Annotated in this window: 94 protein-coding genes and 1 pseudogene (2 of these 95 running past the window's edge); 52 read left to right on the top strand and 43 right to left on the bottom strand. The window is 59.3% G+C overall.

The features are described from left to right. Positions 1-508 carry the 5' portion of a sigma-54-dependent phenylalanine hydroxylase transcriptional regulator PhhR gene (locus AC1RL4_RS18555; protein ID WP_019579542.1) on the bottom strand. The gene continues 1,055 nt to the left of window position 1, outside the view, so the window shows 508 of its 1,563 coding nt (coding positions 1-508); its start codon is at positions 506-508; its stop codon lies beyond the left edge, outside the window. A 281-nt stretch (positions 509-789) separates the two neighbouring features. Here AC1RL4_RS18555 and phhA point away from each other — a divergent pair, with 281 nt between their 5' ends. The 6 genes from phhA to AC1RL4_RS18525 all read left to right on the top strand — a co-directional run bounded on the left by phhA (position 790) and on the right by AC1RL4_RS18525 (position 5,239). After that, complete coding sequence (gene phhA / locus AC1RL4_RS18550; RefSeq protein ID WP_018929945.1) at positions 790-1,575, top strand: phenylalanine 4-monooxygenase; 786 nt, start codon at positions 790-792, stop codon at positions 1,573-1,575. A gap of 105 nt (positions 1,576-1,680) precedes the next feature. Then, the gene (locus AC1RL4_RS18545; RefSeq protein ID WP_018929944.1) at positions 1,681-2,037 is read left to right on the top strand and encodes a 4a-hydroxytetrahydrobiopterin dehydratase; all 357 of its coding nucleotides are present in this window, start codon (positions 1,681-1,683) and stop codon (positions 2,035-2,037) included. Then, positions 2,037-3,230 carry an amino acid aminotransferase gene (locus tag AC1RL4_RS18540; protein ID WP_019579541.1) on the top strand — a complete coding sequence of 398 codons (1,194 nt, stop codon included), beginning with the start codon at positions 2,037-2,039 and terminating at the stop codon, positions 3,228-3,230. Before AC1RL4_RS18545 ends, AC1RL4_RS18540 begins: the two co-directional genes overlap by 1 nt. A 315-nt stretch (positions 3,231-3,545) precedes the next feature. Next, positions 3,546-3,677, top strand: coding sequence for a hypothetical protein (locus AC1RL4_RS18535; protein WP_007938543.1), 132 nt, complete (start codon positions 3,546-3,548; stop codon positions 3,675-3,677). 75 nt (positions 3,678-3,752) lie between these two features. After that, positions 3,753-3,935: a hypothetical protein gene (locus AC1RL4_RS18530; protein ID WP_019579540.1), complete on the top strand. Its 183-nt coding sequence runs from the start codon at positions 3,753-3,755 to the stop codon at positions 3,933-3,935. A gap of 104 nt (positions 3,936-4,039) precedes the next feature. Continuing rightward, the gene (locus AC1RL4_RS18525) at positions 4,040-5,239 is read left to right on the top strand and encodes an MFS transporter (RefSeq protein WP_028939970.1); all 1,200 of its coding nucleotides are present in this window, start codon (positions 4,040-4,042) and stop codon (positions 5,237-5,239) included. Here AC1RL4_RS18525 and arfB read toward each other — a convergent pair. Both arfB and AC1RL4_RS18515 read right to left on the bottom strand, forming a co-directional pair. Then, positions 5,236-5,649: an alternative ribosome rescue aminoacyl-tRNA hydrolase ArfB gene (arfB, locus tag AC1RL4_RS18520; protein WP_007938537.1), complete on the bottom strand. Its 414-nt coding sequence runs from the start codon at positions 5,647-5,649 to the stop codon at positions 5,236-5,238. The genes AC1RL4_RS18525 and arfB overlap by 4 nt on opposite strands. A 207-nt stretch (positions 5,650-5,856) precedes the next feature. Then, positions 5,857-7,278, bottom strand: a complete 1,422-nt coding sequence (locus tag AC1RL4_RS18515) for an amino acid permease (protein WP_028939969.1) — start codon at positions 7,276-7,278, stop codon at positions 5,857-5,859. Between the two features lie 932 nt (positions 7,279-8,210). Between AC1RL4_RS18515 and AC1RL4_RS18510 the strand changes: the two genes are divergently transcribed. Then, positions 8,211-8,348 carry a hypothetical protein gene (locus tag AC1RL4_RS18510; RefSeq protein WP_007938535.1) on the top strand — a complete coding sequence of 46 codons (138 nt, stop codon included), beginning with the start codon at positions 8,211-8,213 and terminating at the stop codon, positions 8,346-8,348. Between the two features lie 67 nt (positions 8,349-8,415). After that, positions 8,416-9,381 carry a M29 family metallopeptidase gene (locus AC1RL4_RS18505; RefSeq protein WP_018929939.1) on the top strand — a complete coding sequence of 322 codons (966 nt, stop codon included), beginning with the start codon at positions 8,416-8,418 and terminating at the stop codon, positions 9,379-9,381. Positions 9,382-9,627: 246 nt separating this feature from the next. Here the strand turns inward: AC1RL4_RS18505 and rluB are convergent, their stop codons facing one another. The 5 genes from rluB to AC1RL4_RS18480 all read right to left on the bottom strand — a co-directional run bounded on the left by rluB (position 9,628) and on the right by AC1RL4_RS18480 (position 14,416). Beyond that, positions 9,628-10,893 (bottom strand): 23S rRNA pseudouridine(2605) synthase RluB, encoded by a 1,266-nt coding sequence (rluB, locus tag AC1RL4_RS18500; protein WP_018929938.1) that lies wholly within the window; start codon positions 10,891-10,893, stop codon positions 9,628-9,630. Positions 10,894-11,086: 193 nt separating this feature from the next. Further along, positions 11,087-12,073, bottom strand: a complete 987-nt coding sequence (scpB, locus tag AC1RL4_RS18495; RefSeq protein ID WP_028939967.1) for an SMC-Scp complex subunit ScpB — start codon at positions 12,071-12,073, stop codon at positions 11,087-11,089. Between the two features lie 11 nt (positions 12,074-12,084). Continuing rightward, positions 12,085-12,909, bottom strand: coding sequence for a segregation and condensation protein A (locus AC1RL4_RS18490; RefSeq protein ID WP_007938531.1), 825 nt, complete (start codon positions 12,907-12,909; stop codon positions 12,085-12,087). Continuing rightward, the gene (locus AC1RL4_RS18485) at positions 12,910-13,539 is read right to left on the bottom strand and encodes an L-threonylcarbamoyladenylate synthase (protein ID WP_007938530.1); all 630 of its coding nucleotides are present in this window, start codon (positions 13,537-13,539) and stop codon (positions 12,910-12,912) included. 13 nt (positions 13,540-13,552) lie between these two features. After that, positions 13,553-14,416, bottom strand: coding sequence for a PHP domain-containing protein (locus AC1RL4_RS18480; protein WP_018929935.1), 864 nt, complete (start codon positions 14,414-14,416; stop codon positions 13,553-13,555). An 87-nt stretch (positions 14,417-14,503) separates the two neighbouring features. Here AC1RL4_RS18480 and AC1RL4_RS18475 point away from each other — a divergent pair, with 87 nt between their 5' ends. From AC1RL4_RS18475 to AC1RL4_RS18450, 6 genes are all read left to right on the top strand, one after another. After that, positions 14,504-15,100: a septation protein A gene (locus tag AC1RL4_RS18475; protein WP_007938527.1), complete on the top strand. Its 597-nt coding sequence runs from the start codon at positions 14,504-14,506 to the stop codon at positions 15,098-15,100. Between the two features lies 1 nt (position 15,101). After that, positions 15,102-15,401 carry a YciI family protein gene (locus tag AC1RL4_RS18470; RefSeq protein ID WP_019579534.1) on the top strand — a complete coding sequence of 100 codons (300 nt, stop codon included), beginning with the start codon at positions 15,102-15,104 and terminating at the stop codon, positions 15,399-15,401. A 110-nt stretch (positions 15,402-15,511) separates the two neighbouring features. Next, on the top strand, positions 15,512-15,922 hold the full coding sequence (locus AC1RL4_RS18465; protein WP_018929933.1) for a hypothetical protein: 411 nt from the start codon (positions 15,512-15,514) through the stop codon (positions 15,920-15,922). Between the two features lie 7 nt (positions 15,923-15,929). Further along, positions 15,930-16,607 (top strand): response regulator transcription factor, encoded by a 678-nt coding sequence (locus tag AC1RL4_RS18460; RefSeq protein ID WP_008010984.1) that lies wholly within the window; start codon positions 15,930-15,932, stop codon positions 16,605-16,607. Positions 16,608-16,947: 340 nt separating this feature from the next. Further along, complete coding sequence (locus AC1RL4_RS18455; RefSeq protein ID WP_019579533.1) at positions 16,948-17,397, top strand: LTXXQ domain-containing protein; 450 nt, start codon at positions 16,948-16,950, stop codon at positions 17,395-17,397. 67 nt (positions 17,398-17,464) lie between these two features. Then, complete coding sequence (locus AC1RL4_RS18450; protein WP_230174853.1) at positions 17,465-18,805, top strand: sensor histidine kinase; 1,341 nt, start codon at positions 17,465-17,467, stop codon at positions 18,803-18,805. 82 nt (positions 18,806-18,887) lie between these two features. Here the strand turns inward: AC1RL4_RS18450 and AC1RL4_RS18445 are convergent, their stop codons facing one another. Continuing rightward, positions 18,888-19,454, bottom strand: a complete 567-nt coding sequence (locus tag AC1RL4_RS18445; RefSeq protein ID WP_019579531.1) for an NAD(P)H nitroreductase — start codon at positions 19,452-19,454, stop codon at positions 18,888-18,890. A 122-nt stretch (positions 19,455-19,576) separates the two neighbouring features. Here AC1RL4_RS18445 and AC1RL4_RS18440 point away from each other — a divergent pair, with 122 nt between their 5' ends. Further along, a complete protein-coding gene (locus tag AC1RL4_RS18440; RefSeq protein WP_230174856.1) occupies positions 19,577-21,031 on the top strand; it encodes a TrkH family potassium uptake protein in 1,455 nt (484 codons plus the stop codon). On the opposite strand, the gene AC1RL4_RS18435 is transcribed toward AC1RL4_RS18440, so the two are convergent. Then, positions 20,988-22,049, bottom strand: a complete 1,062-nt coding sequence (locus AC1RL4_RS18435; RefSeq protein ID WP_230174858.1) for an AraC family transcriptional regulator — start codon at positions 22,047-22,049, stop codon at positions 20,988-20,990. The genes AC1RL4_RS18440 and AC1RL4_RS18435 overlap by 44 nt on opposite strands. A 158-nt stretch (positions 22,050-22,207) precedes the next feature. On the opposite strand from AC1RL4_RS18435, the gene AC1RL4_RS18430 reads away from it, so the two are divergent. Next, the gene (locus AC1RL4_RS18430) at positions 22,208-22,519 is read left to right on the top strand and encodes an Mpo1-like protein (protein WP_019579529.1); all 312 of its coding nucleotides are present in this window, start codon (positions 22,208-22,210) and stop codon (positions 22,517-22,519) included. A 101-nt stretch (positions 22,520-22,620) separates the two neighbouring features. Beyond that, entirely contained in the window at positions 22,621-23,211 is a 591-nt protein-coding gene (locus tag AC1RL4_RS18425) for an HD domain-containing protein (RefSeq protein ID WP_019579528.1), read from the top strand. Positions 23,212-23,357: 146 nt separating this feature from the next. Here AC1RL4_RS18425 and AC1RL4_RS18420 read toward each other — a convergent pair whose 3' ends face one another. Continuing rightward, on the bottom strand, positions 23,358-24,173 hold the full coding sequence (locus tag AC1RL4_RS18420; protein ID WP_019579527.1) for a UDP-2,3-diacylglucosamine diphosphatase: 816 nt from the start codon (positions 24,171-24,173) through the stop codon (positions 23,358-23,360). 149 nt (positions 24,174-24,322) lie between these two features. Here AC1RL4_RS18420 and AC1RL4_RS18415 point away from each other — a divergent pair, with 149 nt between their 5' ends. Both AC1RL4_RS18415 and AC1RL4_RS18410 read left to right on the top strand, forming a co-directional pair. Then, complete coding sequence (locus AC1RL4_RS18415; RefSeq protein ID WP_230174860.1) at positions 24,323-25,081, top strand: helix-turn-helix transcriptional regulator; 759 nt, start codon at positions 24,323-24,325, stop codon at positions 25,079-25,081. Between the two features lie 121 nt (positions 25,082-25,202). Beyond that, entirely contained in the window at positions 25,203-26,096 is an 894-nt protein-coding gene (locus tag AC1RL4_RS18410; RefSeq protein ID WP_493119865.1) for a DMT family transporter, read from the top strand. On the opposite strand, the gene AC1RL4_RS18405 is transcribed toward AC1RL4_RS18410, so the two are convergent. The 5 genes and pseudogenes from AC1RL4_RS18405 to recQ all read right to left on the bottom strand — a co-directional run bounded on the left by AC1RL4_RS18405 (position 26,090) and on the right by recQ (position 31,062). Next, complete coding sequence (locus AC1RL4_RS18405) at positions 26,090-26,377, bottom strand: Rdx family protein (protein ID WP_007895010.1); 288 nt, start codon at positions 26,375-26,377, stop codon at positions 26,090-26,092. The genes AC1RL4_RS18410 and AC1RL4_RS18405 overlap by 7 nt on opposite strands. 67 nt (positions 26,378-26,444) lie before the next feature. Next, positions 26,445-26,888 (bottom strand): FimV C-terminal domain-containing protein, encoded by a 444-nt coding sequence (locus tag AC1RL4_RS18400; protein WP_432767522.1) that lies wholly within the window; start codon positions 26,886-26,888, stop codon positions 26,445-26,447. A 954-nt stretch (positions 26,889-27,842) separates the two neighbouring features. Further along, positions 27,843-28,253, bottom strand: a pseudogene (locus tag AC1RL4_RS18395) (type IV pilus assembly protein FimV); the annotation flags it as partial. Between the two features lie 128 nt (positions 28,254-28,381). Then, positions 28,382-28,816, bottom strand: coding sequence for a MarR family transcriptional regulator (locus AC1RL4_RS18390; RefSeq protein WP_018929920.1), 435 nt, complete (start codon positions 28,814-28,816; stop codon positions 28,382-28,384). 119 nt (positions 28,817-28,935) lie between these two features. Further along, positions 28,936-31,062: a DNA helicase RecQ gene (gene recQ, locus AC1RL4_RS18385; protein ID WP_230174864.1), complete on the bottom strand. Its 2,127-nt coding sequence runs from the start codon at positions 31,060-31,062 to the stop codon at positions 28,936-28,938. A gap of 284 nt (positions 31,063-31,346) precedes the next feature. Here recQ and AC1RL4_RS18380 point away from each other — a divergent pair, with 284 nt between their 5' ends. The 7 genes from AC1RL4_RS18380 (at position 31,347) to AC1RL4_RS18350 (ending at position 40,218) form a co-directional block, all read left to right on the top strand. Then, positions 31,347-31,934, top strand: coding sequence for a UPF0149 family protein (locus tag AC1RL4_RS18380; RefSeq protein ID WP_007938492.1), 588 nt, complete (start codon positions 31,347-31,349; stop codon positions 31,932-31,934). A gap of 10 nt (positions 31,935-31,944) precedes the next feature. Next, the gene (locus tag AC1RL4_RS18375) at positions 31,945-32,340 is read left to right on the top strand and encodes a YbaN family protein (RefSeq protein WP_019579522.1); all 396 of its coding nucleotides are present in this window, start codon (positions 31,945-31,947) and stop codon (positions 32,338-32,340) included. Positions 32,341-32,585: 245 nt separating this feature from the next. Next, on the top strand, positions 32,586-33,293 hold the full coding sequence (gene lapG / locus AC1RL4_RS18370) for a cysteine protease LapG (protein ID WP_026331721.1): 708 nt from the start codon (positions 32,586-32,588) through the stop codon (positions 33,291-33,293). A gap of 23 nt (positions 33,294-33,316) precedes the next feature. After that, the gene (lapD, locus tag AC1RL4_RS18365; RefSeq protein ID WP_230174866.1) at positions 33,317-35,257 is read left to right on the top strand and encodes a cyclic di-GMP receptor LapD; all 1,941 of its coding nucleotides are present in this window, start codon (positions 33,317-33,319) and stop codon (positions 35,255-35,257) included. Between the two features lie 64 nt (positions 35,258-35,321). After that, entirely contained in the window at positions 35,322-35,849 is a 528-nt protein-coding gene (locus tag AC1RL4_RS18360; protein ID WP_230174868.1) for a retron system putative HNH endonuclease, read from the top strand. A gap of 402 nt (positions 35,850-36,251) precedes the next feature. Further along, on the top strand, positions 36,252-39,332 hold the full coding sequence (locus AC1RL4_RS18355) for a hypothetical protein (RefSeq protein WP_050438302.1): 3,081 nt from the start codon (positions 36,252-36,254) through the stop codon (positions 39,330-39,332). 517 nt (positions 39,333-39,849) lie between these two features. Then, positions 39,850-40,218 (top strand): DUF6124 family protein, encoded by a 369-nt coding sequence (locus AC1RL4_RS18350; protein ID WP_230174870.1) that lies wholly within the window; start codon positions 39,850-39,852, stop codon positions 40,216-40,218. Between the two features lie 241 nt (positions 40,219-40,459). Here AC1RL4_RS18350 and AC1RL4_RS18345 read toward each other — a convergent pair whose 3' ends face one another. Beyond that, complete coding sequence (locus AC1RL4_RS18345; protein ID WP_493119860.1) at positions 40,460-47,599, bottom strand: retention module-containing protein; 7,140 nt, start codon at positions 47,597-47,599, stop codon at positions 40,460-40,462. 591 nt (positions 47,600-48,190) lie between these two features. Between AC1RL4_RS18345 and AC1RL4_RS18340 the strand changes: the two genes are divergently transcribed. The 3 genes from AC1RL4_RS18340 to AC1RL4_RS18330 all read left to right on the top strand — a co-directional run bounded on the left by AC1RL4_RS18340 (position 48,191) and on the right by AC1RL4_RS18330 (position 53,322). Then, positions 48,191-49,549 carry a TolC family outer membrane protein gene (locus AC1RL4_RS18340; RefSeq protein ID WP_019580761.1) on the top strand — a complete coding sequence of 453 codons (1,359 nt, stop codon included), beginning with the start codon at positions 48,191-48,193 and terminating at the stop codon, positions 49,547-49,549. A gap of 26 nt (positions 49,550-49,575) precedes the next feature. Beyond that, positions 49,576-51,735 (top strand): type I secretion system permease/ATPase, encoded by a 2,160-nt coding sequence (locus AC1RL4_RS18335; protein ID WP_204124876.1) that lies wholly within the window; start codon positions 49,576-49,578, stop codon positions 51,733-51,735. Positions 51,736-51,957: 222 nt separating this feature from the next. Then, on the top strand, positions 51,958-53,322 hold the full coding sequence (locus AC1RL4_RS18330; RefSeq protein WP_096479693.1) for an HlyD family type I secretion periplasmic adaptor subunit: 1,365 nt from the start codon (positions 51,958-51,960) through the stop codon (positions 53,320-53,322). A gap of 169 nt (positions 53,323-53,491) precedes the next feature. Here the strand turns inward: AC1RL4_RS18330 and AC1RL4_RS18325 are convergent, their stop codons facing one another. Together AC1RL4_RS18325 and AC1RL4_RS18320 are read right to left on the bottom strand one after the other, a co-directional pair. After that, positions 53,492-54,085, bottom strand: coding sequence for a tRNA-uridine aminocarboxypropyltransferase (locus AC1RL4_RS18325; RefSeq protein ID WP_230174881.1), 594 nt, complete (start codon positions 54,083-54,085; stop codon positions 53,492-53,494). A 4-nt stretch (positions 54,086-54,089) separates the two neighbouring features. Beyond that, complete coding sequence (locus AC1RL4_RS18320) at positions 54,090-54,983, bottom strand: LysR family transcriptional regulator (protein WP_007938472.1); 894 nt, start codon at positions 54,981-54,983, stop codon at positions 54,090-54,092. Positions 54,984-55,373: 390 nt separating this feature from the next. On the opposite strand from AC1RL4_RS18320, the gene speB reads away from it, so the two are divergent. The 6 genes from speB to AC1RL4_RS18290 all read left to right on the top strand — a co-directional run bounded on the left by speB (position 55,374) and on the right by AC1RL4_RS18290 (position 61,065). Next, the gene (speB, locus tag AC1RL4_RS18315) at positions 55,374-56,324 is read left to right on the top strand and encodes an agmatinase (RefSeq protein WP_007942156.1); all 951 of its coding nucleotides are present in this window, start codon (positions 55,374-55,376) and stop codon (positions 56,322-56,324) included. A gap of 9 nt (positions 56,325-56,333) precedes the next feature. Beyond that, positions 56,334-56,756 (top strand): YybH family protein, encoded by a 423-nt coding sequence (locus AC1RL4_RS18310; RefSeq protein ID WP_018929906.1) that lies wholly within the window; start codon positions 56,334-56,336, stop codon positions 56,754-56,756. Positions 56,757-56,810: 54 nt separating this feature from the next. Further along, positions 56,811-58,322, top strand: a complete 1,512-nt coding sequence (locus tag AC1RL4_RS18305) for a purine-cytosine permease family protein (protein WP_019648047.1) — start codon at positions 56,811-56,813, stop codon at positions 58,320-58,322. Between the two features lie 247 nt (positions 58,323-58,569). Next, positions 58,570-59,949: a sodium:solute symporter family protein gene (locus AC1RL4_RS18300; RefSeq protein ID WP_019580767.1), complete on the top strand. Its 1,380-nt coding sequence runs from the start codon at positions 58,570-58,572 to the stop codon at positions 59,947-59,949. Positions 59,950-60,034: 85 nt separating this feature from the next. Beyond that, the gene (locus tag AC1RL4_RS18295; protein WP_096479690.1) at positions 60,035-60,760 is read left to right on the top strand and encodes an MBL fold metallo-hydrolase; all 726 of its coding nucleotides are present in this window, start codon (positions 60,035-60,037) and stop codon (positions 60,758-60,760) included. Positions 60,761-60,813: 53 nt separating this feature from the next. Next, positions 60,814-61,065, top strand: coding sequence for a phosphopantetheine-containing protein (locus AC1RL4_RS18290; protein WP_026345692.1), 252 nt, complete (start codon positions 60,814-60,816; stop codon positions 61,063-61,065). 186 nt (positions 61,066-61,251) lie between these two features. Here the strand turns inward: AC1RL4_RS18290 and AC1RL4_RS18285 are convergent, their stop codons facing one another. Both AC1RL4_RS18285 and ptrR read right to left on the bottom strand, forming a co-directional pair. Next, entirely contained in the window at positions 61,252-61,380 is a 129-nt protein-coding gene (locus tag AC1RL4_RS18285; protein WP_007914492.1) for a PA1414 family protein, read from the bottom strand. Positions 61,381-61,520: 140 nt separating this feature from the next. Beyond that, on the bottom strand, positions 61,521-62,414 hold the full coding sequence (ptrR, locus tag AC1RL4_RS18280) for a putrescine utilization regulator PtrR (RefSeq protein WP_019648044.1): 894 nt from the start codon (positions 62,412-62,414) through the stop codon (positions 61,521-61,523). 104 nt (positions 62,415-62,518) lie between these two features. Here ptrR and AC1RL4_RS18275 point away from each other — a divergent pair, with 104 nt between their 5' ends. Then, complete coding sequence (locus tag AC1RL4_RS18275) at positions 62,519-63,709, top strand: MFS transporter (RefSeq protein WP_230174883.1); 1,191 nt, start codon at positions 62,519-62,521, stop codon at positions 63,707-63,709. Here the strand turns inward: AC1RL4_RS18275 and AC1RL4_RS18270 are convergent. The 3 genes from AC1RL4_RS18270 to AC1RL4_RS18260 form a co-directional block, all read right to left on the bottom strand. Next, complete coding sequence (locus AC1RL4_RS18270; RefSeq protein ID WP_028939950.1) at positions 63,645-64,577, bottom strand: DMT family transporter; 933 nt, start codon at positions 64,575-64,577, stop codon at positions 63,645-63,647. The two genes, AC1RL4_RS18275 and AC1RL4_RS18270, sit on opposite strands and share 65 nt — an antisense overlap. Before the next feature lie 165 nt (positions 64,578-64,742). Further along, entirely contained in the window at positions 64,743-66,188 is a 1,446-nt protein-coding gene (locus AC1RL4_RS18265) for an NCS1 family nucleobase:cation symporter-1 (protein WP_028939949.1), read from the bottom strand. A gap of 334 nt (positions 66,189-66,522) precedes the next feature. Next, positions 66,523-67,359 carry a CvfB family protein gene (locus AC1RL4_RS18260; RefSeq protein WP_007942143.1) on the bottom strand — a complete coding sequence of 279 codons (837 nt, stop codon included), beginning with the start codon at positions 67,357-67,359 and terminating at the stop codon, positions 66,523-66,525. Positions 67,360-67,710: 351 nt separating this feature from the next. Between AC1RL4_RS18260 and AC1RL4_RS18255 the strand changes: the two genes are divergently transcribed. The 3 genes from AC1RL4_RS18255 (at position 67,711) to AC1RL4_RS18245 (ending at position 69,772) form a co-directional block, all read left to right on the top strand. Then, positions 67,711-67,899 (top strand): PFL_1563 family small protein, encoded by a 189-nt coding sequence (locus AC1RL4_RS18255; protein ID WP_017337097.1) that lies wholly within the window; start codon positions 67,711-67,713, stop codon positions 67,897-67,899. A 209-nt stretch (positions 67,900-68,108) separates the two neighbouring features. After that, complete coding sequence (locus AC1RL4_RS18250) at positions 68,109-68,825, top strand: TorF family putative porin (RefSeq protein ID WP_028939948.1); 717 nt, start codon at positions 68,109-68,111, stop codon at positions 68,823-68,825. Positions 68,826-68,902: 77 nt separating this feature from the next. Continuing rightward, the gene (locus AC1RL4_RS18245; RefSeq protein ID WP_028939947.1) at positions 68,903-69,772 is read left to right on the top strand and encodes a DUF6279 family lipoprotein; all 870 of its coding nucleotides are present in this window, start codon (positions 68,903-68,905) and stop codon (positions 69,770-69,772) included. An 18-nt stretch (positions 69,773-69,790) separates the two neighbouring features. Here the strand turns inward: AC1RL4_RS18245 and AC1RL4_RS18240 are convergent, their stop codons facing one another. Beyond that, positions 69,791-70,183, bottom strand: coding sequence for a hypothetical protein (locus AC1RL4_RS18240; protein WP_019580775.1), 393 nt, complete (start codon positions 70,181-70,183; stop codon positions 69,791-69,793). 201 nt (positions 70,184-70,384) lie between these two features. Here AC1RL4_RS18240 and AC1RL4_RS18235 point away from each other — a divergent pair, with 201 nt between their 5' ends. Then, entirely contained in the window at positions 70,385-71,119 is a 735-nt protein-coding gene (locus tag AC1RL4_RS18235) for a DUF899 domain-containing protein (protein ID WP_028939946.1), read from the top strand. 477 nt (positions 71,120-71,596) lie between these two features. Beyond that, on the top strand, positions 71,597-71,869 hold the full coding sequence (locus AC1RL4_RS18230) for a hypothetical protein (RefSeq protein ID WP_028939944.1): 273 nt from the start codon (positions 71,597-71,599) through the stop codon (positions 71,867-71,869). A gap of 173 nt (positions 71,870-72,042) precedes the next feature. Here AC1RL4_RS18230 and AC1RL4_RS18225 read toward each other — a convergent pair whose 3' ends face one another. The 5 genes from AC1RL4_RS18225 to AC1RL4_RS18205 form a co-directional block, all read right to left on the bottom strand. Continuing rightward, positions 72,043-72,690, bottom strand: coding sequence for a transposase (locus tag AC1RL4_RS18225; protein ID WP_230174891.1), 648 nt, complete (start codon positions 72,688-72,690; stop codon positions 72,043-72,045). Further along, positions 72,691-73,236 (bottom strand): transposase, encoded by a 546-nt coding sequence (locus AC1RL4_RS18220; RefSeq protein ID WP_230174897.1) that lies wholly within the window; start codon positions 73,234-73,236, stop codon positions 72,691-72,693. A 489-nt stretch (positions 73,237-73,725) separates the two neighbouring features. Beyond that, positions 73,726-74,142, bottom strand: a complete 417-nt coding sequence (locus AC1RL4_RS18215; protein WP_230174893.1) for a hypothetical protein — start codon at positions 74,140-74,142, stop codon at positions 73,726-73,728. 5 nt (positions 74,143-74,147) lie between these two features. Beyond that, positions 74,148-87,011, bottom strand: coding sequence for a hemagglutinin repeat-containing protein (locus tag AC1RL4_RS18210; RefSeq protein ID WP_493119849.1), 12,864 nt, complete (start codon positions 87,009-87,011; stop codon positions 74,148-74,150). Positions 87,012-87,422: 411 nt separating this feature from the next. After that, positions 87,423-88,769 carry a DEAD/DEAH box helicase gene (locus AC1RL4_RS18205; protein WP_019580783.1) on the bottom strand — a complete coding sequence of 449 codons (1,347 nt, stop codon included), beginning with the start codon at positions 88,767-88,769 and terminating at the stop codon, positions 87,423-87,425. A 193-nt stretch (positions 88,770-88,962) separates the two neighbouring features. Here AC1RL4_RS18205 and AC1RL4_RS18200 point away from each other — a divergent pair, with 193 nt between their 5' ends. Continuing rightward, positions 88,963-90,261 (top strand): mechanosensitive ion channel family protein, encoded by a 1,299-nt coding sequence (locus AC1RL4_RS18200; RefSeq protein ID WP_096479684.1) that lies wholly within the window; start codon positions 88,963-88,965, stop codon positions 90,259-90,261. A gap of 114 nt (positions 90,262-90,375) precedes the next feature. On the opposite strand, the gene AC1RL4_RS18195 is transcribed toward AC1RL4_RS18200, so the two are convergent. Beyond that, positions 90,376-91,020, bottom strand: coding sequence for a hydrolase (locus AC1RL4_RS18195; protein WP_007934054.1), 645 nt, complete (start codon positions 91,018-91,020; stop codon positions 90,376-90,378). A 157-nt stretch (positions 91,021-91,177) separates the two neighbouring features. On the opposite strand from AC1RL4_RS18195, the gene AC1RL4_RS18190 reads away from it, so the two are divergent. Continuing rightward, on the top strand, positions 91,178-92,065 hold the full coding sequence (locus AC1RL4_RS18190) for a LysR family transcriptional regulator (RefSeq protein ID WP_230175593.1): 888 nt from the start codon (positions 91,178-91,180) through the stop codon (positions 92,063-92,065). A 6-nt stretch (positions 92,066-92,071) separates the two neighbouring features. Here the strand turns inward: AC1RL4_RS18190 and AC1RL4_RS18185 are convergent, their stop codons facing one another. The 3 genes from AC1RL4_RS18185 to AC1RL4_RS18175 all read right to left on the bottom strand — a co-directional run bounded on the left by AC1RL4_RS18185 (position 92,072) and on the right by AC1RL4_RS18175 (position 94,278). Continuing rightward, entirely contained in the window at positions 92,072-92,938 is an 867-nt protein-coding gene (locus AC1RL4_RS18185) for a carboxylate/amino acid/amine transporter (RefSeq protein ID WP_019580786.1), read from the bottom strand. Positions 92,939-93,198: 260 nt separating this feature from the next. After that, positions 93,199-93,798, bottom strand: coding sequence for an FMN-dependent NADH-azoreductase (locus AC1RL4_RS18180; protein WP_019580787.1), 600 nt, complete (start codon positions 93,796-93,798; stop codon positions 93,199-93,201). A 150-nt stretch (positions 93,799-93,948) separates the two neighbouring features. Next, on the bottom strand, positions 93,949-94,278 hold the full coding sequence (locus tag AC1RL4_RS18175) for a hypothetical protein (RefSeq protein WP_007934049.1): 330 nt from the start codon (positions 94,276-94,278) through the stop codon (positions 93,949-93,951). 49 nt (positions 94,279-94,327) lie between these two features. Here AC1RL4_RS18175 and AC1RL4_RS18170 point away from each other — a divergent pair, with 49 nt between their 5' ends. The 5 genes from AC1RL4_RS18170 to aqpZ all read left to right on the top strand — a co-directional run bounded on the left by AC1RL4_RS18170 (position 94,328) and on the right by aqpZ (position 99,453). Then, on the top strand, positions 94,328-95,251 hold the full coding sequence (locus tag AC1RL4_RS18170; protein ID WP_019648027.1) for a PA3225 family LysR-type transcriptional regulator: 924 nt from the start codon (positions 94,328-94,330) through the stop codon (positions 95,249-95,251). A 14-nt stretch (positions 95,252-95,265) separates the two neighbouring features. Continuing rightward, complete coding sequence (locus tag AC1RL4_RS18165) at positions 95,266-96,069, top strand: alpha/beta fold hydrolase (RefSeq protein WP_230175594.1); 804 nt, start codon at positions 95,266-95,268, stop codon at positions 96,067-96,069. Positions 96,070-96,072: 3 nt separating this feature from the next. After that, a complete protein-coding gene (locus tag AC1RL4_RS18160; RefSeq protein ID WP_007934039.1) occupies positions 96,073-96,636 on the top strand; it encodes a peptidylprolyl isomerase A in 564 nt (187 codons plus the stop codon). An 88-nt stretch (positions 96,637-96,724) separates the two neighbouring features. Continuing rightward, a complete protein-coding gene (locus AC1RL4_RS18155) occupies positions 96,725-98,557 on the top strand; it encodes an ABC transporter ATP-binding protein (protein WP_028939358.1) in 1,833 nt (610 codons plus the stop codon). A 197-nt stretch (positions 98,558-98,754) separates the two neighbouring features. Beyond that, positions 98,755-99,453 (top strand): aquaporin Z, encoded by a 699-nt coding sequence (gene aqpZ / locus AC1RL4_RS18150; RefSeq protein WP_018926734.1) that lies wholly within the window; start codon positions 98,755-98,757, stop codon positions 99,451-99,453. Between the two features lie 34 nt (positions 99,454-99,487). Here the strand turns inward: aqpZ and AC1RL4_RS18145 are convergent, their stop codons facing one another. Further along, positions 99,488-100,612, bottom strand: coding sequence for a GNAT family N-acetyltransferase (locus AC1RL4_RS18145; RefSeq protein ID WP_019580789.1), 1,125 nt, complete (start codon positions 100,610-100,612; stop codon positions 99,488-99,490). 278 nt (positions 100,613-100,890) lie between these two features. On the opposite strand from AC1RL4_RS18145, the gene AC1RL4_RS18140 reads away from it, so the two are divergent. After that, entirely contained in the window at positions 100,891-102,213 is a 1,323-nt protein-coding gene (locus tag AC1RL4_RS18140; RefSeq protein ID WP_019580790.1) for a putative porin, read from the top strand. 131 nt (positions 102,214-102,344) lie between these two features. Here the strand turns inward: AC1RL4_RS18140 and AC1RL4_RS18135 are convergent, their stop codons facing one another. The 5 genes from AC1RL4_RS18135 to aceK all read right to left on the bottom strand — a co-directional run bounded on the left by AC1RL4_RS18135 (position 102,345) and on the right by aceK (position 110,526). Continuing rightward, positions 102,345-102,581 carry an anti-sigma factor family protein gene (locus AC1RL4_RS18135; protein WP_007934080.1) on the bottom strand — a complete coding sequence of 79 codons (237 nt, stop codon included), beginning with the start codon at positions 102,579-102,581 and terminating at the stop codon, positions 102,345-102,347. Further along, the gene (locus AC1RL4_RS18130; RefSeq protein ID WP_096479682.1) at positions 102,575-103,186 is read right to left on the bottom strand and encodes an RNA polymerase sigma factor; all 612 of its coding nucleotides are present in this window, start codon (positions 103,184-103,186) and stop codon (positions 102,575-102,577) included. Before AC1RL4_RS18130 ends, AC1RL4_RS18135 begins: the two co-directional genes overlap by 7 nt. A 155-nt stretch (positions 103,187-103,341) precedes the next feature. Then, the gene (locus AC1RL4_RS18125; protein WP_230175595.1) at positions 103,342-104,463 is read right to left on the bottom strand and encodes a beta-ketoacyl-ACP synthase III; all 1,122 of its coding nucleotides are present in this window, start codon (positions 104,461-104,463) and stop codon (positions 103,342-103,344) included. 196 nt (positions 104,464-104,659) lie between these two features. Next, complete coding sequence (gene hrpA / locus AC1RL4_RS18120) at positions 104,660-108,571, bottom strand: ATP-dependent RNA helicase HrpA (RefSeq protein WP_028939356.1); 3,912 nt, start codon at positions 108,569-108,571, stop codon at positions 104,660-104,662. Between the two features lie 233 nt (positions 108,572-108,804). Continuing rightward, positions 108,805-110,526: a bifunctional isocitrate dehydrogenase kinase/phosphatase gene (aceK, locus tag AC1RL4_RS18115; RefSeq protein ID WP_028939355.1), complete on the bottom strand. Its 1,722-nt coding sequence runs from the start codon at positions 110,524-110,526 to the stop codon at positions 108,805-108,807. 128 nt (positions 110,527-110,654) lie between these two features. On the opposite strand from aceK, the gene AC1RL4_RS18110 reads away from it, so the two are divergent. After that, the gene (locus AC1RL4_RS18110; protein ID WP_018926741.1) at positions 110,655-111,563 is read left to right on the top strand and encodes a DMT family transporter; all 909 of its coding nucleotides are present in this window, start codon (positions 110,655-110,657) and stop codon (positions 111,561-111,563) included. Positions 111,564-111,630: 67 nt separating this feature from the next. Here AC1RL4_RS18110 and AC1RL4_RS18105 read toward each other — a convergent pair whose 3' ends face one another. Beyond that, positions 111,631-112,494 carry a DMT family transporter gene (locus AC1RL4_RS18105; RefSeq protein ID WP_096479678.1) on the bottom strand — a complete coding sequence of 288 codons (864 nt, stop codon included), beginning with the start codon at positions 112,492-112,494 and terminating at the stop codon, positions 111,631-111,633. Positions 112,495-112,938: 444 nt separating this feature from the next. Here AC1RL4_RS18105 and AC1RL4_RS18100 point away from each other — a divergent pair, with 444 nt between their 5' ends. Then, positions 112,939-113,484 (top strand): hypothetical protein, encoded by a 546-nt coding sequence (locus AC1RL4_RS18100; RefSeq protein WP_493119840.1) that lies wholly within the window; start codon positions 112,939-112,941, stop codon positions 113,482-113,484. A 35-nt stretch (positions 113,485-113,519) separates the two neighbouring features. Continuing rightward, positions 113,520-113,681, top strand: a complete 162-nt coding sequence (locus AC1RL4_RS18095; RefSeq protein ID WP_169342482.1) for a hypothetical protein — start codon at positions 113,520-113,522, stop codon at positions 113,679-113,681. Between the two features lie 58 nt (positions 113,682-113,739). Here the strand turns inward: AC1RL4_RS18095 and AC1RL4_RS18090 are convergent, their stop codons facing one another. Further along, the gene (locus tag AC1RL4_RS18090; RefSeq protein ID WP_019648017.1) at positions 113,740-114,678 is read right to left on the bottom strand and encodes an aspartyl/asparaginyl beta-hydroxylase domain-containing protein; all 939 of its coding nucleotides are present in this window, start codon (positions 114,676-114,678) and stop codon (positions 113,740-113,742) included. Between the two features lie 212 nt (positions 114,679-114,890). Further along, on the bottom strand, positions 114,891-115,343 hold the 3' portion of the coding sequence (gene cysK / locus AC1RL4_RS18085) for a cysteine synthase A (protein WP_007934098.1). Its footprint extends 522 nt past the window's final position; only the last 453 of its 975 coding nucleotides appear in the window; its start codon lies beyond the right edge, outside the window; its stop codon occupies positions 114,891-114,893.

The following is a 115,343-nucleotide window of genomic DNA, read 5'->3' as shown; positions in this document are numbered from 1 at the left end:
GCTCCGATTGCAGCGGCGCGATGTCGGCGAGGAACACGTCACCCTTGACCTTCACCCGCAAGCCGTTGATCCGCGACTTGTTGGCGCGCACCAGTTCCGGCAAGTCGAAGTCTTCGGCATACCGCGACAACGGAATCCCCGGCACCTCATCTACCCGCACCCCGAGCAACTGCGCCGCCGCACGGTTGGCCGCGACGATGGAGCCGCCCATGTCGATCGACAGCACCGGAAACTCCAGGGCACCGAGCAAGGCATTAAGCTCCATGTGCCGACGCTCGCTGGGCATCAGCCCTACACGCTTGACGCCGAACACCCCGCCAATCGCCTCGAACTTGGGCCGCAACGCCTGGAACTGAATGTTGATCAGGTTCGGACAGTGCAGATAGATCGCATTGCCATGCTCACCACCCACCTCGCCACGAGCGACGTTGATCCCGTACTCGACCAACAGGTTGAGAATGTCGCGCAGGATACCGATGCGGTTCTGGCAGTGAACTTTGATACGCATATAAAGGCCCGTAACAGGGGTGATCGAGGCCCGACGCAAGGAAATTTCTGCGCGAACACCAAGTTAGTCGTCAAGATTATGTGACACCCGTGATCCATTTCAAACACGGAAATATCAATACTTACGCCACAGCAGCAAAACCGTAACGAATACTTTACGAAAAGCATGGATTTTTCCCACTTAACGCGCGGATCACCTGCTGCAAAGTCGCACACCTTGGCGTATCTCTAATTCCAGAGCAGGACATAAAACAAGAACGTATCCCCTAGCAGGAGAGCAGTATGAAGCAGACGCAATACGTGGCTCGCGAGCCCGATGCGCAAGGTTTTATCGACTACCCCGCTGAAGAACACGCGGTGTGGAATACGCTGATCACTCGCCAACTGAAAGTGGTCGAGGGTCGTGCATGCCAGGAATACCTGGACGGTATCGAAAAACTCGGTCTGCCCCACGACCGCATTCCGCAACTCGGTGAAATCAACAAAGTCCTCGGTGAAACCACCGGCTGGCAAGTTGCCCGGGTGCCCGCGCTGATTCCCTTCCAGACCTTTTTCGAATTGCTGGCGAACAAGCAGTTTCCGGTGGCGACCTTTATTCGTACCCGCGAAGAGCTGGATTACCTGCAAGAGCCGGACATTTTCCACGAGATCTTCGGCCACTGCCCGTTGCTGACCAACCCCTGGTTCGCCGAATTCACCCACACCTACGGCAAACTCGGCCTACAGGCTTCCAAGGAAGAGCGCGTGTACCTGGCGCGTCTGTACTGGATGACCATCGAGTTCGGCCTGGTCGACACACCGCAAGGCCTGCGCATCTATGGCGGCGGCATTCTGTCCTCGCCGAAAGAAACTGTTTACGCCCTGTCGGACGCACCTGAGCATCAGGCCTTCGACCCACTGGAATGCATGCGTACGCCGTACCGCATCGACATTCTGCAGCCGCTGTACTTTGTCCTGCCGAACCTCAAGCGCCTGTTCGATCTGGCCCACGAAGACATCATGGGCATGGTCAAACAAGGCATGCAGCTTGGGTTGCACGCACCGAAATTTCCGCCAAAAGCTGCGTGACCCGCGACTTTTGGCATCAAGTGAGTCTGTTACGGATCGCCGCTTTGCTTTAGCGTGGTCCCACTGACGACCGTTTTTCAAAACACTCGATTTCAGGAACACATCATGTCCACATTGAACCAAGCCCATTGCGAAGCCTGCCGCGCCGACGCCCCTCAGGTCAGCGACGAAGAACTGCCGATCCTGATCAAGCAGATCCCTGACTGGAACATCGAAGTGCGCGACGGTGTGATGCAGTTGGAAAAAGTTTTCCTGTTCAAGAACTTCAAGCACGCGCTGGCGTTCACCAACGCCGTTGGCGAAATCTCCGAGGCCGAAGGTCACCACCCGGGCCTGCTGACCGAGTGGGGCAAAGTCACCGTGACCTGGTGGAGCCACTCCATCAAGGGCCTGCACCGCAACGACTTCATCATGGCCGCGCGCACTGACGAAGTGGCCAAAGACGCCGAGGGCCGCAAATAATGCATTTCGACGCCATCGGCCGAGTACCCGGCGACCCGATTCTCGGCCTGATGGAGGCCTATGCGCAGGACCCTAACCCGCGCAAGTTCGACCTTGGCGTGGGTGTCTACAAAGATGCCCAGGGCCTGACACCAATCCTGGAAGCGGTGAAGCTTGCCGAGCAGCGCCTGGTGGATCGCCAGGCCACCAAGACTTACATCGGCGGCCACGGCGATGCAGCGTTCGGCAAAGTCATCAACGAGCTTGTGCTGGGTGCTGATTCGGCGCTGATCGCCGAGCAACGGGCCGGCGCCACGCAAACGCCGGGCGGCACCGGTGCGCTGCGCTTGAGCGCCGACTTCATCGCCCAGTGCCTGCCGGGCCGTGGCGTGTGGCTGAGCAGCCCGACCTGGCCGATCCACGAAACGATTTTTGCGACGGCCGGGGTCAAGGTCAGTCACTACCCGTACGTGGGCAGCGATAACCGTCTCGATGTCGAAGCGATGCTCGAAGTGCTCAATCAAGCACCGAAGGGCGATGTGGTGCTGCTGCACGCCTGCTGCCACAACCCGACCGGTTTCGACCTGTCCCATGACGATTGGCGCCGGGTGCTGGACGTGGTGCGCAGTCGCGACTTGCTGCCGCTGATCGACTTCGCCTATCAGGGCTTCGGCGATGGCCTGGAGCACGATGCCTGGTCGACCCGGCTGTTCGCCGCCGAGTTGCCGGAAGTGTTGATCACCAGTTCCTGCTCGAAGAACTTCGGCCTGTACCGCGACCGCACCGGTGCGCTGATTGTCTGCGCGCAAACCGCCGACAAGCTGGTGGACATCCGCAGCCAACTGGCCAACATCGCCCGCAACCTGTGGTCGACACCGCCGGATCACGGCGCCGCCGTAGTCGCGACCATCCTTGGCGATCCAGAGCTGAAAAGCCGCTGGGCCGACGAAGTGGAAGCCATGCGTTTGCGCATCGCCCAGCTGCGCAACGGTCTGGTCGAAGCGCTCGAACCCCACGGCTTGCGCGAGCGGTTTGCGCACATTGGTGTGCAACGCGGGATGTTTTCCTACACCGGTTTGTCGCCGGAGCAGGTCAAGCAACTGCGCGAACATCACAGTGTGTACATGGTCAGCTCGGGCCGGGCGAACGTGGCGGGGATCGATGCGACACGCCTGGACCTGCTGGCCGAGGCCATCGCTGACGTCTGCAAGTAACCCGATGCAATGGCGAGCTCCCTGTGGCGAGGGAGCTTGCTCCCGCTCGAGCGCGTAGCGGTCGCAAAAAACTGCAACCGAGTTCTAACGCAAAGAACCCATTGCCTGCATTGGGGCCGCTCAGCGACCCAGCGGGAGCAAGCTCCCTCGCCACAGTGGGTCTTCACCTCCTGCTGACCTGTCTAGACAATCCCATCCGTCGTAACAATTGGATATAAAGTCTATTTGTCATTTTTCCTGCTGTATCCTGCCCAGGCTTTTTTAAAAGCGCGGATCTACCAGATCTATCAACAGACTTAGCGAGGAGCGCGAAACATGCACGAGATCCCTAATCTCCCCTTCCCAAGCCTGCACGAAACTGAGCAGACAACCACGCAACAAGCCGGCGCCCAACAGCCCGAGCCGAAAGAAGCACCTGAACGCCGCCAGGCCGACAGAGAAGACTGATACACCTGCAATGCCAGACCGTGTGGAAAGCGCTAACATGCGCTTTCCACACTGCCTGAACTGCGAGCCCGCACCATGAGCGATGATTTCACTGAAGCCCAGGCCAGCGTCCTGATCGGCACCGCCGAGAAGATGATCGACATCTGGAACCGTCTTTCCCCTGAGAAACAAGCCGCCCTGCTGGCCCGCTTCGGCAGCGAAGAAAATGCCCTGGCCGCCCTGGTCACGACGCAACTGGTCGCCCCCGCAAAATCCTGATTCATCCCGTTCGGCAATTAGTTTTACTTTTTCACGCCCTGCGACCGTCCACGCCGCTATCATAAGCAGCCTATCTATCCTGCTGCCCCGTGGACCTTTTAACCATGTCTGAAACCCAGCGCCCCCTGGCGGTCACGCTGCAAGTCGTTTCCATCGTCCTGTTCACTTTCATCGGTTACCTCAATATCGGTATTCCCCTGGCCGTATTGCCGGGCTACGTCCACAGCGACCTCGGCTTCGGCGCGGTGATCGCCGGGCTGGTGATCAGCGTGCAATACCTGGCCACCCTCCTCAGCCGCCCTTACGCAGGGCGCATCATCGATAACAAGGGCAGCAAACTGGCGGTGATGTATGGCCTCGCCGGCTGTGGTTTGAGCGGTGTGTTCATGCTGATTTCGGCCTGGACGCAAAGCCTGCCGATACTGAGTTTGATCAGCCTGTTGATTGGCCGCCTGATACTCGGCAGCGCGGAAAGCCTGGTCGGCTCCGGGTCGATCGGCTGGGGCATCGGCCGGGTCGGCGCGGCGAACACCGCCAAGGTCATCTCCTGGAACGGCATCGCCAGTTACGGCGCGTTGGCGGTCGGCGCACCACTGGGGGTGCTGCTGGTGAGTCAATTGGGTTTGTGGAGCATGGGCGTGAGCATCGTGCTGCTGGCCGTGCTGGGTGTGGCGCTGGCCTGGCCGAAAACCGCGGCGCCGATTGTCGCCGGTGAGCGTTTGCCGTTCATGCATGTGCTGGGACGGGTGTTCCCTCATGGCTGCGGCCTGGCACTGGGCTCCATCGGTTTTGGCACCATCGCGACCTTCATCACCCTGTATTACGCCACTCAGCATTGGTCCAACGCGGTGCTGTCCTTGAGTTTGTTCGGCGCCAGTTTCATTGGCGCACGGTTGCTGTTCGGCAACCTGATCAACCGCCTCGGCGGCTTTCGCGTGGCGATTGCCTGCCTCTCGGTGGAAACCCTCGGGCTGTTGCTGCTGTGGCTGGCGCCGGATGCCCATTGGGCACTGGCCGGTGCAGCGCTGAGCGGTTTCGGTTTTTCGCTGGTGTTCCCGGCCCTGGGCGTGGAAGCGGTCAACCTGGTGCCGGCCTCCAGCCGTGGCGCAGCAGTTGGGGCCTATTCGCTGTTTATCGATTTGTCACTGGGGATTACCGGACCGCTGGCGGGTGCGATTGCTGCAGGATTCGGGTTTGCCTCGATCTTCCTGTTCGCCGCCCTCGCCGCTTTGAGCGGATTGATGTTGAGCGTTTACTTGTACCGGCAGGCACCCAAGTATCGGGAAGAGCGTGAGGCCCACTAAAAATCCACCTTGCCCCGCCCGGCCTTGATGCTGCCGCGCTTGGTCTTGGATTCGAGCCGACGCTTTTTCGAGCCCAGAGTCGGCTTGGTCGGACGGCGTTTCTTTTCCACTTTGGTAGCGCTGAGGATCAACTCGGTCAGACGCTCCAGCGCATCGGCGCGGTTCTGCTCCTGCGTGCGGTATTGCTGGGCCTTGATGATCAACACCCCTTCGCTGGTGATGCGACTGTCGCGCAACGCCAGCAGCCGTTCCTTGTAAAACTCGGGCAGGGACGAGGCCGGAATGTCGAAGCGCAGGTGCACCGCACTGGAGACCTTGTTGACGTTCTGCCCACCGGCGCCCTGGGCGCGAATGGCCGTCAACTCGATCTCGGCATCCGGCAGATGCACGTTGTTGGAAATCACCAGCATGGAAAAAAGTCCGATATCAGGACCGCCAGAATACCTTGTAGGAGCGAGGCTTGCCCGCGAAGAACGATAACGCGGTTTGCCTGATAAACCGTGGCGTCCTCTTCGCGGGCAAGCCTCGCTTCTACAGGTTTCATGCAAATTCAAAGTTTTTTATCGCCCACAAAAAACCCGGCACATGGCCGGGTTTGTTGTTTCTGCGTTTTGCACTTACTTGGCAGCGGAACCCGCAACCTGCAACGCCTGCTGCGCACTGCGCTTGTTCTTGATGCCGTAGCAGATCCACATGAACGCGACCCACACCGGAATCGCATACACCGAGACCTGGATGCCCGGGATCAGCAGCATCACGCCGAGGATGAACACCACGAACGCCAGGCAGATGTAGTTGCCGTACGGGTACCACAGGGCCTTGAACAGCGGCGTCTGCCGGGTCTTGTTCATGTGCTGGCGGAACTTGAAGTGCGAGAAGCTGATCATCGCCCAGTTGATCACCAGGGTCGCAACCACCAACGACATCAACAGTTCCAGCGCGTTTTGCGGGATCAGGTAGTTCAGCAATACCGCGATCAATGTCACAGCGGCCGACGCCAGGATCGAACGTACCGGCACGCCACGCTTGTCGATCTTCGACAAGGCTTTCGGCGCATCGCCCTGCTCGGCCATGCCCAGCAGCATGCGGCTGTTGCAGTAAGTACCGCTGTTGTAGACCGACAGCGCCGCGGTCAGGACCACGAAGTTGAGGATGTGCGCGGCGGTGTTGCTGCCGAGCATCGAGAACACCTGCACGAACGGGCTGCCGCTATAGGCATCGCCAGACGCATTCAGCGTCGTCAGCAGGCTGTCCCAAGGGGTCAGCGACAACAGGACCACCAGCGCACCGATGTAGAAAATCAGGATCCGGTAGATCACCTGGTTGATGGCTTTCGGGATCACGGTTTTCGGTTTGTCGGCTTCAGCGGCGGTGAAACCGAGCATTTCCAGGCCACCGAAGGAAAACATGATGATCGCCATGGCCATCACCAGACCGCTGACACCGTTCGGGAAGAAACCGCCGTGGGACCACAGGTTGGTTACCGAGGCTTGCGGGCCGCCGTGGCCGCTGACCAGCAGATAGCTGCCCAGGGCAATCATGCCAACGATCGCCACGACCTTGATGATCGCGAACCAGAACTCGGCCTCACCGAAGACTTTGACGTTGGCCAGGTTGATCGCATTGATCAGCACGAAGAACGCGGCGGCGGAAACCCAGGTCGGGATATCCGGCGCCCAGTAGTGGATGTATTTGCCGACCGCGGTCAGCTCCGACATGCCCACCAGGATGTACAGAATCCAGCAGTTCCAGCCCGACAGGAAACCGGCAAAACCGCCCCAGTATTTGTGCGCGAAGTGGCTGAAGGAACCGGCCACCGGCTCTTCGACGATCATTTCGCCCAGTTGGCGCATGATCATGAAGGCGATGAAGCCGCAAATGGCGTAGCCGAGAATCATCGACGGGCCGGCGGATTTGAGCACGCCGGCCGAGCCGAGGAACAGCCCGGTACCGATCGCGCCACCGAGGGCGATCAGTTGAATATGGCGATTTTTCAGGCCGCGTTTAAGCTCGCCTGAATGCGAGTTTTGTCCACTCATGAAAAGGGTCTCACGCAAGGTTTGATGATGTTCAGTAGACGTAGCTGCTCGGTTGCGATTTCAAGCAGCGCCGATCAAACCCCAGCGCAGGCACCAGGAGTTCAGCGTTTTTACGACAGTCATGCGTCACCTGTTTGTTTTTATCTGTGACGAAATCGAACCCGACACGCTCGTGACGCGGCGGAGTGAACAAGGCGGATAGCCTTGAGGTTTGCGCTGTTGCGCAGAGGGTCACAGTTAAAACGCGGCGCATTGTACACCTGTAACCCCCTGCTGCCAGACACCGCTGGATCAGCGCGTCGGTTGCCGGGATTGCCTGTGTCCGCCTCGAAGGTCTCGGGCGGCTGCAAAAATTGAGTCAGACCTTTGCAGGTCTTCGACGGGGGCAGCGGAAAAATCGCCCCACGGAGAGAGATGGAGATGAGTCACGGCGTTCATTGCGCCTCCTTCTTGTTATGCACCTGCACGACAGGCATGGGGCGCATCTCACCTTTCAATCGAGGCCGAGACAAGCGCGCCAGAGCCCTTGAACAGCACCATCGCGGCGGCGGACGGCAGGTTTTCCTTACAGCCCTTTCCACAGCGGCATTCCATGGGGTTTGAGCGCGCTTTTCGTAAGGATTTATTTACAGCGCGTAACGCATGCTTTCCAAATCAGATCCAGAGAGCCGTCGACTGTAAATTGACGATAGGAAGCTTCCTAAGGAGTTTTCCGACTTAGTTTTCTGTTTTTTATTAGGAAATTTACTTTTTGAAAAATGGAATAATTAGTTCAAATGAAAATTGTTTAATTATTTTTTTGCAATTCAAAAACCTGTGAACTAGGTTTTCAACGACTTGCCGAGCCGCATCGACCGGCAAGTTGACGCGCTCTTCAATGAATGAAAAACGCGCCGCTGTTCTTACCGAAAAAGTCATTCAGGAGATTCACCATGCAAGCACTGGACAAAGACTTGGATACTGAACTGCAACTGGACGATTGGTTTGAAGCACCGACCCATGAAGCCGCCGTTGAAATGATGCAAGCCGACGCGGTTGTTCCGTTCGGCACGGCGATGTGGCCTCTGTAAGACATCCCGGCGGGCATGATCCGGCCGGTCGTGCCCGCCACTTACCAGGTTTGTCAGGGAGGACTCCATGGATAAGCAGCGTGCCATCTCGCATTTCCTTTACTACCTCGAACATCACCCAGCCGTTGCCGGCATCAACCCGGCGAAGGTCTTGCTCGGCCATACCGCTGATTACGAGGCGCTGACCGGCGCCATCGCCGAACAGGCCGGCAACAGCCCAAGGTTCAGCTTCAGCGCAGTGCGCCTGGACCTCGAACCCACCGCATTGCTGGCCCAGGCGATTGCCGACAGCGATCTGTACATTTTCTTCTACGACTCTTCCACCCTGCCCAACCCGCGTCCCGACGGCCCGGACTTTGTCCGTGCGCTGCAAGACGTGATGGCGGAAAACTGGAAGAAGTCGTTGCTGTTCAAGGATTACGGCGATTACTTCTACGACACGTTCAGTGTCACTCCGCAGCGGATCGCCGGGTTGAACAGCCACTTGATCCAGCGCATGTCCCACGCCACCACTTTAAGTTTCAAAGATGATCACGGCTCGTGGTTCGAAACTCCGTTGAGCAGTATCAAGAAGTGGACCGACATCAATGGTGTCGGCAACTTCGATCTGGCGCCCGGCGAGATTGCCACCCATAGCGAGGCGATTAATGGCCGGGTGAAGTTTATGGGAACGTTCCTCAGCACGATTCCGTTTGCCCGCAAGTACGGCGTACTCGAATCACCGCTGGAGTTGTGGATCGAGAACTCGACCATCAGCAAAATCGCCACCGATGTGCCGGGACTGGAACATGACTTCAACAAATACCTGGACGCCAATCCGTCCAACCGGCGCATCGAGGAGTTGGGGATCGGCACCAACGAAGGTGTGAAAGAGTTGTATGCGCGCAATGCCGGCTTCGAAGAGCGCCATTGCGGTTTGCACTTGGGGTTGGGCGGAGGCGCCAAGGGCAGCCATCATCTGGACCTGATCTTCTCTGGCGGCGTGTTGGCGCTGGATGATGAGCCGGTGTTTGATGGGCGGTTTGTCTTCTGAACAACACCGGCCCCTGTGGCGAGGGAGCTTGCTCCCGCCGGCCGATCCGCGCCCGGGCGCAGCAGTCGCAAAACCTGCCGACGCGGTTACCTGACATAACGAGGTGAATGGGTTTTGGGGCCGCTTCGCGCCCCAGCGGGAGCAAGCTCCCTCGCCACAACGCCACCTGCATACTGAAAACCGGTTCTGCCAGACACAAAAAAACGCCATCCCGAGGGATGGCGTTTTTTATGCTGCGCTTACCGATTACTCAGGCTTGCGACGACCGAAGCCCGGACGCTGGCCCGAACCGGCGGGTGCGCCGCGGCGCTTGCCCGATGGTGCGTCCTTGTCGACCAGCACGATGCCTGGGCGTTTCTTCGGCGCCGGCTTGGCCGGGCGCTTGGTGTCGGCCGGGCGGTCTGCCACCGGCGTACCACGGCCGGCAGGCGCACCGCGATCGCTACGACCACCGGACGGAGCGCCACGGCCTTCGCCGCGCTCAGTACGACCGTTGGCCGGACGTGGCGTGCGTGGACCGCGCTCGCCGTCCTGGCGTGGCGCTGGCTTGCGGGCCGGGCGCTCGCCTTCGATCTGCGGCTCGCGAGATGGACGCGGGCCGGCAGCTGGAGCGCCAGCGGCTGGACGCAAGGTCCGTACGCGTTCGGTCTTGCCCACCGGGCGGGACGATTTGCGCTGCATACGCTCGAGCTTGTCTTTGCTCTTGGCGTTCATTTGCGGCATCGCCACCGGCGTCAGGCCGACTTCAGCACTCAGAATGTCGACTTCCTGCTGGCTCATTTCGCGCCAGCGACCCATCGGCAAGTCGGAGTTGAGGAACACCGGACCGAAACGTACGCGCTTCAGACGGCTGACCACCAGGCCCTGGGATTCCCACAGACGACGAACTTCGCGGTTACGACCTTCCATCACCACGCAGTGGTACCAGTGGTTGAAACCTTCGCCACCTGGTGCCTGCTTGATATCGGTGAATTTGGCCGGGCCGTCTTCGAGCACCACGCCTGCCTTCAGACGCTCGATCATCTCGTCGTCGACTTCACCACGTACACGGACCGCGTATTCACGGTCCATTTCGTAGGACGGGTGCATCAGGCGGTTGGCCAGCTCACCGTCGGTGGTGAACATCAGCAGACCTGTGGTGTTGATGTCCAGGCGACCGATGTTGATCCAGCGACCTTCTTTCGGGCGCGGCATCTTGTCGAACACGGTCGGACGACCTTCCGGGTCGTCACGGGTGCAGATTTCACCGTCGGGCTTGTTGTACATGATCACGCGGCGTACCGACTCGGCAGCTTCTTCGCGCTTGATCACCTTGCCATCGATGGTGATGGCGTCATGCAGGTCGACGCGCAGGCCAAGGGTGGCGTCTTTGCCATTGACCTTGATGCGGCCATGGCTGATCCAGGCTTCTACGTCACGGCGCGAGCCGACGCCGATACGGGCGAGGACTTTCTGCAGTTTTTCGCCTGCTGGGCCGATTTCCTGGTCGTCTTTCTGGTCGTTGATACTCATCTGGGCACCTCCCGGTGTGATCAAGTTCAGGCCTTGGCCTGAAGATGTGAAATCTGGTCGTTTGACGAAGGGATCGTCAAAGGGTCGCGAATCATACGCTCATGGAAGCGTTCGCGCATCAGAGACTAGCTGATCGACCGTCGGTTATTGGTTTTTCCGCCGGCCGGCGGTGGCTGCGATCTTTTGGCGGACTTCAATCCTCGAACTGGCGGCGTTCGGCCTCGATCGCTTCGGCCAGGGCCCGGGCTTCGGCTTCTTCATCGCTGAGTTCAGGTTCGGGCTTGGGTTGTTCAAGCGCGGCAACCGCGGCCAGCAGTTTCTCGCGAGCCTCGGCAACGCCAAGAATGTCATCCTCAGGCTCTGGTTCCTGCTCTTCTTCGTCAGCAACTGACGCCTCAACCTGAAGCTCTACCTCGACTTCCGGCTCCGGCTGCTCCGATACCTCTTCAGTCTCGGTCAACTCGCCATCGCGCAACAAATCGTCGAAATCGGTCTTGAGCCCCTCCTCCATGGTGTCCAGTTCCAGCAACAGCGTGTGGAAGCTGGTTTCTTCCTTGGGCTCTTCCGGCTCGGCGCTGGCATCCGCCAATTCTTGCAACCCGGCCGGCACCGGTGCGTCGTCGAACTCGAGCATCGGTTCGGGCTCCAGCTCGCGCAGCTCCGCCAGCGGCGGCAGGTCGTCGAGGTTCTTCAGGTTGAAGTGATCGAGAAACGCTTTGGTGGTGGCAAACATCGCCGGTTTGCCGGGCACGTCGCGGTAACCGACGATGCGGATCCACTCACGCTCCAGCAGGGTTTTGACGATGTGGCTGTTGACTGCCACGCCGCGCACGTCTTCGATCTCGCCCCGGGTGATCGGTTGGCGATAGGCAATCAGGGCCATGGTTTCGAGCATGGCGCGCGAGTAACGCTGTGGCCGTTCTTCCCACAGGCGCCCGACCCACGGCGCGAACTTTTCGCGGATCTGCAGGCGATACCCGGAGGCGACTTCCTTCAGTTCAAAGGCTCGGCCGTCGCAGGATTTGCCCAAAATCGTCAGCGCTTTCTTGAAAACCGCTGGTTCAGGCCGCTCGCCTTCTTCGAAGAGTTCGAACAGGCGCTCAAGCGATTGCGGTTTTCCCGAGGCCAACAGAAAGGCTTCAAGCAGTGGCGCCAGCTCGCGGGGTTCAGTCAGGTTCATGATTCAACTCGTTATTCGGCTCGGGCTCGCACATGTATCGCCGCGAACGGCTCATTCTGCACCAGCTCGACCAAGGATTCCTTGACCAGTTCGAGGATCGCCATAAAGGTCACCACCACCCCCAAGCGCCCTTCTTCAGCGGTGAACAGCTCGACAAAGGGCACGAAACCGCCGCCCTTGAGCCGCTCCAGTACATCGCTCATGCGTTCGCGGGTGGACAGTGCCTCGCGGCTGACCTGGTGGCTTTCGAACATGTCGCCCCGGCGCAAGACCTCGGCCATGGACATCAGCAACTCTTCCAGGCTCACGTCCGGCAGCAGCTTGCGCGCCCGGGCTTCCGGCGCGTCGAGCTTGGGCACCACGACATCGCGGCCGACGCGGCTCAGCCCATCGATGCCTTCGGCGGCGGCCTTGAAGCGTTCGTATTCCTGCAAGCGGCGGATCAGTTCGGCGCGAGGGTCGTCTTCCTCGTCTTCAATGGTTTCGGCCCGCGGCAGCAACATCCGCGACTTGATCTCGGCGAGCATCGCGGCCATCACCAGGTACTCGGCGGCCAGTTCCAGGCGCACCGACTGCATCAACTCGACATAGCCCATGTACTGGCGGGTGATTTCCGCCACCGGTATGTCGAGGATATTGATGTTCTGTTTGCGGATCAGGTACAGGAGCAGGTCGAGCGGGCCTTCGAAGGCTTCCAGAAAGACCTCGAGCGCATCCGGCGGGATGTACAGGTCCAGCGGCATTTCCATGACCGCCTGGCCATAGACCATGGCGAAAGGCAGTTCTTGCTGGGCGCCGGCCTGGCTGTCGACGGGTTCTGGTTCTACTGCAGACATCTACGCCTCGGCCATGAATGGCGTAGGGTCGCCGCAACCGACGCGGATGACTTCCGGCTCGCCGTCAGCGAGGTTGATCACGGTGGACGCCTTGATTCCGCCGAAACCGCCGTCGATGATCAGGTCCACCTGATGCTCCAGCAACTGGCGCATTTCGTAGGGATCGGTCAGCGGGTCGGTGTCGCCGGGCATGATCAGGGTCACACTCATCAGCGGTTCGCCGAGCTCTTCCAGCAGCGCCAACGCAATCGGGTGGCTTGGTACGCGCAGGCCGATGGTGCGTTTTTTCGGGTGCAGCAACAGCCGCGGAACTTCGCGGGTGGCGTTGAGGATGAAGGTGTAAGGCCCCGGCAAGTGGGCCTTGAGCAGACGGAAAGTACCGGTGTCGATCTTGGCGAACAGCCCCAGCTGCGACAGGTCGCTGCAGATCAGTGCGAAGTTGTGCTTCTCATCCAGCTGACGCAACCGACGCACACGCTCCACGGCGGTCTTGTCACCGATCTGGCAACCAATGGCGTAGGAAGAGTCTGTGGGATAAATCACCACCCCGCCGTTGCGGATGATCTCGACAGCCTGTTTGATCAGGCGCGCTTGCGGGTTTTCCGGATGAATCTGGAAAAATTGACTCACATTTTCTACCTGTTCAGACGGCGGCAATAATTGGGTCATGTTTGAATCGACACCACAGTGGTGGCAGATCCTCCGGGAGCGGGCGGTATTCACCGATCTCGGACCAGCCTCCAGGGCCATGAAAATCACTGCCGGCGCTGACCAGCAGACCAAACTCACGGGCAAGAATCGCCAGGCTGCCCACTTGCTCGGCGGGCTGATGGCCATTGACCACTTCAATCGCGTGGCCCCCGGCTTGAATATAGTCAGAAATCAGGCGGCGACGCTTGCTACGAGTGAAATCGTAGTGCCAGGGGTGCGCCAGGCTAACCCAGGCACCCGCGGCGCGCAGGGTCTCGACGGTGTCTTCGAGGGTCGGCCAGTGCAGCTTGACGTCTCCCAGCTTGCCGGCGCCCAGCCATTTGCGGAACGCTTCGGCGCGATCCTTGACGAAACCTTCGCGCACCATCCAGTCGGCGAAGTGCGGACGGGCCGGCGCGTTGCCGCTGTCGCCCAGTTCCTGCTGAATGGCGCGGGCGCCGTCAAGCGCCCCCGGCATACCTTTTAACGCCAACTTGCGGCTTATTTCTTCGGACCGTAGCCAGCGGCCATCGTGCAATTTGGCGATGGCCTCGACCAATGGCGCGGCATTGACGTCGAAACCGTAGCCCAGCACATGAATGGTCGCCCCGCCCCAGGTGCAGGACAATTCGACGCCGTTGACCAGTTGCATCCCCAGCGCCGTCGCGGCGCTACGGGCCTCGTCGAGGCCTTCAAGGGTGTCGTGATCAGTCAAGGCCAGGACTCGCACGCCTTTCTCGAACGCACGCGCAACCAGTGCCGCAGGCGCCAGGGCGCCATCGGAGGCCGTGCTATGGCAGTGCAAATCAACATTCACAGGACTATGTAACCTCAAATCAGCTGACGCTATCGCGCGTCAATATGTTTGTTATTATGCCGCCACATCCTGCTTCTGGCTGCCACTGTGAAACAATTCATCGACTTCATCCCGCTTCTGCTGTTTTTCATCGTCTTCAAAATCGACCCGCGGGTCGTCGACATTGGCGGTCATCAACTGTCTGTCGGTGGTATTTACAGCGCCACCGCGATGCTGATCATCAGCTCCCTGGTGGTCTACGGCACGCTGTACATCAAGCAGCGCAAGCTGGAGAAGAGCCAGTGGCTGACCCTCATTGCCTGCCTGGTCTTCGGCAGCCTGACCCTGGCGTTCCACAGCGAAACCTTCCTGAAATGGAAAGCCCCGGTGGTCAACTGGCTGTTCGCCCTCGCGTTCATCGGCAGCCATTTCGTCGGTGACCAACTGCTGATCAAACGCATCATGGGCCACGCGCTGACTCTGCCGGAGCCGGTCTGGACCCGTCTGAACATCGCCTGGATCGGTTTTTTCCTGTTTTGCGGTGCCGCCAACCTGTTCGTCGCGTTCACCTTCCAGAGCTACTGGGTAGACTTCAAGGTCTTCGGCAGCCTGGGCATGACTTTGCTGTTCCTGGTCGGCCAGGGCATCTACCTGTCCCGCCACCTGCACGACGCCGACACCACAACGCCAAAAACCGAGGACTGACATGCTTTACGCAATCATTGCCACAGACGTCGCCAACTCCCTGGAAGCCCGACTGGCCGCACGGCCTGCGCACCTTGAGCGTCTGCAAGTGCTCAAGGGCGAAGGCCGTATCGTATTGGCCGGTCCACACCCGGCGGTCGACAGCAATGATCCGGGCGCAGCCGGTTTTACTGGCAGCCTGATCGTCGCCGAATTCGAGTCCCTGAGCGCCGCCAAGGCCTGGGCCGACGCCGATCCGTACGTTGCCGCAGGCGTCTACGCCAATGTTCTGGTCAAGCCGTTCAAGCAAGTCCTGCCGTAAAGTTCTCGCGTGCGGTGAATCTCATCGATTCATCGCACGTTCAATCGCTCATTATTCTCGTTTACCGGCCGACAACCTGCCCAATACTCGTATTGGAATCAGGAGTTGCGATGCGCAAAGGTCCGTTGTGTCTGATGTTGGTGACGTTGTCGATCATGGCGCCCGCCCATGGTGAAGAAAGCGCCAATGGCGGTAATTCGACGCCGCTGTCCTTGAGCGCCGGTAGCCAGATCACCGAGTTGCAGCAGCGCTTGAAAGAAAGCGAGCAGCAACGAGAAACACTGAGCAAACAATTGCAAACCACCGATGGTGAACGCGAAAGCGCCCAGCTGAGCCGGTTGCGCCAGGAGAATCAGCGCCTGAAGCTGCAACTCAAGGAAGCCCTGGCCAGCCCACTACCGCGCCTGCTGACCGATCAGCAGCAGTGGTTCGTCATTGGGGCGGCAGTAGCGCTATTGGCCCTGCTCTGCGGTATCTTCGCCAGTGGTGCCACCAGAAAACGTAGGCAATGGCTAAATTGAGTGAGTCATGAGCGAGCTGTTATTAATTGATGATGACCAGGAGCTGTGTGAGCTCCTGAGCAGTTGGCTGAGCCAGGAAGGCTTTCAGGTTCGCGCCTGCCACGATGGCCAGAGCGCCCGTCGCGCGTTGGCCGAAACGTCTCCAGCGGCCGTGGTGCTGGACGTGATGCTGCCGGACGGCAGCGGCCTGGAACTGCTCAAGCAACTGCGCAGCGACCATCCGGATTTGCCGGTGCTGATGCTGTCGGCCCGTGGCGAGCCGCTGGACCGCATCCTCGGCCTGGAACTGGGCGCCGACGATTACTTGGCCAAGCCCTGCGACCCACGGGAACTGACCGCCCGCCTGCGCGCGGTGTTGCGCCGCAGTCATCCGACGGCGGTCTCCAGCCAGCTCGAGCTGGGCGACCTGTGCTTCAGCCCGGTGCGCGGGGTGGTCAGCATCGATGAACAGGAATTCACCCTCACCGTTTCCGAAAGCCGCCTGCTCGAAGCCCTGCTCAAGCAGCCCGGCGAACCGCTGGATAAACAGGAACTGGCGCAAATCGCCCTCGGTCGCAAACTGACCCTGTACGACCGCAGCCTGGACATGCACGTCAGCAACCTGCGCAAAAAAATCGGCCCACACCCCGACGGCCGCCCACGCATCGTGGCCCTGCGCAGCCGCGGTTACTACTACAGCCTCTGACACCCATCGGGTCTGCGTTCGACTCTTGTAGCAGCTGTCGAGCCCCAGCGAGGCTGCGTTCGGCTGCGAAGCAGTCCTGATCCGCCTGACGCGGTGTATCTGGAAGTACGTGCAAACAGGTTTTACGACTGCTGCGCAGTCGAACGCAGCCTCGCTGGGGCTCGACAGCTGCTACGAAGGCCAGATTTCATCTGACAGAAATCGGCGAAGTGTCGGAATTGTCACGAAGACAGAAAACCGTCTTTACCCAAGCTTTACGCTCCGCTGACCGCCGTTGACCTTGATCTGCGTAATCTGCACACATCCGGAACGTACCGGGAACGAGACAAGGAGATACACCATGCGCAAGACTCTTATCGCTCTGATGTTTGCTGCCGCCCTGCCGACCGTTGCCATGGCCATGCCTGAAGGCACAGGCCCGATGGGTGATCACATGGACGGCTCACGCCACGGCGGTCAGATGCACGGCATGCACGGTAAAGGCCCTTACAGCCAACTGGACCTGAGCCGCGAACAGCGCGAGCAGATCCGCAAAATCATGGGCGAGCAGATGCACGAGCGTCAGCAACTGGTCGACAAGTACCTGGAAAAACTCTCGCCAGCCGACCAGAAAGCCCTGAAAGACGAGATGGAGGCCAAGCACAAGAAAGCCGAAGCCGACGTTCGCGCCCTGCTGAAACCGGATCAACAGAAGCAATTCGACGAGATCCAGAAGAAACAAGCTGAGCGTCGCGCCGAATGGGCCGAGTTCAAGGCCTGGAAAGCGCAGCAAGCGCAAAAAGCGCAATAATGTTCTAGGTTCACGATCCAGCCCAACGGTTAATCGCCGTTGGGCTTTCTTTGTTCGAGGATTTTCTGTGCGCTCATTGTTCTGGCGTATCCTGGCCAGCTTCTGGCTGGCCATCGCTCTGGTTGCAGGGCTTTCCATTTTGCTGGGACACATGCTCAACCAGGACGCGTGGATTCTCAGTCGCCACCCGGGCCTCAACACCCTGGCCGAACAGTGGACGCAAACTTACGAAAGCCAGGGCGAAGAAGCCGCCCAGGACATCCTGGAGCAGCGCAAGCGCCAATATCACATCGACGTTCAGGTGCTCAACGAGACGGGCGATCCGGTGGTACGCGGCACCTTCCCTCGGCGTGCCGCCGCCTTCGAAGCACGGCAGCAAAACGATGATCGACGCCTGCCGTGGCGACGCCTGACCGATGAATACACCAGCGCCAAGACGGGCGATACCTACCTGCTGATCTATCGCATTCCGCACCCGGAACTGGACGCCTGGCACCGTGAAAGCCTGCTCTGGCCATTGAGTGCGCTGGGTATCGCCCTGGTGGTACTGACCCTGTTCAGCCTGCTGGTGACCCTTTCCATCACCCGACCGCTGAGCCGTTTACGTGGCGCAGTGCATGAACTGGGGCAGACGACGTATCAGCAAAACAGCCTGGCGCAACTGGCCAACCGCCGCGATGAATTCGGTGTGCTGGCCAACGACTTCAATCGCATGGGTGCGCGCCTGCAAAGCCTGATCGGCAGTCAGCGGCAATTGCTGCGCGATGTGTCCCACGAGTTGCGTTCGCCCTTGGCCCGACTGCGCATTGCGCTGGCACTGGCCGAGCGGGCCAATCCCCAGGAGCGGGAAAAGCTCTGGCCGCGCCTGACCCGTGAATGTGATCGACTGGAAGCACTGATCAGCGAAATCCTGGTGTTGGCGCGGGTCGATGCCGACAACGCCAGTGCCGAAGAAGTGGATCTCAATGCACTGCTCAATACCCTGCAAAAGGATGCTCAGCTAAGTTCGCCGGAGCAGAACGTGCGCCTTGAGGCCGAGCCTCAACTGAACCTCAGAGGCTGGCCGACCATGATCGAGCGGGCCGTGGACAACCTGCTGCGCAATGCCCAACGCTTTAATCCGGTCGGGCAACCGATCGAAATGCAGGCGTCGCGTCAGGGCGACAGGATTGTAGTCAGCGTGCGCGATCATGGCCCTGGCGTAGAGGCCGAACATTTGAATCAGCTGGGTGAACCGTTCTATCGGGCACCGGGGCAGACAACGGCCGGGCATGGCTTGGGGCTGGCCATTGCACGCCGCGCGGCGGAACGGCATGGCGGCAGTCTGGTGCTGGCCAATCACCCTGGGGGCGGGTTTATTGCCAGTCTGGAATTGCCGTTGGTGCCGGGGGCGGTGGTGCAGCCGTAAATCGGGGGTGATGCAAAAAGATCGCAGCCTCGTTTCACTCGACAGCTCCTACAAGTGCAACGAAGCTGCGATCTTTTGATATTCAGGCCTTACCGGGCCAGGCGCTGACAAACTCGGCCAGATCAACCTTCTCCGCCACACGCGGTTCTTTCTGCGGCGTACCGAGATAAAGGAACGCAATCACCTCTTCCCCTTCGGCCAAACCCAACCCCTTGGCTACATGCGGCGAATAGGCCAGCTCACCAGTGCGCCATACGGCGCCAATGCCTTGCGCGTAAGCGGCCAGCAAAATCCCGTGAGCCGCGCAGCCTGCCGCCAACAATTGTTCGGATTTCGGGTATTTGACGTGATCCTGCAAACGCGCAATCACCACAACCACCAGCGGTGCACGCAGCGGGCCGTTACGGGCCTTGTCCAGCGCGGCTTCTGACACCTCGCTGTCTTGCAGCTTCGCCGCTTCGGCCAGCAACTCGCCCATTTGCTCGCGCGCCGCGCCTTCGACTGTCAGGAAGCGCCAAGGCTGCAAGTGGCCGTGGTCTGGCGCGCGCATCGCGGCGGCAAACAGCACTTCGCGTTGCTCGGCAGTGGGCGCCGGATCAAGCAGTCGTGGAACGGAAACACGGTTGAGCAAAGCGTCGAGAGCCTGCATCGGCCACCTCCTGGAAAAAATGTCTGGCTATTCTAGCTGCATCTGCCACAGGGCTGTCGGTTTACATGCCCTGCCCCGCAGGTAGAATGGCGCCCTTCCCTACTTCAGCCCGAGCGGACTTCATGGCGTTGCCGACCTTACGGATCATTGGTTTCATCATCGGCATCTTCCTGATCACGCTGGCCATTTCCATGGCCGTGCCCATGGCTACCCTGGTGATCTTCGAGCGCACCAGCGACCTGCCGTCGTTCCTCTGGGCCAGCATGATTACCTTTGTCGCCGGCCTGGCCCTGGTGATTCCGGGGCGCCCCGAACACATCCATCTGCGCCCGCGAGACATGTACCTGCTGACCGTCAGCAGCTGGCTGGTGGTGTGCATCTTCGCCGCCCTGCCGTTCCTGCTGACCCAGAACATCAGCTACACCGACTCATTCTTCGAAAGCATGTCCGGCATCACCGCCACCGGCTCGACGGTGCTCACGGGCCTGGACACCATGTCCCCCGGCATTCTGATATGGCGCTCCTTGCTGCACTGGATCGGCGGGATCGGCTTTATCGGCATGGCGGTCGCGATTCTGCCATTGCTGCGCATCGGTGGCATGCGGCTGTTTCAGACCGAGTCGTCAGACCGTTCCGAAAAGGTCATGCCCCGTTCACACATGGTGGCGCGTTTGATCGTTGCGACCTACGTCGGCATCACCATTTTCGGCAGCCTGGCGTTCTGGTGGGCCGGGATGAGCCCGTTCGATGCCATCAACCACGCGATGTCAGCGATTTCCACCGGCGGGTTTTCCACCTCCGACCAGTCTTTGGCCAAATGGCCGGAGCCTGCGGTGCATTGGGTCGCGATCGTCATCATGATTCTCGGCGCCCTGCCGTTCACCTTGTATGTCGCCACGTTACGCGGTAACCGTCGGGCGCTGATCAAGGATGAACAGGTACAAGGCTTGCTCGGCATGCTGCTGGTGACCTGGCTGGTGCTCGGCACCTGGTACTGGTGGACCACTCAACTGCACTGGCTGGAGGCGTTGCGGCATGTGGCGCTGAACGTCACGTCGGTGGTGACGACGACAGGTTTTGCACTCGGGGACTACAGCCTCTGGGGCAACTTCTCGCTGATGCTGTTCTTTTACCTGGGGTTTGTTGGCGGCTGCTCGGGTTCGACCGCTGGCGGGATCAAGATTTTCCGCTTCCAGGTGGCCTACATTCTGCTCAAGGCCAACCTTAACCAGTTGATTCACCCGCGCGCGGTGATCAAGCAGAAGTACAACGGCCACCGTCTCGACGAAGAAATCGTACGTTCGATCCTGACCTTTTCGTTCTTTTTCGCCATCACCATTTGCGTGATCGCGCTACTGCTGTCGCTGCTCGGCGTGGATTGGATGACCGCCCTTACCGGTGCGGCCAGCACAGTGTCCGGCGTCGGCCCGGGGTTGGGCGAAACCATTGGCCCGGCGGGTAACTTCGCCAGCCTGCCGGATGCCGCGAAGTGGATTCTCTCGTTCGGCATGCTGCTGGGCCGGTTGGAGATCATTACGGTGTTTGTTCTGTGTATCCCTGCGTTCTGGCGTCACTGACCGGCTTGAGCGCTTCCGTCAGCCGCGCCCGGTATTCGCCGGGGGTGGTGTCGAACCAGCGTCGGAAGGCGCGGAAGAAGTTGCTCGGATCGGCAAACCCCAGCAGGTAGGCAATTTCCAGCAGCGTCATGCTCGGTCGCGCCAGGTATTGCTCGGCCAGTTCACGCCGCGTGTCATCCAGCAACGACTGAAAACTCGTGCCCTCTTCCTGCAAGCGTCGCTGCAAGGTGCGTTGCGACAGGTGCAACGCCTGCGCCACCGCATCGCGCTTGGGTTCGCCCTGGGGCAGCAAACGGCACAGCACCTGCCGCGCATTGTGGGTCACGCGGCTCTCGGAAAACCGCGCCAGGTATTCACCGGCAAAGCGATCGTGCAGCAACGCCATGGCCTCGTTGGCGGTGGGCAACGGCGCCTCCAGGTCAGCGCGCTCGAAAATCAAGGCGTCATAGGGCGCATTGAACATCATCGGCGCGTGGAAGGCTTGCTTATACGGTTCGAGGTCGGCGGGCTGATCGCCCTGCAGCAGCACTTTGCGCGGACACAGCGTGCGCCCGGTCAACCAGCCGCAAAACGCCAGGGCACAGGCCATCGATGCTTCGGCGCTTTGTCGGGTCGGCGGCAAGTGGTCGCCATGCACCGTCAGAATCAGCGCATAACCCTCGTCCAGTATGCGAAAACTCAGATCGGCACTTTCGGCGATGATTCGCTGATAACGCACCAGACGTTGAAAGCCTTCGGCCAGGGTTCGACTGGACATCAAGGCATAACCGGCAACGTGCAGGGACGCCGGTCGCACCACCTTGCCCATGTTCAGGCCGATCGCCGGGTTGCCGGACAACTCGACCGCGCGCTGCCAGAGCCGCGTCATGGAATCTTGCGGGAACCGCGCATCCGGATCATCCAGTGCCGCATAGTCGAGCCCTAGCTGCTTGAACAAAACCCGGCAATCCAGGCCGTCCATTTCCAGTGCTTTGACAATCCCCATCGCCCAGCTTGCAGAAGTCGTTCGTTCGCTCATGGCGTTTACTACGTGATGGCCGCATGCCACGACCCAATGCCCAAGGATACTAAAGTGGCGCCTATTGTCACTGGCTGATGCCTATGATCACTCTAGACTTAAATAGGCTACCCGCAGCGCAACTTGTTGCCTGCACACACACCACAGAGATCGCAGTCGTGGAAAACATCAAACGTTTCAACAGCTTCGCTGCGTTTTACCCGTATTACCTCAGCGAACACCGCAATAGCACTTGCCGACGACTGCACTTTGTCGGCACCACGCTGGTTATTGTCATTCTGGCGCTGACCATCGCCAAAGGCGCATGGTGGCTGTTGCTGGCCCTGCCGCTGGCCGGTTACAGCTTCGCCTGGGTCGGGCATTTCTTCTTCGAGAAGAATCGTCCTGCAACCTTTCAGCATCCTTTTTACAGCCTGCTCGGCGATTTCGTCATGTACCGCGACATGATTGTAGGTCGTGTGCCGTTCTAGGCTCCTTTGGCCACAAAAGCGTCCTGTGCAGCCAGTGCAGCGCTCTGGATCCAAGCCCTACACTCCAAACATCCCTTTCGATAAGAACAAGAGGATAGCCGATGAATGCCCGCGCCCGTTTTACCCACATGCAGGACGGCACGCAGGAAGACTGGGCGATCATCGCCACAGACTTCAGCGCCTATGCCCGGCAATTGCCTACAAGGATCGTGGCGCATTTGAAGTTACTGGAAGGTGATTTCGGCGGATTCCCGGTGGATCGCCTGACCCACTCGCTGCAAACCGCCAGCCGCGCCTGGCGCGATGGCCGCGACGAAGAGTACGTGGTCTGCGCTTTGCTCCATGACATCGGCGACACACTGGGGTCCTACAACCACCCGGACATCGCCGCGGCGATCCTCAAGCCGTTCGTCAGTGCCGAGAACCTGTGGATGGTGGAGAAACACGGGATTTTCCAGGGCTATTACTTCTTCCATCACCTGGGCATGGACCGGCATTTGCGCGAGCAATTCAGCGTTCATCCGCAGTATCAGGCGACCATCGAATTTTGCGCCCGGTACGACGCGGCGGCGTTTGACCCGGCATACGACACGCTGCCGCTGAGCTTTTTCGAACCGATGATGGAGCGGTTGTTTGCGCAGCCGAAGCATTCGATCTACAAGGCGGCGATGGAAGAACAAGCGCCGGCCTGACCCCACACTGTGGCGAGGGGGCTTGCCCCCGTTGGGTCGCGAAGCGGCCCCAAAACCATTATCCCTAGATCGTGTGTGTAGGTTTTACGACTGCTGCGCAGCCGAACGGGGGCAAGCCCCCTCGCCACAAAGGCTAAACCTCCGGTTTAAGCTGGTTCTGCGATTTTAATTGCCTTCAACTCCGCCTCCCGCGCTTGGGCATCGGCCAACCGGTACAACTCGATCGAGCCGTCCCAATGCTCGATCAGCGCCGTGCACGACTCCACCCAATCCCCGCAATTGAGGTAGTCCACCTCGCCAACCTTGCGAATTTCGGCATGGTGGATATGCCCGCACACCACGCCATGCAACTCGCGTTTGACGCATTCGTGGGCAATGGCTTCCTCAAAATCGCTGATGAAACTGACGGCGGTCTTGACCTTGTGCTTGAGGTACGCCGACAACGACCAATAGCCGTAGCCATAACGGGCCCGCCAATGGTTGAGCCAGCGGTTGAGGGTCAGGGTAAATTCGTAGGCCGAGTCGCCGAGGAACGCCAGCCAGCGGTGATAGCGAGTAATCACGTCGAACTGATCGCCATGAATCACCAGCAGATGACGACCATCGGCGGTCACGTGCACGGCTTCGTCCACCAGCTGGATATTGCCCAGCATCAGTTTCGAATAACGGCGCAGGAATTCGTCATGGTTGCCGGTGACGTAGATCACTTCTGTGCCGCGCTTGCTCATGGTCAGCAGGCGACGAATCACGTTGGTGTGCGCCTGGGGCCAATACATGCCGCTGCGCAGCTTCCAGCCGTCGATGATGTCACCGACCAGGTAAATCCTGTCGGCATGGTAGCCCTTGAGAAACTGCGACAGGTGTTCTGCCTGGCAGTCCCGTGTGCCCAAATGCACGTCGGAAATCCATAAGGTCCGCACACGTTGCTTACGGCTGGGTTTGGCGAGCTCGGCGCTGGTCATGGGCAACCCTCTGGACAAGTTTTGGCAAGCTTGCGCCGGTCGGGTTAATTGCCCATGACAATCGCAAGTCAGTCCTGTGACAACGCGCGGACGCAGGACCTCGGTGTAGACTGGCGGCTTCACTCATCAATATCGCCACGAGACCTGCGATGAGACCGATCCTCACACTGCGCCAATACACCCACGACCTGATCGTCCACAGCCACGACTACGCGCAACTGGTATTCGGGCTGTCGGGTGCACTGGATTTCGAGGTCGAGGGGCTTGGCAGTCAGGTGGTTCAGCAGAGTTTCGTGGTGGTGCCGTCCGGGGCGCATCATGCCTGCGACAGTGCCCATGGCAGTCGTTGCCTGGTGCTGGATGTGCCGAGCGATCAGTGGGTGTCTCAGTCGCTGGGGGACCACGCCGAGGCCAGCCGCCGTTTGCTCGACAATGCCGGGCGTCTGTCGCTGGACGCCGGGCAAAGCCAATTGGTGAGCTGGCTGGCGGGCAGCCCGATCAGCGATCCGCTGATCGCCCAGCAAGGCGCGGTGTTGCTGCTGGCCAGCCTCAACAACGCCAAGCCCGACACGGTCGGCGGTCGGCGTCTACCGTATGCGGCGCTCAACGCTCACATCGATCAATACGCGGCCTATCCACTGCAAGTCGCCGATCTGGCGCGCATCGCCGGCCTGTCCAGCGCTCGCTTGCATGCGCGGTTCGTGGCGGAATGCGGGCAAACGCCGATGGACTACATCCGCAGTCGCCGGCTGCACATCGCCGTGCGCTTGTTGCGCGATTCGGCGCTGCCCATTGGCGAGATCGCGTGTCGGGTCGGCTACAGCTCCCAGAGCGCATTCGCCGCAGCAGTGCTGCGTGAGTTCGGCGCCTCACCCGGTAAATTGCGCCGCGAGGCTGGCGACAAATGACGCGAGTCTGGCGACAGACCCCCGCAAGCACATCGTTCATTGTGTAGGAGTTGCCGAAGGCTGCTCCTACACAGGTCGACGGTGTCGTCGGCCAGATTCGATACGTTACTCAAGGACTGCAATGACTCCCCGTACCGCCCTTGGCGCTCTGCATATCGGTGCACTGATGTTCGGCCTGACCGGCGTGTTCGGCAAACTCGCCGCCGCCTCGCCGGCGATCATCGTGTTCGGTCGTGCCGCGTTTGCCGTCCTCGCCCTGGCGTTTTTCGCCCGGTTCGCCAGTAATACCCGTTGGCAGACACTCGACGCCGTGGACTGGCGCCGCCTGTTGCTCAGCGGCTCGCTGCTGACCGGGCACTGGGTGAGTTTCTTCATTGCGGTGAAGGTGGCTGGGGTGGCGATCGCGACCCTGGGCTTTGCCAGTTTCCCGGCGTTTACCGTGATCCTCGAAGGGCTGATTTTCCGCGAGCGCATCCGTGCCAATGAAATTCTGCTGGTGGTACTGGTCAGCATCGGTTTGGTACTGGTCACACCGGACTTCGATCTGGCCAGCGGCGCCACCACCGGCCTGTTGTGGGCAGTAGCCTCCGGCCTGCTGTTCTCCCTGCTGTCCCTGACCAACCGCGCCAGCTCCGGGCGAATCCCGCCGGTGCAGGCGGCGCTGTGTCAGAACGTAGTGGTTGCGATCTGCCTGCTGCCGGTGGCGATGCCGCAGTTGAGCGAAGTACGCGCCATCGACTGGCTGTGGATTGGCCTGCTCGGGGTGTTCTGCACCGGCGTCGCTCACAGCCTGTTCGTCGCCAGCCTGGCGGTGATCAAGGCCCGGACCGCGTCAGTGGTGTTCGCAATGGAGCCAGTTTATGGCATCACCATGGCTTGGCTGTTGTTCGATGAAAACCCGACGCTGCGCATGCTGATCGGCGGCGCGTTGATCATCGTGGCCATCGTGGTCTCCAGCCGGTTGTCCGGCGGTTCAAGCCACAAGACCGTTGCCGCGCAAGCGCCGTCTCACTGAGTGCGGTCGTTGTGGCCCAGGTCGCGGTCCGGATCGATCTGATCGCGGACCCGCTGCTTAAGCACCTTGGCCTCGGGGAAACCGCCGTCGGCCTTGCGTTCCCAGAGCTGCACATCGTCGCAGAAAATGTGGAATACCCCACCAGTGCCGGGCACCAGGGATACTTTGCCCAGGTCGTCGCCGAAGGTGCTGAGCAGTTCCTGGGCCAGCCAGGCGGCGCGCAACAGCCATTGGCATTGCGTGCAGTAGGTGATGACGATTTCCGGTTTACGTGCGGTCATGATTGGCAAAACTCCTCTGCCTGAGGGAGCCGCCATAATAACCGCAAAGGCTGCGACCTTTTGATCTTCAGCGAATACCCGCCAACAGCGTTCGGGCTGTCTCCTTCAGCGGTTCGTCGCCTTCCTTGAGCAACTCGTTGAGCAGCTCGATGGCGCTGTCCAGATCACCGTCGTCGATGCAGGTCTGGGCCTGTTCGAGTTTGCCCGCGCTGCTCGGCTCGGCCGGTTCAAGATCGATCAATTCAGCAGTCAGCGGTTCAAGCTCCAGCGATTGGCCGGGATCGCTGAATTCGTTGAGAAAGGTCTCGTCCAGAGATTGCGAGTCGGGTTCGGCGACCCATTCAAGCTCGGGCTCGTCCAGCGTCGGCTCGTCGGGTATTTCGAAAACATCGGGCAACACATGCAGATTCGAAGTGAACCCCGGCTCGTCTGCCGGTGATGACTCATTCGACGGTTTGGCACTGGGCGGAGAGTTGTCGAAGGGGCTGATCAGGTCCCAGTTCGCATCCATCGACAGGTCGTCGAGGTTCAACTGGAACTCATCGCTCGGTGCCACTGGAATTGCAGGCGTGGACGGAGACACTGCCACCGCGGTGGCCACCGGCACGGCATCGATCAGTTTCGGATGGCGGTTGCGGATGTCCTGAAGTTGCTGTGTGTCAAACCCGGCGTCACGCAGGCTACTTTCCTGCGCGTCATACGCTTGCACGTCACCCTGCTTACCAAGAACCTCCAGCAGCTGCACGGCCAGGTCGATGCGTTGGGGCTCCTTGACCAACGCCTCTCGCAACAATCCGGCTGCCTCGGACAAACGGCCATAGGCGAGGTAGATACTAACCCCTTCCAGCACGTCGCCTGCGGCAGTCTCATCAGACGAGCCACCTAGCGATTGCGCCTGGGTGGCTGACTTGGCCGGATCTGCTGTGCGGTTGAGCACCGATTCATGACGTGACGGCTGCACGGGTAGCGGCTCGGGCAAGGCCTGAACCTGCTGTCGTTGACGGCGAATGAACACTGCGAGCGACACCAGGGCCACCAACGACAGCAACCCGATGATCAGCGGCCAATGGGATGCTTCGGACGTCTCGACAACCACCGGAACCGGCGCCGGCACCTCGGGTGCGGCAGGCGCCGCCGACGCCTGTTTGACTTCCGTCAGTTGGGTTTGCAGCTCAGTCACCTGTTTTTTCTGAACAGAGATCTGCTCGTCCTGCGCCTGCAGCTTCGCATTGAGTTCATCGATGGTCTTTTGCAACTGCTGGTTTTGCAGCACGCTAGTGGCCAGTTGTTCGGCAACAGGATCACTCGCCGGCGTGGCGGCTGATTTATCGACATCAGGCTTGGGTGCCGAACTATTACTATTCACCGCAGGTGGCGGTGCAACAGCCGGTTCAACAGACGGGAACGCGGAATCCTGAGGGCTCGGCGCGGGGTCGTCGTTGACGGGAACGATCCCAGGTGAACCCGGCGGATCGATCAGCACGGTGTACTCGCGCAGCAAACGCCCGTTGGGCTGATTGAGCTGCACCAGAAAATTCAGAAAGGGTTCCTTGACCGGTTTACTGGACGTCACCCGGATCAGGTTGCGGTTGCCCCGCAGGATCGGCGTGAACTTCAGGTTATTGAGGAAGAACACCCGCTCGACACCGGCGCGGCTGAATTCTTCCGCCGTCGCCAGGCTGACCGACAGCTCGCCCTCCTCCAGCCCCCCAACGTCCAGCAGGGCGATATCGGCGCTGAATGGCTGATTCAACGCCGAATGCTGGGTGATCTCACCCAAGCCTAGCGCGGGGGCCAATGCCGAGTAAGTGACGGCACTACCGACCAGCAGCAGCCGGGTGCAACACCGCAATACAACGTGCCAACTCTCGAGCATGAGCATCCCTTAGATAACCAGAACCAACCTGTATGCATTCGCACATCCGGTACGAACACGATATTGCCTAGTAGTTCTTTATAGTCTGCCCAACGGGGTATCTCAAAAGTCCGACGCGTGGTTGTGCCTCAAGATTTTTCCAGGTTGCCCAGGATGTGCGCGTGGACACGCATGCAGACCTTCAAATCCGCCTCATCAACGCCTTCGAACAATTCGTGGCGCAGTTGTGTGGCAATGGTTTCAATTTGTTCGATCAAGGGCCGGGCCGGGGCACAGAGGACGATTTTTTTCGCCCGACGGTCTTCCAGCACCGATTGGCGTTGCACCAGGCCCTGACTTTCCAGGCTATCGAGCAGCCGAGCCAGGGTAGGCCCTTCGACGCCGACGCTTTGCGCCAGTTCACGTTGGGTGGGAGCATCATCGAAACGCGCCAGGTGCAGCAGCACCAGCCAGCGCGCCTGGGACAGGCCCAGGCCAGCCAGTCGGCGGTCCAGTTCGGCACGCCAGCCGCGAGACATCTGGGCCAGTTGCATGCCAAAGCGGTGTTGATCGGTTAACGGCATAAAACACTCATGGTTAGACTGAAATAGAGAAAAACTAATTATTAGTCAGCTAAGCATGACCTTTGGCTATAGGCAAGGTTTGCTCTGTACTGAATCGTTACATCTGCGCGACAGGTCATTCAAATTTCGAATTCCGACTGCAGCGCGGCACGTACGCAATACAAAACGCCTTCCGGCACCCGCCCTGCGAACAACGCGGCGATCTCCGCCACCGGCGGCAACTCGCCTTCGCCGTCGAGGAAAGCGTCCTGAACTTCGCCCATCAACTCTTCGGGCAGGTCCAGCGCCTGTTCCAGTGACAGCTGCTGCTTGCCGATGGCCTCGGCGAGCATCGTGTAGACATTCTTTTCCGAGCATTGCAGCTGACCGGCGATCTGCAGCGGTGTCATGCCGGCCCGGGCCAGCGTGATCAGCTCGTGGCGCACATCGGCCACCACTTTCGGTGCCTCGACCTGACCGCCGAGCACTTCGAGGAAAGCCTCGCCGTAACGTTCCAGTTTGCGCGCGCCGACACCGCTGACCGTGGCCATTTCCGCCAGCGAGGTCGGCTGGCTGCGGAGCATTTCCAGCAGCGTCGAATCGGGGAAGATGACGTACGGCGGCACGCCATGTTCTTCGGCCAGTTTGCGGCGCAAGGCACGCAGCGCTTCCCACTGTTCGCGCTCCTCGAAGCGGACCAGTTGGCTCGCCTGGCTCTTGCTGCTTTTGGCGGTGGTTTGCGGCTTGAGGTCGCGGCGCAGTTCCAGGGTCACTTCGCCCTTGAGCAACGGCCGGCAGGTATCGCTCAGGCGCAGCCCACCGTAGCCTTCGAGGTCGATGTCCGCCAGACCGCGAGCAACAAGTTGTCGGAACAAGGAGCGCCATTCACTTTCACCCAGCGCTTTGCCTACGCCGTATACCGACAAATGCTGATGGCCAAAACTGCGGACCTTTTCGTTGTCCTTGCCCAGCAACACGTCCACCTGATGGCCGACGCCGTAGCGCTGACCGGTGCGGTAGATCGCCGACAGCGCCTGGCGGGCCGGCTCGGTGGCGTCCCAGGTCTGCACACCGTCGACACAGTTGTCGCAGTGGCCGCAGGGCTCGGGCATGTCTTCGTCGAAGTACGCCAGCAGGGTCTGGCGGCGGCAGCGGGTTTCTTCACAGAGCGAGAGCATGGCGTCGAGCTTGTGCTGCTCCAGACGCTTGTGGCGCTCGTCGCCTTCGGAGTTCTGCAACATCTGCTTGAGCATCACCACGTCTTGCAGGCCGTACGCCATCCAGGCATCCGCTGGCAGACCGTCACGGCCGCCGCGACCGGTTTCCTGATAGTAGGCCTCGAGGGATTTGGGCAAATCGAGGTGAGCCACAAAACGCACGTTGGGCTTGTCGATGCCCATGCCGAACGCCACGGTGGCGACCATGATCAGGCCTTCCTCGTTGAGGAAGCGTTTTTGGTGATGCGCCCGGGTTTCGTTGGCCAGACCGGCGTGGTACGGCAGCGCCGGGAAGCCTTGTTCACTGAGGAACACCGCCACTTCGTCGACCTTTTTGCGCGACAGGCAGTAAACGATGCCGGCATCGCTGCGCCGTTCGGCGAGGAACGCCAGCAACTGCTTGCGCGGCTGTTCCTTGGGCACGATGCGATAAAAAATGTTGGGACGGTCGAAACTCGACAGGAAACGCTCGGCATCCTGCAAATGCAGGCGATCGACGATTTCTTCCCGGGTACGCTTGTCGGCGGTGGCGGTCAGGGCAATGCGCGGGACGTTGGGGAACAATTCCGCCAACTGGCCCAGTTGCAGGTATTCGCGACGGAAGTCGTGGCCCCACTGGGACACGCAATGCGCTTCGTCGATGGCGAACAGGGCGATTTCGAGGCTTTGCAGGAAGGCCAGCATCCGTGGCTGCACCAGGCGCTCGGGCGCCAGGTAGAGCATTTTCACCTCGCCGCGCTTGATCCGTGCAGCAAGATCCCGCTGCTGCTCGGCGCTGAGGGTGGAGTTCAACGACGCCGCGGCGACCCCCAGCTCTTCGAGAGTGGCGACCTGATCGTCCATCAGCGCGATCAGCGGCGACACCACCACCGCCAGGCCTTCGCGCAGCAGCGCCGGCACCTGGAAGCACAAGGACTTGCCGCCCCCGGTAGGCATCAGCACCAGGGCGTCGCCGCCACTGGCCACGCGCTCAATGATTGCACCCTGACGGCCACGGAAACTGTCGTAGCCGAAGATGTCCTTGAGGACGCGTTGAGCCTGTTCGAGCATAAAAACTCCAAAAATCACCGAAACATCCCTGCAAGGCTGGTTCAGAACCACGAAAGCTGCACAAACAAATCGTAAGTGCGCATTGCATGACGCTGCATATTTCAGCCGTGACGCCAGCAGGGCATCACAAAACGCGCGAGTATACCCGAGCCCTCCCCTGCAAAGGGCGCCGCTGATAAGACGCACACAAGCCAACCGCGGGAGCAAATATGCCGCGCGGCTGGCCTGAGCGCTCAAGAAGGCCTAGAATTCCCGCATCGTATATTCCCCAAGGTAGCCCTTTAATGTCCTTCGCTGAGCAACTAACCCGCCTGCAAGTCTTCCTCGACGCCGACGAGCTGCATGACGAGGCGCTGGACTACGTGGCCGCCCACGGCTACCTCACCGCGCTGTCGATCTGTTCCGAAAGCGTTCCCGACCGCGAATGGATCGATGCGCTGTTCGCCGAAGAACCGCATTACGCCGACGACACCGAGCGTGAAGCGATCGAATCCACCCTGGTGCTGCTCAAGGCTCACATCGCCCGCCAACTGGCGTCCGACGAAGAGTTCGAGCTGCCATGCGACCTCGACCTGGGTGATGACCCAGACGATTCCGACCTGCGTGGCTGGTGCATCGGCTTCATGGAAGGCGTGTTCCTGCGCGAAGCCGCCTGGTTCGAAACCGCCGAAGACGAAGTCAGTGAAATGCTGCTGCCGATCATGGTCGGTTCGGGTCTGTTCGACGAACAGCCTGAGTTCTCCGACATCGCGGCCGACGCCAACCTGATGGACGACATGATCGTGCAAATCCCGGAAGCCCTGACCGCGCTGTACTTGCTGTGCAACGCGCCAGACGAAAAACCGGCGATCCTCAAGCCACGTCACCACTAAGGTTTTGCCTATGGACAAACCCATAGGCAACCGCCCCCTGATGTTGCGCTACGTGCTGCTGGCCATCGGCTGGCTGAGCGTAGTGCTGGGGGTGATCGGGATTTTCCTGCCGGTGCTGCCCACCACACCGTTCCTGCTGTTGGCGGCAGCCTGCTTCGCCCGCAGTTCGCCGCGTTTCTATCACTGGCTGGTTGAACATCCACGGCTTGGCCCCTGGATTCGCGACTATCTGGACGGCAACGGCATTCCGCTCAAGGGCAAGGTCTACACCATCGGGTTGATGTGGGCGAGCATCCTGTTCTCCTGCTACCTGGTGCCCCTGCCGTGGGCGCGCGGGTTCATGCTGACCAGTGCGGTGCTGGTGACGGTTTATATCCTCAAACAGAAAACCCTGCATAAGCCCTGATTCCCCTCTGTGGCTCGAGGGCTTTTGTGGCGAGGGGGCTTGCCCCCGTTCGGCTGCGCAGCAGTCGTCAATGCGGCGTGTCGGAGAAGGTTGGGTTGCAGGTTTTGGGGCTGCTTCGCAACCCAACGGGGGCAAGCCCCCTCGCCACACAAAACAACCCGCCGACATCCTTTCGTCCGACGACCTGCCCTCCCTCGCCGTAAACACCACCTAGACTTCAGGCATCTGCACCCGAGCAGCCAGACATGTCCCGCGGTCCGCGTAGTCCAGGATGGTCAACGCTCCGACTTCGGTTCGGCGGATGGCTGTTGCTGGCGAGTTTTCTGCTGGCCGGGTTAGGCAGTGTCTGGGCCGACTGGGATTTTGCGCAGGTTCTGCAAACGGCCGAAAAACGCTACGGCCCCCTTGGCCCGGCACAGGGACGGATCGAGGCCTGGAGCCAAATGCTGCAAAGCGAACGCAACCAGCCTGAGCGTGAACAACTGAACGCGGTCAATCACTTCTTCAATCAGCAACTGAGTTTTCAGGATGACACGCGCATCTGGCATCAGACCGATTACTGGGCCACGCCCGTGGAATCCTTGATCAAAGCCGCAGGCGACTGCGAAGACTACGCCCTGGCGAAATACTTCAGCCTGCGTCACCTCGGGATTCCCAGCGAAAAACTGCGCATCACCTACGTCAAGGCCCTGACCCAGAACCAGGCGCACATGGTGTTGACCTTCTACAGCAGCCCCACGGCCGATCCGCTGGTGCTGGACAACCTGATCGACGAGATCCGCCCCGCCTCCCAACGCAAAGACTTGCTGCCGGTGTACGCCTTCAACGCCGAAGGTCTGTACTTGCCGGGGGCCAATGGCGGTAAACGCAGCAGCGACTCGAAAAAACTGTCGCGCTGGCAAGACGTATTGAAAAAGATGCAAATCGAAGGGTTCGCCGTGGGCGAAGGCTAGCCGCCACTGCAAGGAGTGTTTTCATGTCACTGCGCAAACAGTTGTTCCTCGCCATTTGCCTGTTCTTGCTGGTGGCCTTCAGCGGCAGTTTTTTTGTCAGCCTGGAAAGCTCCCGTGAACAGATGCTCAGCCAGTTGCGCTCCCACGCCCAGGATGCTGCGACGGCGCTGGGCCTGTCGTTGACCGCGCAGATCGACGACCCGGCGATGATCGAATTGATGGTCAGCTCGATTTTCGACAGTGGCTATTTCAGCAGCATCCGGGTCATCAACATCGAGAATGAACAAGTGCTGGTGGAGCGCAGCGTACCAGCGCAAATCGAGGGTGTTCCGGGCTGGTTCGTCAGCCTGGTGAACCTGCGCCCACAAGGCGGCGATGCGCTGGTCACGCGTGGCTGGGACCAGGCAGCCCGGGTCGAAGTGCTGAGCAACCCGCAGTTCGCCCTGGCCAAACTCTGGGACAGCACCCTTGGCAGCCTGATCTGGCTGCTGATTTGCGGACTGCTCAGCGCCGTGTTTGGTGGCTGGCTGTTGCGCCGGCAGCTGCGGCCGCTCGACAACATGGTCAAACAGGCGGAAGCCATCAGCAAACGCGAGTTCCGCAGTTTGCCGAAACTGCCGCGCACGCCGGAGCTCAAACGCGTGGTGCTGGCCATGAACCAGATGGTCGAAAAACTCAAAGCGCTGTTCGCCGAAGAGGCCGCGCGCAGCGAAAAACTGCGCTCCGAATCCTATCAGGACAACCTCACGGGCCTGGCCAACCGGCGTTTGCTGGATGAACAACTGGCCGACCAATTACTGGATTCCGAGCAAAGCCGCGACGGTCATTTGCTGATGCTGCGGATCAACGACCTGATCGGTCTCAATCAACGCCTGGGTGGCCAACGCACCGATGCCCTGATCAGCGCCGTCGGCGAGTTGCTCAAACGCCTGACGCAACCTGCAGAACGTCGCACCTGGCTCGCAGCGCGTAATCGCGGTGGCGAATTCAGCTTGCTGACGCCGGGCCTGGACAGTAAGGATGCCGCGCGACTGGCCTCCGAAATCAGCGCCACCCTGGAAAACCTGCGCCTGACCGGCGCCAGCGACTGTATGCCCGTGGCGCACCTGGGCATCGTCGCCTATCACCCCGGCGAACCGGCAAATGATGTGCTGCTGCGCCTGGATCAGGCGCTGACCCAGGCCCGGCAACATCCCGAGCGGCCATGGATATACCAGGCTCAGGTCGATACTGCGCCGAATCACTCTCAGCATGATTGGCGCAACTGGATCGACGATGCGCTGACCGAGGGCAAGATGCAGTTGTATTTCCAACCGGTGGTGCAATGCGCCGACACCAGTCAGGTGCTGCACCACAAAGTCCTCGCGCGCCTGCTCGACCCGCAAGGCGAGGCCGTTGCCGCCGGGCATTTCCTGCCGTGGATCGAACGCCTCGGCTGGTCGGCGCGGTTCGATCTGGCGATGCTCGAAACCACCCTCGAATACCTCGCCGCCAACCGCTGGCCGCTCGCGCTGAGCCTGTCCGGCAGCACCCTGCGCGACCAGACCCAGCTGAAACTGATCTGCGACATACTCGAATCATTGCCGGAACTGGCGCCTCTGCTGACCCTGGAAATCGACGAACGCCAACTGCCGCCCCCCGAAGAACTGCAACGCCTGAGCCACAGCCTGCTCAACACCGGTTACCGCATCGGTTTGCAGCATTTCGGCGGCAGCTTCAGCCAGATCGGCAATCTGACGCAGCTGGGGTTGGCGTACTTGAAAATCGATGGGGCGTACATTCGGGGCATCGATGAGCAGAGTGACAAGCGGTTGTTTATCGATGCGATATACCGGGCGACCAACAGCATCGATTTGCCATTGATTGCGGAGATGGTCGAGACCAAAGGGGAACTGGAGGTGATTCGGGAGTTGGGGTTGTTTGGGGTGATGGGGCGGTTGATCGGGCCACCGGAGCCGATGTAGTTTTGCAGCGCTTTATGTCCATGGTGTTCACCTGTTTTCATTCACAGTAGAATCCGCGCCATATATGTTCCAAGGTACCCGTTGTGCGTACTGCGAAGCAGACATTATTCAATCCGGGCGTAAGCACCTCGAACACTTTCAACAGCGAGACAGATTTCCTCAAGGTACGTTCGATTGGAATAATCTGTTCGGATCATGCAACCGAGAAGACACCTGCGGTAAGTTCAAGGACAGGTGCAGCCTCTATGACCCTGTTGTTCTGCTCAAACCCGACGAGGACAACCCTGACGACTATTTCATCTTTGTCAGCGATGGCACCATCACGCCACGGGCAGACTTGGATCATCAGCACCGTCACCGAGCGATAGAAACCCTTCGCATCTTCAATCTCGATGCAGAAAACGGTGCCCTTCGCGAAATAAGGCGCGAGGCCGTTCGTGGTTACCTGGAAACCGCAGAAACACTTCATGAGATGTTTCAGGACGATCCGGCAAGTGAGGAACTGCAGTTATTCCCTGAAGAAGAAATCCTGGGAACCGCCCACCTGCCCTTTGCCACAGCAATCAGACACACATTGTCTTGGAGCCTCTGAGGAAAAAAGGGAACGCATCAATTTGTCGATGCATCCGGCGTGATCAATAAACGGAGATGTTTAATCTGACACCTCCAGATACTCCTTAAGGATACGCATTCTCGTAATACCTGTGTATGCGGTTTGCCAGACCAACCGTGATTGCGGCTATTTGGGGCCGCTTCGCAGCCCTGCGGGAAAGGTGAACGCACTGACTGGCCTCTGACTCAGTTGCAACCGAAAACGGCCCTTCAAAGGCCGTTTTTTTGCGCCTTGCGAAAACCCTGAAAAGCCATCGCACATGACCGTTCGTCGCAAACCCACCGTCACCTGTCAGATCTGACAGTAGCCGGTTTTCTTCTTTCGCGGTGTGATGGGGCTCGCTCCCGAAATGGCTCGGGCACAACGCGCCAGGAGAACAAGATGAGCATCAACGTCAATTCAGCACAGGCCAGCGACGGACTTTTGTTGGTGCCCATGTTCATCCCGGGGTGGAGAACACCCGTGCAACCGGCGGGGCTCGCCCACGGCGGCATACCCTTGTCCATTTATCAGGCGCCTAATGGCCTGGCACTGGTGATTGATCCCCCCACGATGCTGAAAACTTTTACGCTGGATGCATTCGACACCGTGGAGGTGTGGGTCAACGGCAAAGCCACTTCCGTGAGCAAGGTCATCCTGCCGGGAGAAGAGCAACTGCGCATTCTCCTGTACCTGCCGCTGGGGAGGCTGGTGAACGGCATCAATCAGCTGTTTTACCGGGTCACCCGGCCCAGCGGGAATTTTGAGGACTCGACCCCGGTGCTGGATGTGCTGTATCACGACCCGGCACCCGGTAACCCCGCGCCGGCCGGTATCACCATCGTCTTTCCACCCAACATCGTCGCCAACGGCGTCGGTCCTGCAGATGCAGCGACGGGGGTATTGGCCACCTTCATCATCAGCTTCGCGCGGCCATATGATGAGATTCGCCTGGACGTGGGCACCTGGAGCACCACGATTAAAGTCACTGACCCTGCCAAGGCGATCACACTGACCCTGACCGCCGCTGATTTCCAGCAGATCGGCGACAACGCCAAGATGCCGGTCAAGTGCACAGTGACCGACCAGTTGGGCAACGGTAACCAGTCGGCGACAACCTATCTGGACATCCACGCCAACCGTCTCGATCTGCTGGCCCCGACCGTCAAGGGGCAGACAGGCAACAACCTCAATCCGACCCTGCAGGACGTTGTGACGGTAGTGCCGCTCGGCTCGCTGCTGCCCACCGACAAGGTGACCGTGAGCTGGCAAGGCGCGACCGGCACGCCGGCTGCGGGTTCCTTCACCAGCCCGCAACGCCTGGTCAGCGCCGGGCGGGAGTTTGTCGTACCGCGCTCGGTGCTGGCCTATAGCTTGGGCAAAACCGTGACCGTCACTTACGTCATCGAACGCAACGGCATAACCTCCACCTCATTACCCTTGTCGCTGAACATTCTGCCGTTGCCGAAGACGGCGTTGATCCCGCCGAAGATTGTCGAGGTCGATGCCAACAATGTGCTTGACCTGATGGCACTGGGCACCAAAGACGCGACCCTCCACGGATTGCTCTGGACGCTGATCGAAGCGGGTCAGCAAGTGCGGATGAGGCTGGAGGGGAAAAAAGCGGACGGCACGGCGCACAACCTGCAAGTCTGGAGTGGCGGAACCTCAAAGGTCAACGCCACGTGGGTCAGCCAGGGCTTCTGGCCATATACATTGGCCAACAGCTACCTCAAGCTGCTCGGGCACGGTTCTACATTGACAATCAAGTTCAAGGCGTCTCTGGATAAGAGCAATGTCGAGGCAACGGCGGTGGTGTTTCCGGACCGTACCTACACCATTAAGTCGGTGGAGCTGGTTGTTCCGACCTTGAGCAACGTAACGGATGCCGGCAACAAGGAAGTTCCGGAGGGTGGGCTGACCGCCAGTATCACCCTGAAGCTCAAGGGCACAGCCAGCAAGGGGCAGCCCGTCGAGATCTTCGACGGCAGTGGCCCGAGCGCGGTGTCCAAGGGCACGGCGACCGCCAACGCGACAACGGGGATCTGGGAACACACGATTACCGTGCCGGAGGGCGGTCGCCGCTTGTATGCCCAGTCGCGGTATCACCCCACCCCCGTTTACTCCAACGTGCGCAACCTGACGGTGGTGGCTGTGATTGTGCCGACGCTGGTCAATGTGCTGGACGCCAACAACGTCGAAGTGCCGGAGGGCACCAGCACCATCAAAACCACATTGAAACTCAAGGGCAAGGCGAGCAACGGCCAGCAGGTTGAAATCTTCGACGGCAGTGGCTCGAGTGCAGTGTCCAAGGGCACGGCGACCGCCCACGCGACCACGGGAATCTGGGAGCACACGATCACCGTCGCGCAGGGTGGCCACCGCTTGTACGCCAAATCGCTGTATCACCCCACCGCGACTTACTCCAACGTGCGCAACCTGACGGTGGTGGCCACCAAACCAAGCATCACCGCACTGACGGATTCCAAAGGTCCGGTCGCCCATAACGGAACGACTTACGACACCGAGGTCACGGTGACCGTCGCTGCCGATCCGAACCAGAGTATCCAACTCTACGATGGAGCCAAGGCCATCGGGGCGCCTATTCCACTTGATAGCAAAGGGAGTGGGACTACGAAGTTATCGGCTCTGGAGCAGAAGGTTTTTTCCCTCACCGCCAGAGCCGTTTATGGCAATCAGCTGGAATCCCCCGCGCGCATCTTTACACGCAAAGCCCATCTGGCAGTGACCCTGACGTCGGTCAAGCATTCGCGAGGAGAGCTGGGCGAGGGACAGAGTACCGCCAGTGCCTCTGTCACACTGGAAGGATCGGTGACACCTTTTTATAGCGTGCAGATCCATCACAACAACAGTGCCAAGAATATCGTGCAGAGCAACGCAAGTGGCTTCTGGACTACCCCCCTGCCCATCGTCACTGGCCTAAACAGGGTATACGCCACAGCAGTAGCGACCGGGTTGAATTCCAACTCACGGAGTTTCACCAGAGTAGTGCCATCCACGTCTGAAAATTTCGATCAATACTCAACGAGACACGTATCGCCAGGTCTAAACATCCCACTAAACAGCATGACTATTTACCATTTAGGGGGCACCGGCTTTATCGGGATAGCTCCACTGGCTGACTTATTCACTGGTCCCTATCCTCAGATACCGGGTAAAAGTTATGGGCAGACTCTGGAGATGCATTGGAAAGGCCTTGGCACGTCACAACATATGCGTATTCGATTCAATTGGGGCTATTCCAGCGTCAGTTTTTTTGTCAGGTTCGCACAAACCCGTAATCTATGGATCAGATTTTTAGACATAAATAACAACACGATCCATCAACACACGCTCCCACTTAATTTCGATGCACAACTTGTTAGTTACTCGCATCCCAGTATCGATATTTGGGGTGTAGAAGTCCAAACATCGGAAATGGATTTAGTTTCTATTGATTATTTCAATATGACTTACAGATAATTTATAGGATGGAATATTTCTCCAACAAAACGGCCTTTCCCGGCCGATTTGGGCAACGTTCAACCGCCAACCAACAGTTTGTCGGACGAAAAGGGGCGTATCTGGGCACGCCATTATTTATCAGCCCTGCCTCTCTTAAGCCTGAATGAGAAATAAACAGCGATGTTTAAAAAACATCTCAAGACACTCACTCAGGCTACACATCCTTGCGCCGCTGCCTACGACTGCGCCAGAATCCGCCGGCTTGTGCGCTTTGAGGTCGGGCTCTATCGTTTCCCTGCCACTGCTCATCAGTGGTCGGGTTTCGCAGCCTGGATCAATCAAGGCGCATAGCGCCACCGTTCCCTTTCAGTTGGCGCTTTTTTTCGTCTACTGGATTGCGTTATGGCGGCTGTGCGCGGGAGATCTTCGGGTCTGCCGGGTTCCTTGATTCCCGGTCTGCGAACCTGCGTACAGCTGCCACCTATCTTCGTTTCGCAGCGAACCGTGGCGGCTCCACTAATCAAGGAGCATTACAATGTTCAAAGCCACACCCAATCCCCCTGAAACCGACGACGTTTCCCCCTACGAAACCCCGGACTCCAAAAAACTCAACGAAGCCGCCGAGCGCGCCCTCGATTACTACCTCAAACCGTCCGACCCCAAGCCCCCACGCAAACCGAGCACGATTTACACCGTCGCCCCGGACATCGACATCGAAGAGCTACTGGCCAATGCCTGCGAGTCCTTTGCCTCGGCCAAGGTGATCGCCAGTGACTGTGCCGGGTTTCTGGAGGGGCCGCAGCGCAATACGATACTGGGCGTCGCGCAGCTCATCATGTTCGGCGAGCTGGCGGTGAGTCGGGCGCTGGACAGTCTGGAGCTGAAGGCTGACCCGGCCCTATGACCTGATCCCTGTGGCGAGGGGGCTTGCCCCCGTTGGGCTGCGAAGCGGCCCCCAAAACCTGCAATCACTGTCTGTCTGGCAAACTGCATGTACAGGTTTTACGACTGCTGCGCAGCCGAACGGGGGCAAGCTCCCTCGCCACATGAGGTGTATCCGGGCACAGGGCCGGTAGATAAATCCTCAAACAACAAAAAACCCGCCATCCCCTTTCACCGGGAATGGCGGGTTTTGTCGTTTCAGATCACACCGTATCCACTTTCAACGAATGGTCATTCAACATGCCGTTGATAATGGTCGCGGTATCGTGACCGCCGGCAATCACACCATTCGCTCCGGGGGTGACGCCGTAATGGCTGGCCAAATTCACCCCCGCCAAGTCAATGGTCTGGCTCGGCGTGGCGCCGGCCATGGTGCTGACGTCGATGCTGGTGACCAGTGAGGCGCCGCTGCCGGTGACTTTGAAGTGCAGGTAGTCATCCAGCGATGCCGCGGTGCCGTTTTCCCCTTGCAACAGTTGCGACAGGTCGAGTTTGTCGGTTCCCGGTGTGAAGTCGGTGATGACATCGTGGCCGCTGTTGCCTTTAAGCCACTGGAAGGTGTCGGCGCCGCTGCCGCCGGTGAGGGTGTTGTCGCCCAGGCCGCCGATCAGGAAGTCGTCGCCGCCCCCGCCGTTGAGCACATCGTTACCCAGACCGCCGTTGATGATGTTGCCGTTGTTGTCGCCCGTGAGGCTGTCGTTGAAGTTCGAGCCCGTGAGGTTTTCGATGCCGGTCAGGGTGTCGGTGCCTGCGCCAGAGGTGTTTTGCGCGGTGAGCAGGCTGAGGTCGACAGTGACGCCGGCGGTGGCATGGGCGTAGCTCGCGGTGTCGTTGCCGCTGCCGCCGTCGAGCCAATCGTTGCCCGGTCCGCTGAACAGCAGATCGTTACCGGCGCCGCCGTGCATCTCGTTATTGCCTGAGCCTGCGGTGAGCACGTCGTTGCCGTCACCCGCATTGATAATGTTGTTGCCGGTGCCTGCGATCAACACGTCATCGCCCGAGGTGCCGGTCAGTGTATGGCCGGCCTGATAGGTGATGTCGACTGCCGCGCTGTCGTTGCCACCGTGGTTGTCGCTGGCGGTGTAGGTGCCGTGGAAGTCTGGCGCGGAGTCCTGGGCTCCGGCGTAGTTGACGGTCATGGTCAGTTGATAGTTTTCCGCCCCCTTCCCGCTGTTGCCAGGTCCCCCGTCGTCGATGTTGGTGATGTGGATCTGGTACGTGCCGTCCGCCGTGGCGGTGATGGTCTGGCCATCGGCGAGAGCCATGTAAGCGCCGCCATTGACCGAGTACTCCATGGTGATGTGGCCGGCCGCCAGGTTGTGGTCCAGGTTGAGGGTTTCGCCCTGTTTGAGGTTGACGGTGATGCGGTCCTCATCGTTGGTATTGTTGGTGCTGACCGACCCCAATGCCCCGCTGACCACCAGCATGGCGGTCATGGCGGCAGCGTTGGCGACGAATGCACTGCGGGCGATGGTCACGGCCTGGACGTTATTGCCGGTGAAACTGAAGCTCGTATTGGTGCCGGTAAAGTCCGCCCCCTTGGCCGTCCAACCCGTGTTGAAGGTAGTCGGCGATGCCGTGAGCGCATCACCGTTGGGGTCGGTGTCGTTGGCCAATAGCAGCTCGCCCGGCACCCCGATACTGCCCGACAGCACGTTGGTGATGATGTGATCATCGACCGCCACCGGTGGCGAATTCGGAATCACGTTGACTGTCAGGGTCGAGCTGGTGAGGTCGCCGTCGTTGTCGCTGGCGGTGAAGCCGATGTTTTCGGTGATCTGCACGGCCGTGGTTTTCTGCGAGGTGTAGGTGTACTCGCCGGTGTCGAGGTTCACCAGCAGCGTGCCGCTGTTGTTGGTGGCGATGCTCAGGGTGTTGTCGACGGTGTTGAAGGTGCCGTGGTTGGCGCCGCCGCTGAAGTTCAGCGAACCCTGATTGCTGTTGGCTTTCGGGTCGTAGGTATAGGTGGTGCCGTCGACCGTGAGGGTTTTGATGAAACCGCCATCGGCGCCGAATGTACCGCCCTCGCCCAGCAACGAACCGGTGACCGGCGCACCTTGCACGGTGCCTGAAAGTACCGAGTTGAGTTGGTTGAGGTCAGTCACCACCACAGCGTTGGTGTCGTTGTGCGTGCTGCCGTCATAGGCCACCGGATCGAGGCTGGCGTTATTGACGCCGCTGCCCAGGCCGATGGCGTAGTTCTTGATGCCATTGGCGTCGAGGAAGGCTTTGAGCGCAGTCTCGTCCGCAGTGCCGATGTCGCCTTCGTTGGGTTTGCCATCGGAGAAGAAGTAGCCGACGTTCTGCGCCCCGGTGAGTTTGCCCGCAGTGTCGAACGCGCTTTCCATGGTCGCCACGGCCGCGTCGTAGTTGGTGCCGCCACCTGCCGTCAGCGTAGCGATGATCGACTTGGCCGTCGCCACATCGACCCAGATCGACGTCTGGTCGGTGGCGCTGCTGCTGAAGGTAACGATCTGCACCTTCACGTCGCCCAGGTTGTCGTACTTGTCGAGCAGCTCGCTAATCGCTTGCTTGGCCAGATCCAGCCGCGACAAGCCCGACACGCCGGAAGGGTCATCCATGCTGCCGGACACATCAATCACCAGCATCAGGTTGGAGTCGATCTGCACGGCCGGCACAGAACGGTCCGAGGCGACGGCGTGAGGCACGTCATCGACGATGTTGACCACAAGGGTGCCGGTGGTGCTGTTGCCGATGGCATCGGTGGCTTTGTAGGTGAAGCTTTCGTTCAAGGTGTTCGCGCCATCGTTGGCGTTCGGCGATGTTTTCGGCGCCGAGGTCAGGGTGTACGTGTAGGAGCCATCGGGGTTGAGCAGGATCTGCCCGTAGGTGCCGGTGGCGCTGCCGACCAGGGTGTAGGTGATCGCACCCGTGGCGCCAGTGACCGAGCCTGCCAACGTACCGGAGCCGGTTTCACCGGTGTTGCCGGGCTCGCTGCCGGTGACGCTGCCCGCCGCCAGGTCCTGCCCACCCTGGGTCAGATCCAACGCCTTTTCGTAGACGGTCACATCGGTATCGGTGGTCGCTACGAGGCAGTTGTTGGAGACGTCAACGGTGATCGTGGCGGTGCTTTCATCGCCGTCGGCATCGCGCACGGTGTAGGTGAAGGTGTCGGTGGCGCCGGCTTCGCCGACCGAATTCGGGTTGCTGTGGTACACCGCATTGCCACTGGCATCCAGGATCAGGTAGCCGTAAGCGCCGTTGATTTGCGTGTTCAAGCCACCGATGGCCGAGGTCGAGGTGTCGCTGCCGGCGCGCACGCCGACCACTGCCCCACCCAAGGCCGGGCCGTCAGCACCGAGCACATCGTTGTCCAGCACATTGCCGCTGACCGTGCCGCCCTCCACCACCGAAACCGAATCGCAATGGGCCGTCGGCACGTCATCGACAATGTTGATCACGATGGTGCTGGTGACGCTGTTGCCCACAGAGTCGGTGGCCTGGTAGGTGAAGCTCTCGCTCAGGGTGTTCGGTCCGTCGTTGGCGTGCGGCGTGGTCGTGGGTGCCGAGGTCAGGGTGTAGGTGTAGGAACCGTCCGGGTTGAGCAGGATTTGCCCATAGGTGCCGGTGGCGCTGCCGACCAGGGTGTAAGTAATTGCACCCGTGGCGCCCGTGATTGAACCGACCAACGTGCCGGAGGCGGTTTCACCAGTGTTGTCAGGCTCGCTGCCGGTGACAGTGCCCGCCGCGAGGTCCTGGCCGTCCTTGGTCAGATCCAACGCCTTTTCGTAGACGGTCACGTCGTTATCGGGGGCCACCACGAGCGAACAGTTGGAGATGTCGATGGTAATGGTCGTGGTGCTTTCATCGCCGTCGCCATCGCGCACGGTGTAGGTGAACACGTCCGTGGCGCCCGGTTCACCGACCGAGTTCGGGTTGCTGTGGTACACGGCGTTGCCGTTGGCATCCAGGGTCAGGTAGCCGTAGGTGCCGTTGATGTGCGTGCTCAAGCCACCGATAGCCGAAGTCGAGGTATCGCCGCCGGCGCGCACGCCGACCACCGCGCCACCCAAGGCCGGGCCGTCAGCACCGAGCACATCATTGCCCAACACATTGCCGCTGACCGTGCCGCCTTCCGCCACTGAGACGACATCGGCATGAGCGGTTGGCACGTCATCGACGATGTTGATCACGATGGTGCCGGTAACGCTGTTGCCCAGAGAATCGTTGGCCTGATAGGTGAAGCTTTCGCTCAGGGTGTTCGGCCCGTCGTTGGCGTGAGGTGTAGTCGCGGGAGGCGAGGTCAGGGTGTAGGTGTAGCTGCCGTCCGGGTTGAGCAGGATTTGCCCGTAGGTTCCGTTGGCGCTGCCGACCAGGCTGTACGTGATGGTGTCGCTGGTGCCGGTGACTGAACCCACCAGCGTGCCGGAGGCGGTTTCGCCGGTGTTGCCAGGTTCGCTGCCGATGACCGTGCCCGCCGCCAGGTCCTGCCCGTCCTTGGTCAGGTCCAGCGCTTTTTCACTAACCGTCACATCGGTGTCAGTGGCAGCTACGAGGGTGCAGTTGGCCACATCGATGGTAATGGTGGTGGTGCTTTCATCGCCGTCGGCATCGCGCACGGTGTAAGTGAACACGTCGGTAGCACCAGGGCCGTTCACGGCATTTGGATTGCTGTGATAGACCGCATCGCCGTTGGCATCCAGGGTCAGGTAGCCATAGGTGCCGTTGATTTGACTGTTCAAGCCACCGATGGCTGAAGTCGAGGTGTCGCTGCCGGCGCGCACGCCAACCACCGCGCCACCGAGTGCCGGCCCGTCGGCGCCGCCGATATCGTTGCCCAGCACGTTCCCCGAGACCGTCGCGCCTTCGGCCACTGAGGCGTGATCAGGGTTGGCGGTGGGCAAGTCATCGACGATGTTGACGTTGATCTGGCCCAACGCCGTGCTGCCGTCGACGTCAGTGGCGACGACGTTGAGGTTCTCGATGATGCTATTAGTGCCGTTGGCGTTCGGGTGGGTTTCGTTATCCACCAGGGTGTAGCTGTAGCTGACCACGCCGGTCGCACTGTCGTAACCGGTGACGGTCAGCGTGCTGCCAAGCGGAGTGACGATCGACTGCGGGAAGCCTGCGGCCACGCCACCGGTGACCACCGCGATGCCGCCCACCGTCAGGGTTTGCAAACCGTCGAGCGCGGTGACGGTGAAGGTGCCGCTCTGGGTCAGCGCCGGTGTGTTGGGGCTGCTGCCGTCGCTGAGGTTTTTTTCGTAGACGGTCAGTTCGCCGCCGTTGACGTTCAGGCCATCGAGTGTCACCAGGTCGTCGTTGTTATGGATGTTCAGCACCAGCGTCGCGGTGCTGGTATCGCCATCGGAATCGGTAAGGGTGTAGACGAAATTTTCGGTGCCGTTGCCACCGCCGTGCAGGGCTTTGAAATCGGCGTCGCTGGTGTTAAGGGTGTAGGTGTACGTGCCGTTGGCGTTCAACACCAAGGTGCCGAAAGTCCCGGTGAGAGTACCGCCGATGATCGGCCCGCTGTCGGGGCCGGTGGCAATGCGGTCGGCGCCCTGGACGTCGTTGGGCAGCACGCTGCCGGTCAGGGTCAGCAGGGTTTCCGATGCCGTATTGGCGTTGCTGTCGTCCTCGGCATGAGGCAGGTCATCGATGATGTTCACATCGAGGCTGCCATTGGCGGTGGTGCCGTTGTCGTCCACCACGGTGACCGCAAACTGTTCGGAGAGACTGTTGGCGCCGTTGGCATTCGGATGGGTTTCGTTATCCACCAGGGTGTAGCTGTAGCTGACCACGCCGGTCGCGCTGTCGTAGCCAGTAATGGTTAGCGTACTGCCCAGCGGCGTGACGATTGATTGCGGGAAACCCGCCGATACACCGCCAACCACCACATTGATTCCGCCGACGCTGAGGGTTTGCACGCCATCCAGCGCAGTAATGGTGAAGGTGCCGCTCTGGGTCAGCGCCGATGCATCAGGGTTGCTGCCGTCGCTGAGGTTTTTCTCATTGACGGTCAGCTCGCCGCCTTCGGCATTCAGGCCATTGAGCGTCACCAGGTCGTCGTTGTTATGGATGTTCAGCACCAGCGTCGCGGTGCTGGTATCGCCATCGGCATCGGTAAGGGTGTAGACGAAATTTTCGGTGCCGTTGCCACCGCCGTGCAAGGCTTTGAAATCGGTATCACTGGTGTTCAGGGTGTAGGTGTAGGTGCCGTTGGCATTGAGTACCAAGGTGCCGAACGTCCCGGTGAAAGTACCGCCGATGATCGGCCCGCTGTCGGGGCCGGTCGGAATGCGGTCGGCGCCCTGGACGTCATTGGGCAGCACGCTGCCGGTCAGGGTCAGCAGGGTTTCCGACGCGGTATGGGCATTGCTGTCGTCGATGGCCTTGGGCACATCGTCGGTGATATTGACGTCCAGCGAACCAGTCGCGGTATCGCCGTTGCTGTCGTTCGCAACCACAGTGAATTGTTCACTGAGATTGTTGGTGCCGTCACCGGCGGAATGGGTTTCGTTGCCGACCAGGGTGTAGCTGTAACTGACCACGCCGGTGGCCGGGTTGTAGCCGGTGATCGTCAGGGTGTTGCCCAGTTGAGTGGTGATCGACTGAGGAAAACCGATGGGCACCCCGCCACTGATCACGCTGATCCCGCCGATGCTCAGGCTGCTCAGCCCGTCGGGCGCAGACACCGTGAACGTGCTGTGCTGAGTCAATGCCCCCGGGTTGCTGGCCGACCCGTCCGCCAGGTTGGCTTCATTGAGGGTCAGTTCACCGCCCGCCACCGACAGGCCGGTGAGGAAGACCGGGTGATTCGGCACGTTCGCGGCAAACGGCGTAACGATGCCTTTATCGCCGTTGTCCGGTGCAGCGTCCCGGCGTTCCAGGGGAAATTCGGGAATACCGTTGAAGCCCGCGGTGGGGAAACCAATCGTGGGATCGACCCGCCCGCCCACTTCCTCCAACAGCACAAAACTGTGGCCACCACCCAGCGCACCACCGGGCGCGCCCGTTGCACCCGGTCCGGCGGCGGTGGCCTCAGCGGTCTGGGTCGGGTCGGCACCGGCGGCAATGGCTTTTTGCAGTTGCTCGACATCGGTCAGTTGCGCCTGGCTCGGCGTCACCGCATCGGCTGTCTCCACATGCGGCACCTGGTGCGCCAGCAACTGGGCATTCATTTGCAGGCTGCTGTCACGCCCCAGGGTCAGCTCCTGGCCATTTTGCAAATGCACCGCCACCGCCCCTTCGGCCCCGGTGACCAACTGCTCGCCGGCAAACAGCCGATCGCCCTCGATCAGTGCCCGTCGAGTGCCATCACCCGCCACTGCATACACCTGACCGATGACCTTACTGACGATACCGATGAGCGTTGCCATGTGCATTCCTCCGCTGCCAACTGCTGTCGGCATCCTGTTTGCGCGAAGAAACGTGCTCATGGTTCAAGCAGGTTGCCCGAGACCCGTGTACCGGAAAGCGTTTACCTGAAGTAAACCGCTGCCTCCCGACACTCTCGCCAGGCGTGTCGCTTGCGAGGGGGGTGTCTTGGGATCGGGATAAAACCCTCTGCAATCAATGGCATCGGGACCCATTTCCAAAACGACCGGCCTGCAAACGCATGCGTAACGGTTTTGAATCACTCGATCGACAAAAAAATGTCGCCTCTAAACCGTCTCGCTCTCCTCCCCTCCAGCACTTCTTCGCCCTATGTCGAAAAGTGAATGGAACTTTCCAAAACCCTGTTGATGCTCCAGAAGGCCAATAAAACAAAGGCTTTCGCATTGAACAATGTGCTGGATTTTTCAGGCCGCATAAGTTTTTTTTGGCATAGCCCTTATGAAAAATTTTTCTTAGCTACGCTTCAGGATGTTCTTAGCTCTGTTGTTACAGGCATGAAACGGTTTCATCTAAAAATATCGTCAAAAAAATGGCGACCGCTAAGCACCATCAGGAATCAGGGAGATGCACCCATGCGCGTTTTAACCCCCCTTTGCAGTGCGATTCTGCTGGCCATGGCCTGCGCTTCTCAGGCTCAGGCGATGTCATTGACCGAGGCGATCCAGAGCACCATTGCGACCCACCCGGAACTGGCGTCTCGGGTCGATGCCCGGCTCTCGGCCGACGAGCAGATTAAAGTCGCTAAAGGGGGCTTTTATCCATCGGTGGATTTGAACGCCGCCTACGGGCGCGGCTACAGCGATAACACCACCACCCGGTCGCGGGGCAATCACAACACCGAAATCCTCACCTACACCCAGTCGGAACTGCGCCTGCGGCAAATGCTGTTTGATGGTTTCAACACCGCCAACGAGGTCGCGCGCACCAAAGGCGTGTCCAACTCGCGGGCCTATTACGCTCAAGGCACCGCCCAGGACCTGGCCCTGCGCACCATCGAGGTGTACCTCGAAGTGCTCAAGCGCCGCGAACTGGTGACCCTGGCCAAGAACAATCTGCAAGCGCACATGCGGGTCAACGATCAGATCGGCCTGCGTACCCAGCGTGGGATCGGCAGCAACGCCGACGCCGACCAGTCCACCGCTCGCCGGGCACTGGCGCAAAACAACCTCGACACCGCCGAGGTCGATCTGGCCGATGCCGAAGCGAATTTCTACAGCGTTGTGGGGCGCATGCCCGATGAACTCGAAACACCGCCGTCGACCCGCGGCGAACTGCCCGCCACCCTGCCTGAAGCCCAGCAGAGCATGGTGGAAAACAACCCGTACCTGAAATCCGCCCAGGCTGACATCCAATCGGCCGAAAGCCAGTACGAAGTCGCCAAGTCGCCGTTCTACCCACGCTTCGACGCCGAAGCAGCGGTGGGCGCCAATAACAATGTGCAGGGCGATCAAGGCCACGACAACGAATGGCGAGTGGGCGTGGTGATGAACTACAACCTGTTCCGTGGCGGCAGCGACAAGGCCCGGCTGGCCTCCGATGCGCATCAGATCAACCAGGCGATGGACATCCGCAACAACGCATTGCGCCAGCTCAACGAGAACATCCACCTGGCCTGGAACGCCATGCAAAACGCCAAGAAACAAACCCCGACCGCCCGTGAATATGCCGAAACCACCACCCGTGTACGGGCGGCGTATCAGGATCAGTTCGGTCTCGGCCAACGGACTCTGCTCGACTTGCTCGACAGTGAAAACGAGCTCTACAACGCCAACCGCCGCTACACCGAAGTGCGCTACACCGAGGAGTTCTCGATGTACCGCGTGCTGGCGAACATGGGCCAGTTGTTGAGCAAGCAACGGGTGGTGCTGCCCGCCGATGCGATCGCCGCCACCGAAGTGAAAAACGAAGCGCGCTTGCCTGAACTCAAATGAAGTAACGCCGTGTAGGAGCGATCAATGTGACCAGCATGGAAACCGGCAACACGGGTGTCGATCCGCGTCTGAGCTTCGATGATCCGCTTCTGGACGGCCTGTTGATTCTCTGCAAACTCCACGGCGCGACGGTCAGTCGCGCCAGCCTGAGTGCCGGGCTGCCAATGGCACACCAACGCTTGAGCCTGGACCTGCTGCCCCGCGCAGCGGCCCGGGCCAGTTTGCAGGCGCGGGTGCTGCGCCGTGAACTGAAGGATATTTCCGCGCTCAACCTGCCGGTGATGCTGATCCTCAACCATGGCCGCTGCGCGGTCTTGCGCCGTTGGGGCGACGATGGTCAGGCGCTGATTCTGCCCAGCGAAGCCGACGGCGGAGAACAATGGGTGAGCACGGACGAGCTGGCCACCAACTACAGCGGCCAGGCCTTGTTCGCGCGGCCACGGCATGAACTCGAAGACTTGCGCGCGCCGCTGGTGCCGCGGGTCGAGGCGTGGTTTCGCGACACGCTGAAGCTGTCGAAATGGCTGTACAGCGATGCGATTCTGGCGAGTTTCCTGATCAACCTGCTGGGCCTGATGGTGCCGCTGTTCGTGATGCAGACCTACGACCGAGTGGTGCCGAACCAGGCCACTTCAACCTTGTGGGTGCTGTCGATCGGCTTGCTGATCGGCACCGGTTTTGAACTGGTGCTGCGGGTGGTTCGTGCACACTTGCTGGACACTGCCGGGAAGAAAACCGACGTGATTCTTTCGGCGACCCTGTTCGAACGCATCACCGGCATGGCGATGAAAGCGCGACCCGCAACCATCGGTGGTTTCGCCCAAAGCATTCATGACTTCCAGGGCCTGCGGGAGTTTCTCACCGCCGTCACGCTGACCAGCCTGATCGACATGCCCTTCGCTGTGCTGATGCTGGTGGTGATCGGCCTGCTCGGCGGCTGGCTGGTGGTGATTCCGCTGCTGGCCTTCCCCATCACGATTCTCTTCGCCATGGTGATTCAGGCGCGCCTGCGCGACACCGTGCAGAAGAGTCTGAGCCTCGGTGCCGAACGCCAGGCCCTGCTGATCGAAACCCTCGGCGGCCTGGAAACCCTCAAGGCCTGCAGCGCTGAAAGCGAGCGCCAGCACAAATGGGAAAGCACCCACGGCGCCCTCACCCGCCTCGACAGCCATGCGCGCAACCTCTCCGCGCTGGCCACCAACGGCACGCTGTTCATTCAGCAGTTCTCTGGCATGGCGACCATCGTCGCCGGGGTCTACAGCATCATCGCCGGCAACCTCAGCGTCGGTGCGCTGGTGGCAAGCTACATGCTCGGCAGCCGCGTGCTCGCGCCGCTGGGGCAGATCGCCGGGCTGATCACCCGTTACCAGCAAGCGCAACTGACCATGAAAAGCACCGATTCGCTGATGTCGTTGCCGCAAGAGCGCGACGCCAGGCAGCGGCCGCTGGAGCGCACGCAACTGCAAGGCGCCCTGGACGTCAGCGGCGTAACGTTCCACTACAACGGCCAGAGCGCGCCGGCCCTGGCCAACGTCAGCTTCAGCATGAAGCCGGGCGAACGGATCGGCATCATCGGTCGCAGCGGTTCGGGCAAAAGCACGCTGGCGCGGTTGGTGATGGGTTTCTACGCACCGGAAGAAGGCCAGTTGCTGCTCGATGGCCTGGACCTGCGGCAACTGGACGTCGCCGACCTGCGTCAACAGATCGGCTACGTCGCTCACGACCTGCCCCTGCTGGCCGGCAGCCTGCGCGACAACCTGACCCTCGGTGCACGCTACATCAGCGATGCCCGGATGCTTGAAGTCGCTGAGTTGACCGGCGTGACTGAACTGGCGCGTCAGCATCCGCAAGGGTTTGATCGGCCAGTGGGCGAGCGCGGTCAATTGCTGTCGGGTGGGCAACGGCAAGCGGTGTTGCTGGCGCGGGCCTTGTTGCTCGATCCGCCAATCATGCTGCTCGACGAACCCACCAGCGCCATGGACAACAGCAGCGAAGACCTTCTACGGCAGAAACTCCACGGCTGGGTCCAGGGCAAAACCGTGCTACTGGTCACCCACCGTACCTCGATGCTCAGCCTGGTGGATCGGTTGGTGGTGCTGGACAACGGGCGGATCGTCGCCGACGGCCCGAAAGAAGCGGTGATCGATGCATTGCGCAAGGGCCGTGTCGGCTCTGCGACGGTTTAGGAGCGCCCACTCGATGCCAATAGATACCTGTGGCGAGGGGGCTTGCCCCCGTCGGGTCGCGAAGCGGCCCCAAAGCCATTCACCCCGTTGTATCAGACAGATCGAGCTGGCAGGTTTACGACTGCTTCGCAGCCGAACGGGGGCAAGCCCCCTCGCCACAGGAGCTCCCTCGCCACAAGTTTGTGATCGGCCTTATTTCTCTTAACTGACGGGTATCGCCTCATGTCTGCTCAAACACCGGATTCAGCGGCCCGAAGCTACTTCGGCAGTTTCAGCAAAAGTGCCGAGAGCGAGTTCATGCCGGAAACCGCCGGCGCCTCGTTGCAGGATTCACCGCGCTGGTCGCGGATCACCGTGTGGCTGGCGGCGGCGCTGCTGATCAGCGCGCTGGTCTGGGCCAAATTCGCCGTGTTGCAGGAAGTCACCATGGGCGAAGGCAAGGCGATTCCGTCGAGCAAGATTCAGGTGATCCAGAACCTGGAAGGCGGCATCGTCACCGAGATTTTCGTGCGCGAAGGGCAAATGGTGAACAAGGGCGACACCTTGCTGCGCCTGGATGACACGCGATTCCTGTCGAATAAGGGCGAAAGCGAAGCGGACCGCTATGCCTTGATCGCGCAGGTCGAACGATTGTCTGCCGAAGCGGAAGGCCGGCCGTTCAAGCTGTCCCCGGAAGTCATCGCCAAGGCGCCGCAAGTGGCCGAGGACGAACGCTCGCTGTACGAACAACGCCAGCGCCGACTGGCCAGCGAACAGCGCACCTTGACCGAACAACTTCGGCAAAAAACCCAGGAGCTGGCGGAGTTCCGTTCCAAACAGGGGCAGTTCAGTTCCAGCCTGGCGCTGCTGCAACAAGAGATGAACATGTCGGCGCCGCTGGTGGGCACCGGGGCGGTGTCGCCGGTGGAAATCCTGCGGCTCAAACGCAGCGCGGTGGAAATCCGCGGCTCGTTGAACGCCACGACCCTGGCAATTCCCCGGGCGGAATCGGCGATCAACGAGATCAAAAGCAAGATCGACGAGTCCGAACAATCCTTCCGCTCGGACGCGGCGAAGGAGCTGAATGAAAAACGCACCGACCTGTCGAAAATCACCGCCACGAGCATTGCCATCGACGACCGTGTAACGCGCACCACCGTGGTGTCACCGGTTCACGGCATCATCAAAGTGCTGAAGGTTAATACCATCGGCGGCGTGGTCCAGCCGGGCAGCGACATGGTGGAAATCGTGCCCGTGGAGGACAACCTGCTGATCGAAGCCAAGGTCCGCCCTCAAGACGTGGCGTTCCTGCACCCGGGCCAAAAAGCCATGGTCAAGTTCAGCGCTTATGACTACACGATTTATGGTGGGTTGAGTGCCAGGCTTGAGTTGATCGGGGCGGACACCATCACCGATGACAAGGGCAACAGTTTCTATCTGATTCAGGTCAGGACCGACAAAAATCACTTGGGCGGGGATGTGAAACCGCTGCTGATCATTCCGGGGATGGTGGCGACGGTGGACATTATTACCGGTGAGAAAAGCGTGCTGGATTACCTGCTTAAACCGGTGTTGAAGGCACGGACCGAGGCGATGCGCGAAAGGTAGGTCTGACTCAATCCTGTGGCGAGGGGGCTTGCCCCCGTTGGGTCGCGAAGCGGCCCCAAAAACCATTCAACCCGGTTGTAACAGGTAAACCACGTTAGTCGGTTTTACGACTGCTTCGCAGCCGAACGGGGCGATGCGGCGTTCCGACAAGCCCCCTCGCCACAGGGAATCATTGCCCGTGATTCTTCTGATAGGTCTCCTCCCCCATCGCCGCAATCTGCCCCTCGATCAACGCCTCGAACGGCTTTAACAACGGTTCGAAACTGCTCGGTGCTTCGAGGGTCTGCAACGCCTGCACAATCGCCTCTACCGTCGACAACGCCCCAGGCCCAGGTGCCTTGCGCAAGCGATAACGCGACACCCCGCCCTCGGCCAGGGTCACTCTGGGCAACGCCGCCAGCAACGGATTGAGGTGCAGCATCTTGCGCGCCTTGCGCCACGTGCCGTCCGGAACCACCAGCAGCAGCGGCTTATCACTCGCGGTGTACGCCTGCATCGGCTGAGCATCTTCACCGGGAAACAACAGCCGCGCCTGATAACCCGGCTGACTCAACAACGCCGGCAAATCCTCAAACACCTCGCCGACGATCAGCTCGGCATTCTTGAGTCCCAACGCTGCCAATCGTGCGGTGTTCAATGCATGGTTCACTTCACTCGGATGCTGCAACAGCAACACCCGCGTGCGGCTATCCAGGCTTGGGATCAGCGGGCACAGGCAGTGAGTTTGCGGACGCAGGCAGCGCGGGCACTGGATTCTGGACATTTTCTTAAGCCTGATTGAGCTGTGCTTTGAGCAAATCACGGAAGGTCTGGATCAGCGGCTCGCGGCTACGGCCACGGCGCACGATCATCGAGAATGGCGCCTGATAACCGAACGTCGCCGGCAACAGCACACGCAAATCCCCCTTGTCGGCCCAGGCCTGGGCGTAGTGCTCCGGCAGGTAACCGATGTAGGCGCCGGACAGCACCAGAATCAATTGGGCCTCCATACTTTCCACGGTCGCCGCGCTGTGCTTGAAACCATGACGCGCCAGTTCGGCCTGGCTCCAATAGCCGCGACCGACCATACGCTGCTGGGTGATGACCTGCTCGGGGATGCGCCGCTCGTTGAACAGCGGATGACGGCTGCTGCAATACAGCCAGTGCTGTTCGCGGTAGAGCGGCATGTAGACCAGACCGCTCATACGCGTGGAAAAGGCACCGATGGCCAGGTCGAGGCGGTTGTCCTGCACGCCGAGTTGCAGTTCGTAGGGGCTCATGACCGAGAGATGCAAATGCACCGCCGGGTGTTCCTGGCTGTAGGCGCCGATAGCTTCGGCGAATGGCAAGGCCTTGTCGCTGACGGTGGAGTCGATCACCCCCAGGTTCAACGTGCCACGCAGTTCGCCTTTGAGGGCGGCGGCGTATTGTTCGAAACCTTCGAGTTCGGCCAACAGACGCAGGGTTTCCTGATGAAACAGCTCGCCCTTGCTGGTCAGGCTGAAACCACCGCGACCTCGATGGCAGAGCACCAGGCCGAGCGCCGCTTCGAGCTGGCTCATATAAGTGCTGATGGCCGACGTCGAGAGATTGAGCTCGTGCTGGGCGTTGGCGAACCCCTGATGGCGGACCACGCTGACGAAGATGCGCAATAGTTTCAGGTCGGGTAAAGCGTTGGCCATGGGGGGCTCCATTGCAAGGTAGTGCATGTTGCTTTTGTGGCGAGGGAGCTTTTGTGGCGAGGGGGCTTGCCCCCGTTGGGTTGCGCAGCAGCCCCAAAACCATTCACCCCGGTGCAATCAGACAGACCGAGTTGGCAGGTTTACGACTGCTGCGCAGCCGAACGGGGGCAAGCCCCCTCGCCACAGTGATCTCCCTCGCCACAAGGGTTCGGTGCATGGTGGGGAGTCTATCTTCCCGCCCGCCATTAGTTTAGAAAAATCTGAACTAAGTATTTGCCCGTAGCGATTCTTCCCGGCCACTGCATTTCGCAGAATCGGCCCACAGCGGTGCCCGTCTCTCCCCGAGCGGCTTACCTGCATAAATAAAACAACGACGATGAGGCCTTACCCGTGGACAAGATTCTTCACCAACCACTGGGCGGCAATGAAATGCCGCGCTTCGGCGGCATCGCCACCATGCTGCGACTCCCCCATTTGCCATCCGCTGCCGGCCTGGACGCTGCCTTTATCGGCATCCCGCTGGACATCGGCACGTCCCTGCGCCCCGGCACCCGCTTCGGGCCGCGTGAAATCCGCGCTGAATCGGTGATGATCCGTCCGTACAACATGGCCACCGGCGCTGCGCCGTTCGACTCGCTGTCGGTTGCCGACATCGGTGACGTGGCGATCAACACCTTCAACCTGCTGGACGCCGTGCGGATCATCGAAGAGGCCTACGACAATATCCTCGAACACGATGTGATCCCCCTGACGCTGGGCGGCGACCACACCATCACCCTGCCAATCCTGCGTGCCATTCATAAAAAGCACGGCAAAGTCGGCCTGGTGCACATCGACGCTCACGCCGACGTGAACGATCACATGTTCGGCGAGAAAATCGCCCACGGCACCACCTTCCGTCGCGCAGTAGAAGAAGGCCTTCTGGATTGCGACCGCGTAGTGCAAATTGGCCTGCGGGCTCAGGGCTACACCGCTGATGACTTCAACTGGAGCCGCAATCAAGGCTTCCGTGTGGTTCAGGCCGAAGAGTGCTGGCACAAATCCCTGGCGCCGCTGATGGCTGAAGTTCGCGAGAAAGTCGGCGACGGTCCGGTGTACCTGAGTTTCGATATCGACGGCATCGATCCGGCCTGGGCACCTGGCACCGGCACCCCGGAAATCGGCGGTCTGACGACCATTCAGGCGATTGAAATCGTGCGCGGCTGCCAAGGCCTCGACCTGGTCGGCTGCGATTTGGTAGAAGTCTCGCCAGCGTACGACACCACCGGCAACACCTCGCTGCTGGGCGCTAACCTGTTGTACGAAATGCTCTGCGTACTGCCAGGCGTGGTCCATCGCTGAGGATCGGTCATGAACGAACGTGATCAGGTACTCAATGCCGCCGCCGAACTGGTGTCGGCCTTTGCCCGAAACGATCGCGAAGCCTACTTCGGCGCATTCAGCATCGACGCCAGCTTCGTGTTCTACACCCTCGAGCAGCCCCTGCTGTCGCGCGATGCCTACCAGGCGTTGTGGGACAGCTGGCGTGCCGAGGACGGCTTCGAGGTGCTGTCGTGCACCTCGAGCAACGCCTTCGTCAGCCTGCAGGGTGACGTGGCGATTTTCATCCATGACGTGGCCACCGAGCTGCGCATGCAAGGGGAGCAACACTTCAGCCAGGAACGCGAGACGATTGTTTTCAAGAAACAGGCGTCTGGCCAAGAACAACAAGGCCTTTGGCTGGCCTGCCATGAACATTTGTCCGCAATGCCGGAAGGGCTGCCACCCCCTTAGCCAAACAGGTGACGCTCACGCACGATGAGCGCGCCTTTATGATCGGAGCAGATCATGAATAACAACAACAAAGACCAAAGCCTTACGCAAATTGAAACCTACGGGGTCGAGCAGATCCCGGACAACGAACGCACCGCAGGCCCGACGGACTTGTTCCGGATGATCTTCGGCGGTTCCAACACCTTCGCCACCGCCGTGCTCGGCAGTTTCCCGGTACTGTTCGGCCTGTCTTTTCAGGCGGGCGTCTGGGCGATTGTGCTGGGCGTGTTGCTGGGCTCGCTGATCCTCGCGCCGATGGGCCTGTTCGGTCCACTCAATGGCACCAACAACGCCGTGTCGTCCGGTGCGCACTTCGGCGTGCACGGGCGGATCGTCGGTTCGTTCCTGTCGCTTCTGACTGCTATCGCCTTCTTCTCGCTCTCGGTATGGAGTTCGGGTGATGCGTTGATCGGTGGTGCGAAACGCCTGATCGGCCTGCCGGAAACCGACCTGACCCTGGGCCTGGCCTACGGTCTGTTCGCGATCCTGGTGCTGACAGTGTGCATCTACGGCTTCCGCTTCCTGCTGTGGGTCAACAAGATCGCCGTGTGGAGCGCCAGCCTGCTGTTTCTGCTGGGCGTCTTCGCCTTCGCCGGTCCTTTCGATGTGAACTACGCCGGCAGCGTCAGCCTCGGTCAACCGGGTTTCTGGGCGGCTTTCATCGGCGCTGCGCTGGTGGCGATGAGTAACCCGATTTCCTTTGGGGCGTTCCTCGGTGACTGGTCGCGCTACATCCCGCGTGACACCTCCAAGCGCCGGATCATGGCTGCCGTGGTGATCTCGCAGATCGCGACCTTCATCCCGTTCCTGTTCGGCCTGGCCACCGCCACCATCGTGGCGATCAAGGCACCGGACTACATCGCGGCCAACAACTACGTCGGCGGCCTGCTGGCGGTGTCACCGAGCTGGTTCTTCCTGCCGGTGTGCCTGATTGCGGTGATTGGCGGCATGTCCACCGGCACCACGTCGCTGTATGGCACCGGGCTGGACATGTCCAGCGTCTTTCCACGGGTCCTGTCGCGGGTTAAAGCGACGCTGCTGATCGGTGTGATGTCGATTGCCTTCATCTTCATCGGGCGCTTTGCGGCGAACCTGGTGCAGAGCGTGTCGACCTTCGCCGTGCTGATCATCACCTGCACCACTCCATGGATGGTGATCATGATCATCGGCCTGCTGGTGCGTCGCGGCTTCTACTGCCCGGATGACCTGCAAGTGTTCACCCGTGGCGAAAAAGGTGGCCGCTACTGGTTCACCCACGGCTGGAACTGGCGTGGCCTGGGCGCCTGGATCCCGAGTGCCGCGGTCGGTTTGTGCTTCGTGAACCTGCCGGGGCAGTTTGTCGGGCCGCTCGGAGATCTGGCCGGCGGGATCGACATCAGCCTGCCGGTAACCCTCGGCCTGGCCTCGCTGGTGTACCTGACGCTGCTGAGCCTGTTCCCGGAATCGGCTGCGGTGTTCGGCCCCAACGATGCACGCAGCAAGGGCACGGATTCGCTCGGTAAACCGGCGATGCGACAAGCCGCCTGATTCAACTCGCAGAAATTGTGTCGAGGAGCTTTTGTGGCGAGGGGGCTTGTCGGAACGCCGCATCGCCCCGTTCGACTGCGCAGCAGTCGCAATACAAACAACCGGTTCTGACTGAAGAACCGCGCTATCAGGTTTTGGGGCCGCTTCGCGACCCAACGGGGGCAAGCCCCCTCGCCACAATTAAGTGTTCCATCGCATCACTGCTATTCAGCCTCACCATAAAAAAGACAATCGGAGACACGCCATCATGGCTTTGGATTTATTCGTCGTACTCATCTACGCCGCCGCGATGCTGATGCTCGGCTATTACGGCATGCGCAAGGCCAAGACCAACGAAGACTTTTTGGTCGCCGGTCGCAACCTCGGCCCGAGCATGTACATGGGCACCATGGCCGCCACCGTTCTGGGCGGCGCGTCCACCGTCGGCACCGTGCGCCTGGGCTACGTCCATGGCATCTCCGGTTTCTGGCTGTGCGCGGCACTCGGCTGCGGGATCGTGGCGCTGAACCTGTTCCTCGCCAAACCGCTGCTGAAACTGAAAATCTACACCGTTACCCAAGTGCTGGAAAAACGCTACAACCCGATGGCCCGCTCCGCGAGCGCGGTGATCATGCTGGCGTATGCGCTGATGATCGGCGTAGTTTCGATCCTGGCAATCGGCACCGTGCTGCAAGTGCTGTTCGGCCTGCCGTTCTGGGTCTCGGTATTGCTCGGCGGTGGCGTGGTTGTGATCTACTCTGCGATCGGCGGCATGTGGTCCCTGACCTTGACCGACATCGTCCAGTTCGTGATCAAGACCGTCGGCCTGATGTTCATCCTGTTGCCGATCTGCCTGTACCGCGTTGGCGGCTGGGATGAATTGGTGTTGAAACTGCCGGCCACTGCCTTCAGCTTCACCACGATTGGCTGGGACACCATCATCACCTACTTCATGATCTACTTCTTCGGGATCCTGATCGGCCAAGACATCTGGCAGCGTGTGTTCACCGTCAAGAGCGCCAAAGTGGCTCAGGTCGCCGGTACCTTCGCAGGCTTCTACTGCATCCTTTACGGCCTGGCCTGCGCCCTGATCGGCATGGCCGCTCACGTGCTGATCCCGGACCTGGACAACGTCAACAACGCTTTCGCCGCCATCGTCAAACTGTCCCTGCCGGACGGTATCCGTGGTCTGGTGATCGCCGCGGCCCTGGCGGCCATGATGTCCACCGCCAGCGCCGGCCTGCTCGCCGCTGCCACCACACTGACCGAAGACCTGCTGCCGAAACTGCGTGGAGGCAAACAGTCGAGCCTGGGCATGAACCGCCTGTTCACCCTGTTGACCGGCATCGTCGTACTCGGCATCGCTCTGGTCGTACATGACGTGATCAGCGCGCTGACCCTGGCTTACAACCTGTTGGTGGGCGGCATGCTGATCCCGCTGATCGGCGCCATCTTCTGGAAACGTGCAACCACCGCCGGCGCCATCGCCAGCATGGGCCTGGGCTTTGCCACTGCGCTGCTGTTCATGATCAAGGACGGTATGGACGCCAATACTCCGATCTACTACAGCCTCGGCGTGGGCCTGGTGAGTTTCGTGGTGGTCAGCCTTCTGTCCCGTCGCCCGGCCCTAGTGGCGAGCGCTGCCTAAGATTTCTATAACGACCTGATGCTTTCTTCGGCGGGTGTGGCGTCGGTTGCCACACCCGTTTTTTTTCGCCTGAAGGAATTTGCCCATGAAGATCGTCAGCCGCGATCAGTGGTTCGAGGTCAAACAGCTCAGCGACGGTATCCGCCTGATTCACGAGCCGTACATTCGGCCTTTTTACCGCTGCAACCTCTGGCACATTCAGGGCCGCGACAAGGACTTGCTGCTGGACAGCGGTTCCGGGCTGGTCAGCCTGCGCGAGCAATTGCCGTGGCTCACCGAACGACCGCTGGTAGCGGTGGCCAGCCATTGCCATTTCGACCACATCGCCGGCCATCACGAGTTCCCCGAACGGCTGGTGCATCCGGCCGAAGCGCAGATCCTCGCCGAGCCCGATGGCGACAACACCCTGAGCAAGGCTTTCGTCGGTGACGACATGTTCGAGGCTCACCCCGACGGCCCATTGTGCTACGCCGAATACCGGGTCAAAGCTGCGCCGGCCACCGGTTTTATCGAAGACGGCGACGTGCTCGATCTCGGTAATCGGGTCCTGCAAGTGCTGCACACGCCGGGTCACTCACCGGGTGGCATCAGCCTGTATGAAGCGGCGACTGAAACCCTGTTCAGTGGCGACATCATCTACGACGGGCCGCTGATCGAAAACGCCTACCACTCCAACCTCGACGACTACGCCCGCAGCCTGCAACGCTTGCGCGCGATGCCGATCCGCACGGTGCACGGCGGGCATTTCGGGAGTTTTTCCGGACAGTATCTGCGCTCGATGATTGACGAGTGGCAGCGCCGACACGCCTGAAGCCTGCTGTACTCAGCGTCAGGGACCTCATAACGTTCTCGAAGAAGGACCTCATGACAAGAGCCGCCGTTCGTGCCGCCGTGCATCGTCGCATCCGCCGCCTGCTGGAAAACCAGGATGACTTCGACGACAACACCAACCTGATGCAGTTGGGATTGGACAAAGAGGATATTGAAGAGCTGATCTTCCGTCTGGAGGATCAGTTGGGGTTGACGGCGTTTACCGCCGAAGAAGACCGGATACTCAAGACTGCCAGGACGGCGAATGACTTGACCCGGTTTTTGATTGAGATTGGGCGGTATTGAAACGGATTGCTAAATACATCCGATGGGCCGAACGAACCTCTGTGGCGAGGGAGCTTGCTCCCGCTCGATTGCGCAGCAATCGCAAGCTGCACTCGCGCTCAACCTGACCCACCTGAGTGGCGATGAATGGGGCCGCTGCGCACCCCAGCGGGAGCAAGCTCCCTCGCCACAGGTGATTTTCCAGACTTACCGACGGCGCTGCTGGCGGCGACGTTGTTCGTCATCAGTGCGAATTGGCACCGGTTGCAGAGGCGGTTCAATCAAACCGAGTGCGACACCCAGGTCATGCAGCCAGTTTTGGATTTTCTCTTTCATGATGCCCCCCTTCAGGGTCGTGCCGAGCGGCCGAAGTTCTGTAGCCCCTTCGCACTGATAATAGTCCGAAGTCCTACGCAATGCTCGCTCAAGATCGCAATGATCTGTTACTGAATTGATCCAAATCCTTGGACGTTCGTTCAAACATTTGCCTGGGCCTGGACCGTTGCCGACGGATACACCGCCTGTTGCTGCTCGATCCATGCATTCAGGTTGGCCCCGACCATGCCTTTGCGCCACATCAACCAAGTGGTCGCGCTGGCGAACGGCTCGGCCAACGGGTGCACCGCCACGCTTTCACGCCCCGGCAGACTGGCGAGCATCGACTCCGACATCAGCGCCACGCCAGAGCCGGCAATCACGCAGGCCAGCATTCCTGGATAAGACTCGATCTCCATGGCCCGGCCCATCGCCGCATGGTCATGGGCAAACCAGGCTTCCAGGCGCATCCGGTAGGAGCAACCCTGGCGAAACGTGAACACCGAACGCCCTTCGACATCCAGCGCACTGCGCACCGGTGGATGATCGGCCTCGCTGATCAACACCAACCGTTCGTCGCACAACGGCACGCCGTCGAGCCCGGCCAGTTCCAGCGGGCCGTCCACCAGCGCCGCATCGAGGCGCCCGGTGAGCAGCCCTTCGAGCAGTTCACCGCTGGGGCCCGACTGTACTTGCAGGTTCACCGCCGGGTAGCGGCGGTGATAACGCGCCAACAGCTCTGGCAAGTGAATTGCGGCGGTGCTGTACATGGTGCCCAGTACGAAATCCCCGGCCGGTTGCCCGCCCTGCACCGCCGCGTGGGCTTCGTCGTGCAAGGCGAACAGCTTGGCCGTGTAGTCCAGCAGGACTTTTCCCGCAGGCGACAACTGCAAACGCTGACGCTCACGCACGAACAGTTCGACACCGAGTTGCTCTTCGAGCTGTTTAAGCCGGGTCGACAGGTTGGAGGGCACGCGATGCAGGCGTTCGGCGGCTCGGGTAATGGAACCCTCCTCCGCCACTGCCTGGAAGATCCGCAATTGGCTGAATTCCACGCCATTCTCCAAATAAGAACAAGTTTCTCACTATTATTCATTTTTAAAGAAAGTCAATCAGTCCTAGCCTGACGGTCATTGATCCTCGAAACGGAACTCAGACCATGTCCCCGCTGATTCGCTTAACCGCCAGCTTTGTCGCCCTGATGATGGCCATGGGCATCGGGCGTTTCGCCCTCACCCCACAACTGCCGCACTTGCTCAGTGAGGGTCAGATCGACCTGACTGCCGCCGGTCTGATTGCCGCCGCCAACTACCTCGGCTACTTCGTCGGCGCGGTGGATGCGATGTTCGCCCGTCGCCCCGATCAGGTTCGCAGGCGCCTGCTCGGCGGTTTGTGGTTGTGTGTATTGCTGACCCTGGCCTCGTTCTGGGCCAACGGGTTCTGGGCGCATCTGGCGCTGCGTTTCGGCACGGGCGTGGCCAGTGCCTGGGTGCTGGTGATGATTACCGCGTTGAGCCAACCGCTGGCAGCGGCGGCCGGTCGTCCGCGACTCGGCGCCTTGGTGTTTGCCGGTCCGGGGTTGGGGATTTTTCTGACAGGGTTGTTGGCCTTGGGCTCGAACCTGCTGGGGCAGACGTCTGCGACCTTATGGTTGGTGTATGCCGCTGTCGGGCTGGTGATGCTACTGGGGATTCTGCCGTTCCTGCCGCAACCGGCGGCCCCTTCTACAGCGACACCGCTTGCCGCCACGTCGATCAACCAAGGCGTCGGACGTTTGCCGGTGATCTATGGGTTGTACGGTTTGGGCTACATCATCCCGGCCACTTTCCTCTCACAAATGGCCAGCGCGCAGTTCCATGGGCAATGGCAAGCCGATCTGTTCTGGCCGTGCTTTGGTCTGGCGGCGGCGACCGGGGTCGTGTTGGTGAGCCTGCGTCGGCACAACCCGAACGCAACTCGTCATTGGCTGATGGCGACGCTATGGCTACAGGCCGCCGGGGTGTTTGCTTGCCTGTTGGGCAGCGGTGCCGGCCTGGCGCTGGGGGTGATCCTGTGTGGCGGGCCATTCCTGGCCTGCATGCAACTGGTGATGCAGCGCTCCCGGGAACTGGCGCCCCACGCCACCCAGCGCAACGCCGGGCTGCTGACCGCGTGCTTCGCCGTGGGTCAGCTCAGCGGGCCGTTGCTAGCCGCGTTGAGCAGCCATTTCAGCGGTGGCTTGCAACCCGCGCTGGTGATCGCCGGCGGCGGTTTTATCATTGCCGCAGGCTTGTTGCTGCGCCCGATCAGGGTTGCCCAAGTGCTTTGCGCAAACGACGGCGCACCCACTGCTCTGCGCTCACAAAAGTGATCCCGAGCAAAACCAGTACCGCGCCGATCACAAAGTTCAGGCTCAGCTCTTCACCCAGCAGCACCACGCCGAACGTGACGCCGAACAGCGGCGTCATGAACGAAAACACCGCGAGGTTCGCCGCCAGGTAACGGCGCAGTAGCCAGAACCACGTCAGATAACTGAAGAACGACACCACCAATCCCTGAAACAGCACGCTGGCCACCGCCACCGTGGTCAGGCTGACATGGGTGACCTGACCACTGAGGATCGCGATCAGCAGCAGGCCGACGAAGCCGACGATCAGTTGATAAAACAGCGTCAGGGTCACCGGCGCTTCCGACAGACGCGAGGCGCGCACCACTACAGTGGTCGCGCCCCACGACGCGCCGGCCAGCACACCCAGGGCATCACCCATCAACATGCGGTGGTCAAGGTTGTCCCAGGACACCCCACCGGCAAACGCAATGGCAATGCCAATGAACGCCAGAAAAATCCCCAGCCACTGCACCGGTCTTAAACGCTCACTCGGCAGCAGCCAATGCACGCCCAACGCGGTAAAGATCGGCGCGGTGTAGAGAAACACCGACATGTGCGCCGCCGTGGTCAGTTGCAGACCTTCGGCAATGAAGAAGAACTCCAGGCCAAACAACGCGCCGGCCAGCAAGCCGCCGCGCCAGGTAGTCCCGACCTGATCCCAACCGCCCTTCCAGCAGATCAACAATCCTACAAGCAACGCGGAAATACCTGAGCGCCCCGCCGCCTGCATGACCGGTGCGATGTCGGGCGCGGCCCATTTGATCATCACCTGCTGCACACCCCAGATCAGGCACAGCCCGACCATCACTTGCAGGGCAAACCCATCGGCGCTACGCCGGGTGGCGCTCACCGGAACACCTCGACAACACAATCCATGGCAGTGACTCGACAGTAAAAGCAAAGCCCCGGCCTTCCTGCTGAACAGAGGGTGCCGGGGCGAAAAATTATGCTGTCGATTATTAACCAGATGGACAGAAAAAGGTGTCTGCAAAAGACCTTTAAATCGCCACGTACGTCATCCAGCGATGACCAGCGCCGCCGATTGCTGTGCCTGCTCACGCCTGGCCAGCGCGAAGTACAGGACGCCGCCGAGGAAGCAGCCGGTGAACCAGGCGAAGTTGGCCATCGGCTGCAACACCGGGATGAAAGTGATCGCAACGCCCATCAGGGTGGCAGGAATCAACGCCTTGACCGCCGTCCAGTTGATCCCGCCGCTGTAGTAATAACGCCCGCTCGGGCCGTCATTGAACAGCGCATCGACGTCGATCTGCTGCTTTTTGATCAGGTAGTAATCCACCAGCAGAATCCCGAACAGCGGGCCGATGAACGCCGCCAGCACGTCGAGGGTGTAGTGAATCACCTCTGGGTTGTTGAACAGGTTCCACGGGGTGATGAAGATCGATGCCACGGCGGCAATCATGCCACCCGCACGCCAACTGATTTTGCTCGGGGCGACGTTGGCGAAGTCGAACGCCGGGGACACAAAGTTGGCGACGATGTTGATGCCGATGGTCGCGGTGACGAAGGCAAAGGCGCCGAGCAGCACCGCCACGCTGTTGTCGATGCGCGCCACGGTGGCGATCGGGTCGTGAAGCATTTCACCGAACACTGGCAAGGTGCCGGAAACGATCACCACGGTCACCAGCGAGAACGCCAGAAAGTTTACCGGCAGCCCCCAGAAATTGCCGCGACGCACGTCATTCATGCTGCGGCAGTAGCGGCTGAAATCGCCGAAATTCAGGGTCGGACCGGAAAAATACGACACCACCAATGCCGTTGCCACGATTACCTGGCCAAAGGCTTCCCAGCCAGACAAGGACTTTTCCGCCAGGGTGAAACTGATGTTGCTCCAGCCGGCTTGCCAGACGATCCAGCCGGCGAGCAGGAACATCACGCCGTACACCACGGGGCCGGCCCAGTCGATGAAGCGGCGAATCGATTCCATGCCAGTCCAGAACACCAGCGCCTGGACGAACCACAGGCTGAGGAAACCGAACCAGCCGAGGTAGGACAAACCGGCAAAGTGCGGTTCGGCGTAGGTCGCCATCGAAGGAAAAAACCGTAGCACGACGATGATGAGTGCACTGGACGCCAGGTACGTCTGAATCCCGTACCAAGCCACCGCAATCAAACCGCGGATGACCGCAGGAATATTCGCCCCGAACACCCCAAACGCCAGTCGGCAGATCACCGGGTAAGGCACCGCGGCTTGCTGACTCGGCTTGGCCACCAGGTTGGCGATCAACTGCACGATGCAAATCCCGCCGAGCAAGGCAATCAACACCTGCCAACTGGCCAACCCCAGCGCAAACAGGCTGGCGGCGAACACATAGCCGCCGACGCTGTGCACGTCGCTCATCCAGAAGGCAAAGATGTTGTACCAATTCCATGTCTGCGGCAGCGGCCCCAGGTCCTGGTTATACAGGCGCGGGCTGTAGCCATTGGGCAATTGTTCGGTCATCGCGGGGCTCCTCGAAAGTACAGGCGCGGCCCCCGAGATGGGTGTGGCGAGCACACTGCGTACGGGAGCCGGCATGGTTTGTATACGAGTTGCTACGCAGAATGCGTGCCATACGATCAAAAGGTGTGACAAACCTGGCTTTCAGCCCTGTTCAGAGCGCAGCCTTCAAGTCGTAGAGAGGGTGATAACGCCCATGAACAGGGCGTCCGCGCCTGCAAACGGTGCAGGACGTTATGTATACAAAGAGATGGGTGACTGCTGCGCAGAAGGCTACCGTAGGCTGGATCCTTTTTTGATCACAACCTGCGGTAGCGCCTACCGGGGCCGGTGCAGGTCAGCTGAGTTCGATACGATCAGCGTGAATGACGATCTGGCCGTTCTTGTACAACGCACCGATGGCCTTTTTGAAGTTGCCCTTGCTGACGCCGAACATACTGCTGATCAGCGTCGGGTCGCTCTTGTCGCTGACTGGCAGGGTGCCATTGTTGTCGCGCAACTTGGCGAGAATCTTCGAGTTCAGACTGGTGGCGGCGGCTTCGCCCACCGGCTGCAGGCTCAAGCTAATCTTGCCGTCGGCACGGACTTCTTTGATAAAGCCCTTCTCTTCTTTACCGGCGCGCATGAACTTGAAGATTTCGTTCTTGTGGATCAAGCCCCAGTGCTTGTTGTTGATGATTGCCTTGAAGCCCATATCGGTCGCTTCGGCTACCAGCAAATCAACTTCCTGGCCCGGGGTGTAGTTGGCCGGGGTCTTGTCCAGGTAACGGTCCAGACGTGCCGTCGCGGTGATGCGCCGGGTGTGTTTGTCGAGGTAGACGTGCACCACGACATACTCGCCGGCCGTCATCTGGCGCTTTTCTTCGGAATACGGCAGCAGCAGATCCTTCGGCAACCCCCAATCCAGGAACACGCCGATGCTGTTGACTTCAACGACTTTCAAACTGGCGAATTCACCGACCTGAACTTTCGGCTTTTCGGTGGTGGCGATAAGTTTGTCATCGCTGTCCAGATAAATAAAAACGTTGAGCCAATCTTCATCTTCGCTGGGAATATCTTTGGGAATATAACGATTAGGCAGAAGGATTTCGCCGTCCGCGCCACCGTCCAGATATAAACCGAAGTTAGTGTGTTTAACCACTTGCAAACTGTTGTAACGCCCGACTAAAGCCATGTCCAATACCCTCATTGCGTGGGCGGCATTCTACCCGGTTTTGCGGGCGGCGTTCGGCGGGCCGGCTCGGTGGCGCGAGAAAATCCGCGCAAGGCCCTAATTTCCCTGGGTTTGGCGGGCGTGTTTGGCCGCTCGTCAGGCCGTTCGGGTGGTCTGGACGGTGGCCAGCCCATCCGAAAAGCACTATTTCTCCACTGAGGTTTTTAGTTAAAACAGCAGCTTAGGGGACTATTCCAAATAATAACTTGCGATTATTCGCGCACCTGCCGTGTGTATTTCGGGAGGATATTTACCAAGCAATTGTCAAGTATTTCCTGTACGATGCCTGGCCAAGTTAATTTCTACAGGTTAATGGCCGCCATGCGTGTAAAAGCATCCAACAGCAAAGCAAAGCCAGCTCCAGCCGTTGAAACCAGCGAATCGATCAACAATCAGATCGCTGCGTTCCTCAAGTCCGGTGGCGAGATCCAGCAAATTGCCAAAGGCGTCAGCGGCCAGACGTTCGGCCCGTCCAAGCAGATCACGCTGGGCAAAAAGTAATTCCCCCGCTTTAACTGGTCCCTAAGCGCTTTGAGCTTCGAAGCGCTTGGACTGGAACCCTCCAGCAACACCCCATAAAACAAATCAATATTTCAACAATCGACGAACGGCCCTCGATGCCGAACATTCGCCGGTATGCTTGCACGTGTCTGGATCAAGCGTTTCAGCAGGTTTTCACCACCTGCTCCTCGCAGCTCATGGAGTGACGCATGCTCAAGCCCCCTTTTCTCCTGCTCGCCAGCCTGTTGTGGTGTTCCGTCGCCCATGCGCAAGTCTTCCAGCGCGAATTGGGCGATTTCGATCTCAAACTCGCCACCACCCCCAGCCGCAGCATGGCCCAAGGGCTGGTCAAACCCTCGACGACCGGCTCGTTCCACGGTGGCCTCGACCTGAGCCACGACAGCGGCTTCTACGTGGGCCAATGGTCCCCCAGCATGGGGCTTAGTCCTTCGAGCAACCTTGAAGTCGATTCCTACATGGGCTTTAAACAGCCCTTCGATCACTCCCTCGGCTACGAAGTGGGCATGATCCATTACAGCTATCCCAAAGTGGATACCCTCGACAGCCAGGAGTTGTTCGGCGGCCTGACCCTGCTGGGCAGCCGCTTCGGCGCTGCCTTCAGCAACGACCCAGACAAACAGAACAGCACCCTGTTCGCCGACCTCAGTGGCAATCAGCCGTTCGGCATCGGGGTCAGCCTGAAATACACCACTCACCAGCTCAATACGCCGGTGTCCGTTGACGGTGGATATGTAGGCAGTTTTACCGACTGGTCGGTGAAATTGTCCCGGCCGTTCATGGGTATCGACCTGGACTTGATCTACAGTGACTCAAGCCTGAGCGGCAGCGATTGCTCCGCCTATTCCGGCCACAATAGCGAGTGCGACGGCCTGGTCACTCTCAAGGCTGTACGCGCCTTCTATTAATCGGCTGAACTGACAGGCTCGTCCTGCGTTCACATAAGAGAACCCAATAAAAAACCAGGTCTTCGCAAGGGCTTGCCATGTCGCATTGGTTGAAACAGATCACCGTCATCCTCACGCTCAGCCTCACCATCGCCGCCTGCACCCGCGTGGGCCTGGCTTACCGCAACCTCGACGTGATCATTCCCTGGACGCTCAGCGACTACCTGGACATGAACCGCCAGCAAAAAGACTGGTTGAACGAGCGTCTCAAGGAACACCTGCGCTGGCACTGCACCACGCAACTACCCGGTTACCTCGACTGGCTGAATCGTTTACAGACCATGATCGAGACCAACCAGATCACCGACTCTGAGCTGCAAGCCCGTACCCAGGAAGCCAAACAAGCCATCGCCGAAACCGCCCGGGAAATCACCCCATCGGCCATCGAACTGTTGCAAGGGCTGGATGACAAGCAAGTCGCGGAAATGAACGACGCTTTCGCCAAGGACCTGCGCAAACGCCAGGAGGAATATCTGAAGCCACCTCTAGAGCAACAGATCAAAGAGCGAAGCAAGCGCATGGAAAAACGCCTGAATGCCTGGCTCGGACCACTCAGCCCAACCCAACAGCAACGGGTGATGGCCTGGTCGAACGCCCTGGGGGATCAGAACAAAGAATGGATTGCCAACCGCGTCCATTGGCAACAGCAATTCAGCGCGGCGGTCGCGCAACGTCAGAGTCCGCAATTCCCACGGCAAATCGAGACGCTTCTGGTTGATCGCGAGAGTTTATGGACCCCCGCTTACCGTGAAGCCTACGCCAACACCGAAGCCCAGGCTCGAGCGTTGTTGGTGGACTTGATGGCCGAAAGCACGCCGTTTCAGCGTCAACGGTTGCTGCAAAAGATTGAAGACATGCGCAAGGACTTCACTGATTTGAAATGCCTGAAAGCGGCGCAACGAGGATAAGTTCTAAAGCTGCAAGCTTCACGCAATCTGCGCCTTCGACGCCACCTCATCAAACGTCAATTCATCCAGCGCATCGTCCTGCTCATCCAGCACCTGGCGCGGATGCTCATTTCCCGGGATGCTGCTGTCGATCAGGCTCAACAAACTCGAGCCCCGGGGTGTCAAAATGTAATTCTCGCCATTGCCACCCTGATCCTCCGGCCGAGGCTCGATATACCCCCGCAACAGCAGTATTTTTTCGTACTCACCGGCCACCGTTTTCAGGCGATCCAGATTCTCGAACGGCTCGCCCGCGGAGGCTTTCGCCGCCGCATACTGCTCGGCATAAGGCCGTGGAGTGAAACTGCGGCCAGCACTGTTCTGCACTTCGTGCAGTAAATGCTCGATCAAATCCCAGTTATAAGTCGTCATCCTGATCAACCTCCAGTGCCCACGAGTGAAATGGCCTTCATAGGTTGTGACCGACAGGGAGTGCAGCCGTTCAGCCGAGGTCTCTCCCCCAACCGACCGGCGGCCTGTCGATTTGAGCGCAGGCCAAACGACTAGGCTGTGTAAGACGGTTTACCCCTCTGCGCGGATCGACTTTCGCCACAGCAAGCAGGAGAAATCAGCATGAACATACAGAATCATCCGGTCGTGTCCCGGGAAGAATGGGTCGCGGCCCGCAAACAACACCTGGCCCACGAAAAAGCCTTCACCAAAGAACGAGACAAACTCAGCGCCGAACGCCGCGCCCTGCCCTGGGTAAAAATCGACAAACCCTACCGCTTTCAGGGCCCCAACGGCGAACTGAGCCTGACCGACCTGTTCGGCGGCCGCAGCCAGTTGATCGTCTACCACTTCATGTTCGCCGCCGGCTGGGACGAAGGCTGCCCAGGCTGCTCGTTCCTCTCCGACCACATCGACGGCGCCAACCACCACCTGGCCCACCACGACGTCGCCGTGGTCGCGGTTTCCCACGCACCGTTCGCCGAATTCCAACCGTTCAAACAGCGCATGGGCTGGAAATTCGATTGGGTCTCATCTGAAGGCTGCGACTTCAACTACGACTTCGGTGTCTGCGCCCGGGCCGAAGACGTCGCCGCTGGAAAAGCTACTTACAACTACGAAAAAACTGACGGTGTTGAGGAAGAACTCCCAGGGCTCAGCGTGTTTTATCGCAATGAAGCGGGGGAGATTTTCCATACCTATTCAACGTATGCCCGTGGCCTGGATTTGCTGGTCGGCGCCTACAACTATCTGGACCTCACGCCTAAGGGGCGTAATGAAGAGGAAATCATGGATTGGGTGAGACATCACGATCGGTATGAGGACAAGGCGCCGGCCAGTTGCTGCCATGGGGGGTAGACCCGCATGGGCCGAGTATGAACACCACCAATCCACTGTGGGAGCCTGCTCGCGATGACTGACTAACATTCAACATTGATGTTGATTGATACACCGCTATCGCGAGCAGGCTCGCTCCCACAAAGTTGCGTAGTGTTCTGTAGGCCGCGTCCGGTTGCCCAACTGCCGCCAGGCAAACGCCCTACAACAACCTCGGAAACAGTCGTCTTGCACCGCTGGAACGATGAAGCTTATAGTCCGCCCGTCGCCCAAATGGCGATTCAGGTTTGGCGACCTGATTATAGAGAATGCGAAGGCTATCAGCTTAATTGCAGGCGCCAACGCACCCGCAAAGCCGCTATTTATGGCGGCTGTGCGCGGGAGATCTTCGGATCTGCCGGTTTCTCTGTACCGGTTCGCCAACCTGCGTACAGCTGCCACCCTCTCGTTTGGCGACGACTGAGTGACGGCATTAGCCCATCAAACAGAGATCTTCAAATGAATCGATACATGCCCCTCACCGGAATCGACCTGATCCCGGCCTCCCTGCTCATCGACACCCAAGCCCCACTCGACGTCCTGCACGCCATGGCCGACTACCGCATTCGCACCGTCACCCAGGTGCTGGAAAACATCGCCTTTCGCGCCGAGATTGGTTGCGATACGGTGGTGCTGTCCGACTTTTCAAAACTGCTGGCCATACCGTTGCGGGATGGTTGTGATTTGATGGATGTGATTGGCAGGCGATTGCGGGCGCAGGCTGCGGAGTAAATGTAAAACGGGCGACCTATGGGTCGCCCGTTTTACATAGGGAATTCAAATAGCTGAGCGTCTTTACGCAGAAGGCACGCTCGTCACAGGAATGCGTTCCGGACGCAGGAGAAACGGGGACAGACCACGTTTTCCATCTAAAAAATCGAATGCTTTTTCGGTCTGCCCGGGCATCACCGCCGAGCTCGTCGCCCAATCATAGCTTCAATTTCGGCTGCAAATCGCGAACCACCAAGTACACAGTCGCCATTGGTGGCAGCCCGAATCTGCTCAACCAATCCTGTCTCCAACTCGCTTCTAAAAAGCTCGCGATAGACTTCAGCAGTCGATACATCTGTGTCCCCAAGCGATAGGTACTGAGCATGCGGAGTAATGAGATGCGAAAATTCTGATTGGGCGTTAGCACGATAACTCGACCAACGATATTCCGCAGGATGCGTCACCATTTTGGCTCTGACAGGATTCATCTCAATGTAGCGATAACAGGCCAATACATAACTATCACTTTGAACAAGGCACGAACGGAAGCGTCCCTCCCATAAAGTCCCACTACGTCCATATGTACGATTTATGTATTGCACATATCGCTGCCCTATCCCCTTCATAAGCAAACTTGCACTGCCGTATTCATGAGGGCTAATCAACAAATGGACATGATTAGTCATAAGACACCACGCGTGAACTCCACACGCATATTTGTAGGCCTGCTCAGCAAGCAGTTCTAAATAAAAAAGGTAATCATCCTCTGAGAAAAAACAAACTGATCTATTATTTCCTCGTTGAATCAGATGGGAGAAACGGGGACAGACCACGTTTTCCATCTAAAAAATCGAATGCTTTTTCGGTCTGCCCGGGCATCCCCGCCGAGCTCGTCGCCCAATCATAGCTTCAATTTCGGCTGCAAATCGCGAACCACCAAGTACATAGTCGCCATTGGTGGTAGCCCGAATCTGCTCAACCAATCCTATCTCCAACTCGCTTTTAAAAAGCTTGCGATAGACTTCAGCAGTCGATACATCTGTGTCCCCAAGCGATAGGTACTGAGCATGCGGGGTAATGAGATGCGAAAACTCTGATTGTGCGTTAGCACGATAACTCGACCAACGATATTGCGCAGGATGCGTCACCATTTTGGCTCTGACAGGATTCATCTCAATGTAGCGATAACAGGCCAATACATAACTATCACTTTGAACAAGGCACGAACGGAAGCGTCCTTCCCATAAAGTCCCACTACGTCCATATGTACGATTTATGTATTGCACATATCGTTGCCCTATTCCTTTCATAAGCGAGCTGGTACTGCTGTGTTCATGAGGGCTAATCAATAAATGGACATGATTAGTCATAAGACACCATGCGTGAATTTCACACGCATTTTTGTTGGCCTGCTCAGCAAGCAGCTCTAAATAAAAAGATAATCATCCTCTAAAAAAAGCAACCTGATCTATTATTTCCTCGTTGAATCAGATGCAAGGGGACACCTGGTATCAAGAGACGTGCCCTGCGTGGCATATGACGAATCCGTTCACAATTAATGATGCCAAGAGCTTAGTCAATCCTACGAAAAACAATCTCCCTATCTATTTCACACTATTTCAGATCGCTAAAGTGCGGCACAGAAAAACGTAGTCTGCCCCCATTTTCTGTCATTCTCAGGATAAACGTGGTCTGTCCCCGTTTTTCGCCCGTTTTTCGCTGCTGCCCTACGACAGAGTGTCGATCTTCGGGCGGTTGGCGATCTTGCGCCTTGTCCCAAGTGAACGGGAACAGGTATTCCTAACAAATCAAGGGTACGGTCTTATTTACTCGCAAAACCAGTAATAAATAAATCCACCCCTTTACGTAATTCACGCCTACTCAACACGTAAAAAGCTCACATACACCGCTTCAACAATGGCATCTTCCTCCCCAATATCCGGAGCATATAACCTTAGCCCCAAACTATTTACATAAAAACCTGAAGAGTTAAATGTCAACACTTCACCTTCGCTCTCAAAAAACCGTTGAACCGACTGCAGATCCTCACCCGCCAATCGTTGGCCCTTCCAGAAAAAATTACTCCACTTTAAAAACTCTGCACCGATAACTCTATAATGTTCATCATAGTAAATATGCACCCCAAAATCATCATAAGCATCTGTTGGCACAACAGAATCTGGCCCTTTGAGAAACTCCTCAAAACCACCCCCTAGGGTCGACCTTATCTCAACCCGACTCATGCCGACTTTAATCGAGCCAATATCACCAAAAGCCAACAATTCAAAATTCATATTCATCATCTCTTAAAATCATCAGGATTCAACTTTGAGGCGTAATCCAACATCTGCCTTATAGCCTCATCATACTTATCGCCGAATTTACCCCTTATATCGCGGACATCCATGTCGATAGCGTCCATCAGCTTGCCTTGACTTAAAAGCTCCTCCTGTCTTGCCCTGTATGCCACAGCTTGATCAGAATTACCATGACTCGCAGTCCTGGCATGATCGGCTGGCGTCATTTTGATTGCCGGGCCGTCCTTCGTACTAATTGGAGCACCGACATAACATCCCTTTGCCGGGCAATGGTGAGAGTCAATACCATCATTCTTGGGCTTGGTCGTATCTCTATGAGGTCCGCCCAGAATTTCATATGGATTTTTCTTATCCAAAACCTGGATAGCCCTGCCGCCAGCCTTGATCCCCAGCGCCTGGAATTCACCCAGCACCGCATCGATCAGAAAGCGAGTCGCAACGACGTATCCATCACCATCGAAATAATAGTCACCATTACCTTTTGCATGCTCGTCCTTTGCATGCTCATTACTCTTCGTCAGTCTTTCCTCTGACTCATCGATAAAGAATGCTGCGAGCTTGATCGCAGCGGTCTCTTTCAACTCATCAATCTCATCACCATATGCGATGTTAAGCAGGGTATTAGCGGTCATGCTTAACACTAGCTTCATCGGCCCCATCACGGCCTGGGCAGCGATTGCGATAGCCTGAAACTGCTCAAGAGGGAGTGTGTCAGCGAACTTGAGCATATCTTGCAGCTCAATGAGAGCAGCTCGGCCAATGGTGATGGCGTTTTCTTTTACAAATATCGGCGGAAGATTGATAACTTCTCTAGTCCCTCCGTTACCGTCATCCTTCGTTTCAACAGTGCAGTCTCCTGCATCAACGCACGATTGCACCTTCTTGTTATAGTCCGCCGCCAGATCCGCGAAACGCGACAAGCCGTCAATGACCTGCGCAGGAAGGGAATCCATCTGCGAAGGATCGATACCCTGTCGAACAAAATTCTTGGCAATGTCCAACGCACGCTTATCACCCCATGCCTTACGAGCCTTGGGCGAAACCTGATCTACATCGAGCAGCTGAGCGTCGATCTCCCGCTCCAGGTTTTTCAGCACCTTCGCGCCATCCTGCGCCTGCTTGATCATGTTTTTCTTGAAGTTGACGACGCTGTCTTTCCAGCGGTTCAAGGTATCAAGGGGATGGCTGACCGATTCAATGGAGGAACTGCTGACATATAGATCTGTACGATGCTCCTCATCCTTGGTGATCTCGTACGCTTTGTTCACATCCCGATTCAAGCCTGCTGTGGAGTCCTGACCGGTAGCCTTGTCATGACGCACAACTATCTCGCCCGCCCCAACCGTGGCGTTCAGCGTCTGCTCGCGATCCTTGGTGTGGTTGTAACCCTCCACTGCCCAGCTGTTCTTTTCCCCTCCTTCCATACCTTTATTGGGTTTGTCTGCCTGGGAACCGCCACCCCCACCGTAGCTGCCGCTAACGTTGAGGTAATAGCCGTGCTCGTTGTCCTTGCCGGTAATGTTGCGATAACCCAGCGTGTCGGTGTCCAGCTTCAGGTTGCCGTTGTCGGCAGACACCACCGCACCATCGAATTGGGTATGGTTTTCGGTACGAATATCGACTTTGTTTTTACCGCTGATGACGGTCTGGTTTTCGACCCAATTGGTTTTGCCGTTGGTTTGGCCATACCCCAGGGAACCACTGACCGTCGCACCGAAGCTGACCGCCACGGTGAGGCTGGCATCGAACTCTTTGCCTTCGACCTTGCCGGTGTTCGGCACGGACGTCACGGTGAGGTTGCGACCGACATCACCGATCACTTCGTCGCCACGTAAGGTAGCGCCGGCAATGGTGGTATCACGGCCGCTTTCGAAACTCAGTTTGTTGCCGGCGTACAGGTAGGCCTCCTGCTGCTGGACGCCTTTGCGATCAAGATCACCAATACCGACGTTGACAGAGCCATAGACCCCGAAACCGTCCTGGCCGGCGATGATGCCGCCTTCCGCGCCCCAACTGCGCCGGGTGTGTTCGCTGCTGGATGCGTTTTGTGCAGACAGGATATTCAGGTCATTGTTTGCCTTGAGTTTGATATCCCGTTCGGCTGTGACCTGGGTGCCGATCAGCGTCAGGTCATTTTTCGCGTCCAGGTTGATGCTGCCGCCGGCATTGAGTTGGGTTGGCGTTGAAGTGCCTTGAGACGACTCATCCTTGCTACCGGCATTGCTGACACCTACACCCAGTTTAAAGCCACCGGTGGTTCCGCCTTTGAGCCCCCCCTTGCTTTGGGTTTGGCCACCATCACTGTTTTGGGAGCCATGGGCCACATCGAAGGTGATGTCGCGGCCGGTGACATTGATGTTGTGTCCGGCGTTGAACTGACTGCCACTCACATTCACATCGTTTTCAGCGTCCAGGGTGATATCACCACCGGCCGAGAGCGTCGAAGGACGGTGGCTTACCGAAGTCTGGGTCTGGGTCTGGCTGGTGCTTGACGCGCCTGCGTGCCCGTCGAACTTCGGCCCGCTGAAGAACTGATCAAGGGTGTCGACCGTCTTCAGCACGCTGGAACCTTTGCTGACCCCATCCTCTCCTTTGCCGGTACCTTTAAGGCCGTCCATTGTATTGCCGAAGTTGTAGGCGACGGTGGTGGTGGTGCCGTTGCGCTTCACGCTGTCACGAATGGTGACTTCGCTGGCTTCTTCTTCGGCATCGATATTGATGTCGCGACCGGCCTTGAGCTTGATGTTGTTTTCCGCGGTCAGATCAGAACCCTGCTGGTTGACGTCGCGACCAGCAGTCACCTTGAGGTTCTGCCCTGCATCGATGGAGCTGCCCGCCGCGGTATAGCCGCTGCTATCCACCCCATGTTTAATGGTTTCATTGCCGACGAACGTGGTGAAGCCGTTGCTATCGATGGTCTGTTTGATGCCGTAGCTTTTGTCGGTTTCCCAGCTATTACTGCGCTGCTGGTCGATGGAGGCGACCACGTTGACATCGCGACCCGCGTCGAGAATCGCATCGTTATCGGCGCTGACGCCGCTGCCGATGATGTTGATATCACGGGCCGCATTCAGAATGGCGTTGTGTCCGGCATTGACCTGGCTGCCGACGCTGTTGGAGCTGATGACTTCGCGACCACCCTTGTGCGAAGAGTTGAGGGTAATGTCGGCGCCGACACCTGGCGTCCCGGCGAACAGACCGATGGTGTCCTTGAGCGACAAGCCAAGCTTTTTCTTGTACTCCTCGGCACGGCTGTAGGCTTGGTCATCAGCGGACGACAGGGTGATGTCACCGGTTTTGTCCACCAGCCCGGCGTGAAGTTCGGCATCGTTGTCGGCGGTAATTTCACTGGCGTTCAGGCGTACATCGCGCCCCGCGATCACCACCGCATCGTGGCCGGCGGTCAACTCGCTACCGATCTGGGTAACGGTGGTTTGCAGTTGGCTTTTGCCGCTGCTCGACATGCCGAACAGACCAGTCTTGGTCTTCTTGCTGTAATCCCCGGTTTCCTCAGTGGCCGAGAGTACCGCGACATCGTTGGTCGCACCGACCACCAAATCATTACCAGCCTTCAACTGACTGCCAATGATGGTGACATTACGCCCACCATCGAGGCTGACCGCGCCATCCTCACCCTTGGAAGTGTTCACGGTCAGGTCATGGCCCGCTTCGATCACCGATGCAACGTTGCTGCTGTCGTAACTCTCTTTCTGGGTGGTGCTGCTGCGACCGAACGAACCTTTTTTCTTCTTGTAGTAGTAGGAAGAACTCTCGTCTTTTGCGGAGGCGACGGTGATGTCCTGCACCGCATCGAGGCTGATGTCTTCCTGGGCCTTGACCCGACTGGCGATGATGCCCAGATCGTTGCCCGCATTAAGGGCAATGTCGCGACCGGCGTTCAGTACGGAGGACTGTTGAGTGGTGCTGTGGGTCTCCTGCGCGCTCTTCTTGCTGCGCGAGACGTAATCGCTTTCGTTGGCTGCAGAGGTAATGACAATGTCATTGCCAGCATTGACACCGATATCACGTTTGGCGTCGAGGCGACTGGCAACAACCGCGACGTCACGATCAGCACTGATCGACAGATCCCGGCCAGACGTCACTTCAGCAGCATGCTGGGTGATGGTCTGGTTGAGAAAATGGCTGCCACGCGCATTGGTGCTGCGATCCTGGACCGAGGTGATGTTCACGTCACGATCGGCGATAAGCTCGAGATCACGCCCGCTCTGTAAAACGCCTCCGATGTTATTGATGTCACGACCGGCATCAATGCTCAAGTCGTTAGCCGCCTCGATCCGCGCCGCGTTATCGAGATAATCGCGATGCTGCAGACTTCCACCCCGACGGACATCAACACCGGTCACGTCACGCTGGTTGATCACATCACCATTGGTTGCCGTCAGACTGACGTCCCGACCCGAAATGATCCCGCCCGATTTGTTGACGATGTTGTTGCCCGCCTTCAGCGTCAGGCGATCACCTGCCTCGATCAAGCCGGTGTTGGTGAGATCGTTGCCAGCCTCGGCGGAAAGGTTGTTAGTGGCGCGCAGGGTGCCGGCGTTGTTCAGGTCCTGGCCGGCGATCAGGGTCACGTCGCCGCCCTGGATCAATGCGCCGTTGGGTGCCAGACGATTGTTGGCCTGGGCCAGATAGAGCACCGGCACCAGGACTTTTTCACCGTTCACTACGTGCTCTTCGAGCCAGACGATGTCGTGGGTCAGCGCCGCCACTTGCTGGGAAGTCAGCGTCACGCCCATGGACAGGTTTAACTGGTCTTTGCTGGCGATGGCGTTGTTCATCAGGTACTTGAACATTGCTTCGTCGGAAGTCTGGCCGTCGATGAAACGTTGGCCGGTGCGGGCGACAATCGACTGTTGGATCAGTCGTTGTTCGAACAAACCGTCGCCCAGGCGTTTGGCGCTGGTGTCCGGGTTGTAGCCGAGGTTCGCCAACAGGTAGTCCGAACTCATGAACTGCTTGAGGTTGGTCAGTACCGGGTTAGTTTCGATCAGGTATTTATGCGGGTTGGAGCGCACGCTGGTGTCGGGCAGCCCCTGCACACGCGGCACGTTGAAGGAAACGTTCCCACTGTTGGGCAACAGCACACCGACCGGACCGCCACCGGTGGCTGGGTTGACGCTGACCTGAACGGTCTTATCGTTGAGACTCACCGACGGGCGACTGGCCAGGGCCAGATCGCGTTTTTTGACCGAGACCGGGTCGTTCTTGTCGAACTGGAGCTCGGTGGCTTGTCTGACAGGCATGCCGTCCGAACGCTGCGTGGTAGCGGCTGTAACGGAACCAATGGTCCAGCTCTGTCCGGGGACGATCGTTTGCTCGGTGCCGCCTTGACCGCTAAGGCGGAACAGGCCGTTATTGCCGGTTGGCAGGGTGAAGCCTGGCAGCGTCAGCGGGTTGACTTGTTGTTGGGCCAGGTCCGGCGGTAGCTGCGGATTCAAGAAGATCACAGTAGGTTTGGCGGAGTTTTTGACCCCGGTGTCCGCAGTGCCCTTAGTCGTCCCGCCAAAACTCGTGTACGGGTTGAGATTGCCGTTGTCGATCGTGTTTTTAGCGTTGATTTCTACCGCTTGCCCGGCTTGAACGATGGAGGAGACACTGCCGCCACCAGTGGTAAAGATCCGGGTATCGTCTTTCAGGCTACCGGCCAAAATTTGCCCAGGCACGGTAACTTCCGGACCAATACCAAAGTTGGTATTTAACGTTGTGGTCAGCTGTTTATCTAAGTCGATGTATTCTAAATGCGTTCCACCCTTATCGGGTTCATGTACAGTTTTCTCATAACGGTAAACGTATTTGGAGTTTCTGAGTGCGTAATCGTAGAGGGAACCCTCGTAGCTATAGGCAAGGCTTTCCGGCATGTTCCCGAGTTTAAAGGTACGCGAGCGAGTAAAGTTTCCAGATTGCAAACCTTTGTTATCGAACGAGTCCACGTCCAGCTTGATGTTCTTGCCTGCAGATATAACAGAAGCCGTATTGCTAAAGGTACCGACGTTAGCGGTCAGGTTTCCTGCTACGACAAGTGTTGCTTGACCCCCTGTAATATAGGACTGTGAATCATAACTTTCATTGACATAAAAAGTATTGGTTCGCCAATCAAAGGTGATATCCCCTGTGATGAATTTCTCCGCGCCAACAACCCCCTCGGTTTTATTGTTAAAACTATTGGCCGACAGTGAAAAATCACCATCAACATTAATCGACGCTGCCAGGTTAGTCACCGAATTAGCACGACCACTATTGTGTCCGGTGATCGCCAGATTGCCGATGCTGTACACATCGCCGTTTTGGTTGGTTAGGTCATCGACCTGCAAGTTCATGTTGCGCCCGCTGAAGATCAGGCCGCGGTTGTTTACCAGACTCGCCGTATTAATCGTCAACGCTTGCCCGGCAGCCAACGTACCGGTGTTGTTCACACTGTTGGCAGTGATATTCAGCGCGCCGTCAGAGGTCAGCCGCCCCCCGGCATTCGTCAGTTGGCCACCGATGTTGAACGTGCTTTGTGCGCCCCCGCCAATGCTGGACGCATTCGACAAGCCGAGTTGTGCGGCAGTTAATGTCAGGTTGCCCAGACTGGAGAGTCGCCCGTTACCGGCGTAAGTGCCACCCAGGTTGAGATTCAAGCTGCCGTCACTGGCAATCAACCCATCATTACTCCAATTCACACCCCGACCTTCGAGGTGGTCTGAAGCCAACAGTTGCCCGCTCGCGGTTTGCACGAAATTGTTTACGTTAACCGTCAACCGCCCCGCCTGAATCACACTGCTGTTAGTCCAGCTATCAGCATTCAAGGTCAGCCCACCACGCGTCACCAGCGAACCGCCAGCGTTCATGACATTGGCTGTCGAGATATCGAATTCACCCGCGCCCACATGGGTCACGGTACCGCCCGAGTTCAAAAAGCTTGGCGTCGCAAGGGTCAAGTCAGTGTTGGCCGTTTCCACCAGGCCATTGCGGTTATCGAACAGGCTGCCAATCTGAAAGTTGGTTTTACCCACGCCCCCCAACGCACGCAGCTTGCCGCCCTGGTTGTCCAGGTTGGCGGCACGCACTGCGAGCGCGCCGACGCTTTCGATCAGGCCGCCGCGGTTGGTGAGGTTGCTATCGAGGACGACGTCGATACCGTCGCCGCTGATCTTGCCGGCGTTGTTGTTCAGCGAACCGCCAATTACCTTGACCAGGCCTTTGGCGTAGATTCCGCCGTTGCTGTTATCGATAGCGGCGTGGCCAGCGTTAAGCAGAATGTTGCCGGAGTTGGCGGCAATACGTCCGCCGTCGCTGTAGATTCCGCCCAAGGCCTGGAGGTCAAGGCGATTGCCTTCGATCTTGCCGCCCTGGCCGTTGCGCAATACGCCCGTCAGGCGGGTCTGCAGCAAACCCTTGAGGCTCGACAGCACGCCGGCGCGGCTGTCGAGGCTGGCCGCGGTGATGTTCAGCTCACCGGCCTGGGCGATGACCTTGCCGCCCTGGTTGTCGATGGCGCCGCCCAACACGTCCAGAGTCAGTGCGCCTTGGCTTTGTAACGCGCCTTGGGCGTTGTTGAGGCCGGTAGCCTTAACGTTGACGCCTGCATCGCGACTGGAGATCAGGCCGCCAGCGTCGTTGCGAACATTGCCGGTGGCGGTGAGGTCGAGTTGCCCGTTGGCAGCCACGGTGCCCTCGAGACTGTTATTCAGGTTTCCGGTCAACAGGCTCAGCAGGCCTTGACTGATCAATTGGCCGCCCTGGTTATCGATGCTGCTGGAGCGCTTGATCACCAGCTGCCCCGTACTGCCCAGCGCACCTTTGGTATTGGTCAACGTACCGAGCAGATCGAGGGTGACGCTGTCTGCGCCGACCACACTGCCGTTGCTGTTATCCAGGCTCGTACCGGTAAAGGTCAGCGCTTGGTTCGCGGTGACTTGCCCCGACGCGTTGTTCAAGGAGGTCGCGCTGATATCCAGTGTGCCGCTGCTTTCGATCAAGCCATCCGAGGTGTTGTTGATCGCACCTTGAGTCATCGCCAGCGTCTGCTTGCCGCCACTGGTGACGATGCCGTTGCTGTTGTCGAGGCTGGCGGCAGTGATGGTCACATCGCCTTTGCCCGCCAGACCGCCCTTGGCGTTGTTAATCAGCGCTCCGCTGAGGTCGATGTTCAGATTGCCGAGCAGGCTGGAGAGCGTGCCTTCCTGGCTGTTGTCGAGGCTACCGCCGGCGACGGCGAGTTTGTTCCAGCCGGAAACCAGGCCGCCCTGGTTATTCAGGCGGGTGGCGTTGAGAGTCAATTGATCATTGCTGATCAAGTTGCCGCCGCGGTTATCCAGCGTGTTGCCGGTCAGGCTGAAGCTGTGGACGCTGGAGATTTCGCCTTGCTGGTTATTCAGGTCCCGCAGGTGCGCAATGCTCAACACGCCCTTGGTGTTGATCAGGCCGTTCTGGTTAATCAAGTCGGCAGGTGTTGCACCCAGATCGATGCTGAGACCGGTGCCGCCGAGTAGCGTACCGCCCTGGTTATCCAGCCCGTTGCTGTTGAGGGTGAGTTGTCCGGCGGCTTTGATCACGCCTTTGTTCTGGTTGGTCAACAGACCGTCGACGGTCACTTGCAGATCGCCATCGCTGAGCAGTGTGCCAGCGCTGCTATCCAGACTGGCGGCGCGGACTTGCAATGCTGCGGCGGCGATTTTGCCTTTGATCGAGGTCAGTGCGTTGTCGATGTGCAGCGTGAGTTTCTGATTGCTGAGCAGTCGACCACCGTCGCTGTTATCCAGTTGTTTGGCGACCAGGTCGAAGGCTTCCTCGCTGGAGATTTCACCGTTGCGGTTGTTCACGTCGGCAAGATTTTTCAGCAGCAACTGGCCCGGTGAGTTGATGAAGCCGTCCTGGTTGTTTAGCGCGCCGCCGTTCACGTCCAGGCTCAAGGTGCCCTTGCTGAAGAGTTTGCCGTCTTGCTGATCCAGGCCTGTGACGTTGGCAAGCAGCGAGGTGGCCGCGCCGATGCTGCCGCCGGTGTTGGTGATCTGGCCGGCGCTCAACTCCAGATTGTCGCCCGCGTAAATACTGGCCTGGCTGTTATTGAGCGCGCCGGTGGTGATGCTCATTCCACCTTTGCTGCTGATCGCACCTTTTTGCTGGTTATCCAGACTGATGCTAGTGAGGGTCAGTGTGGTGTCGGTCAACAGTTTGCCGCCCTGGTTGCTGACCGCGCCTTTGCTATCGACTGTGAGCGCCTTGGCGCTGGAAATCGTGCCGCCGTTGTTGCTCAGGCTCTGGGCATCGATCACCAGTTCGCTCTCGCTGACGAGACTGCCCTGATTGTTGTCCAGATCTGAAGTGAGGTTCACCGTGAGGTTGTTCAGCGTGGTAAGGCGACCGCTGTTTTCCAGGGTTTTCCCGGTCAGCGTCAACCCGGCGTCGCCGGACAGCAGCCCTTTGTTGCGGTTGATGACCTTGTCTACGGTCACTGCAAGGTTGCCACCGGCCAGGATGTAACCGGCGTCGCTGTTGTCGAGTTGTTGGCCGATCAGTGTCACATCAGCCTTGCTCGACAGTTCGCCGTTACGGTTATCGATGTCATCGACAGTCAGTTTCAGCGCTTTTGTGGCCCCTACCAAACCCTCCTGGCGGTTATCGAGGCTGGCGGCTTTTACGGTCAGCCCGTCATCGGCAATGACTACGCCGGCCTGGTTATCGAAAGCGTCGGTGACCGTCAGGTCCACTTCACCGCGACCACGGATTTCACCACCGACGTTGTTCAGGCTGGCACTGCGACTGTCGAGGCCAGCGGAAACGATCTGACCTTTGACGTTGCTCAGTGCACGGTCGATGACGAGGGTGAGTTTCTCGTTGCTCAGCAGCTTGCCGCCATCGTTGTTCAGGCTTTGCGCAGTGAGGCTGTAGGCCTTGGCACCGGAGATTTCACCGCCGCTGTTGTTCACCTCATTGAGGTTTTTTAACAGCAACAGACCCGGTGTATGGAGGTTGCCGCGCTGGTTGTTCAGCAGGCCATTGTTCAGGTCGAGGGTCAGGTCACTATTGCTGAACAGCTCGCCGCCGTCTTGATCCAGACTCGTGACCGAGACGTTCAACTTTTGCTGACTGCCAATCTGGCCGGCCGAGTTGTCCAGGTGCTTGGTTGTCAGATCAAGGGTACCGTCAGTCGCCAGGCTGCCGCCCTTACTGTTGTTGAATTCGCCGGTGGTGACGTTCGATGCGGCCTTGGCGCTGACAATGCCTTTGTCGCTGTTGTCGAGGCTGCCGCTGACCAGCGTCAGACCTTTTTGCGAGGCGATCAACCCGCCCTGGTTTTGCAGCGCAGACGTCGTGGTGAGCGCCATGGCCTCGAGGCTGGACAGTTTGCCCAGTCGGTTGTCCAGAGTGTCGGCGGTGAGTGTCAGCGTTCCTTCGCTGCTGATCAGGCCTTGCTGGTTGTCCATGGCATTGTCGAAGGTCAACGCCAGGCTGTTCTGGCTGACAATTTTGCCGGCGACGTTGTTGAGCCCGATGCCGTTGAGCGTGCTCGCGCCTTTGCTGAAGATCAGGCCTGCGGTCTGGTTGATGATCTGATCGACCTTCAGTGCCAGGGTCGTGTCAGACAGCACCTTGCCGCCGTCGCTGTTGTTCAGGCTCTTGCCATTGACCTGCATGTCGGCCTGGCTGGACAACGAACCGCCGCGGTTGTCGATCTGTTCGACGTTGACTGTCAGGGACTTGAGGGACGCGACGAGGCCATTTTTCTGGTTGCCCAGGGTTTTGCCGGTAAGCTTCAGATGCCCCTCGGCAACCAGTTCACCGCCCTGCTGACTGAGGGAGTCGATATTCGCTTCGACGTCGCCCTGGCTTGAGATCCGGCCTGCATCGTTGGCGACCTCCTTGGCCTTGAGGCTCATCAGGCCGCTGGCCGTCAGCCAACCACCGTTGCGGTTGTCCAGTTTGTTGCCGTCAAAGGTCAGTGCAGCCTTGCTTTCGAGGCGGCCCTTATCGCGGTTATCCATCTCGGTAACCAACAACTTCACCGCCTGATCCGCGCGAATCACGCCTGCGCGGTTGTCTGCATTGCTGCTGCTGACCGTCAGCGTGTTGAGGCTGGAGATCTTGCCTTCACGGTTGTCCAGGCGTGTGGCTTGTACATCCATTACGCCGTTGGCCTGGATCAGCCCTTTATTCTGATTGTTCAGCAGGCCACTGACCCGGGTGGTCAGTTGACCTTCACTGCTCAGCTCACCTTGCTGGCTGTTATCGAGGTTTTGTGCCCGGACGGTCAGAGCGTTTTTTCCTGCGAGAGTGCCGCCGATATTGTTGATCGTGCCGCTGGCGGTGATATCCAGTAAACGTCCGGCCATTACCAGACCGGCGACGTTATCCAGCGAGGCCATGTTCAGGGTTGCATTAGCCAGGCTGGTCAACTCACCATTGCTGTTGTTCAACTGACCGATCGTGCTCGTCAAATTACCCGTGCTGTTGATCACCCCGTTAGTGTTGAAGACCTGATTGGCCGTCACATTCAGCGTACCGCTGCTCAACACCCGGCCGTTGTTCTGGTTGTCCAAAGTCCCGACAGTGATGTTGGTGGTTTGCCCGGCGCTCAACGTGCCGCCCTGATTGTTCAGGGTCTGGCTGGTATTGACCGTCAGGTTGCGGCTGGCAATAACACTCTTGCCGGTATTGGTGAGGTTCTGCGCATTCAGGTTCACATCACCGCTGGCATTGCGGCTGGTATCGGCGTTGACCCCGGCCTCAATGATGCCGTTGTTGGTCAATACACCACCGGCCGTCAGCGCGATGCTGTCCCGGGCGGCGAGGGTTTGCTGGTTGGTCAGGTTGCCTTGGGTTTGCACGTTGACGGCGGTGCCGGCGTAGACCGGGCCGCGTGCATCGAGGCTGGCGGCTTTGACATTGACGGCGCCTGCCGCAGAAGTCTGCGCAAGGCTGAGATGGCCGTTGGCGTCGAGCTGGATATCACCACCGCTGGCGGCCAGGTTGCCATCGAGTTTCACCCCGACCCCGGCTTCGGTGCCGACCAGTTTGATCGCCCCGGCGTACATGCCGCCCAGGGCCGAAGAGTCGATGGCCAGTTGCGGCTTGGCGCTGCCGTCATCGGCACGGGCGGTGGCGTTGAGGCTGTCGGCGTTGACGTCGTTGCGACCGGCGACGATGGTCAGGTTCTTCGCCTGAATCTCGGCGTTGATCTTCGCGCTGCGGGTGATGATTTCGAAGCGGTCGACGTTGTTGGCGTTCAGCCCGGCGCCGTCGATGGAGACGCTGCCCTGATCGACCTGGAAGCGATCCAGTCGACCGTTGTCCAGCACCGGTTTGCCGGTGGTCAACGTCACGCGCGGGGTGTTGATGAAGCCGCAGCCATTGCAGCTGATGCCGTAGGGGTTGGCGACGATGACCCGCGCCGACTGCCCCGCCACTTCGGTGTAGCCGCGCAACTGGCTCGGGCTGCCGCCGACCACGTCGTTGAGGATGGTTTGCGCGGCGACCCCGTTGGTCAGGTTGGGGTTGCCGATGATGATCCCGCCCAGTTGCGTCGCGCCGGTCTGGTTGGCGACGTTGTTGAGGATGACGCCCTGGGTGCCGACGTTGTAATCGTGAAACTGGTTATGCGACAGCCCCGTGCCGTTGGGCGTGGCGATCTGGATAATCGGCACCCCGTTGCCCGCCTGCCCGAGGCTGGTGCCCGGCGTGGCCACCACAATCCCGTCGGCCTGAGCCCACATCGGCTGCCAGAACATGACGTTGGCCAACAGGAACGCCAGCCCGCGCTTGGGCATGCCCCAGAAGTGCTCGCGGTTTTTTACCGCAGCCGAGGGCTGGCCAGCGAGGAAGGCGTAGTGGCGAACGTCCATGTCAAAGAGTCTCGGTGCGAACGGCAAGAATGGAATGAGCAAATCACAGACAAAGCCGTCCCGACTCGGCAGACGCTGGGGGCGCTTGCAGAGCGAATACGTCATAAGGGGGTAGGTACGCGCCTGGGTCAGAAGGTCCAGAGCGTGGCGTAAACGACCATTGCATCAGCGTGCGGATGGTCTGTTCGGTCCCTCGAAACGGCAAAGTGATATCAATGTGATGGCGCGATGTTAAGTTGCCATCATTCTGACGTCAATAAGCCGTTCGGGATGTTTTTTGCGAAGGCTCTAGCTTGCGGTTTTTGGTCGATTACCTGAACGCTCTGGATCGAGGCAGAGCCGAGGGCTGCAATTTCTTGACGTAAAAAAACCCGGACACTGTCCGGGTTTTCATTGGTTCGCTTCGGCGCTTTATTCAGCCGCCGGCGCTTCCGGCTTGCGGCGTTTCAAAGGTGCCATGCCGTCCTTGCTGACCAGCGACAGGGCGTCGGTCTTCGGGCGGTTGGCGATCTTGCGCTTGGTTGGGGCCTTGGCGCCGGTTTTCTTCTTGTCGCCCTTGGCGTCGACCTTTTTCTTCTTCACGCCAACGGCTTTGCCCGAGGCCTTGACCTTTTTCGGTCCGCCGTAGGTGCCTTTGACTTCCTTGATGGTGCGGCGCTCGAAGCTCTGCTTGAGGTAGCGTTCGATGCTCGACATCAGGTTCCAGTCGCCGTGGCAGATCAGCGAGATGGCCAGGCCATCGTTGCCGGCGCGGCCGGTGCGACCGATGCGGTGAACGTATTCGTCGCCGCTGCGCGGCATGTCGAAGTTGATCACCAGGTCCAGGCCGTCCACGTCCAGGCCACGGGCAGCGACGTCGGTGGCGACGAGGATTTTCACCCCGCCCTGCTTCAGGCGGTCGATGGCCAGTTTGCGGTCTTTCTGGTCCTTCTCGCCGTGCAGCACGAACGCTTTGTATTCCTGCGCCACCAGGCGGCCGTAGATACGGTCGGCCATGGCCCGGGTGTTGGTGAACACGATGGCCTTCTGGTAGGTCTCGTTGGCCAGCAGCCAGTTGACGATCTGTTCTTTGTGCTGGTTGTGGTCAGCGGTGATGATCTGCTGACGGGTGGTTTCGTTCAACTGGCTGACCGCGTTGAGCTGCAAGTGCTCAGGGTTGTTCAGGACCTTGGCGATCATCTCGCGCAGGCCCGAACCGCCGGTGGTGGCGGAGAACAGCATGGTCTGCTGACGGTTGGTGCACTCGTCCACCAGACGCTGCACATCTTCGGCAAAGCCCATGTCGAGCATGCGGTCGGCTTCGTCGAGCACCAGCACTTCGACTTCCTTGAGGTCGAGGTTGCCGGCGTTCAGTTGCTCGATCATCCGGCCCGGCGTACCGATCAGGATGTCCGGCACCTTGCGCAGCATGGCGGCCTGGACCTTGAAGTCTTCACCGCCGGTGATCAGGCCGGACTTGATGAAAGTGAACTGAGCGAAGCGCTCGACTTCCTTGATGGTCTGCTGGGCCAGCTCGCGGGTCGGCAGCAGGATCAGGGTCTTGATGCTGACGCGGACTTTGGCCGGGCCGATCAAGCGGTTGAGGATCGGCAAAACGAAGGCGGCGGTTTTGCCGCTGCCGGTTTGCGCTGTCACCCGCAGGTCACGCCCTTGGAGCGCCAGCGGAATAGCCGCTGCTTGCACAGGCGTTGGCTCGACAAATTTAAGCTCGGCCACGGCTTTGAGCAGACGTTCGTGCAGGGCGAATTGGGAAAACACGGGTGCTACCTCGAAGAAATACAAAAAAACAGCTGCATAGGGTAACGGTTTCGAGCGCGAAGGCCGAGTTTCTTTATACAAACGGCTGCAAACAGTGGCTTTTTTGTTGCCTGATTTGTCTCAAAACGTCATCCGCAACCTCTTAAATGCTCTAATCGCCCCGTCGCGCCCTACAGAAGAAGCGTTTTCACCCATGGATATCAAACAGCTCTGGCTCAACGCCCAAGACCTCTGGGGTGCCCTTGATCAGCACCCGCTCCTGCATTCCACACTCGCGCTGATGTTGCTGCTGGTGGTGGCGCTGGTGCTCGGACGAGTGGCGCGTTACCTCATTCTTCATGCGACCAAAATGCTCGGCCGCCAGCCGGCGTTGCACTGGGTCAACGATTTTCGCCACAACAAAGTGTTTCATCGCCTGGCGCAAATGACGCCATCGCTGGTGATCCAGTTCGGCCTGCACCTGGTGCCGGAGTTGGGCAAGACCAGCCTGAACTTCCTCGGCAACGTAGCGCTGGCGTTCACCATCCTGTTCCTGGTGCTGGCCATCAGTGCGTTGCTCAATGCCCTGCTGGACATCTATGCCCGCACCGAACACGCCCGCACCCGCTCGATCAAGGGTTATGTGCAACTGACGAAAATGGTGTTGTTCGTGTTTGGCGCGATCATCATCGTCGCCACGTTGATCGACCGTTCGCCGCTGTTGCTGCTGTCGGGTCTGGGCGCCATGTCGGCGGTGATTCTGTTGGTCTACAAAGACACCCTGTTGTCATTCGTCGCCAGCGTGCAACTGACCAGCAACGACATGCTGCGGGTCGGCGACTGGATCGAGATGCCGCAAGTCGGTGCCGACGGTGACGTGGTGGACATCACTTTGCACACGGTCAAGGTGCAGAATTTCGACAAGACGATTGTGTCGATCCCGACCTGGCGCCTGATGTCCGAGTCGTTCAAGAACTGGCGCGGCATGCAGCAGTCCGGCGGACGGCGGATCAAGCGCAGCCTGTTCATCGACGCCAGCGGCGTGCGATTCATTCGTGACGACGAAGAGCTGAAGCTGTCCCAGGTGCATTTGCTGACTGACTACATGAGCCGCAAGACAGCCGAGCTCAAGGCCTGGAACGAAGCCCAGGGCAACGTCGCGGCGATGGCGGCCAACCGTCGGCGGATGACCAACATCGGCACCTTCCGCGCCTATGCGCTGGCGTATCTGAAAAGTCACCCGGAGGTTCAGCAGAACATGACCTGCATGGTGCGGCAGATGCAGACGACGGCGCAGGGGATTCCGCTGGAAATCTATTGTTTCACCCGCACCACGGCGTGGGCGGATTACGAGCGGATTCAGGGGGATATTTTCGATTATCTGCTGGCGGTACTGCCGGAGTTCGGATTGAGTCTTTATCAGCAGCCGAGTGGCGGGGATTTAAGGGCCGGATTGCTTCCGGCCATGTTAGGCGCGAGCCACATTCCGGAGCCGGAAAAACACATCATGTAAACACCGCCCCTGTAGGAGCATGGCTTGCCCGCGAAGGCGGAGTGTCAGTCAACATAGTTATCGACTGATACTCCGCCTTCGCGGGCAAGCCATGCTCCTACAAGGGTAACGGTGTTATTTGACCTGACGCTGCGGCGCCTTGTGCACCATGGTGTAGGCGTAATCCACGCCCATGCCATACGCGCCGCTGTGCTCCAGCACCAGTTCCATCACCGCCTCGTAAGTGTCTTTGTGTGCCCAGTCACGCTGGTATTCCAGCAGCACTTGTTGCCAGGTGACCGGCACCGCGCCTGCCTGAATCATCCGCTGCACCGACATGTCGTGAGCTTCTTTGGTGGTGCCGCCAGACGCGTCGGTCACGATGTACACCTCGTAGCCTTCAGCCAGGGCTTCCAGCGCCGGGAAGGTCAGGCAGACTTCAGTCCAGAGCGCGGCAATGATCAGCTTCTTGCGGCCGGTGGCTTTCACCGCATCAACCAGCGCCTTGTCTTCCCAGGAGTTCATCGAGGTGCGCTCGATCGGCTTCTGCTCTGGGTGAACAGCCAGCAACTCCGGCCAGATGAAGCCGCTGAAGCTTTCGGTTTCAACTGAGGTGTAGATCGTCGGCACGTTGAAAATCTTCGCGGCCTTCGCCAGACCCACGGTGTTGTTCTTCAGGGTCTGACGGTCGATCGACTGCACGCCGAACGCCATTTGCGGCTGGTGGTCGATCAGGATCAGGGCGGAGTTGGTTGGGTTGAGCAATTCACGGTTAGACATGGCGCGTTCCTTTTGATGTCGATTTGTTTAATGAGTATTGGGTGAGTCACTTGCCTCAAGCTGTTTGCTTGCTGGCTTGGAAGTAACTTTACGGGCTAGATAAAAAAGGGACAATTACCTAAAATCGAGAATAATTGATTCTAAAAAAGGGACAATCGTGGATCGGATCGAATGCATGCGCGCCTTTGTCGTGACGGTTGGCGAGAACGGCTTCGCAGCTGCCGCTCGCGCGATGGACGTGCCGCGATCAAAGGTGAGTAAACAGATTCAGGCGTTGGAGGAAGCAATCGGCGTGCAATTGCTGCAGCGCACCACGCGCAGCCTGCACTTGACCGAGGCTGGCGCCGAGTATTTCGAGGCGGCGCGGGAGGTGTTGTCCGCGCTGGACGAGGCCGAGCAGCGCGCTCGAGACGGCATCGGCGAGCTACGTGGGGTGTTGCGGGTGAATGCGCCGATGTCGTTCGGCCTGCATCGCCTTGGACAGTTGATTCCGCTGTTCCATGAGCAGCATCCGAACATCGAGCTTCAACTGGTGCTCAGCGATCAACAGGTCGATCCAGTGCGTGGCGGCTTCGATGTGACGATTCGCATCGCCAGCATGCCAGACTCGACCATGATCGCCCGGCAACTGGCACCGGCACCGCGGATCATGGTGGCCTCCCCCGCCTATCTGGCGCGTGCAGGCATACCGCGGACTCCGCAAGACTTGCGCGCGCATCAATGCCTGAATTACGGGTATCTGCAAAGCGGCGTGAGCCTGCAGTTGTGCAATGGCAAGGAGACGCAACGGGTCAACGTTTCCGGCCCGTTGCACGCCAACAACGGCGACTTGCTCGCTCAGGCCGCCGAAGCCGGGATGGGCATCGCCCTGCTGCCTGATTTCATTGTGGAAGACGCGTTGGCGACAGGCCGGCTGGTGCCGGTGCTGTGCGAGTGGCAGGCACCAGCGATTACCATCAACGCGGTTTACCCTTCCTCGCGTCGCGTACCGCAAAAGACCCGGGCATTTATTGAGTTTCTGGTGGCGCAGTTGGCGCCGAATTAACCCGGTTTAGTGTGCAATGACGGGTTGGCGTACACCCAACCGGCTGATCCACACCGCCGCCAGAATGACCGATCCACCCAACAACAACCGCCCCAACTCTTCATGCTGATTCCAGATCAGCAAATTGATCAGCAACCCCACCGGCACATGCAGATTATTCATCACCGCCAGCGTCCCGCCATTCACCAGGCACGCGCCCTTGTTCCACCAGTACAAGCCCAGCGCGGTCGAGACCAGTCCGAGGAACAGCAGCACGCCCCATTGCAGCGGCGCTTCGGGCAGGAAGTTCTGTTTGCCGAACAGCAGAAATGCCGGCAACGCCACCGCCAATGCGCCCAGATAGAAGTAGCCGAATCGCCGGTAATGCGGCAGATCGCTCGGATGGCGGGCCACCAGATGTTTATAGAGCACCTGCCCGGCGGCGTAGGTGAAGTTGGCCAGTTGCAGCAACAAAAAGCCCATGAAGAAGTCCGGATTGATCCGGTCGTAGCGAATCACTGCCGCACCCGCCACGGCCACCAATGCCGCGATCAAGGCCCACGGATTGAAGCGCCGGTTCAGTGCGTCTTCGATCAGGGTCACGTGCAGCGGCGTGAGGATGGTGAACAGCAACACTTCCGGCACCGTCAGCACGCGGAAGCTCAAATACAAACAGACATAGGTCACACCGAACTGCAGCGCGCCGATCAGCAACATCCCGCGCATGAACGCCGGCTCGACCGAACGCCAGCGTGTCAGCGGAATGAACACCAGCCCCGCCAGCAGCACTCGCACAAGCACCGCAAAGTAACTGTCGACATGACCGGCCAGATACTCGCCGATCAAACTGAAGGAAAACGCCTGGATCAGCGTGACAAAAAGTAGATAGCCCATGCTCGCCTCGTTTCGAATGGCGGCGACGATAGCGGTTTTTGCCCGTTATCGCGAACGGTCGGCCAACAACAGGCCCGTTCCCACAGGATCATCAGCGCCCACTAAATCCCAGGCAAAAAAAAGCCCGATCTCGCTAAAGCGTTCAATCGGGCTAGAGCACTCAGGAGCAATAAGTGCAAAGGGAGGTTCGATGCGCGTACAGGCTTGAAGGGTTGCGCCAGGTCACTAGACCATCCAGCGATTATCTGGCGATTAACGACTCAGGCGACCTGGGCCAGTTTGGCGTTGGCCTGGTTCAAGCCTTTCTCCTGGAAGTCGCCGCCCAGGTTCATGCCTTCGGCGTGAATGAACGTGACATCGTGGATGCCGATGAAGCCCATGACTTGACGCAGGTAAGGTTCCTGATGATCCGCAGTGCTGCCGGCGTAGATCCCGCCGCGAGCGGTCAGCACGTAGGCGCGCTTGCCGCTGAGCAAACCTTGCGGACCGGTCTCGGTGTATTTGAAAGTCACGCCGGCACGCAGCACATGGTCGAGCCAGGCTTTCAGGGTGCTCGGAATCGCGAAGTTGTACATGGGCGCTGCCATCACCAGCACGTCGGCGGCCAGCAGTTCGTCGGTCAATTGGTTGGAGCGTTCCAGCGAGGCCTGTTCGATCTCGTTGCGTTGTTCAACAGGTTTCATCCAGCCGCCCAGCAGGTTGATGTCCAGGTGCGGCACCGGGTTGACGGCCAGGTCACGGACGGTGATCTGGTCGGCCGGGTGTGCGGCTTTCCACTGGCTGATGAAGGTCTGGGTCAGCTGGCGGGAAACCGAGTCTTGCTGACGGGCGCTGCTTTCGATGATCAGAACGCGGGACATGGGATGTAGCCTCCATCTGAGAATGCTGTAAGTCGATGGAGTGAAGGTTAAACAGAGTCATATCGATGAAAAAGCGCAAATAACTGCTATAAAGCATCGATAAATTCGTTTATAAGCGAAGCATGCCCAGGCGACATGCTCCGCTTGAGGTCATTTCGGGGTGCAAGTCAGGTCGATACGCAGCTTGATGATGGTGCGGGTGAACTTGGCCGTGGCGTTTTTGTGTTTTCCGGCGGGTACGTCGATCTTGCGGGTGCGTGGCGCTTCCGGGCCGTTATTGAAAACCACTTTGCAAGTGACGTCGGTGTCGCCGTAGTTGTTGACCTGAATGGAGCCGATGTCGGCGTCCGTGTCGTAGGCGTTGTAGTCGACCTTCAAACCGTTGAGCTGTTTATTGACATCGATCGGATAGGCAAACGCAGTCAGAGGCAACATCGCCAACACCGCACACCCCGCCATCACACAACAGATTTTTTTCATTCGGCAGTCTCCAATAAGAACTGCCAGCTTAGGACAAGAGGAGCTCAACATGAAAGCGCCCCGCGTGACCCTTGATCAATGGCGAACGTTGCAGGCCGTGGTCGATCACGGAGGTTTCGCCCAGGCCGCCGAAGTGCTGCACCGTTCGCAATCGTCGGTCAGCTACACCGTAGCGCGCATGCAGGACCAACTCGGCGTGCCGCTGTTGCGCATCGATGGCCGCAAAGCGGTGCTCACCGAGGCCGGCGGCGTGCTGCTGCGCCGTTCCCGGCAACTGGTGAAACAGGCCAGCCAACTGGAAGACCTGGCCCACCACATGGAACAAGGCTGGGAAGCGGAGGTAAGGCTGGTGGTCGACGCCGCGTACCCGAGCGCCCGCCTCGTCCGCGCCTTGACCGCGTTCATGCCGCAAAGTCGTGGCTGCCGGGTGCGGCTGCGCGAAGAAGTGTTGTCGGGTGTCGAAGAGGTCCTGCTTGAAGGCGTGGCCGACCTGGCCATCACCGGCCTCAGTATTCCCGGTTACCTTGGCGCGGAATTGAGCGACGTCGAATTCGTCGCGGTCGCCCACCCAGAACACCCGCTGCATCGCCTGAACCGCGAACTGAACTTCCAGGACCTGGAGACTCAGATGCAAGTGGTGATCCGCGACTCCGGCCGTCAGCAACCGCGAGATGTCGGCTGGCTCGGTGCCGAACAGCGCTGGACCGTCGGCAGCCTGGCCACTGCCGCGACCTTCGTCAGCAGCGGTCTGGGCTTCGCCTGGTTGCCCCGGCACATGATCGAGCGCGAATTGAAGGAAGGTACGCTCAAGCTGCTACCGTTGGACCAAGGCGGCAGCCGCAACCCGAGTTTCTATCTGTATTCGAACAAGGACAAACCCTTGGGCCCGGCCACGCAGATTCTCATCGAACTGCTGCGCACCTTTGACACCGCGCCGCTGGATGCGCCCTTCGCCGCGCCCGAACAAGCCTGACACGGAGTGTACCCATGGCCTATTTCGAACATGAAGGTTGCAACCTGCATTATGAGGAATATGGCCACGGCACGCCGTTGCTGCTGGTTCACGGATTGGGCTCCAGCACCCTGGACTGGGAAATGCAGATCCCGGCGCTCGCCGCCCACCATCGGGTGATCGTGCCGGATGTGCGCGGCCACGGGCGTTCCGACAAACCCCGTGAGCGTTACACCATCGCCGGGTTCAGCGCCGACCTTATCGCGCTGATCGAACACTTGAACCTGGGCCCTGTCCATCTTGTGGGACTGTCGATGGGCGGTATGATCGCTTTTCAACTGGCGGTGGACCAGCCGCAACTGCTCAAGAGCCTGTGCATCGTCAACAGCGCGCCCGAGGTCAAACGGCGCAGCCGCAACGACTATTGGCAGTGGTTCAAACGCTGGAGCCTGATGCGCGTGCTGAGCATGGGCACCATCGGCAAGGCCCTGGGCGCAAAACTGTTTCCCAAGCCGGAACAAGCTTCGTTACGACAAAAAATAGCGGCGCGCTGGGCAAGAAACGACAAACATGCTTATCTCGCCAGCTTCGATGCCATCGTTGGCTGGGGGGTTCAGGAACGACTTTCCAGGGTTTCCTGTCCAACCCTCGTCGTCAGCGCCGACCGTGACTACACCCCGGTCGCGCTGAAAGAAACCTATGTAAAACTGCTGCCCGATGCGCGGCTGGTGGTGATCGCCGATTCGCGCCACGCCACCCCGCTGGATCAACCCGAACGCTTCAACCAAACGCTGCTCGAGTTTCTCACCGCAGTCGACACCACCACTCAGGATCACTGACCCATGCTGAAAAAAATCGCCCTCGTCGCCGGCTCCGTTCTGTTTGCCGCCAACCTGATGGCCGCCACGCCGGCCAAGGCACCGCACGTGCTGCTGGAGACCACCAACGGCCAGATCGAAATCGAACTGGACCCGGTCAAGGCGCCGATCAGTACCAAGAACTTCCTTGAGTACGTCGACAGTGGCTTCTACAACAACACGATCTTCCACCGTGTGATCCCGGGCTTCATGGCTCAGGGCGGTGGTTTCACTGCACAGATGCAACAGAAGGAAACCAAGGCACCGATCAAAAACGAAGCCAGCAACGGCCTGCATAACGTGCGTGGCACACTGTCGATGGCGCGTACCTCGAACCCGGATTCGGCCACCAGCCAGTTCTTCATCAACGTGGCCGACAACGCCTTCCTCGATCCGGGTCGCGACGCCGGTTACGCCGTCTTCGCCAAAGTGGTCAAGGGCATGGACGTGGTGGACATCATCGTCAACTCTCAGACCACCACCAAACAAGGCATGCAGAACGTGCCTGTCGACCCGGTGCTGATCAAGTCGGCCAAGCGCATCGACTGAGTACACCGGCAGTCTTGAGCGGTGGCCGGTCGATATCCGGCGCCGCTCATATCGTTTAAAGGAGAGCCCGTACGCGGGCGGAGAACTGATGCTTTATCGCCGTTTCGAAAAACTGATCGACATTTTCCGCGACGCCCCGACGGCGGCTCCACCGAGCCGGGTTCTCTCCTTCTACACCTACTACCTCAAGCAGGTCTGGCCAATCTTCGCCGTTTTGTTGGTCGTCGGCCTGTTCGGCGCGCTGATCGAAGTGGCGCTGTTCAGCTACCTGAGTCGCATCATCGACCTGACCCAGAACACATCCAACGTCGACTTCTTCAAGGTCCACGGCGTGGAATTGGCCTGGATGGCAGCGGTGGCGCTGATTCTGCGCCCCTTGTTCCTCGCCCTGCATGACATGCTGGTGCACCAGACCTTGAGTCCCGGCATGACCAGCCTGATCCGCTGGCAGAACCACAGTTACGTGCTCAAACAGAGCCTGAATTTCTTCCAGAACGACTTCGCCGGGCGCATCGCCCAACGCATCATGCAAACCGGCAACTCCCTGCGCGATTCTGCCGTGCAAGCGGTGGATGCGCTGTGGCACGTGCTGATCTACGCGATCAGCTCGCTGGTGCTGTTCGCCGAAGCCGACTGGCGACTGATGATCCCGCTGCTGATCTGGATCGCCGCCTACATCGGCGCGCTCTACTACTTCGTGCCGCGGGTGAAAGAGCGTTCGGTGGTGTCCTCCGATGCGCGCTCCAAACTCATGGGGCGGATCGTCGACGGCTACACCAACATCACCACCCTCAAGCTGTTCGCCCACACCAACTTCGAACAGCAGTACGCCCGCGAAGCCATCGCGGAACAGACCGAAAAAGCCCAACTGGCCGGCCGTGTGGTCACCAGCATGGACGTGGTCATCACCAGCATGAACGGCCTCTTGATCGTCGGCACCACCGGGCTGGCCCTGTGGCTGTGGACGCAGTCGCTGATCAGCGTGGGCGCGATTGCCTTGGCCACCGGGCTGGTGATCCGCATCGTCAACATGTCCGGCTGGATCATGTGGGTGGTCAACGGCATTTTCGAAAACATCGGCATGGTCCAGGACGGTTTGCAGACCATCGCCCAACCGGTCAGCGTCACCGACCGCGAACAGGCAAAACCCTTGGCGGTGGCCCGTGGCGAAGTGCGTTTCGAACACGTCGATTTCCACTACGGCAAGAAGAGCGGGATCATCGGCGACCTCAACCTGACCATTAAGCCCGGCGAAAAAATCGGCCTGATCGGCCCCTCCGGCGCCGGCAAATCGACGTTGGTCAACCTGCTGCTGCGCCTGTATGACGTGCAGGGCGGGCGGATCCTCATCGACGGCCAGAACATCGCCGAAGTCGGGCAAGAAAGCCTGCGCGAACGCATCGGCATGATCACCCAGGACACCTCACTGCTGCACCGCTCGATCCGCGACAATTTGCTGTATGGCAAACCCGACGCCACCGACGCCGAACTCTGGGAAGCGGTGCACAAGGCCCGTGCCGACGAGTTCATCCCGCTGCTGTCGGACTCCGAAGGCCGCACCGGTTTCGATGCCCATGTCGGTGAGCGCGGGGTGAAACTCTCCGGTGGCCAGCGTCAGCGGATTGCCATCGCCCGGGTGCTGCTCAAGGACGCGCCGATCCTGATCATGGACGAAGCCACCTCGGCACTGGATTCGGAAGTCGAAGCAGCAATCCAGGAAAGCCTCGAAACCCTGATGCAGGGCAAAACCGTGATTGCCATCGCCCACCGTCTCTCGACCATCGCCCGGATGGACCGCTTGGTGGTGCTGGAAAACGGCAAGATCGCCGAAACCGGCAGCCACGCCGAACTGCTGGCCCATGGCGGTTTGTATGCACGGTTGTGGCAACACCAGACCGGCGGGTTTGTCGGGATCGATTGAGCCGCGGTCTTGGCGCCATCAGCCATGCACAAGAACACCAGAAACCGCCAGACCCCGCAAACCAAGGGCTCTGGCGGTTTTTATGGCCACTGGAATTCCGCAAAAACCCTGCTGTACTCAGCCAGAGTACTGGAGATGGTTCTGTAGTCCATCTACCGGATGCACAACGACAGTGTTATCTCGACAGGGAACTCGCTATGTCTTTGTTCAAACGTTCGGCTACAGAATTGGTAGGTACGTTCTGGCTGGTATTGGGGGGTTGCGGCAGTGCAGTTCTGGCGGCAGCGTTTCCAAACGTGGGGATCGGTTTACTCGGGGTGTCCCTGGCATTCGGTTTGACGGTACTGACGATGGCCTTCGCCATCGGCCACATCTCGGGTTGTCATCTCAACCCTGCGGTTTCGGTCGGACTGGTCGTCGGCGGACGCTTCCCTGCCAAAGAACTGCCCGCCTACATCATCGCCCAGGTGATTGGCGGAATCATCGCAGCGGCCCTGCTGTACTTCATCGCCAGTGGCAAACCCGGCTTCGAACTGGCCAGTGGCCTGGCGTCCAATGGCTACGGCGAACACTCGCCAGGCGGCTACTCGATGGCGGCGGGGTTTGTCAGTGAACTGGTGATGACCGCCATGTTCATCCTGATCATTCTCGGCGCCACCGATAAACGCGCCCCGGCCGGGCTGGCGCCCATCGCCATCGGCCTGGCGCTGACCCTGATCCATCTGATCTCGATTCCGGTCACCAACACCTCGGTCAACCCGGCCCGCAGTACGGGGCCGGCGCTGATTGTCGGGGGTTGGGCGATTCAACAACTGTGGCTGTTCTGGCTGGCGCCGATTTTGGGGGCGGTCATCGGTGGTGTGATGTATCGCTGGTTGGGCAAAGAAGACAGTTAATCTGCGCGACTGAGCCTGCAATCAACGGCGAAGATCAACCTTGTCGATAAGGCAAGGCGGTCTTCGCCTCTTCTGCATACCCCAGCACCCCGGCGCGTTCGCGCTCGAGGAAGTCTTTCACCGCCGACTTCAAGCCCGGATGGCGCAGGTAATGCCAGGAATGGGTGATCACCGGTTCAAAGCCACGAATCAGTTTGTGTTCGCCCTGAGCGCCGGCGTCGAAACGCTGAAAGCCGTTGGCAATGGCGTAATCCATACCCTGATAGAAACAGGTCTCGAAGTGCAGGCGATCGAACTCCGCCAGGCACCCCCAGTAACGGCCATAAAAGCTGTCGCCGCCGACCAGGCTGAAGGCCATGGCCACCGGCCGTGAACCTTGTTTGGCCAGCACCACGCGAATCGACTCTGGCATGCGCTCGGCCAACAGACTGAAAAATTCCCGCGTCAGGTAAGGCGTCTGCCGACGCACCGCGTAGGTATTGGCGTAGCAGGCGTACACGAAGTCCCACTGCGCCTGGGTCAGCTGCCGGCCTTCCAGCCATTCGAAGTCGATGCCCTGCCCCGCCACTTGCTCACGCTCCTTGCGCATTTGCTTGCGCTTACGCGAACTGAGGGCGTCGAGAAAGTCCTGAAAATCCCGATAACCACGATTCTGCCAGTGGTACTGACAGCCAATGCGCTGCAACCAGCCTGGCTGTTCGGCCAATGCAGCGTCGGTGAACGGATCGGTGAAATTGATGTGGGCGCTGGAAAGTTTTTCTATCTCCAGATAACCCGGCAGGCTCTGCAAGAGTTCGAAACCGTCCTCGATCGTCGCCGCCAGTAATCGCGGCCCGCTGACCGGACTGAACGGCACCGCCGTCAACAGTTTGGGGTAGTAGTCGATACCCGCACGCTCACAGGCATCGGCCCAGGCATGGTCGAACACGTATTCGCCGTAGGAATGCCATTTGCGGTAACTGGGCAGCGCGGCGATCAGGCGCTCGCCTTCGACATGCAGCAGATGCTCGGGCTGCCAGCCGGAATGCGGGCCCAGGCTGCCGCTGTCTTCCAGTGAACCGAGGAACGCGTGGCGCAGAAACGGCTGATTCTCCGGCACCAGGGCATCCCAGGTACGGGCTGCGATTTGCGACAGTGTATGCAGACGTTGCAGCGGCATTTTCCTCTCCACATCTTGGCGTGACAGCTCCGCGAGTATCGCCGATCGCAGAGCGATCCACACGCGTCAATCCAATACAAGGCTCTGAATCGGGCATTTCGGAAATGTTTGTATCGTCATCGACCTGCCATCACTTCGCCACTGACCTGTCATAAACCATCGCGATACTGGCGCCTGTTTTTAGAGCGCCGGGTTCTACCCGGCCACTGTTTTCCGACCTTCAACTGTCGGTTGTGTCCAGGATGGTTCAGCCATCCCTCTCATCTTCGGAGATTGCTATGCGTCTTGCTTCCACGAAAACTGCGGCGGCCTTGTGCGGTGGCCTGTTGCTGGCCATGAGTGTTCCGGCCAGTGCCGCAGTCGACGCCAAACTGCTCGACATGCTCAAGGCTAACGGTTCTATTTCCCAGGCGCAGTACGTTGAACTGCAAACCGAACTTGCCAAGGATCAGAAGGCTCAGCAAATCGCGCAGCAGGCGCAGCAAGAGACCAACGAACAAATAGCGGTCGCCGCGAAGAAAGCCAACGAGCTGAGTGCCTTCGACCAGAAGCTGGCCTGGGCCGCCAAGACCCAGTTCAAGGGCGACGTTCGCGTACGCCAGGAAACGGTCAAGATCGACGGCGAACCCAACAACGGTGGCCGTGACAAGGATCGTCAACGCATCCGCGCCCGTCTGGGTGCCTACAGCGAAATCAACCCGCAAGTGGACACCGGCATCCGCATTGCCACCGGCGGCGGTGACGATGCTCGCTCGACCAACCAAGACATGGACAACTACTTCGACAAGAAGCAGATCTGGCTGGATCTGGGCTACATCGACTACCACCCGGACGCCATCAAAAACCTGCATGTGATCGGCGGCAAGATGCTGCAACCGTGGGTCAGCATGGGTGATGTGATCTGGGACAGCGACATCAACCCGGAAGGTCTGGCAGTGACCTACAAATACCCGCTGGGCAGCAGTGCCGAACTGTTCGGTAGCCTGGGCAACTACAACCTCAAGGACAACGTCGACGGCGAAGGCGTGCAATTTCGTCACGACCTGCGTCTGACCGCCGGCCAGTTGGGCAGCCGTTTCGCCATCACCGACAACCTGAAACTGACCGTCGGCGGCAGCGTCTATGCCTACCAGAACGACGAAGACAGCCGTTGCACCGGCACCTCCACGCCGTGCGCCCTGGCCGTCAACGGCAACTCGGCCAACAACGAGTTCCGCCTGTACGAAGGTTTCAGCCAGGTCGATATCGGCGGCTTGCCGATGCCGCTGTCGTTCTACGGTCAATATGTGAAGAACAACGATGCGGTGACCGATCAGGACACTGCCTGGCTGGTGGGTGCCAAGTCGAAAGTCTTCGGCTTCAACCTCGACTACAACTACCGCGACGTGCAGCGTAACGCCGTGGTCGGCGCCTTCACCGACTCGGACTTCGCCAACGGCACCACCGGTTCTCGCGGTCACAAGTTCAAAGTCGGTTACGACATCGACAAGAACTTCGCCCTCGGTGCCACTTACTTCCTGACCAAAGCCGACTTCTCCAGCCGTACCCAGCGTGATGCCGACACCAACACGCTGCAACTGGACGCGGAAGCGAAGTTCTAAGCTGCGAAGCAACACACTTCAAACGATGCGGTTTACATACGGTCGTGTCGTTTGAAGAGGTTCAACAGTCTGGCGCGGGGCAACGATCCCCATCATCCGTTCGTTTCACCCGCGCCGGCCTGTGCTTTCCTTCAGGAACGATCTTTGCGCCGCTGCGCCGCCAGCCGCTCGGCCAGCGCCTCCACATCCTCGACCGGCTTCTGCGGCATCACCCGCAAGGTCGCCTGCATCAACCGCATCTGCCGAATGAAACGCCGACAATTGGGGCAAAACATCAAGTGATGCCGCATCATCAGACGCTCGCGAAAACTCAACTGGCCATCGAGATAATCACTGGAGCGCGCCACTTGTTCCTTACAGGTCAGCATTCGCCGGTTTCCTCAAAATGTTCTACGGTCGCAAAGACCTTCAACCGTGCCCGATGCAGCAGCACACGAACATTGGAGAGCGAGATTTCCAGAAGATTACAGATCTCCTCCAACTCCAGCCCCTGTCGCTCGCGCAGCAGTAAAACACTGCTTTGCAGTTCCGACAGGCTGAGCAGCGTGTGCTCCAGGCATTCGCGCAGTTCGTTTTCAGTCAACAGCGCCTCTGGCGTGTCCTGATGCCAGGCAAACGGCGCCACCAGCCAATGACCGTCGCTCGATGAAAAACGATCATCATCGATCGTGCCATGGGGCGACGGTAGGTCATCGAGCAACACTTCCCGGCGGTTTTGCTTGTAGCGGCTCTTGGCCGAATTGGCGGTGATGGTCAGCAGCCAGGTCTTGAGACTCGAACGTCCCTCGAATCCGCTCAGGTTACGCACAACCGATAGCCAGGCATCCTGAACGATTTCGTCGGCATGCCGGTTGCCCACAATAGCGTAGGCCACCGCACGCATGGCGTTCTGATAGGTGCTGACCAACTCTTTGAAGGCCTTTTGTTCACCTGCCAGCAAGCGCTCAAGCAGTTGCGCGTCGTCAGCCGCCATTAACAACCCCCTTGTTCTGACCTCGAAAATGAAAACAGCAGGACTTCGCCTGTAGGCATCGTCCTGCTGGAATTTCCGAAAATTACAGCCTTCCGACTATTTCGAATGTAGGAAAAGTCATCACAAGCCAGAGGAAAGAACAACAACCCCTTCGATCAACGTTTGCGCAGAATCACGCTGCCAATCGAGTAACCAGCGCCGAACGAGCTGAGTACGGCCAGCGAACCGCTGACCAGATCGTCCTGATTCTTGTGGAACGAAATCACCGAACCGGCGGAGCTGGTGTTGGCGTAGGTGTCGAGAATCACCGGGGCTTCTGCTTCAGTGGCTTCGCGGCCCAGCAGCTTCTTGACGATCAGGTGGTTCATGCTGAGGTTGGCCTGGTGCAGCCAGAAACGCTTCACGTCGCTGACGTTGAGCTGGTTTTCTTCCAGGTGCGTGGCGATCAGCTCGGCAACCATAGGGCAGACATCGCGGAACACCTTGCGGCCTTCCTGGACGAACAGCTTGTCGGGGGCACCGATGCCCTCTTCCGCGGCGCGGTTGAGGAAGCCGAAGTTGTTGCGGATGTTGTTGGAGAATTTGGTCAGCAGTTTGGTGCTGACCACGTCGAACTGGTACTTGGAGGTCGCCAGATCGGCGCGCTCGATGATCACCGCAGTGGCGGCGTCGCCGAAGATGAAGTGGCTGTCGCGGTCACGGAAATTCAGGTGACCGGTGCACACTTCCGGATTGACCATCAGGATCGCCCGGGCCTGGCCCAGCTGCACGCTGTTGGCCGCGGCCTGGATGCCGAAGGTCGCCGAGGAACACGCCACGTTCATGTCGAAACCGAAACCCTGGATACCCAGCGCTTCCTGAACTTCGATGGCGATGGCCGGGTAGGCGCGTTGCAGGTTGGAGCAGGCGACGATCACACCGTCGATGTCACCGGCGGTTTTGCCGGCGCGCTGCAAGGCTTGCTCGGCCGCGCCAATGGCCATCTGGCACAGCACCGACCACTCGTCATTCGAGCGCTCGGGCAAGCGTGGCGTCATGCGTTGCGGGTCGAGGATGCCCTCTTTGTCCATGACAAAGCGGCTTTTGATACCGGAGGCTTTTTCGATAAACGCTGCGCTGGATTCGGTCAATGCCTGGATTTCGCCGCGCTCAATGGCCTCGGCGTTGTCGGCGTTGAACTGCGCGACGTAAGCGTTGAAAGACTGCACCAGCTCTTCGTTGGAGATGCTGTTGGCCGGGGTGTACAGCCCGGTGCCGCTGATGACGACGTTATGCATGGTCGTTTCTCTAATCTGTTCAGGCAGAAAGCGCTGGCACCGACGTACCAACACACAAAGGGTCTATTCCAGGTTCCAGATGCAAACCTGGCATCGCTTTATTCCGATCCGCCCAGGCCCGGAAGGCTCAAAACCGCGGGGCCGGCGTTTATAGGCGCGAAGTTTGCCATAAACGCTGGCTTTTGGCCCCTTTTTGCTACGCCTCGACCTGGCTCCATTGCTTGCTCAAGCGCTTGTCGGAGATCGGCACCTTGGTTCCCAATTGCTGTGCGAACAGCGAAACCCGGTATTCCTCCAGCCACCAGCGATAAAGCTCCAGCTGCGGATCGCGCTTGCCTTCCTGGGCGTGTTTGTTGGCTCGGGTCTGGTATTGGGTCCAGAGGCCAGACAATTCTCCGCTCCAGACCCGGTCCTTCTGCACCTGGGCACCGAGTTTCTCGAAACGCTGCTCGACTGCTTTCAGGTAACGCGGCAGTTCCTTGAGCCACGGCATCGGCGTTTCCCGCACGAACCCCGGGTACACCAGATGGCTGAGCTGCTGCTTGATGTCGTTCAAGGCCACGGCTTGCGCCAGGTCGATCTTGCCCTTGAAGCGTTTTTGCAGGCCGTGCCAGTGCTTGAGAATCTCCAGGGTCAGCCTGGCCAGACGTTCGGCGTGCTCGGTCCAGGCACCGCGTTTACGTTCGGCCAGGGACGCCAGTGCGGCGCCATCGCGTGGCAACGGGTCTTCGCCGTCGAGGATGCAACTGTCGAGACTGGCCAGCAGAATGTCTTCCACCAGGCTATCGATGCGCCCCAGCTCGCGGTACATCAGGCCCAACTCGGTCAGCCCCGGCAACTTGCCGCGCAAGAACTTCGCCGGCTCCGCCAGTTGTTGCATCAGCAAGCGCTGCAAGGCCCGGCGATGCTGGAACTCGGCTTCGGCCGGGGTCGAGAAGCGCCCCTCCTTCACCGTGCCGGCCTCTTCCACCAGCGCCGGATACACCGTCATCGACAGCCCGGCGATCTTCTGTTGGGTTTTCTCGGCGACGGCGGCAAAGACCTTCGCCTCCACCGGTTGCTGACTTTTCGCGGTTTGCGGCACGGCCAAGGCGGCCTGGCTAGCCTCGGCAAAGCGCGCGGTCAACTCCGCCAGATCACGCCCTTCGCCAAGGAACTTGCCCTGGCCGTCGACGATTTCCAGGTTCATCCGCAAATGGCTTTCGACCTGCTGTGACGCTTCGGCCCACGCCTCATCGCTGACCCGTGCCCCGGTCATACGCAGCAACTCGCGGCCCAGCGCCTGGGGCAACGAGCCCTCGCCAAAAGTCATGCGCTGCATCGCGGCTTTGACGAAATCCGGCACCGGCACGAAATTCTTGCGCAGGGCCTTGGGCAGGTTGCGCACCAGCGCAATGCACTTGGCCTCGATCACGCCCGGCACCAGCCATTCCAGACGTTCCGGCGGCAGCATCGGCAACAGCGGTGCCGGCACGCGCAAGGTCACGCCGTCACGCGGATGGTTGGGTTCGAAGTGATAACTCAGCGCCAGTTCCAAGTCGCCGATGTGCAGGGTGTCGGGGTAATGCGCAGCGGTGACTTCACTGGCTTCGCGGGCCAACACGTCCTCTTCGCGCATGATCAGCAGCTGCGGGTCTTTCTGGCTGTTGATCCGGTACCAACTGTCGAAGGTCGCGGTCTGGTGGATCTCCGCCGGCAGGCGCGCATCGTAGAAGGCGAACAGGGTTTCTTCGTCGGCCAGAATGTCCCGGCGACGCGCCTTGGCTTCCAGTTCGTCGAGCTGTTCCAGCAGTTGCTTGTTGGCCGTCAGGCACTTGGCTTTGGATTGAATCTCACCACGCACCAAGGCTTCGCGGATAAACAATTCGCGGGACACCACCGGGTCGACCGGGCCGTAATGCACCGGCCGGCGTCCGACCACGATCAGCCCGAACAGGGTGATTTGCTCGAAGGCCACCACCTGTCCACGCCTCTTCTCCCAATGGGGTTCGAAGTGATTTTTCTTGATCAGGTGCCCGGCTAGCGGCTCGATCCAGTCGGCGTCGATCTTGGCGACCATCCGCGCGTAAAGCTTGGTGGTTTCCACCAGCTCGGCGGTCATCAGCCATTGCGGGCGTTTCTTGCCCAGGCCCGACGACGGGTGAATCCAGAAGCGTCGCTGACGGGCGCCGAGGTAATCGCCGTCTTCGGTTTTCTGGCCGATCTGGCTGAGCAAACCCGAGAGCACGGCTTTGTGCAGCTTCGGGTAATCCGCCGGCTCTTTGTTGAGGCTCAGCTGCATGTCGCGGCAGATCAGGCTCAACTGGCGATGGGAATCGCGCCACTCACGCAGGCGTAGGTAATTGAGGAAATTCTTGCGGCACCAGTTGCGCAGCGGACTGGCCGTCAGGGCTTGGCGTTGTTCTTCAAAACCTCGCCACAGATTGACCAGCCCGGCGAAGTCCGAGTCCACGTCTTTCCACTGGGCGTGGGCCTGATCGGCGGCTTGCTGACGCTCCGGCGGACGCTCGCGCGGGTCCTGGATCGACATGGCGCTGGCGACAATCAGCACTTCCTGCAAGCTGCCGAGTTTCGCCGCTTCCAGCAGCATGCGGCCCATGCGCGGGTCCACCGGCAACCGCGCCAGTTGCCGGCCGAGCGGCGTCAGTTGGCTGTTGCGGTCGACTGCCGAGAGTTCTTGCAGCAGGTTGAAACCGTCGCTGATGGCCTTGCCATCCGGCGGCTCGATAAACGGAAAATCGGTGATTTCACCGAGGCGCAGATGGAGCATCTGCAAAATCACCGCCGCGAGGTTGGTCCGCAGGATCTCCGGGTCGGTGAATTCCGGCCGACCGATGAAATCTTCTTCGCTGTACAAGCGCACGCAAATACCCGGCTCGACCCGCCCGCAGCGACCTTTACGCTGATTGGCACTGGCCTGGGAAATCGCTTCGATCGGCAAACGCTGGACCTTTGCGCGGTAGCTGTAACGACTAATGCGCGCGGTGCCGCTGTCGATCACGTAACGAATGCCCGGCACCGTCAGAGAGGTTTCCGCAACGTTGGTCGCCAGAACCACTCGACGCCCCGGATGCGACTGGAAAATCCGCTGCTGTTCGGCCGGCGACAACCGCGCATACAACGGCAGAATCTCGGTGTGTTTGAGCTGTGCCTTGCGCAGCATGTCCGCCGCGTCACGAATCTCGCGCTCGCCGGGCAGGAACACCAGTACATCGCCCGGGCTCTTGCGCTCACTGCGTTCGAACGCGGCGATTTCGTCGAGGGTGGCGAGGATCGCCTGATCCACGGTCAGGTCATCCTCGACACGGTTGCCCTCCTCGTCCTGCTCCAGGGTCAGCGGGCGATACCAGGTTTCCACCGGGAAGGTGCGGCCGGAGACTTCGACAATCGGCGCGTCATCGAAGTGTTTGGAGAAACGCTCCAGGTCGATGGTGGCCGAGGTGATGATGACCTTAAGGTCCGGGCGACGGGGCAGCAGGGTTTTCAGGTAACCGAGCAAAAAGTCGATGTTCAGGCTGCGCTCGTGGGCTTCGTCGACGATGATCGTGTCGTAGCGTTCGAGGTAGCGATCGTTCTGGGTTTCCGCCAGCAGGATGCCGTCGGTCATCAGTTTGATCAGGGTGTTGGCATCGCTCTGATCCTCGAACCGCACCTGATAGCCGACCAGCGCGCCCAACGGTGTCGCCAACTCTTCAGCGACCCGGCTCGCCACGCTGCGGGCGGCGATTCGACGCGGCTGGGTATGGCCGATCAGACCGTGCTGGCCGCGACCGATTTCCAGGCAGATCTTCGGCAACTGGGTGGTTTTACCCGAACCGGTTTCGCCGGCAATGATCAGCACCTGATGCTTTTGCAGCGCCGCTTTGATTTCGTCGCGCTTGGCGGCGATCGGCAGGCTGTCGTCGTAACGAATCACCGGCAGGCTGGCGCGCCGCGCCAACACCTGATCACAGGACGCCTGTGTGCGCGTCACCCATTGGGCCAGCTTGGCCTCGTCAGGTTTCTTGCGCAGCTCAAGCAACTGCCGCCGCAGCCGGTGGCGGTCGGCGAGCATGGCGTGATCGAGGTTTTTCAGCAGTTTGTCGATGGAAGGCGATTCGTCAGTCATCAGGTACGCAAAAGTCGTCTAGTGGCGCAGGAGGCGGATTGTCGCAGATTTGGGCACATGACGACGAATGCAACCTGCTTTTGTGGCGAGGGGGCTTGCCCCCGTTCGGCTGCGGAGCAGCCGTAACCCGGCACTCGCGGTTTTTCTGAATCACCGCGCTGGCTGTTTTTTGGGGCGGCTTCGCCACCCAACGGGGGCAAGCCCCCTCGCCACAGTGTGTTCACTCAGGCGGTCTATTCGTTATCCAGGCCCTTGCGCCGATACGGGAACACATCAATCACCTTCCCCGCCCGAATCGCTTCCTGCAGCCCCTTCCAGTAATCGGCGTTGTACAGCTCGCCGTGCAACTGATCGAACAACTTTCGCTGCCCGGAATCGGCAAACAGGAACGGTGGAAACTCCTCGGGGAACACGTCCAGTGGCCCGATCGAGTACCACGGTTCGGAGGCCATTTCGTCTTCCGGCGTACGCGGTTGCGGGATGTGGCGGAAGTTGGCTTCGGTCAGGAAACAAATCTCGTCGTAGTCATAAAACACCACGCGACCATGACGGGTGACGCCAAAGTTTTTCAGCAGCATGTCGCCGGGGAAAATGTTCGCCGCCGCCAGTTGCTTGATCGCCAGGCCATAATCTTCCAGCGCCTCGCGCACCTGCGCTTCGTTGGCGTGTTCCAGATAAAGGTTCAAGGGCGTCATCCGGCGTTCGGTCCAGCAGTGGCGGATCAACACCGTATCGCCTTCCACCGACACCGTGGACGGCGCCACTTCAAGCAGTTCTTCCAGGCATGCCGGCTCGAATTTGCTCAACGGGAAACGGAAGTCGGCGAACTCCTGGGTGTCGGCCATGCGCCCGACCCGGTCGACGCTTTTCACCAGCCGATACTTTTCGATCACCGTGGCGCGGTCGACGTTTTTCGACGGTGAGAAGCGGTCCTTGATGATTTTGAATACTGTGTTGAAGCCCGGCAGCGTAAACACGCTCATGACCATCCCGCGTACGCCGGGGGCCATGATGAACTGGTCGTCGGTGTTGGCCAGGTGATTGATCAGCGCCCGGTAGAACTCGGACTTGCCATGCTTGTAGAAGCCGATCGAGGTGTACAACTCGGCAATGTGTTTACCTGGCAGGATGCGTTTGAGAAAGCCAATGAATTCCGCCGGCACCGGCACATCGACCATGAAGTACGAACGGGTGAAGGAGAAGATGATCGACACCTCCGCCTCGTCGGTAATCAGCGCATCGATCTGGATGCCCCGGCCTTCGCGGTGCAGCAGCGGAATCACCAGTGGCCATTGATCGTCCTGGGTGAAGATGCGCCCCACCAGATAGGCGCCCTTGTTGCGGTAAAGCACCGAGGAAAACAGCTCGACACTCAGTTCCGGATCCTTGCAGACCCAGTCCGGCAGGTTCTCGCGCAGTTGCGCTTCGAGGCGGCGCAGGTCGCCGGGTAAATCGGCGTAGTCCTCGCTGAAGCGGAAGTCGGTAAAGATACTCGCGAGCATGCCGGACAACTGGCCATGGGGCTTGTAAGTACGGGTTTGCGCGGCCCGTGCACGGCGCAAGCTTGGCCGCGTGGTGTGGATGAACATGCAGCCGTCGCTGATCAGGTCATGGCTGAACAGCCCGCAGAAAATCGAGTTGTACCAGGTCTCGGACAGTTCATCGTCGAAGCGCAGGTCGATCAGGCTGATATAGGCGCTTTTGACCAACGGCCAGCTGCTGACGTCCATCAGCACATCGGCGGCGAACGACTGATGCAGGCGCCCGACCGTTTCGCCGACTTTCTCTTCGTAGAGGTTGATCCGCGCCGCCGACGCGACTTGCGTCGCCTGCCACTGGGCTTGCTCGAAGCGGGCTCGGGCACCGTCGGTGATCTGACGGAAATGCTCGCGGTAATCGTCAAAGCCATCGAGGATCATTCGGGCGATGTCGGCGGCTGGCCATTGCTGCGGCATGGTGGAACCTCTGCGGCTGTTCTTATCGTTGGAGCCTGAGCTTAGTGGCCCCGTGTGACGCAACGCAACCATTGCCTTGTACCCCGACTGGCGCGACACTTGCGCGCCAATCAAGGAAGGAAAGTGCTGTGAACCCCGTCGATATCCTGCGTTTGTTGTCACTTGCCGCCATTTGGGGAGCGAGCTTTCTGTTCATGCGCATTATCGCCCCAGTGATTGGCACAATCCCCACTGCCTTTTTCCGTGTATCGATTGCCGCTGTCGGGCTGCTGGTGATCGTCGGGCTGCTGCGTATCAGCTGGGATTTCAAAGGCAAACTCAAGACGGTGATGCTGCTCGGAGTAATCAACTCCGGGGTTCCGGCGACCCTTTATTCCGTAGCTGCCCAGGTGCTGCCGGCCGGTTACTCGGCCATTTTCAACGCCACCACGCCATTGATGGGGGTGTTGATCGGCGGGTTGTTCTTCAGTGAAAAGCTCACCGGAGCGAAGGTCTGCGGGGTGTTTCTCGGACTGTTCGGCGTCGGCATCCTCACCCGTGCAGGTCCGGTGGCGTTCGATATGCAACTGCTGATGGGCGCACTGGCTTGTCTGATGGCCACCACCTGCTATGGCTTTGCCGGCTTCCTCGCCCGCCGCTGGCTCGACCAGGCCGGCGGCCTCGACAGTCGCCTGTCGGCCCTGGGCAGCATGCTCGGCGCCACCTTGTTTTTGCTGCCGCTGTTCGGCTACAGCGTGATCAGCCAGCCACCGGCGAGCTGGGGCGGCTGGAGTGTCTGGTTGTCGTTGCTGGGATTGGGCTTGGGCTGCACCGCGTTTGCCTACATCGTTTACTTCCGTTTGCTCAGCTCGATCGGCCCGGTGAAGTCGATGACCGTGACCTTCATGATTCCACCGTTCGGGGTGTTGTGGGGCGCGCTGTTGCTGGATGAGCCGCTGTCGATGGCGCACCTCTATGGCGGAGTGTTGATTGCGGCGGCGTTGTGGCTGGTGTTGAAGCCGGCGGTAGTGAAGCCGGTTGAGGTGGTTGCCCGATAAAACCGCCTTCGCAGGCAAGTCGGATCACCTACAAGGCCCGGAGCTCATGCCCCGGGCCTTGTTTGTTTCAAGCAGTCTTACGGAATACAAACACCAGACCGACAATGATCAGCCCCATGCCCAGCAGGCTCAACGCCGCCAGCCGGTTGCCGAATATCAGGTAATCCATCACCGCAGTCACCGCCGGTACCAGATAAAACAGACTGGTGACATTCACCAGATTGCCCCGGGCAATCAGCCGATACAGCAGCAGCGTCGCCAGCACCGACACCACCAACCCCATCCATAACACCGGCACGATGAAGCCTGTGCTGTATTCGACGTGAAACGGCTGGAACGGCACAAACACCCCGCACAACAACAGCCCGGCCAGGTACTGCACCGGCAGTGTGCCGAGGGGATTGTCGGTGATGCGTTTCTGCATGATCGAACCGAACGTCATGCTCGCCAGCGCCAACAGACCGCAGAGCATTCCGGCCATCGACATCCCGGCCAGCCCAATGCCCTGATAAACCACCATGATCAATCCGGCCAAGCCCAACGCCAGACCGAACATTCGGCTCCAGGAACGCTGACGTTCCATCAGCATCACGGTAAGAATCGGTTGAACGCCCATGATGGTTGCCATCACGCCTGGTGTGACATTCAGGTCGAGGGCCAGCAGATAGAAAATCTGATAAGCCCCCAGCAACACCACGCCCGTTGCCATCGCATACAACATCGGCTTGCCGCCCTTGGGCAGTTTCAGCTTGAGCAACGGCACCAGCAGCACCAACCCGCATAAGGCGATGGCGAAGCGAACTAGTAGAAAGGCAAAGGGTGAGGCGTGGGCCAGCCCCCATTTGGAGAAAATCGCCCCGCTGCTCCACAGCAGAACGAACAGGCACGTGGACGCCGCCGCAAGCGCGGACTTTTTCGAAAGGACAAACATGAATACCACCTGTAGTCAGGCAAAAAGCCAACTCAGCCGAAGCTGAAATTCAGTCGTTTTCAGACGGGCACAGGGGGACAGCGGTAAAAGCTGATCAGCCCGAGAAGCCAACGCCTGGCGGTGATACGACGACGCACACCGGCGTGCTACTGACAGGTGGAGGGTAATGACTGATCTGCGCAGGCTGCTGATTCCCGCACGGCACGACGCCAGCGTTGACCGCTGAATCGACTACCGCGTTGATGAGGAAAGCTGGCATGGGCTGATCTTTTTTGATGGGTGGAACGGTGGCTCAGGAAACCACCGAGCGCCGACTATAACCAGCGCGTGACATGGATTGCAATGACTTGACCAAATGGCCAGTAACGACAGCCAGGGAAGCGCTACTTACTCTGGGCGAAAAGGAATCGCCCGCTATGGGGGACATGGAATGCAAGAGATCAAATGCCAAGGGAACGGACTCATCTTCGGTATCAGTTGTATCGATCAAGAGCTAGAAAGCTGGCCGGTATTAATACTGCCCACCTGCAACATGAACTGGAGAGGGCCGGCCCCACAGTCCTCGATCTATCCAGGGTACGCTTTGAAGCAATCAGCGCGCAGGCATTGAATGCTTTTGAGCGCTGGGACGATCCACACTTTTCATGGGGTGAGGTCGTTAGGTGGAAAGCGAGGGAACCCTTGGCTCTGGACCTCGCCATTTGGTTCGATGAAGTACTGTGCGGACTATGCTTTGCAAACCCAAACAACAGTCGGCAACGAATCCGTATCGTGCGATTGGAGGGATGTCCTGGTGGAGTCCATCCCCTGAAAAACCGTATTGCGCCATTGGCCATATTGGTCATCGAACAGTACGCCCAAATCATCGGCAGCAAGTTCATTGAGGTTCAGGAGCCGCTGAAGGGTGCAATTTCCATTTACCAACAACTCGGTTTTTACTTTGATGCTGAAGGCCGACTTGTCAAAGCACTGGAGAGCCTAGCATCGTGAAAACTGTTCAATTAATAACCAACGACGGAGGGAAGATGCGCAAAGTAATTAAAAAGTCCCCCACAAAGAAAAGCTCGCCCACAACAGAAAACAAGCCCATTGCTGTAGAGCTGACAGCCAGTCAACGGCACATTCTGCAGGTTATTGCGACGGGTACCGAAACCGAAGAGCCTAGCCTGCTCGCCGGGCGCCCCTAAAACTCACAGGCAAAAAAAACCGCTCCCAAAGAGCGGTTTTTTCATTCAATGATTGGCCTCAACCAAACAACCAATACCCCAACAACGTCAACACCACCACCGCCAGCACCGGTCGCAGCACGCGATAGGCCTTGGGGTTGCGGCGCTTCCACTGCTTGACCGCGCCGCTGAATTTGTCGCTGAAAGTCTTGCTCCAGGCATAAGCCTGGTTGATCCCGCCAACGCGCTCGTCGTCAAGGTTCTGCGGCGCAGTAGCACGCCCCAGCCAGCCGCTGATCCAGCGGTTGATGCGGGTCATCAGGCGGTTGCTCAAGGGGCGTTCGATGTCGCAGAACAGGATGACGCGGGTTTGCTCAGTTTCGTTCTTGACCCAGTGCACGTAGGTTTCATCGAACATCACGTCTTCGCCATCACGCCAGGCGTAGACCTGACCGTCGACGAAGATGCGGCAATCGTCGGAGTTCGGCGTCGACAACCCCAGGTGATAACGCAGGGAACCGGCGAACGGGTCACGATGCGGATTGAGGTGACTGCCACCGGGCAGCAGCGCAAACATGGCGCCTTTGACATTCGGGATTCCGCTGACCAAAGCCACGGTTTTCGGGCACAAGGCTTCAGCCGACGGCAGCGGTTTGTCGTACCACTTGAGGTAGAAACGCTTCCAGCCCTTCTTGAAGAACGAACCGAAACCGGCGTCGTTGTTCTTTTCGGCGGCGCGAATGTAGCCCTCGTCGAACAGGTGCATGGCTTCGTCGCGGATAACTTCCCAGTTGTCCCTAAGCACGTCGAGCTCCGGGAACTTGCTGCGGTCCAGATAGGGCTTGGACGGCACACCGGAGAACAGGTACATCAAGGCGTTATAGGGCGCGAACAGGGCCGAGTGATTGACGAACTGACGCAGGACCGGCAAACGCGCCTTGCCACGCAAATGCACATAGAGCGTGCTGCCGAGAAACAGCAGCAACACCGACGCCTTCGCGACAAAGGAAAAGCTCATCTACGACTCCTTGAGAATAGGAAACTCCGCACAACGCCTTTTACCCGACGTGGCAGTCGGCCATGATAAACACTACCGGCCTCGGGAAAAACCCGTATTACTCAACATTCAGTGTTAAGGATTGTGCAATAAAGCACTTCTTAACATAGGGTTCCTGAACGGGGGCTGACCTGAATCAACCCCCTGATCGACTTCAAAACAGCCATAAAATCTTATTGCTGATTTTCCTGTTCGGTAAACAAGTCACTGAACAGCATGCTCGACAGGTAGCGTTCGCCGGAGTCGGGCAGAATTACCACGATGGTCTTGCCCTGCATTTCCGGGGTTTCGGCCAGGCGTACGGCTACCGCCATGGCGGCGCCGCAAGAGATGCCGCTCAAAATGCCCTCTTCCTGCATCAGACGAAGGGCCATCGCCTTGGATTCGTCGTCGCTGACCAATTCCACCCGATCAACCATCGACAAATCCAGGTTCTTCGGCACAAAACCAGCGCCGATGCCCTGGATCTTGTGCGGGCTCGGTTTGATCTCTTCCCCGGCGATCGCCTGGGTAATTACCGGCGACACCACCGGCTCCACCGCCACCGAGAGAATCGGTTTGCCCTGGGTATTCTTGATATACCGCGAAACTCCGGTAATGGTTCCACCCGTTCCGACGCCCGCCAC

Source organism: Pseudomonas sp. GW822-FHT07A10, from assembly GCF_058798795.1.
Note: the sequence above shows the minus strand (reverse complement) of the source record. Positions and strands in the feature narration are given on the sequence as shown.

Excerpts from the sequence above, each read along its gene's own strand:
- AC1RL4_RS18535 (WP_007938543.1), top strand. The coding sequence starts at position 3,546 with ATGCACGAGATCCCTAATCTCCCCTTCCCAAGCCTGCACGAAACTGAG.
- AC1RL4_RS18240 (WP_019580775.1), bottom strand. The coding sequence starts at position 70,183 with ATGACGACTTATAACTGGGATTTGATCGAGCATTTACTGCACGAAGTG.
- AC1RL4_RS18410 (WP_493119865.1), top strand. The coding sequence starts at position 25,203 with ATGACTCCCCGTACCGCCCTTGGCGCTCTGCATATCGGTGCACTGATG.
- hrpA (WP_028939356.1), bottom strand. The coding sequence starts at position 108,571 with ATGACTGACGAATCGCCTTCCATCGACAAACTGCTGAAAAACCTCGAT.
- scpB (WP_028939967.1), bottom strand. The coding sequence starts at position 12,073 with ATGAACCTGACTGAACCCCGCGAGCTGGCGCCACTGCTTGAAGCCTTT.
- AC1RL4_RS18105 (WP_096479678.1), bottom strand. The coding sequence starts at position 112,494 with ATGTTTGTCCTTTCGAAAAAGTCCGCGCTTGCGGCGGCGTCCACGTGC.
- AC1RL4_RS18130 (WP_096479682.1), bottom strand. The coding sequence starts at position 103,186 with ATGGCGGCTGACGACGCGCAACTGCTTGAGCGCTTGCTGGCAGGTGAA.
- AC1RL4_RS18265 (WP_028939949.1), bottom strand. The coding sequence starts at position 66,188 with ATGACCGAACAATTGCCCAATGGCTACAGCCCGCGCCTGTATAACCAG.
- AC1RL4_RS18425 (WP_019579528.1), top strand. The coding sequence starts at position 22,621 with ATGAATGCCCGCGCCCGTTTTACCCACATGCAGGACGGCACGCAGGAA.
- AC1RL4_RS18195 (WP_007934054.1), bottom strand. The coding sequence starts at position 91,020 with ATGTCTAACCGTGAATTGCTCAACCCAACCAACTCCGCCCTGATCCTG.
- aqpZ (WP_018926734.1), top strand. The coding sequence starts at position 98,755 with ATGTCTTTGTTCAAACGTTCGGCTACAGAATTGGTAGGTACGTTCTGG.
- AC1RL4_RS18305 (WP_019648047.1), top strand. The coding sequence starts at position 56,811 with ATGAATAACAACAACAAAGACCAAAGCCTTACGCAAATTGAAACCTAC.
- AC1RL4_RS18415 (WP_230174860.1), top strand. The coding sequence starts at position 24,323 with ATGAGACCGATCCTCACACTGCGCCAATACACCCACGACCTGATCGTC.
- AC1RL4_RS18170 (WP_019648027.1), top strand. The coding sequence starts at position 94,328 with ATGAAAGCGCCCCGCGTGACCCTTGATCAATGGCGAACGTTGCAGGCC.
- AC1RL4_RS18245 (WP_028939947.1), top strand. The coding sequence starts at position 68,903 with ATGTCGCATTGGTTGAAACAGATCACCGTCATCCTCACGCTCAGCCTC.
- AC1RL4_RS18230 (WP_028939944.1), top strand. The coding sequence starts at position 71,597 with ATGAATCGATACATGCCCCTCACCGGAATCGACCTGATCCCGGCCTCC.
- AC1RL4_RS18380 (WP_007938492.1), top strand. The coding sequence starts at position 31,347 with ATGTCCTTCGCTGAGCAACTAACCCGCCTGCAAGTCTTCCTCGACGCC.
- AC1RL4_RS18255 (WP_017337097.1), top strand. The coding sequence starts at position 67,711 with ATGGCCGCCATGCGTGTAAAAGCATCCAACAGCAAAGCAAAGCCAGCT.
- AC1RL4_RS18125 (WP_230175595.1), bottom strand. The coding sequence starts at position 104,463 with ATGCATAACGTCGTCATCAGCGGCACCGGGCTGTACACCCCGGCCAAC.
- AC1RL4_RS18295 (WP_096479690.1), top strand. The coding sequence starts at position 60,035 with ATGAAGATCGTCAGCCGCGATCAGTGGTTCGAGGTCAAACAGCTCAGC.
- AC1RL4_RS18285 (WP_007914492.1), bottom strand. The coding sequence starts at position 61,380 with ATGAAAGAGAAAATCCAAAACTGGCTGCATGACCTGGGTGTCGCACTC.
- recQ (WP_230174864.1), bottom strand. The coding sequence starts at position 31,062 with ATGCTCGAACAGGCTCAACGCGTCCTCAAGGACATCTTCGGCTACGAC.
- AC1RL4_RS18400 (WP_432767522.1), bottom strand. The coding sequence starts at position 26,888 with ATGGATGCGAACTGGGACCTGATCAGCCCCTTCGACAACTCTCCGCCC.
- AC1RL4_RS18225 (WP_230174891.1), bottom strand. The coding sequence starts at position 72,690 with ATGGAAAACGTGGTCTGTCCCCGTTTCTCCCATCTGATTCAACGAGGA.
- lapG (WP_026331721.1), top strand. The coding sequence starts at position 32,586 with ATGTCCCGCGGTCCGCGTAGTCCAGGATGGTCAACGCTCCGACTTCGG.
- AC1RL4_RS18510 (WP_007938535.1), top strand. The coding sequence starts at position 8,211 with ATGCAAGCACTGGACAAAGACTTGGATACTGAACTGCAACTGGACGAT.
- AC1RL4_RS18455 (WP_019579533.1), top strand. The coding sequence starts at position 16,948 with ATGCGCAAGACTCTTATCGCTCTGATGTTTGCTGCCGCCCTGCCGACC.
- AC1RL4_RS18165 (WP_230175594.1), top strand. The coding sequence starts at position 95,266 with ATGGCCTATTTCGAACATGAAGGTTGCAACCTGCATTATGAGGAATAT.
- AC1RL4_RS18300 (WP_019580767.1), top strand. The coding sequence starts at position 58,570 with ATGGCTTTGGATTTATTCGTCGTACTCATCTACGCCGCCGCGATGCTG.
- AC1RL4_RS18405 (WP_007895010.1), bottom strand. The coding sequence starts at position 26,377 with ATGACCGCACGTAAACCGGAAATCGTCATCACCTACTGCACGCAATGC.
- AC1RL4_RS18325 (WP_230174881.1), bottom strand. The coding sequence starts at position 54,085 with ATGTCCAGAATCCAGTGCCCGCGCTGCCTGCGTCCGCAAACTCACTGC.
- AC1RL4_RS18515 (WP_028939969.1), bottom strand. The coding sequence starts at position 7,278 with ATGAGTGGACAAAACTCGCATTCAGGCGAGCTTAAACGCGGCCTGAAA.
- AC1RL4_RS18390 (WP_018929920.1), bottom strand. The coding sequence starts at position 28,816 with ATGCCGTTAACCGATCAACACCGCTTTGGCATGCAACTGGCCCAGATG.
- AC1RL4_RS18345 (WP_493119860.1), bottom strand. The coding sequence starts at position 47,599 with ATGGCAACGCTCATCGGTATCGTCAGTAAGGTCATCGGTCAGGTGTAT.
- AC1RL4_RS18490 (WP_007938531.1), bottom strand. The coding sequence starts at position 12,909 with ATGTCTGCAGTAGAACCAGAACCCGTCGACAGCCAGGCCGGCGCCCAG.
- AC1RL4_RS18260 (WP_007942143.1), bottom strand. The coding sequence starts at position 67,359 with ATGGCTTTAGTCGGGCGTTACAACAGTTTGCAAGTGGTTAAACACACT.
- AC1RL4_RS18250 (WP_028939948.1), top strand. The coding sequence starts at position 68,109 with ATGCTCAAGCCCCCTTTTCTCCTGCTCGCCAGCCTGTTGTGGTGTTCC.
- AC1RL4_RS18330 (WP_096479693.1), top strand. The coding sequence starts at position 51,958 with ATGTCTGCTCAAACACCGGATTCAGCGGCCCGAAGCTACTTCGGCAGT.
- AC1RL4_RS18545 (WP_018929944.1), top strand. The coding sequence starts at position 1,681 with ATGTCCACATTGAACCAAGCCCATTGCGAAGCCTGCCGCGCCGACGCC.
- AC1RL4_RS18090 (WP_019648017.1), bottom strand. The coding sequence starts at position 114,678 with ATGAGCTTTTCCTTTGTCGCGAAGGCGTCGGTGTTGCTGCTGTTTCTC.
- AC1RL4_RS18135 (WP_007934080.1), bottom strand. The coding sequence starts at position 102,581 with ATGCTGACCTGTAAGGAACAAGTGGCGCGCTCCAGTGATTATCTCGAT.
- AC1RL4_RS18445 (WP_019579531.1), bottom strand. The coding sequence starts at position 19,454 with ATGCAGGCTCTCGACGCTTTGCTCAACCGTGTTTCCGTTCCACGACTG.
- AC1RL4_RS18470 (WP_019579534.1), top strand. The coding sequence starts at position 15,102 with ATGCTTTACGCAATCATTGCCACAGACGTCGCCAACTCCCTGGAAGCC.
- AC1RL4_RS18435 (WP_230174858.1), bottom strand. The coding sequence starts at position 22,049 with ATGAGCGAACGAACGACTTCTGCAAGCTGGGCGATGGGGATTGTCAAA.
- AC1RL4_RS18200 (WP_096479684.1), top strand. The coding sequence starts at position 88,963 with ATGGATATCAAACAGCTCTGGCTCAACGCCCAAGACCTCTGGGGTGCC.
- AC1RL4_RS18540 (WP_019579541.1), top strand. The coding sequence starts at position 2,037 with ATGCATTTCGACGCCATCGGCCGAGTACCCGGCGACCCGATTCTCGGC.
- AC1RL4_RS18310 (WP_018929906.1), top strand. The coding sequence starts at position 56,334 with ATGAACGAACGTGATCAGGTACTCAATGCCGCCGCCGAACTGGTGTCG.
- AC1RL4_RS18145 (WP_019580789.1), bottom strand. The coding sequence starts at position 100,612 with ATGCCGCTGCAACGTCTGCATACACTGTCGCAAATCGCAGCCCGTACC.
- AC1RL4_RS18440 (WP_230174856.1), top strand. The coding sequence starts at position 19,577 with ATGGCGTTGCCGACCTTACGGATCATTGGTTTCATCATCGGCATCTTC.
- rluB (WP_018929938.1), bottom strand. The coding sequence starts at position 10,893 with ATGAGTATCAACGACCAGAAAGACGACCAGGAAATCGGCCCAGCAGGC.
- AC1RL4_RS18465 (WP_018929933.1), top strand. The coding sequence starts at position 15,512 with ATGCGCAAAGGTCCGTTGTGTCTGATGTTGGTGACGTTGTCGATCATG.
- AC1RL4_RS18140 (WP_019580790.1), top strand. The coding sequence starts at position 100,891 with ATGCGTCTTGCTTCCACGAAAACTGCGGCGGCCTTGTGCGGTGGCCTG.
- AC1RL4_RS18320 (WP_007938472.1), bottom strand. The coding sequence starts at position 54,983 with ATGGCCAACGCTTTACCCGACCTGAAACTATTGCGCATCTTCGTCAGC.
- AC1RL4_RS18160 (WP_007934039.1), top strand. The coding sequence starts at position 96,073 with ATGCTGAAAAAAATCGCCCTCGTCGCCGGCTCCGTTCTGTTTGCCGCC.
- AC1RL4_RS18375 (WP_019579522.1), top strand. The coding sequence starts at position 31,945 with ATGGACAAACCCATAGGCAACCGCCCCCTGATGTTGCGCTACGTGCTG.
- AC1RL4_RS18095 (WP_169342482.1), top strand. The coding sequence starts at position 113,520 with ATGCGCAAAGTAATTAAAAAGTCCCCCACAAAGAAAAGCTCGCCCACA.
- AC1RL4_RS18180 (WP_019580787.1), bottom strand. The coding sequence starts at position 93,798 with ATGTCCCGCGTTCTGATCATCGAAAGCAGCGCCCGTCAGCAAGACTCG.
- AC1RL4_RS18350 (WP_230174870.1), top strand. The coding sequence starts at position 39,850 with ATGTTCAAAGCCACACCCAATCCCCCTGAAACCGACGACGTTTCCCCC.
- lapD (WP_230174866.1), top strand. The coding sequence starts at position 33,317 with ATGTCACTGCGCAAACAGTTGTTCCTCGCCATTTGCCTGTTCTTGCTG.
- arfB (WP_007938537.1), bottom strand. The coding sequence starts at position 5,649 with ATGCTGGTGATTTCCAACAACGTGCATCTGCCGGATGCCGAGATCGAG.
- AC1RL4_RS18215 (WP_230174893.1), bottom strand. The coding sequence starts at position 74,142 with ATGAATTTTGAATTGTTGGCTTTTGGTGATATTGGCTCGATTAAAGTC.
- AC1RL4_RS18235 (WP_028939946.1), top strand. The coding sequence starts at position 70,385 with ATGAACATACAGAATCATCCGGTCGTGTCCCGGGAAGAATGGGTCGCG.
- AC1RL4_RS18355 (WP_050438302.1), top strand. The coding sequence starts at position 36,252 with ATGAGCATCAACGTCAATTCAGCACAGGCCAGCGACGGACTTTTGTTG.
- AC1RL4_RS18210 (WP_493119849.1), bottom strand. The coding sequence starts at position 87,011 with ATGGACGTTCGCCACTACGCCTTCCTCGCTGGCCAGCCCTCGGCTGCG.
- AC1RL4_RS18185 (WP_019580786.1), bottom strand. The coding sequence starts at position 92,938 with ATGGGCTATCTACTTTTTGTCACGCTGATCCAGGCGTTTTCCTTCAGT.
- phhA (WP_018929945.1), top strand. The coding sequence starts at position 790 with ATGAAGCAGACGCAATACGTGGCTCGCGAGCCCGATGCGCAAGGTTTT.
- AC1RL4_RS18460 (WP_008010984.1), top strand. The coding sequence starts at position 15,930 with ATGAGCGAGCTGTTATTAATTGATGATGACCAGGAGCTGTGTGAGCTC.
- AC1RL4_RS18155 (WP_028939358.1), top strand. The coding sequence starts at position 96,725 with ATGCTTTATCGCCGTTTCGAAAAACTGATCGACATTTTCCGCGACGCC.
- AC1RL4_RS18505 (WP_018929939.1), top strand. The coding sequence starts at position 8,416 with ATGGATAAGCAGCGTGCCATCTCGCATTTCCTTTACTACCTCGAACAT.
- AC1RL4_RS18530 (WP_019579540.1), top strand. The coding sequence starts at position 3,753 with ATGAGCGATGATTTCACTGAAGCCCAGGCCAGCGTCCTGATCGGCACC.
- AC1RL4_RS18360 (WP_230174868.1), top strand. The coding sequence starts at position 35,322 with ATGTTCCAAGGTACCCGTTGTGCGTACTGCGAAGCAGACATTATTCAA.
- AC1RL4_RS18175 (WP_007934049.1), bottom strand. The coding sequence starts at position 94,278 with ATGAAAAAAATCTGTTGTGTGATGGCGGGGTGTGCGGTGTTGGCGATG.
- AC1RL4_RS18275 (WP_230174883.1), top strand. The coding sequence starts at position 62,519 with ATGTCCCCGCTGATTCGCTTAACCGCCAGCTTTGTCGCCCTGATGATG.
- AC1RL4_RS18290 (WP_026345692.1), top strand. The coding sequence starts at position 60,814 with ATGACAAGAGCCGCCGTTCGTGCCGCCGTGCATCGTCGCATCCGCCGC.
- AC1RL4_RS18420 (WP_019579527.1), bottom strand. The coding sequence starts at position 24,173 with ATGACCAGCGCCGAGCTCGCCAAACCCAGCCGTAAGCAACGTGTGCGG.
- AC1RL4_RS18340 (WP_019580761.1), top strand. The coding sequence starts at position 48,191 with ATGCGCGTTTTAACCCCCCTTTGCAGTGCGATTCTGCTGGCCATGGCC.
- AC1RL4_RS18100 (WP_493119840.1), top strand. The coding sequence starts at position 112,939 with ATGCCAAGGGAACGGACTCATCTTCGGTATCAGTTGTATCGATCAAGA.
- AC1RL4_RS18525 (WP_028939970.1), top strand. The coding sequence starts at position 4,040 with ATGTCTGAAACCCAGCGCCCCCTGGCGGTCACGCTGCAAGTCGTTTCC.
- aceK (WP_028939355.1), bottom strand. The coding sequence starts at position 110,526 with ATGCCGCAGCAATGGCCAGCCGCCGACATCGCCCGAATGATCCTCGAT.